General features: G+C 35.1%; 91 protein-coding genes, 3 tRNA genes and 4 pseudogenes. 32 read left to right on the top strand and 66 right to left on the bottom strand.

The genetic code is table 11. The features are described from left to right. Positions 1–411: 411 nt before the first annotated feature. Positions 412–1602, bottom strand: coding sequence for a UbiH/UbiF family hydroxylase (locus GGR08_RS03290; protein ID WP_183193966.1), 1191 nt, complete (start codon positions 1600–1602; stop codon positions 412–414). Positions 1603–1819: 217 nt separating this feature from the next. On the opposite strand from GGR08_RS03290, the gene pcsA reads away from it, so the two are divergent. From pcsA to GGR08_RS03275, 3 genes and pseudogenes are all read left to right on the top strand, one after another. Further along, positions 1820–2596 (top strand): phosphatidylcholine synthase, encoded by a 777-nt coding sequence (gene pcsA, locus GGR08_RS03285; protein WP_425485747.1) that lies wholly within the window; start codon positions 1820–1822, stop codon positions 2594–2596. 26 nt (positions 2597–2622) lie between these two features. Then, positions 2623–3075, top strand: a pseudogene (locus tag GGR08_RS03280) (enoyl-CoA hydratase/isomerase family protein); the annotation flags it as partial. A gap of 47 nt (positions 3076–3122) precedes the next feature. Next, positions 3123–3515 (top strand): DUF6163 family protein, encoded by a 393-nt coding sequence (locus tag GGR08_RS03275; RefSeq protein ID WP_183193964.1) that lies wholly within the window; start codon positions 3123–3125, stop codon positions 3513–3515. 149 nt (positions 3516–3664) lie between these two features. Here GGR08_RS03275 and GGR08_RS03270 read toward each other — a convergent pair whose 3' ends face one another. The 12 genes and pseudogenes from GGR08_RS03270 to GGR08_RS03215 all read right to left on the bottom strand — a co-directional run bounded on the left by GGR08_RS03270 (position 3665) and on the right by GGR08_RS03215 (position 14978). Continuing rightward, a complete protein-coding gene (locus tag GGR08_RS03270; RefSeq protein ID WP_183193963.1) occupies positions 3665–4474 on the bottom strand; it encodes an MBL fold metallo-hydrolase in 810 nt (269 codons plus the stop codon). A 10-nt stretch (positions 4475–4484) separates the two neighbouring features. Continuing rightward, positions 4485–5258 carry a TatD family hydrolase gene (locus tag GGR08_RS03265; RefSeq protein ID WP_183193962.1) on the bottom strand — a complete coding sequence of 258 codons (774 nt, stop codon included), beginning with the start codon at positions 5256–5258 and terminating at the stop codon, positions 4485–4487. Further along, complete coding sequence (gene metG / locus GGR08_RS03260) at positions 5248–6807, bottom strand: methionine--tRNA ligase (RefSeq protein WP_183193961.1); 1560 nt, start codon at positions 6805–6807, stop codon at positions 5248–5250. The genes GGR08_RS03265 and metG overlap by 11 nt, the downstream gene beginning before the upstream one ends. 77 nt (positions 6808–6884) lie before the next feature. Continuing rightward, positions 6885–7928: a DNA polymerase III subunit delta' gene (locus tag GGR08_RS03255; RefSeq protein WP_183193960.1), complete on the bottom strand. Its 1044-nt coding sequence runs from the start codon at positions 7926–7928 to the stop codon at positions 6885–6887. After that, positions 7925–8569 carry a dTMP kinase gene (gene tmk / locus GGR08_RS03250; RefSeq protein ID WP_183193959.1) on the bottom strand — a complete coding sequence of 215 codons (645 nt, stop codon included), beginning with the start codon at positions 8567–8569 and terminating at the stop codon, positions 7925–7927. The genes GGR08_RS03255 and tmk overlap by 4 nt, the downstream gene beginning before the upstream one ends. 30 nt (positions 8570–8599) lie before the next feature. Next, entirely contained in the window at positions 8600–9760 is a 1161-nt protein-coding gene (locus tag GGR08_RS03245) for a D-alanyl-D-alanine carboxypeptidase family protein (RefSeq protein ID WP_183193958.1), read from the bottom strand. A 742-nt stretch (positions 9761–10502) separates the two neighbouring features. Continuing rightward, on the bottom strand, positions 10503–11402 hold the full coding sequence (locus tag GGR08_RS03240) for a septal ring lytic transglycosylase RlpA family protein (protein WP_183193957.1): 900 nt from the start codon (positions 11400–11402) through the stop codon (positions 10503–10505). Positions 11403–11986: 584 nt separating this feature from the next. Next, positions 11987–12062: transfer RNA gene (locus GGR08_RS03235), tRNA-Lys, on the bottom strand. Between the two features lie 414 nt (positions 12063–12476). Next, positions 12477–12698, bottom strand: a pseudogene (locus GGR08_RS03230) (Arm DNA-binding domain-containing protein); the annotation flags it as partial. An 822-nt stretch (positions 12699–13520) separates the two neighbouring features. Beyond that, positions 13521–14015: a superoxide dismutase family protein gene (locus GGR08_RS03225; RefSeq protein WP_183193956.1), complete on the bottom strand. Its 495-nt coding sequence runs from the start codon at positions 14013–14015 to the stop codon at positions 13521–13523. Between the two features lie 319 nt (positions 14016–14334). Further along, positions 14335–14646: a hypothetical protein gene (locus tag GGR08_RS03220; RefSeq protein ID WP_183193955.1), complete on the bottom strand. Its 312-nt coding sequence runs from the start codon at positions 14644–14646 to the stop codon at positions 14335–14337. Further along, positions 14643–14978, bottom strand: coding sequence for a hypothetical protein (locus GGR08_RS03215; protein WP_183193954.1), 336 nt, complete (start codon positions 14976–14978; stop codon positions 14643–14645). Before GGR08_RS03215 ends, GGR08_RS03220 begins: the two co-directional genes overlap by 4 nt. A gap of 385 nt (positions 14979–15363) precedes the next feature. On the opposite strand from GGR08_RS03215, the gene GGR08_RS08555 reads away from it, so the two are divergent. After that, the gene (locus GGR08_RS08555; RefSeq protein WP_183193969.1) at positions 15364–15612 is read left to right on the top strand and encodes a DNA methyltransferase; all 249 of its coding nucleotides are present in this window, start codon (positions 15364–15366) and stop codon (positions 15610–15612) included. A 52-nt stretch (positions 15613–15664) separates the two neighbouring features. Here the strand turns inward: GGR08_RS08555 and GGR08_RS03205 are convergent, their stop codons facing one another. From GGR08_RS03205 to GGR08_RS03175, 7 genes are all read right to left on the bottom strand, one after another. Then, positions 15665–15874 carry a hypothetical protein gene (locus GGR08_RS03205; RefSeq protein ID WP_183193953.1) on the bottom strand — a complete coding sequence of 70 codons (210 nt, stop codon included), beginning with the start codon at positions 15872–15874 and terminating at the stop codon, positions 15665–15667. A gap of 233 nt (positions 15875–16107) precedes the next feature. Beyond that, positions 16108–16509: an SUF system Fe-S cluster assembly protein gene (locus GGR08_RS03200; RefSeq protein ID WP_183193952.1), complete on the bottom strand. Its 402-nt coding sequence runs from the start codon at positions 16507–16509 to the stop codon at positions 16108–16110. Continuing rightward, positions 16502–17746, bottom strand: a complete 1245-nt coding sequence (locus GGR08_RS03195) for a cysteine desulfurase (protein ID WP_183193951.1) — start codon at positions 17744–17746, stop codon at positions 16502–16504. Before GGR08_RS03195 ends, GGR08_RS03200 begins: the two co-directional genes overlap by 8 nt. A gap of 10 nt (positions 17747–17756) precedes the next feature. After that, positions 17757–19019, bottom strand: coding sequence for a Fe-S cluster assembly protein SufD (gene sufD, locus GGR08_RS03190; RefSeq protein WP_183193950.1), 1263 nt, complete (start codon positions 19017–19019; stop codon positions 17757–17759). Positions 19020–19030: 11 nt separating this feature from the next. Next, the gene (gene sufC / locus GGR08_RS03185; RefSeq protein ID WP_183193949.1) at positions 19031–19786 is read right to left on the bottom strand and encodes a Fe-S cluster assembly ATPase SufC; all 756 of its coding nucleotides are present in this window, start codon (positions 19784–19786) and stop codon (positions 19031–19033) included. Between the two features lie 159 nt (positions 19787–19945). Continuing rightward, positions 19946–21457 carry a Fe-S cluster assembly protein SufB gene (gene sufB, locus GGR08_RS03180; RefSeq protein ID WP_183193948.1) on the bottom strand — a complete coding sequence of 504 codons (1512 nt, stop codon included), beginning with the start codon at positions 21455–21457 and terminating at the stop codon, positions 19946–19948. A 170-nt stretch (positions 21458–21627) separates the two neighbouring features. Further along, the gene (locus tag GGR08_RS03175) at positions 21628–22773 is read right to left on the bottom strand and encodes a cysteine desulfurase family protein (RefSeq protein WP_183193947.1); all 1146 of its coding nucleotides are present in this window, start codon (positions 22771–22773) and stop codon (positions 21628–21630) included. Positions 22774–22936: 163 nt separating this feature from the next. Here GGR08_RS03175 and GGR08_RS03170 point away from each other — a divergent pair, with 163 nt between their 5' ends. The 3 genes from GGR08_RS03170 to GGR08_RS03160 all read left to right on the top strand — a co-directional run bounded on the left by GGR08_RS03170 (position 22937) and on the right by GGR08_RS03160 (position 25879). Next, positions 22937–23617 carry an alpha/beta hydrolase gene (locus GGR08_RS03170; RefSeq protein ID WP_183193946.1) on the top strand — a complete coding sequence of 227 codons (681 nt, stop codon included), beginning with the start codon at positions 22937–22939 and terminating at the stop codon, positions 23615–23617. Between the two features lie 317 nt (positions 23618–23934). Then, on the top strand, positions 23935–25188 hold the full coding sequence (gene tyrS, locus GGR08_RS03165) for a tyrosine--tRNA ligase (RefSeq protein ID WP_183193945.1): 1254 nt from the start codon (positions 23935–23937) through the stop codon (positions 25186–25188). A 205-nt stretch (positions 25189–25393) separates the two neighbouring features. Then, on the top strand, positions 25394–25879 hold the full coding sequence (locus GGR08_RS03160; protein ID WP_183193944.1) for a peroxiredoxin: 486 nt from the start codon (positions 25394–25396) through the stop codon (positions 25877–25879). Positions 25880–26149: 270 nt separating this feature from the next. Here the strand turns inward: GGR08_RS03160 and prfB are convergent. The 3 genes from prfB to GGR08_RS03145 form a co-directional block, all read right to left on the bottom strand. Continuing rightward, positions 26150–27278, bottom strand: a protein-coding gene (gene prfB, locus GGR08_RS03155) for a peptide chain release factor 2 (protein ID WP_183193943.1) whose coding sequence is annotated in 2 segments (ribosomal slippage) — positions 26150–27208 and positions 27210–27278 — 1128 coding nt in all. Because the reading frame shifts where the segments join, the coding sequence is not laid out codon by codon here. Between the two features lie 148 nt (positions 27279–27426). Beyond that, positions 27427–29892, bottom strand: a complete 2466-nt coding sequence (locus tag GGR08_RS03150) for a penicillin-binding protein 1A (RefSeq protein WP_183193942.1) — start codon at positions 29890–29892, stop codon at positions 27427–27429. Between the two features lie 168 nt (positions 29893–30060). After that, entirely contained in the window at positions 30061–31290 is a 1230-nt protein-coding gene (locus GGR08_RS03145; RefSeq protein ID WP_183193941.1) for an N-acetylmuramoyl-L-alanine amidase, read from the bottom strand. Between the two features lie 583 nt (positions 31291–31873). On the opposite strand from GGR08_RS03145, the gene GGR08_RS03140 reads away from it, so the two are divergent. Beyond that, positions 31874–34495 (top strand): Rne/Rng family ribonuclease, encoded by a 2622-nt coding sequence (locus tag GGR08_RS03140; protein ID WP_183193940.1) that lies wholly within the window; start codon positions 31874–31876, stop codon positions 34493–34495. An 86-nt stretch (positions 34496–34581) separates the two neighbouring features. Here GGR08_RS03140 and GGR08_RS03135 read toward each other — a convergent pair whose 3' ends face one another. The 23 genes from GGR08_RS03135 to GGR08_RS03025 all read right to left on the bottom strand — a co-directional run bounded on the left by GGR08_RS03135 (position 34582) and on the right by GGR08_RS03025 (position 63380). Continuing rightward, positions 34582–35193, bottom strand: a complete 612-nt coding sequence (locus GGR08_RS03135; protein WP_183193939.1) for an invasion associated locus B family protein — start codon at positions 35191–35193, stop codon at positions 34582–34584. 3333 nt (positions 35194–38526) lie between these two features. Then, a complete protein-coding gene (gene mfd, locus GGR08_RS03130) occupies positions 38527–42027 on the bottom strand; it encodes a transcription-repair coupling factor (RefSeq protein WP_183193938.1) in 3501 nt (1166 codons plus the stop codon). 5 nt (positions 42028–42032) lie between these two features. Further along, a complete protein-coding gene (locus tag GGR08_RS03125; RefSeq protein WP_183193937.1) occupies positions 42033–42320 on the bottom strand; it encodes an FAD assembly factor SdhE in 288 nt (95 codons plus the stop codon). Positions 42321–42373: 53 nt separating this feature from the next. Next, the gene (locus GGR08_RS03120) at positions 42374–43054 is read right to left on the bottom strand and encodes an ABC transporter ATP-binding protein (protein WP_183193936.1); all 681 of its coding nucleotides are present in this window, start codon (positions 43052–43054) and stop codon (positions 42374–42376) included. Continuing rightward, the gene (locus tag GGR08_RS03115) at positions 43054–44322 is read right to left on the bottom strand and encodes a lipoprotein-releasing ABC transporter permease subunit (protein ID WP_183193935.1); all 1269 of its coding nucleotides are present in this window, start codon (positions 44320–44322) and stop codon (positions 43054–43056) included. The genes GGR08_RS03120 and GGR08_RS03115 overlap by 1 nt, the downstream gene beginning before the upstream one ends. 11 nt (positions 44323–44333) lie before the next feature. Beyond that, positions 44334–45659, bottom strand: a complete 1326-nt coding sequence (gene proS / locus GGR08_RS03110) for a proline--tRNA ligase (protein ID WP_183193934.1) — start codon at positions 45657–45659, stop codon at positions 44334–44336. A gap of 202 nt (positions 45660–45861) precedes the next feature. Continuing rightward, on the bottom strand, positions 45862–47538 hold the full coding sequence (locus GGR08_RS03105) for a ribonuclease J (RefSeq protein ID WP_183193933.1): 1677 nt from the start codon (positions 47536–47538) through the stop codon (positions 45862–45864). Positions 47539–47586: 48 nt separating this feature from the next. Then, the gene (locus GGR08_RS03100) at positions 47587–48396 is read right to left on the bottom strand and encodes a biotin--[acetyl-CoA-carboxylase] ligase (RefSeq protein ID WP_183193932.1); all 810 of its coding nucleotides are present in this window, start codon (positions 48394–48396) and stop codon (positions 47587–47589) included. Then, positions 48396–49850 (bottom strand): NADH-quinone oxidoreductase subunit NuoN, encoded by a 1455-nt coding sequence (gene nuoN / locus GGR08_RS03095; protein ID WP_183193931.1) that lies wholly within the window; start codon positions 49848–49850, stop codon positions 48396–48398. The genes GGR08_RS03100 and nuoN overlap by 1 nt, the downstream gene beginning before the upstream one ends. Before the next feature lie 17 nt (positions 49851–49867). Then, positions 49868–51337 carry an NADH-quinone oxidoreductase subunit M gene (locus tag GGR08_RS03090; RefSeq protein WP_183193968.1) on the bottom strand — a complete coding sequence of 490 codons (1470 nt, stop codon included), beginning with the start codon at positions 51335–51337 and terminating at the stop codon, positions 49868–49870. Further along, positions 51334–53304: an NADH-quinone oxidoreductase subunit L gene (gene nuoL / locus GGR08_RS03085; RefSeq protein ID WP_183193930.1), complete on the bottom strand. Its 1971-nt coding sequence runs from the start codon at positions 53302–53304 to the stop codon at positions 51334–51336. The genes GGR08_RS03090 and nuoL overlap by 4 nt, the downstream gene beginning before the upstream one ends. Positions 53305–53310: 6 nt before the next feature. Beyond that, a complete protein-coding gene (nuoK, locus tag GGR08_RS03080; protein ID WP_183193929.1) occupies positions 53311–53619 on the bottom strand; it encodes an NADH-quinone oxidoreductase subunit NuoK in 309 nt (102 codons plus the stop codon). 14 nt (positions 53620–53633) lie between these two features. After that, complete coding sequence (locus GGR08_RS03075) at positions 53634–54254, bottom strand: NADH-quinone oxidoreductase subunit J (RefSeq protein WP_183193928.1); 621 nt, start codon at positions 54252–54254, stop codon at positions 53634–53636. Positions 54255–54348: 94 nt separating this feature from the next. Next, positions 54349–54840, bottom strand: a complete 492-nt coding sequence (gene nuoI, locus GGR08_RS03070) for an NADH-quinone oxidoreductase subunit NuoI (protein ID WP_183193927.1) — start codon at positions 54838–54840, stop codon at positions 54349–54351. Between the two features lie 14 nt (positions 54841–54854). Further along, positions 54855–55901: an NADH-quinone oxidoreductase subunit NuoH gene (gene nuoH, locus GGR08_RS03065; protein WP_183193967.1), complete on the bottom strand. Its 1047-nt coding sequence runs from the start codon at positions 55899–55901 to the stop codon at positions 54855–54857. Between the two features lie 27 nt (positions 55902–55928). Beyond that, entirely contained in the window at positions 55929–57995 is a 2067-nt protein-coding gene (gene nuoG / locus GGR08_RS03060) for an NADH-quinone oxidoreductase subunit NuoG (protein ID WP_183193926.1), read from the bottom strand. Positions 57996–58058: 63 nt separating this feature from the next. Beyond that, on the bottom strand, positions 58059–59366 hold the full coding sequence (nuoF, locus tag GGR08_RS03055) for an NADH-quinone oxidoreductase subunit NuoF (RefSeq protein WP_183193925.1): 1308 nt from the start codon (positions 59364–59366) through the stop codon (positions 58059–58061). Positions 59367–59502: 136 nt separating this feature from the next. After that, entirely contained in the window at positions 59503–60174 is a 672-nt protein-coding gene (gene nuoE / locus GGR08_RS03050; protein ID WP_183193924.1) for an NADH-quinone oxidoreductase subunit NuoE, read from the bottom strand. Then, positions 60174–61364 carry an NADH-quinone oxidoreductase subunit D gene (locus tag GGR08_RS03045; RefSeq protein ID WP_183193923.1) on the bottom strand — a complete coding sequence of 397 codons (1191 nt, stop codon included), beginning with the start codon at positions 61362–61364 and terminating at the stop codon, positions 60174–60176. The genes nuoE and GGR08_RS03045 overlap by 1 nt, the downstream gene beginning before the upstream one ends. A gap of 119 nt (positions 61365–61483) precedes the next feature. After that, positions 61484–62095: an NADH-quinone oxidoreductase subunit C gene (locus GGR08_RS03040; RefSeq protein WP_183193922.1), complete on the bottom strand. Its 612-nt coding sequence runs from the start codon at positions 62093–62095 to the stop codon at positions 61484–61486. 14 nt (positions 62096–62109) lie between these two features. Then, complete coding sequence (locus GGR08_RS03035) at positions 62110–62691, bottom strand: NuoB/complex I 20 kDa subunit family protein (protein ID WP_183193921.1); 582 nt, start codon at positions 62689–62691, stop codon at positions 62110–62112. Then, positions 62682–63047: an NADH-quinone oxidoreductase subunit A gene (locus tag GGR08_RS03030; RefSeq protein WP_183193920.1), complete on the bottom strand. Its 366-nt coding sequence runs from the start codon at positions 63045–63047 to the stop codon at positions 62682–62684. Before GGR08_RS03030 ends, GGR08_RS03035 begins: the two co-directional genes overlap by 10 nt. 256 nt (positions 63048–63303) lie before the next feature. After that, a tRNA-Asp gene (locus GGR08_RS03025) sits at positions 63304–63380 on the bottom strand. A 173-nt stretch (positions 63381–63553) separates the two neighbouring features. On the opposite strand from GGR08_RS03025, the gene GGR08_RS03020 reads away from it, so the two are divergent. Next, a tRNA-Val gene (locus GGR08_RS03020) sits at positions 63554–63629 on the top strand. A gap of 243 nt (positions 63630–63872) precedes the next feature. Here the strand turns inward: GGR08_RS03020 and GGR08_RS08190 are convergent. Together GGR08_RS08190 and GGR08_RS08655 are read right to left on the bottom strand one after the other, a co-directional pair. Beyond that, entirely contained in the window at positions 63873–64070 is a 198-nt protein-coding gene (locus GGR08_RS08190) for a DNA adenine methylase (RefSeq protein ID WP_246350106.1), read from the bottom strand. Positions 64071–64230: 160 nt separating this feature from the next. Then, positions 64231–64440, bottom strand: coding sequence for a helix-turn-helix domain-containing protein (locus GGR08_RS08655; protein WP_425485748.1), 210 nt, complete (start codon positions 64438–64440; stop codon positions 64231–64233). Between the two features lie 507 nt (positions 64441–64947). Between GGR08_RS08655 and GGR08_RS08650 the strand changes: the two genes are divergently transcribed. Further along, on the top strand, positions 64948–65070 hold the full coding sequence (locus tag GGR08_RS08650; protein WP_183193919.1) for a hypothetical protein: 123 nt from the start codon (positions 64948–64950) through the stop codon (positions 65068–65070). Here GGR08_RS08650 and GGR08_RS03000 read toward each other — a convergent pair. The 3 genes from GGR08_RS03000 to GGR08_RS08180 form a co-directional block, all read right to left on the bottom strand. Further along, a complete protein-coding gene (locus GGR08_RS03000; RefSeq protein ID WP_183193918.1) occupies positions 65034–65624 on the bottom strand; it encodes an SMI1/KNR4 family protein in 591 nt (196 codons plus the stop codon). The genes GGR08_RS08650 and GGR08_RS03000 overlap by 37 nt on opposite strands. 64 nt (positions 65625–65688) lie before the next feature. Beyond that, entirely contained in the window at positions 65689–66081 is a 393-nt protein-coding gene (locus tag GGR08_RS02995) for an HNH/ENDO VII family nuclease (protein WP_246350105.1), read from the bottom strand. 68 nt (positions 66082–66149) lie between these two features. Further along, a complete protein-coding gene (locus GGR08_RS08180) occupies positions 66150–66869 on the bottom strand; it encodes a VENN motif pre-toxin domain-containing protein (RefSeq protein WP_246350103.1) in 720 nt (239 codons plus the stop codon). Between the two features lie 171 nt (positions 66870–67040). Here GGR08_RS08180 and GGR08_RS02990 point away from each other — a divergent pair. Beyond that, positions 67041–67295 (top strand): annotated as a pseudogene (locus GGR08_RS02990) (Arm DNA-binding domain-containing protein); the annotation flags it as partial. A gap of 139 nt (positions 67296–67434) precedes the next feature. On the opposite strand, the gene GGR08_RS08175 reads toward GGR08_RS02990, so the two are convergent. After that, positions 67435–67683 (bottom strand): CopG family antitoxin, encoded by a 249-nt coding sequence (locus tag GGR08_RS08175; protein ID WP_343050731.1) that lies wholly within the window; start codon positions 67681–67683, stop codon positions 67435–67437. 1540 nt (positions 67684–69223) lie between these two features. Here GGR08_RS08175 and lexA point away from each other — a divergent pair. Together lexA and rimO are read left to right on the top strand one after the other, a co-directional pair. Next, positions 69224–69937, top strand: a complete 714-nt coding sequence (lexA, locus tag GGR08_RS02980) for a transcriptional repressor LexA (protein ID WP_183193917.1) — start codon at positions 69224–69226, stop codon at positions 69935–69937. 477 nt (positions 69938–70414) lie between these two features. Beyond that, positions 70415–71717 (top strand): annotated as a pseudogene (gene rimO / locus GGR08_RS02975) (30S ribosomal protein S12 methylthiotransferase RimO). Positions 71718–72219: 502 nt separating this feature from the next. On the opposite strand, the gene ttcA reads toward rimO, so the two are convergent. The 4 genes from ttcA to GGR08_RS02955 form a co-directional block, all read right to left on the bottom strand. Next, positions 72220–73095, bottom strand: a complete 876-nt coding sequence (gene ttcA, locus GGR08_RS02970; protein WP_183193916.1) for a tRNA 2-thiocytidine(32) synthetase TtcA — start codon at positions 73093–73095, stop codon at positions 72220–72222. A gap of 266 nt (positions 73096–73361) precedes the next feature. Then, a complete protein-coding gene (rpsD, locus tag GGR08_RS02965) occupies positions 73362–73979 on the bottom strand; it encodes a 30S ribosomal protein S4 (RefSeq protein WP_183193915.1) in 618 nt (205 codons plus the stop codon). 177 nt (positions 73980–74156) lie between these two features. Further along, entirely contained in the window at positions 74157–74975 is an 819-nt protein-coding gene (gene murI / locus GGR08_RS02960) for a glutamate racemase (protein ID WP_183193914.1), read from the bottom strand. Beyond that, entirely contained in the window at positions 74975–75814 is an 840-nt protein-coding gene (locus tag GGR08_RS02955) for an RNA methyltransferase (protein WP_183193913.1), read from the bottom strand. The genes murI and GGR08_RS02955 overlap by 1 nt, the downstream gene beginning before the upstream one ends. A 301-nt stretch (positions 75815–76115) precedes the next feature. On the opposite strand from GGR08_RS02955, the gene sfsA reads away from it, so the two are divergent. From sfsA to radC, 3 genes are read left to right on the top strand one after another with little or no spacing between them, the layout of a single operon-like run. Then, complete coding sequence (gene sfsA / locus GGR08_RS02950) at positions 76116–76832, top strand: DNA/RNA nuclease SfsA (protein ID WP_183193912.1); 717 nt, start codon at positions 76116–76118, stop codon at positions 76830–76832. Next, entirely contained in the window at positions 76825–77655 is an 831-nt protein-coding gene (gene map, locus GGR08_RS02945) for a type I methionyl aminopeptidase (RefSeq protein ID WP_183193911.1), read from the top strand. The genes sfsA and map overlap by 8 nt, the downstream gene beginning before the upstream one ends. 17 nt (positions 77656–77672) lie before the next feature. Beyond that, on the top strand, positions 77673–78467 hold the full coding sequence (gene radC / locus GGR08_RS02940) for a RadC family protein (protein WP_183193910.1): 795 nt from the start codon (positions 77673–77675) through the stop codon (positions 78465–78467). 45 nt (positions 78468–78512) lie between these two features. On the opposite strand, the gene GGR08_RS02935 is transcribed toward radC, so the two are convergent. The 4 genes from GGR08_RS02935 to GGR08_RS02920 form a co-directional block, all read right to left on the bottom strand. Beyond that, the gene (locus GGR08_RS02935; RefSeq protein ID WP_183193909.1) at positions 78513–78725 is read right to left on the bottom strand and encodes a DUF3126 family protein; all 213 of its coding nucleotides are present in this window, start codon (positions 78723–78725) and stop codon (positions 78513–78515) included. A 454-nt stretch (positions 78726–79179) separates the two neighbouring features. After that, complete coding sequence (locus GGR08_RS02930) at positions 79180–79953, bottom strand: alpha/beta fold hydrolase (RefSeq protein WP_183193908.1); 774 nt, start codon at positions 79951–79953, stop codon at positions 79180–79182. 3 nt (positions 79954–79956) lie between these two features. Further along, complete coding sequence (locus GGR08_RS02925) at positions 79957–80475, bottom strand: DUF192 domain-containing protein (protein ID WP_183193907.1); 519 nt, start codon at positions 80473–80475, stop codon at positions 79957–79959. 240 nt (positions 80476–80715) lie between these two features. Beyond that, positions 80716–81294, bottom strand: a complete 579-nt coding sequence (locus GGR08_RS02920; protein ID WP_183193906.1) for a cold-shock protein — start codon at positions 81292–81294, stop codon at positions 80716–80718. Between the two features lie 325 nt (positions 81295–81619). On the opposite strand from GGR08_RS02920, the gene GGR08_RS02915 reads away from it, so the two are divergent. From GGR08_RS02915 to GGR08_RS02895, 5 genes are all read left to right on the top strand, one after another. Beyond that, entirely contained in the window at positions 81620–82759 is a 1140-nt protein-coding gene (locus tag GGR08_RS02915; protein WP_183193905.1) for an ABC transporter substrate-binding protein, read from the top strand. 120 nt (positions 82760–82879) lie between these two features. Next, the gene (locus tag GGR08_RS02910) at positions 82880–83956 is read left to right on the top strand and encodes a branched-chain amino acid ABC transporter permease (RefSeq protein ID WP_183193904.1); all 1077 of its coding nucleotides are present in this window, start codon (positions 82880–82882) and stop codon (positions 83954–83956) included. After that, complete coding sequence (locus tag GGR08_RS02905; protein ID WP_183193903.1) at positions 83956–85014, top strand: branched-chain amino acid ABC transporter permease; 1059 nt, start codon at positions 83956–83958, stop codon at positions 85012–85014. Before GGR08_RS02910 ends, GGR08_RS02905 begins: the two co-directional genes overlap by 1 nt. After that, the gene (locus GGR08_RS02900; RefSeq protein WP_183193902.1) at positions 85011–85793 is read left to right on the top strand and encodes an ABC transporter ATP-binding protein; all 783 of its coding nucleotides are present in this window, start codon (positions 85011–85013) and stop codon (positions 85791–85793) included. Before GGR08_RS02905 ends, GGR08_RS02900 begins: the two co-directional genes overlap by 4 nt. Next, positions 85780–86490 (top strand): ABC transporter ATP-binding protein, encoded by a 711-nt coding sequence (locus GGR08_RS02895; RefSeq protein ID WP_183193901.1) that lies wholly within the window; start codon positions 85780–85782, stop codon positions 86488–86490. Before GGR08_RS02900 ends, GGR08_RS02895 begins: the two co-directional genes overlap by 14 nt. Positions 86491–86577: 87 nt before the next feature. On the opposite strand, the gene gatA is transcribed toward GGR08_RS02895, so the two are convergent. Next, the gene (gatA, locus tag GGR08_RS02890; protein WP_183193900.1) at positions 86578–88068 is read right to left on the bottom strand and encodes an Asp-tRNA(Asn)/Glu-tRNA(Gln) amidotransferase subunit GatA; all 1491 of its coding nucleotides are present in this window, start codon (positions 88066–88068) and stop codon (positions 86578–86580) included. A gap of 31 nt (positions 88069–88099) precedes the next feature. Then, positions 88100–88387: an Asp-tRNA(Asn)/Glu-tRNA(Gln) amidotransferase subunit GatC gene (gene gatC / locus GGR08_RS02885; protein WP_183193899.1), complete on the bottom strand. Its 288-nt coding sequence runs from the start codon at positions 88385–88387 to the stop codon at positions 88100–88102. A 144-nt stretch (positions 88388–88531) separates the two neighbouring features. On the opposite strand from gatC, the gene ruvX reads away from it, so the two are divergent. Then, a complete protein-coding gene (gene ruvX / locus GGR08_RS02880; RefSeq protein ID WP_183193898.1) occupies positions 88532–89011 on the top strand; it encodes a Holliday junction resolvase RuvX in 480 nt (159 codons plus the stop codon). Here ruvX and GGR08_RS02875 read toward each other — a convergent pair. Beyond that, entirely contained in the window at positions 88996–90615 is a 1620-nt protein-coding gene (locus GGR08_RS02875) for an acyl-CoA dehydrogenase family protein (RefSeq protein ID WP_183193897.1), read from the bottom strand. The two genes, ruvX and GGR08_RS02875, sit on opposite strands and share 16 nt — an antisense overlap. Positions 90616–90740: 125 nt before the next feature. Between GGR08_RS02875 and GGR08_RS02870 the strand changes: the two genes are divergently transcribed. Genes GGR08_RS02870 through dprA form a run of 4 tightly spaced genes read left to right on the top strand, consistent with a single transcriptional unit; the run spans position 90741 to position 94837 of the window. Next, on the top strand, positions 90741–91706 hold the full coding sequence (locus tag GGR08_RS02870; RefSeq protein ID WP_183193896.1) for an aspartate carbamoyltransferase catalytic subunit: 966 nt from the start codon (positions 90741–90743) through the stop codon (positions 91704–91706). Beyond that, the gene (locus GGR08_RS02865; protein ID WP_183193895.1) at positions 91703–93004 is read left to right on the top strand and encodes a dihydroorotase; all 1302 of its coding nucleotides are present in this window, start codon (positions 91703–91705) and stop codon (positions 93002–93004) included. Before GGR08_RS02870 ends, GGR08_RS02865 begins: the two co-directional genes overlap by 4 nt. An 11-nt stretch (positions 93005–93015) precedes the next feature. After that, positions 93016–93648, top strand: a complete 633-nt coding sequence (gene plsY, locus GGR08_RS02860) for a glycerol-3-phosphate 1-O-acyltransferase PlsY (RefSeq protein WP_183193894.1) — start codon at positions 93016–93018, stop codon at positions 93646–93648. Next, positions 93605–94837 (top strand): DNA-processing protein DprA, encoded by a 1233-nt coding sequence (gene dprA, locus GGR08_RS02855; RefSeq protein ID WP_183193893.1) that lies wholly within the window; start codon positions 93605–93607, stop codon positions 94835–94837. The genes plsY and dprA overlap by 44 nt, the downstream gene beginning before the upstream one ends. Here the strand turns inward: dprA and GGR08_RS02850 are convergent. Beyond that, positions 94767–94973 carry a hypothetical protein gene (locus tag GGR08_RS02850; RefSeq protein ID WP_183193892.1) on the bottom strand — a complete coding sequence of 69 codons (207 nt, stop codon included), beginning with the start codon at positions 94971–94973 and terminating at the stop codon, positions 94767–94769. The two genes, dprA and GGR08_RS02850, sit on opposite strands and share 71 nt — an antisense overlap. Positions 94974–95238: 265 nt before the next feature. Between GGR08_RS02850 and topA the strand changes: the two genes are divergently transcribed. The 6 genes from topA (at position 95239) to GGR08_RS02820 (ending at position 102838) form a co-directional block, all read left to right on the top strand. Next, positions 95239–97800 (top strand): type I DNA topoisomerase, encoded by a 2562-nt coding sequence (gene topA / locus GGR08_RS02845; protein ID WP_183193891.1) that lies wholly within the window; start codon positions 95239–95241, stop codon positions 97798–97800. A gap of 3 nt (positions 97801–97803) precedes the next feature. After that, entirely contained in the window at positions 97804–100080 is a 2277-nt protein-coding gene (gene rnr, locus GGR08_RS02840; RefSeq protein ID WP_183193890.1) for a ribonuclease R, read from the top strand. A 503-nt stretch (positions 100081–100583) separates the two neighbouring features. Beyond that, positions 100584–100751 (top strand): 50S ribosomal protein L33, encoded by a 168-nt coding sequence (gene rpmG / locus GGR08_RS02835; RefSeq protein WP_004864083.1) that lies wholly within the window; start codon positions 100584–100586, stop codon positions 100749–100751. 351 nt (positions 100752–101102) lie between these two features. Then, positions 101103–101666 carry a thermonuclease family protein gene (locus GGR08_RS02830; protein ID WP_183193889.1) on the top strand — a complete coding sequence of 188 codons (564 nt, stop codon included), beginning with the start codon at positions 101103–101105 and terminating at the stop codon, positions 101664–101666. Between the two features lie 28 nt (positions 101667–101694). Then, positions 101695–102324 carry a uracil-DNA glycosylase family protein gene (locus tag GGR08_RS02825; protein WP_183193888.1) on the top strand — a complete coding sequence of 210 codons (630 nt, stop codon included), beginning with the start codon at positions 101695–101697 and terminating at the stop codon, positions 102322–102324. A gap of 22 nt (positions 102325–102346) precedes the next feature. Continuing rightward, positions 102347–102838, top strand: a complete 492-nt coding sequence (locus GGR08_RS02820; protein WP_183193887.1) for an Lrp/AsnC family transcriptional regulator — start codon at positions 102347–102349, stop codon at positions 102836–102838. Between the two features lie 37 nt (positions 102839–102875). Here GGR08_RS02820 and cobT read toward each other — a convergent pair whose 3' ends face one another. Next, positions 102876–103874 carry a nicotinate-nucleotide--dimethylbenzimidazole phosphoribosyltransferase gene (gene cobT, locus GGR08_RS02815; RefSeq protein ID WP_183193886.1) on the bottom strand — a complete coding sequence of 333 codons (999 nt, stop codon included), beginning with the start codon at positions 103872–103874 and terminating at the stop codon, positions 102876–102878. Positions 103875–104202: 328 nt separating this feature from the next. Then, positions 104203–105183 (bottom strand): tRNA dihydrouridine(20/20a) synthase DusA, encoded by a 981-nt coding sequence (gene dusA / locus GGR08_RS02810; protein WP_183193885.1) that lies wholly within the window; start codon positions 105181–105183, stop codon positions 104203–104205. Positions 105184–105691: the final 508 nt, after the last annotated feature.

Raw genomic sequence — 105691 nt, 5'->3', positions numbered from 1 at the left:
ATTTTAAGGAAACAACTTATAAAAAAGACCTATAAAATTATTCCATAGATGATCAAAATCCCTTTTTATGGGCTTTTGTCTATTTTATCGGTTATATCAGTTTATTTAACAGACGAATCTTATGATTTTAGTAAATGATTAAAATGTGCTTTATGAAAAGCATGTGATCTTTTAAAGCCTTTCAAAAGATAGCTTGTAACTTATAAGAGATGCTATCAAGAGCATTATAGTTATGAATTTTGAAGATTTTGAGGGTTCATCAAGATAAATGCACTATATATCTTTTTAAGATATCAAAATATGTATTTTGATACATTTTATGAGACACTTTATAGTAGGATTTTGTAGGTTCTTAAAACTCTCAAAATATCTTCAAACCTCTCTTAAATGTATATTACAGAGGGATTGTATTCATGTGTTATGTTTAATATAACCAGGATACATCCCTTCGCGCATAAATAAATTACGTAATGGTGAACAATTTTGTAATAGACTAAGTGCAACACTTCGCATGATATGAACAGGCAACAGATGAGAAAGTAAAGCAGAGTTAAGTGTGTGAACAGCTCCACTTCGGATTAATATATCTGGTTTGCAGCATTTGTTATAATGCGCAACAATCATTTCAGGGTTAGAATCAGATGTTTCTTTGGGTAAAATATCAATCAGAGTTTGAACATCATGGAATCCTAAATTCAATCCCTGTGCTCCAATAGGGGGAAAAACATGAGCAGCTTCACCAACTAAAATCGTTCGGTTGGCAGCAAAATAATGAGAGAGAAGTCCTGAAAGCGGCCATGCTTGAATTGATGTTTCTAAGCTTAATGTTCCAAGCATTGATTGCATTTTATTTTCGATTATTTTCGCAATTTCTTTTGATTCTATATTCAATAATTCCTCAGCATGAGAAGGATGAACAACCCATACAAGACTAGACCTTTGTCCTGGTAGCGGCACTTGTGTAAATGGACCATGTTCTGTATGAAATTCAGTTGATGTATTTTGATGGGGAAATTCATGAGAAAAGTTGAGAACGAGCGCCTTTTGTGGATAGTTCCATTGTTTGGTACTTATCCTCGCTGCAGCACGTGTAAGAGAGTGACGTCCATCAGCAGCAATAACAAGTGGTGCTTGAATGACTCTACCATCAAGAAGAGTAATATGTACATGGCTTTTTGTGTGATGAAAAGATTTGGCTGCAGAAAAAAATCTTGTAATGTTGGGCGTATGTGTAACAGCATCGATTAAAGCATTATTCAATTCTACATTAGGTATATTATAACCAAAAGCTTTTTCACCAATTTCAGCAGCAGAAAAATACACTGTAGGTGCACGTACAATTCTGGAAGTTATATCTGTAATTCTCACGCACGATAAAGCTGCAGCATGTTTTTGAAGACGATTCCAAATATTGAGTTTTTGAAGCGTGCGTATTGCAGGCATCATAAGAGCAGTGGTTCGTAATTCATCTGTATGAGCAGGGGGGCCAATAAGAAAAACAGAAAACCCCTTATGTGCAAGCCTAAGTGCGGCTAACATCCCAACAGGACCAGCACCAATAACAGTAATATTTTTATGATTTTCTTTCTTTTTAAATATCACAATGATTTGAGCCTTTTCTCATTGAAAAAATATTTTAACATTTCCAAATGAATACTCTCTTTTTATTGTATGAAGCTATTCTATTATATTATGTAATAAATGATGAGATATAAAAAAGTAACCTTTTTATGATTTTTTTATGGTGAATCATATCATAGGTAAAAAATAGCATATTAATCGATGGATGAAGTTTTTGAAAAACGAGGATAAGAAAACCTTGAAACGTCAATTAACAAAGAAAATCAAAAAAAATGCTAAATTATTACGCCATAAAAAAGTAACAATGCCACAAGCAAAAGCTTTTTCTGTTCATTTACTGACAGCTTCTGGATCATTTTTAGCATTTCTTTCTCTTATAGCTGCTGCTCAAAAAGAATGGACAGCTATGTTTTTTTGGCTTGGACTTGCACTTCTCATTGATGGTATAGATGGACCGATTGCACGCAAACTTGATGTTAAATACGTCCTTCCAACATGGTCTGGCGAGCTCTTGGATAATATCATCGATTATGTGACTTATGTTTTAATTCCTGCTTTTGCCCTCTATCAAAGTGGTTTTATGGGGTTAGGGTTATCATTTTCGTTGAGTGCAATTATTGTTATTTCATCCGCTATTTATTATGCAGATACTGGTATGAAAACTAAAGAAAACTTTTTTAAAGGATTTCCTGTTGTTTGGAACATGATGGTTTTTACGCTTTTTGTCGTAAGACCAGGAGAGTGGATTACTTTTATCGTTATTGTTTTATCGGCAATTATATCTTTTTTGCCAATTTATTTTATTCATCCAGTGAGAGTTCTTCGTTTACGTAGAATTAATTTTCCAATTTTTCTCTTGTGGTGTGTTTTTGGTATTTCTGCATTCTTTTATCAACTAGAGGTTCCATATTGGGTTAAAATAGGAATTTCGGTAACAGGAATTTATATATACTGTATTGGCGCAATCATGCAAATATTTCCTCAACTTGGTGCAAAAAATGTAAAAAAACAATAAAGTAATTATTTTAAGACGGGTGTGAGATGCAAATTAACTTTGAAGCAGGTGATGATATTTCTTTTACTAAAGAGGGGTGCGCTAGTATTATAAAGCTTACGGGTTCTTCAGCATTAAATGCTCTTAATCAACGAATGGTTTTCGCTTTTAAAAAAGCTTTCAAAACGTGGGAAACAGATAACGATGTTTCTTGTAGCTTAATTGAAGGAGACGGACGTGCTTTTTGTACTGGTGGAATGGAAAAAATTATTTTTTCTTATCAATACCTTAAATTAGAGATGAATATAATTTAAATGCTTATATTAAATGTTTTTCAAAGTCCTATATTTCTTTTTTAAACGGTATTTGAATAGGAGGAGGGGTCGGTATTTTTCTATATGATTAACGTCGAATTGTTACAGAAAATACAATTTTTTATGCTAGAAGGAACAATTGGATTTTTTTCAGATGTAAGTGTAAGTTTTTTCTTACCATCTCTATTTATGGTAAATTCTTACTTTCAACTTATTGAATAAGAGTCTTTCTTGTGAAAAATAATTCTTACAAACCGATTTCAAAAATCAATTTAATTTATAACTGTTATTTACGGTTTTTGGCACTTATTTGCTTAGTTTTAGGTGTTTTTTATTGGATACGCCTTGTAGGTGTCTTTCCAGGTGTTTTATGGCGTTTTGATCTTATGCCTTGGCAGTGGCAATTTGCATCAGCTACATTGGCTATTCTCTATCCTATTGCTTTAATTGGACTTTGGATGTATTCACTATGGGGCATTATTTTATGGTGTATCGCAGCATTGATTGAAACAATAGTAATATATTATTCTGATCTTATTTATCAGTCATTTGTACCATTATTTCATGGAATATTATTTTTAGTTTTTGTAATCCTACAAATTATGATGACTTTTTTTAAAGAGTAAAAATAAAAAACCTTTAAAATTAAAAATCGAGAAAGTTCCATAATATATATTATGCGATAATTTGGTGGGGAAGATAAATCCTTTATCCTAAAAACAGTGATAATGAAATATTGCATTTTTATTTAACGTAAAATATTGCACTAATAAACTTATGCAGTTGTTTCAAAAGTAAGGCCTTGATACGCAGGTTTTACATAGGATGGAACGTAATTTACGATTGCATTATAATCCAGTGATCTATCCATATGTGTGAGTATTGCCTGTTTTGGCTTTAAATATTCTATCCATTGTAATGCTTGATTAACAGAAAAATGACTCGGGTGTAATTTAAATTGAAGAGCTTCAATGATGAGAACATCCAAATCCTTTAATTTGGATAATGTTTTTTCAGGAAACTCACTAACATCTGTACAATAAGCAACATTTCCGATACGGAAACCTAAAGAATGAATATTTCCGTGGTGTTGTAAATGCGTATTAACGTTTATTGCTCCACCCTCCCCTTGAATAATAAATTGGCTATCTTCATTGATAAGATGTTCTTTTAAGATGGGAGAATAAGATGAATCCTTTGGTGTTTGAAAACAATATCCAAAAGCTTTTTTAAGATGCTCTAGTGTAAATTTGTCTGCATAGATATCTATTAAAGATTTTTGTGCAAGTGCATAACTGCGTAAATCATCAATACCGTGGATATGATCTGCATGAGAATGCGTGTAAAGAGCAGCATCAAGATGATCCACACGTGCTTCAATCATTTGTGAGCGAAAATCTGGACCTGTATCAATAACGACAGTTGTTTTTTTTCCTGATGGTTTAATGCGTTCAACTAATAAAGAACTTCTGTAGCGTTTATTTTTAGGATTATTCGGATCACATGTTCCCCAATCGCCATTGGGTCGTGGGACTCCTGGAGAAGGCCCACAGCCTAATATTGTAAATCGGTATTGATCATACATAGCTTTTGCCTTATTTCATTTTGTTAAATAAACGAAAAGCATTACGGGTTGTTATTTGAGCTATTTCTTCAATGCTTAAGCCAATTGTCTCAGCCAAAACAGCTGCTGTATAGCATACAAAAGATGGTTCATTTGTTTTCCCCCGATGAGGGGTAGGCGCTAAAAATGGTGCATCTGTTTCCACCAACAAATGTTCATGGGGAACAATTTTCGCTATTTCACGGATTTCAAGGGCATTTTTAAAAGTAAGAATACCTGAAAAAGAAATATAACCACCAAGTTCAATTCCAGCATGAGCAAGTTGTATTCCAGATGAATAACAATGAAAGATAAAGGGGAAAGCCCCTTCTTTTATCTGGTCGCGTAATATTTTCTCCATATCATCATCTGCATTGCGTGAATGGATAACAAGAGGAATCTGTGTTTCTCTAGCAGCAATGATATGTTCTTGAAAAACTTTCTTTTGCTCTTCTGGTGTAGAATAATCATAATGATAATCAAGTCCTCCTTCCCCAAATGCAACAATTTTAGGGTGCTTCGAGAGCTCTATAAGCTCTTTGGCTGTAATATTTTGTTCTTCATGGGCATAATTAGGATGTGTACCAACAGAACAAAAGATTTGATCATAACTTTGCGCAATAGCTAACAACTTATCTAACTTACGAACACGAGTTGAAATTGTTATCATACGCTTAACGTCAGCATCTAAAGCTCGCTGGATAACATTATTCAAATCTTGTGAAAAATCTTCAAAATCAAGATGACAATGTGTATCAATCAACATGATGAGTATCTTCTTTCTTCAAGATATAACGAGGAAAAATCGGTTCTGGTGGTGGAAGATCAAGTCCTTCTTGAATTTTTGAATGGCTTATATGATACAATAACCGATCATCTTCAGCAATCGCAAGGCTATCAAGAAGTTTTGCTGCTGATTGAGGTATGAAAGGCAAAAGCATTATTCCTATTCGCCGCAAGATTTCTACAGTTATATAAAGAACTGTAGAAAATCGATCTCGATCATTTTTACGTAAATTCCAAGGTTGCTCATTGGCAAAATAGCGATTGGCATCCGCTACAATTGAAAAAATAGCTGAAAGTGCTAAATGCATACTATGAGAAGACATTGCTTGATGTACAGTTTCAAGCACTTGAAGAGATTGTTCTAAAAGCTGTTTGTCTTGAACTAAGAATGAAACTGGTAGCGGAACTTTTGCATCACAATTTTTGGCAATCATAGATAAAGAACGCTGTGCTAAATTACCAAGATCATTAGCAAGATCAGCATTGATGCGATTCACTAAACTCTTATGGCTATAACTACCATCTTGTCCAAATGGTACTTCACGAAGCAGAAAATAACGGACTTGATCAAGACCGTAATGATCAACCATTTCAAAAGGATCAACGACATTTCCAATAGATTTTGACATTTTTGCACCACGATTAAGTAAAAAACCATGTGCAAAAATATTTTTAGGCAATTCAATTCCAGCAGACATTAGAAGTGCCGGCCAATAGACTGCATGAAAACGAATAATATCCTTACCGATGATATGTGTGTTTGCAGGCCAAAAATCACGCTTCTTTGAATTTTCATTGAAAAAATCAATTGCTGATAGATAATTTGTAAGTGCATCAATCCAGACATACATTACGTGCTTTTGATTCTCAGGAACAGAAATCCCCCAATTAAAACTTGCGCGTGAAATAGAGATATCTTTTAAACCCGATTTGATAAAACTTATAATTTCATTACGTCGCTCAAGTGGAGAAATAAAATCAGGATGCTTTTCATAATATTCAAGAAGAGCCTTTTCATAACGAGAAAGCCTAAAAAAATAGCTTTCTTCTTCATTCCATTCAACTGGAGAGCCTAATTCTTTCTCGCGACGGATATTGTCTGGTCCAATTTCCGTATCTTTTTCTTCATAATACGATTCTTGGCGAACCGAATACCAACCTGTATAACGGCCGAGATAAATATCACCATTTGCTTCTATTTTTTTCCAAATTTCTTGACAAGCTTGATAATGGCGGTTTTCCGTGGTCCGGATGAAATCATCATTAGAACAATTTAATATTGCCAGCATTTTTTGAAACGCCGCACTATTACGATCTGCAAGATCTTTCGGTGTTATACCCAATGCTGCGGCCGTTTGTTGCATCTTTAGACCATGCTCATCTGTACCAGAAAGAAAAAATACATTTTTCCCGTTTAATCGTTGAAAGCGAGCTAAAACATCGCTTGCAATAGCACTATAGGCATGTCCAATATGGGGAACACCATTAGGATAAAAAATGGGAGTTGTTATATAATATGTATCACGCATGTCATACTCTTTGTAAAACGCCATAAAATAAAAGATACAATGACATAACGCTTGTTTATCACATTGTCACGGAAAAACTAATCCTCGTGAATGATCTTATGAAGTCTAAAAAGCAAATTAATAACAAACTGCTTCCTATCGAGATTAAATAATTGTATTTCCTCTATTTCTTGTTGAATCTCTTGCCACTTTTGCGCATATTTTTTTGAAAGAAATAAGTTTCCATTTTCAGCGAAAATTATAGCTTTTTTTTGAATTGTATCAAGAATTTCATCACAAAATTGTTGAAATTGGAATAGGGAAGAAGCAGATGAAAATGTTTGTGCAAAAGTATGTACAATAGTGGCGTTACAAATTGGTTGCTCTAGAAGAGCATCTATCGTTTTAATAATTTCAAGACCACCGTGGGAAATAAGTAAAGCAGATTTTCGAGGACTTCCTTTGGATTTTTTAATAATCATTTCAATCGTTTTCTCATCAGGTAAATCCTGAGAAGGAAAAATATGTGTAATGACTTTTTTCATCTCATCATTATTCAACGGGCGAAAAGAAACTTTTTGACACCGTGAGTGAATTGTTGGAAGTAATTTTCCTGAAGAGTGCGTGATAATAATAAATAGGGTCTTTGTAGGTGGTTCTTCAAGTATTTTAAGAATTGCATTTGCTGCGTTTCTATTCATATCGTCGGCAGAATCAAGAATGACAATACGCCATTCATTATCTTGTGAAGTTCGGCTTAAAAAATGTAGTATATCGCGAATATCATCAATAAGTATTCCTGTTTTAAACTTTTGCGTTTTTTCATCAAATCGACGTGAAATATACAAAAGACCAGGATGACTACCTTGTGTAATTTGACTCCATGGAATAGAATGAGCTTCAGGTTTTAGGAAGGTCCCTTGGGGAGAGCTAAAAATATTCCAAGCAAAGTGAAACGCTAGTGTGGCTTTTCCAATTCCATATTCTCCTTCAAATAACAATGCGTGATGCAAACGCTTCTCTTTAAGCATTTGTGATAAAAAGTGACGAACATCCTCATGGCCAAAGAGAACATTGTTCTGGGAAGGTGATAGGATCGTATCAATATCATCATATTGGCGTAAAATATTTATATTACTCATAAAAGCTTATCCAACAATACTTGATGACAAATATTTTTTATTTGATGTGCAATACTTTCCACTGAGCCAGTAGCATCAATAACCTGAAACCTTTGTGGTTCCTGTTTAGCTAATTGAAGAAAAGCTTGACGCCTTTGTTCTTGAATTTCCAACTGATCTTTTTCAAAATAATCAATAGCTTCTGTTTTTTTTCTTCGTAAACTTGCACGCTTCATACCACATATTGCTGGCATATCTAATAAAAATGTTAAATGGGGCATGATACCATTGAGCGCAACACACTCTAAAACAGTAAGAAGAGAAAAACTGACTCTATCATTGAGTCCCTGGTAAACACGTGTAGAATCAATAAAGCGATCACATAAAACGATTTTACCTTCTTGCAAAGAAGGTGCGATAACTTCATGAACATGGTCAGCGCGTCCAGCTGTAAACAAAATAGCTTCAATTAACGATCCATATTGTTGTGTCTTCCCTGACAACAAAATATGTCTAATTGCTTCTGCTCCTGCTGTTCCTCCTGGTTCTCGTGTTGTAACAACATCATAACCTTTGTGAGAGAGATACTCAGCAAGCAAAGAAATCTGTACTGTTTTTCCTACTCCATCCCCTCCTTCGAATGTAATAAAATAACCTGACACGTATGAACCTCAACCTTATTTAGCGTGTATCTACAAATATTTCCTTAGCCATCCTATTGTTATTTCATAAAATGCATCTTTTACCTTTTTAAAAAAACTTCCTTCCTGAACATTCATTCCGGCAAAAATTGGTTTTTCCATAAGAACCTTTTTATCTTCTAAAATTTGAATAAATCCAACTGCTTGCCCTGAAACGATAGGAGCTTTCAATGGACCATGATATTTAATTTTTGCTTTAACATTTTTTTTTTCATTCCAAAGCATAAAATTTATTGGTTTTTTAATAATAAGTGGAACAATTTTTTTTTCCCCACCATAAACAGCAGCATGACCAACAGTTTCTCCTTTTCTGAAAATCGTTTTGAGATCAAATGCAGTCGTTCCCCATTGAAGAATACGCTCTATTTCTTTTGTATGCTTTTTACTATCTCGCAAGCCATTGATTGCTAAAAAAAGACGTCGATGATTTTTATAAATGGCAGCAACCATTGAAAATCCTTCACGTTCACTGTAGCCAAAACCAAACCCTTCTACACCAATTTCCTTAGAAATAAGAGGATTTTTATTACGTTGAAAAATATTATTCCACGTAAAATGAGGCTCACGATAAAGTGCATAATAATCTGGATATTCCTGAGCAATATGACGCGCTAATACAATCATATCACGCGCTGTTACAAATTGTCCCTCTTCAGGAAGTCCTGTTGCATTAACAAAATGGCTCTGAGATAATCCAATTATTTTAGCGCGCTGATTCATTAGCTTTGCAAAAAGAACTTCATTTCCTGATATTCCTTCAGCAAGAATAATTGCAGCATCATTTCCATTGACAATGATTAAACCACGCAAAAGATCGGAAACACTGATTTCTGTCTTTATTTTTGCAAACATAGTGGTTGTACCGGAAGGTGCTCCACCCTTTCGCCAAGCATTTTCACTGACCTTGAATTTTTGCGTACTTCTTAATAATCCCTCTTTTAATTGATGAAATACCACTTCTGCTGTCATCAATTTTACTAATGAAGCAGGGAAAAAAGGAATACTACTTTGTTTTTCATAGAGTATTGTCTCTGTATCAGCATCAAGTAACAACACTTGTGATGCAGAAGTTTGAAAATTTTGCGCCCTCCCCCACGTATCAAATGCTAATACTCCCCATAAAGTCAATAATATCCTTAATGCTATATACATAACCGCTCCTCCCATGCAAAGATAAGCATAAAGAGTCTACTATATAGGAAAAAACTTTTTTATTTCTGCAAATTGAGAAATTATTTGTAACTTAAGAAAAAGCTTTATTTGTATTCAGCATTAAGAAAAATAATATGGTACAATTTTTAGTTTCATAGATGTAACGATATTGATGCTTAAAGGTTTTATTGTGATACCATTCATAGACGCTATCGTAAAAGGCGTGGGAATATTGAAATATCCTTTTTTAAAAATAAGCATGTGGATTAGTAATGCAAGTATATTTTGTTTGAGATGTTCTATTTACGTAAGGCATTTTACCCCCCCTTAACGAATAAGACAAATAAAAGCATGACGCAATGTATAGTCTCTTCGTGAGATATTGCCGTAGGTACTTTGGAAAGTTACAAAGTTGAATCAAAAAGAAATATTTTTTAACTTTTTTATTTTTTGCAAATTAAATTGTATAGCTATTTCGAAGATTACATAAAAAGACTTACATAATATATTTGTCTTTACCTGATAAAGGCTGTTACAGCAAGGAAAATGTGCACTTTATTAAGAAGTAATAATATAAAATCATAAATAGATCAACATAGGCTTGGAGAGACGTACGGAATTTTGTAATAATACTCAATTCATTTCTTTAAAAAGAACAACTCATCTTAAGAGGAAAACTCTATAATAAATCCACAAATTTTTATGTGAACAACTGTTTTGATTAAAAATCAAAGAATTTCTTTTAAAACAGTTGTAACCAATTTACTTTTGTTTTTTTGTTCAGTTTGTTTATAGAAGCAACCTGATCGAAAGGCATCGGTTTATTAACCATGATAGGACCAATTTCTGGAAGTTTTACTGCAATAGTTTTATTGCGTTGTCCTTGTTTAATAGCAGCTGTTTTAGCTAATTCATCTTCGTTGCCTGTAGTGCGTTTCTCCTTTAACAAAACAGCTTCTCTTTTTTTAGAAACATTCTCTAACGCTACTGAATATGAAGTGGAATTTCCAGGAGTATAAGAGGCCATTAAATATGCACCATCATAATAGCCAACGGGCGCTTCAGCAATATACTCTACTTTAACATTTGCTACTCCCATATCCATATAACCAAGTATTGCCGCAGCTTGCATTGATAAATCAATAATTCTATCGTTCATAAAAGGTCCGCGATCATTCACTCTAACAATGATTGAAGAGCCGTTTTTCAAATTCGTAACACGAGCATAGCTAGGTAAAGGCATTGTAGGATGAGCAGCAGTCAAAAGATTCATGTCATAAATTTCACCATTGGCAGTTAAACGCCCATGAAAGTCTGAACCATACCATGATGCTTCGCCAACACGTTTATAAGTCGGATCATTTTGAGGATAATACCATTTTCCTTTTATTTGGTAAGGTTTACCAACAATGGCCCGCCCACGCTTTTTTTCTTCCGGTTGATTTTTCTTATTGAATACTTTTTTAGGTAAAACAGAAGTGTTTACGTCGATTGGTTTATTATGATAGGAATCTTTTATTGAAAAAAACGCAGTTTGACTTGCGCAACAAGATGCCAATGACTGAGAAATGATTATTATAGAAAATAATTGAAGTATCAGTTTAATAACAGAAGTAAATCTCTTTTTTCTATTTAAAAACATCTATTCAGCCCACTTATTCTGTTAGATACTACTGTAAAACCTTGTTACGCTTTTTATACATGATAGGAAGGTTTACTTTTTTCGATGATTTCCCTCGCGCATATACTATCCTCGAACTTGAGGCCTTGTATCAAAGAATTAATATATTGTTAACCTTTTTCATAATTTTTCTAAGAAATAAATGCATTCTAAGAAATATTAAAAGAATAAAAAACATATAAATCAATAGCTTATAGAAAAAATTATCCCATAATATAAACTGTGTATAAGTATGATAATTTTCGGAGTTTATTTTACGAATCATATGAAAACGATGGAAAAACTAGCTCATGCATTGTGAAAATTAGCAATCATTAAGGACTATACCAACACAGGTGCAGCTGTATCACACAAGTTTAAAGCATTTTTGCATTGTATGCAAAGAAGGCTGACATTACTTTCCACCAAAACAGCCAATAGAAAATGATCAGTAATAGCAATAACCAAAAAATTTCCAAAAGGTTTGAAGTGGTAAAAAATCAAATAAAATCTAAAGAAATTAAAATTTCCGGGCTTTAATACAATCTATTCTTTCTATTGAAACTTGGTGAGCGCGCAGGGATTCGAACCCTGGACCTACTGATTAAAAGTCAGTTGCTCTACCAGCTGAGCTACGCGCTCCCATACAAGCTATTTGAGTTTGCAGAAAGTAAAAGGAACATACGGTTGACTTTTCATTTGGTCAACACCTTTTGAAAAAAATATTATTATTTTTTCTAGTTATCAATAACTTTATCTTTTCCTCTTTCTCCATTGTTATATCAGCGTTTTTTATCAACTTTACAATATATTGATTTATAATGATAATTCACTGTTTTGTATGTTGAATAAGGATCCTGAATAACGTAAGACTCTCTCATTTCAAAATTGTTTATGTTGAATCAATCAAAATCATTCCCTTGCACGTCAAAAGTGGGGCTGGTGTGTGGGTAAAAACTGTATAAGAAAGGACTAAAATGGCTCTTATGAACCGTCTTAATGCCAGATCTGTCGCAACATTGGAAGCTGGCAAATCTAATGATGGTGCCGGCTTGCAACAGAACGCCATTGATTTGTACATTCACAGGCTTGTTTTAAAGAAACATCTCTCAAAGCACCTAATCCCATTTCGCGACGGAGCCCGTAAAGGGTATAATGATAAAACCATTGAGCACCTCCATCTTTACGCTTATAAAGTAATAAGCCAGCACCATCATTAGATTTGCCAGCTTCCAATGTTGCGACAGATCTGGCATTAAGACGGTTCATAAGAGCCATTTTAGTCCTTTCTTATACAGTTTTTACCCACACACCAGCCCCACTTTTGACGTGCAAAGGAATGATTTTGATTGATTCAACATAAACAATTTTGAAATGAGAGAGTCTTACGTTATTCGGGGTTGCAATTCAATATGAATAATGCTAAATTAGCATTATAAATCAATATTTTATCTTAAATAAACAACATATACTTTCAAGAAAATTATACAAATATTTCCAACAAAATAGCCTAAACAGCTCTATTGAGAAATAATGGATAATAACGCAAAATAAATGCCAATTTTGTATCTAACTGACTAATACAGAATAAACAAATAAATAAGTACATAAGGGATCAAAATCCAAGTAGATAATTATTTCTAATAATGTATTTTAAAAATAAATTTACAAATACAATATTATACTATATATTCTATGATAGAAATATCTAATATTTCTTTAGCTTTTAAATTTATGTATAATAAAAATTAATTATTTATTTATTAATAAATCAATGTAATTTATAGTATTTCTAATATCTTTTGTAAAAAATAATAATATAGTTTTTATTATATTAACTTTTTTGACTGTTTTAAATCAATATCTGATTCAGAAAACTCATTTTAAAATGATATTATAATTTATTTCTTCAGTTCCGATCAATATTCTTTTTTATTATTGATAATTTCTTTATTGTTTGCATTAAACATTCAAAAAGAGATATAAATCATATAAAATATTTACATATTTTACTTAATTTATTGAAATATATTAAATAAATCTATCATATCTTATGATAAATGGATGGGTATATTGTCATAGTTTACCACAATACTCTATTTATGTTTCAATAATACCGCACGCTAAACGTGCGGCATTTCCACCAAGCGGTAAAGGTTTATCTGATTGATTATCATCCCTTAAATGAATTACCAAAGAATGCTCTTTAATTTCAGATTTTTTTTTCAATCGTAGAGCAAGAACGCTCATCACAGTATTTCCTTGCTTATCAACGTAAAGTGTTCGTAAATCACCAAGATAACCATTTACGTTATAAGGTTCTAAGTGTTTCCTAGTATGCTCTAGATCATAATATCCGCCTGCGCTTCCACCAATTATACTATCTTTTGTATCACATGAAGGATGTACATGTATTTGAAAACTGTGCATTCCCTCTGATAAAGTAGATAAATTGGGTATGAAAATCAAACCATGTATATTTTCTTCAATTTTAATGCTACCAATCGACTTTTTAGAATTATTCTCTTCTAGTTTATAAATGTTTACTTGTGTCGATATAGCTAACGCAGCGTTTCGATGAGTTAAAAATACCATAAAAAATAATACTATTTTATAATAGGAAAATAAATTAAAATATATTTTTATATAATTATAAATATAGATCTAAATATCTATTTTTTTGATAAAAAATGTGCGATTTTCCATAATCATAATTATAGCTCAATTACATTTCTTCAAGATATGCTTTTAAAAAATATACTTTTTTGAATTATACTGAGAACTTAAAGAAGCAATTTAAATAAGATAGCTATTATTTCATTTAGAATATGCTGATCGTTTTAGTAAAAAAAGAACATATAATTTATTGACAATTTTAATTTTTTATTCACTGTGAAATTTATAAGAGAAAGAACTATTGTGATTTCTTATAAATTTCCCATAAAATACAGCATATACCAACGATTCCTCCCATCCCTGATCCTATTAGTGCTCCTATTATGATTCCAGTAAAAAGTGCTACTCCTATACCCATTGCGATAATTGGACCAAAGCCTGGAAGAGCAATATAACCATAAGCTGCAAGAATTGCTGCAATTGCTCCTGATATGCTACCATTTAAACCTCCAATGAAAACAAATTCTTTAATAGAATGACAGCATTTTTTGAGATTTTTTTTCTTATAACTACGAGAAGAAATGCTGCTATAAGTTTTAAAATCAATCATATTCTTTTCTTTTGAATGTTAACAATGCCTGAATAGTCAACAGAGATGAGAAAAAGGGATTTTTTAAATTCCACTAAAGCACGCCAAATGCCTTTATCATCTAAACGCAAACGTTTAATATTCTCAAAACCATTTTGCATAAGACAATTTTTAACTTGTGAAGCAGTAAATGAGTTTTGTCCTATTTTCGCAATACCTTTAGGAGAGGTATAGGTAAAGGTTTGGCAATAAGGAAGGTGAAAAACCTCATTGATTGAAGTATAACCAAATAGCAATCCACATATTATCATCATAAAAAAAATATTTAATTTCAAAATATTATTTAGATTCATCTTGTCACCATCTGTTGAAACAATACTTTATTAATCTTTGTATTGCTAACAGGTTCCCAAAATGACTTTATTTTAAACATTATACTTAACACAAAAAAATTTGAAAAATATTGTTTAAATAAAATCGTTTCATTTGTATTCTATTATTAATCTGAGTGAATCTGTATATAAATATGCAGTGATTGTTAAACGATCTATGGACTCTGTGTTTGTTCTATGTTCATAAGACGAACGCAAGCCTTTGCTACTTTGCCAATTTACACTTTTGAAAGTTCAACTTTGATCAATTCTATCAATAACTTAATTTTAAACGAGGAATAATATGAGGGTGAACAATGTTCACCAAGTTCAATCATAATCCACTTTTAATTTTGATAATGTCTTTATAACTCCTAAACCAGAATGGCTTACAGAACGCATTATTCAACTTGCCACCAAGCCAAGTAATCTTGTTCTAAATTCCTTTGCTGGTTCTGGCACAACTGGTGCTGTTGCTCATAAAATAGACTACAAATTTTTAGCATCTTGTTTGTATCCTACTTCCTCATATGGCCAAATCGTTATTGAAACGATGCCATTTTTATTTTTGATAAAAAAAGTTTCAGAGAAGGAACTTTGCTTTCTTTTGAGCTAAACCAAATACGACTATCTTTCAATAATTCAGAAAATTTCTTTTCACTCATAGCCTAACTTCTAGCATTAGGAGGCATAATTTTGTGTCCAAAAAGTATAATAATTTCATAAATATCCTTAGGTATTATCCTTTTTACAGATAAATCTCCAGATTTCCAAAGATCATGAGGATCATTATCAGGGTTTCTATAGCGCATATTCATATTGCTTGAACGAAGAAGTAAATTAGGACACCAAATCGTTTTGTCTTTGGCAGAAACCATTATAAAATCATGGTTATCAGAAAGGCGCTTTGTATCATTCTGTGGAAAAGATTTCTTTTGCCAAATTATATTGTTGATAAAATTTTAACGACCAAAAATTTCACACATCATTACTTTAAAATAGGTTTGTTCATCAAAAATACTTCCTTCATTCGTCAGATAGTGTATAGTGCATGATATTGTTTTTAAATTCAAATGTTTGCGAAAAACGGCTCATGCATGTAATAGTACTGTTAATACCATCCAACAGCGATTTGCGCTTCTTCTGACATACAATCAGGTGTCCATGGTGGATCAAAAGTCATAGTGACTTCAACATACGAAACCCCCTCAACTGCACTAACTGCATTTTCTACCCACCCAGGCATTTCACCAGAAACAGGACATCCGGGTGCTGTAAGAGTCATTTCAATTTTAACTGAACGATCATCTTCAATATCAATACGGTAAATCAGTCCTAGCTCATAAATATCAGCAGGAATCTCTGGGTCATAAACCGTTTTGAGGGCAGCAATAATATCTTTTGTCATACGATCAATTTCATCTGCTGGAATTACTGATATGTAAGATTTTTTATTTTCGTTTACAGTTTCAACAGACTTTGTAGAGTGACGTTCTTCAATTGATTCAGCCATTAAAAAATGTCCTTGTTTCTTGCAATGCTTCTACTAATTGATCAATATCTTCTTGAGTGTTATACATCGCTAGCGATGTGCGACAAATAGATGTTAAACCAAAGCGCTGCAATAAAGGCTGTGCACAATGGGTTCCTGCACGTATTGCAACTCCTTTTTGATCAACAAACATAGCAATATCATGGGCGTGAATCCCTTCAATGGTAAAGGATATAATAGCTCCTTTATTGGGAGAATGACCATAAATACGTAATGATTCAATAGTTTTAAGTTTTTCATGTGCATAAGCCAAAAGCGACATTTCATAGGCATGAATCGTACTACGACCTTTTCCTTGGATATAATCAATAGCAGCAGCTAATCCAATAGATTCAACAATAGGAGGAGTGCCTGCTTCAAAACGGAAAGGAGGAGCATTATAAAAAACTTTATCGGTTGTTACCTCCTCAATCATTACCCCTCCTCCTTGAAAAGGACGCATTTCCTCTAATCTATCTTCTTTCCCATAAAGAACACCAATCCCAGTGGGACCATAAAGCTTATGACCTGTAAAGACATACCAATCACAATCGAGATCTTGCACATCAACAATTAAATGTACTGCTCCTTGAGAACCGTCAACAAGAACAGGGATAGAATTTTGATGTGCTAGCCTAATAATTTCTTTAATAGGAGGTACAGTTCCTAATATATTAGACATATGCGTTATAGCAACAAGCCGCGTTTTCTCGCTTAAAGCCTCTTGGAAACCTTCAATATGCAGAACGCCATTTTCATCAACAGGGACAAAAACAAGTTTAATGCCTTTTTGTTCACGGAGGAAATGCCAAGGAATAATATTTGAATGATGTTCCATGATCGTTAGAACAATCTCATCACCTTCCTTGAGTTTGGACATAGCCCACCCATAAGCAACAGTATTAATAGCTTCCGTTGCATTTTTCGTAAAAATAATTTCCTCAGCTTTTTGAGCGTTTAGAAAAAAACGAACGGTTTCACGAGAATTTTCATACGATTGTGTGGCTTTATTGGCTAAAAAATACATTCCCCTATGCACATTAGCATAACTATAATGATAATAATTATTCATTGCATCGAGTACTGATTGTGGTTTTTGGGCAGAGGCACCACTATCAAGATAAGCTAATCGCTTACCATACACTTGATGGTGTAAAAGAGGAAAATCACGTCGAATTTCTTCGACATTATAAATGAATGTTTGGACGTTATTTTCCATTTTTTCTACCTTAAACATTTTTCTCAAGCCAATTACCAATGATATTTTCCAAAACAACTTGAATATTAGCTTGCTTGATGTCATCAATAAGCTCAGAGATAAATCCTTTAATCAAAAGTGCACGAGCCATTTTATATGGGATACCGCGTGCCATGAGATAAAAAAGATAATCATGATTAATATTAGCAATTGTTGCGCCATGACCGCATGCCACATCATCAGCAAAAATCTCCAATTCAGGCTTTGCATTAAATTTTGCATCATCTGAAAGGATAAGACTATTACAGGCCATGCGTGCATCTGTTTTCTGTGCTTTTTGAGCTACACGTATTATTCCTTGGAAAACACCAACAGCCTTATCTGTAACCACATTGCGTATAATTTCGGTTGATGTTGATTTTTCTTCCACATGATGAACAGTCATTGTAAGATCGCTATGTGTTTGCCCTGATAATAAATTTATAACGCGTAATTGAAAATCAGATTCTTCTCCTTGTAATTCAATATCGATTTCTTGGCGATTTAGTTGACTCCCTATATTAATGACATAAAGTGATAACTTCGCTCTTTGATGAAGGATAGCACGAAATCGACAAAACTGTGTAGAATTAAAATCACGATTGCGAATAAGAATCCATGTAACATCACTATCAGCAGCAATATTTAATGAAAATATTGCACTGACAAAGGTATCTTTATCATTGCCAATCTGATGCTCAATAAATATAATTTGACTATTTTTATCAACTTTTATATCTGAAAAAATATGAGATTGTCCCCCCATTTGTATATTTTGTAATTCAATGGGTATCCTCAGCTTTGTATTTTCAGGAATGTGAAAAAGCCAACCATCTGTAACAAAAGCTGTATTTAACTGTCCAATAAAATCCTCATCAGAGATGTTTTGATTTATCTGTACAGAATTATCTTCTAATGCATCTGAAAGGCGTTTTATTGTAATATTTTCTACCTTTGATTGTATTGATGTTCTTCCATTGTTCATAGAAAAAACAGCGCTCTCTGAAAGTAGCTTGTTAACTAATTGATTGTCTTGAACTTTTGAAAAATTGCTAACCGATTTCAGTAATGTACGCAAATTGGTATAGTGCCATTTTTCAATTTTACGGGAAGGAAGTCGTGTCTTTTGAAACTGCTCCATCGCTTTCTTACGAATTTCCCGCACAGCTTTATCTCCAGGTAAGTCGTTGATATACTGATTGAAATTACTGAGTATATCTTTTTCAATTGCTAACAAGTTTTGCTGTGCATTCATATTCAATAACCTCAAACGGCTTCCTTGATAAGATCAGCGTACCCATTTTTCTCTAAATAAAGAGCTAAGGATTTGTCTCCGCTTTTGATAATTCGTCCTCTATAAAGAACATGTACCGTATCAGGAATAATATAATTAAGCAGTCGTTGATAATGAGTAATCACCAAAAATGAACGTTTTGAATCCCGAAATTTATTAACACCATCTGCAACAACTTTTAGCGCATCAATATCTAAACCAGAATCTGTCTCATCTAAAATGCAAAGTTTAGGTTCAAGAAGTGCCATTTGCAAAATTTCAGCGCGCTTTTTTTCTCCACCTGAAAAACCTACATTTAATGGACGCTTTAGCATATCCATATCTATTTCAAGTTTGGCTGAAACTTCTTTAACATATTTTATAAATTCAGGAATTTTAAGCTCTTCATCACCTCGTGCTTTACGTTGAGAATTCATTGCAACTTTTAAAAATTCCATCGTTGCTACCCCTGGTATTTCCATTGGATATTGAAATGCAAGAAAAATACCGTATGCAGCACGTTCTGCCGGATCCATTTCTAAAAGTGAATGCCCATTATAAAGAATATCTCCTTCTGTTATTTCATAATCATCACGACCAGCAAGCAAATAAGATAGAGTTGATTTTCCGGCTCCATTTTGTCCCATGATAGCGGCAACTTCTCCATCTTGAATTGTCAAGTTTAAACCACGAATAACTTCTGTATTGATCTCAGCAATACGGGCATGCAAATTTTTTATCTCTAACATAATCTAATCCTGTTTGGGCTGTTTTTTCAAATACTAATGCACGTCATTTCGCCTTAAAAGCTCTCTACTTTGTAATTACCATAGAGGCCATTATTGAGCATTACATGCTACTGTTACAGCCTTTTTGTATCAAATTTTCTATTTTCTAATTAAATAAAATTATCCAACACTACCTTCAAGGCTAATACCAATAAGCTTTTGCGCTTCAACAGCAAATTCCATGGGAAGTTTTTGAATAACCTCTTTTACAAAACCATTGACAATTAATGCGATAGCTTCTTCCTCGAGAATTCCTCGTTGCATAACATAAAAAAGTTGGTCATCAGAAATTTTTGATGTTGTGGCTTCATGTTCAAAGTGAGCGGTTGCATTTTTCGCTTCAATATAAGGGACTGTATGAGCACCACAATCATTTCCGATTAATAAACTATCACATTGCGTAAAGTTACGCGCATTTTGTGCTTTTCGATGAGCAGTGACTTGTCCTCGATAAGTGTTATTTGAAAAACCAGCAGAAATCCCTTTGGAAATAATATGACTGGATGTATTTCTTCCTAAATGAATCATTTTTGTCCCGGAATCAATTTGTTGATGACCGTTTGCAACAGCAATAGAATAAAATTCTCCACGCGCATTATCACCACGGAGTAAGCAGGATGGATATTTCCAAGTAATCGCAGAACCGGTCTCAACTTGTGTCCATGAAATTTTAGAGTTATCACCCCGACAATCTCCACGCTTCGTCACAAAATTATAAATACCGCCCTTTCCATCTTTATCACCAGGATACCAATTTTGCACTGTAGAATATTTAATCTCTGCATTTTTAAGGGCAATAAGCTCAACAACCGCAGCATGAAGTTGGTTTTCATCACGTTGGGGTGCTGTACAGCCTTCAAGATAAGAAACATAGGAATCCTCAGCGGCAATAATCAATGTTCGTTCAAATTGGCCTGTATTGCGTTCATTGATTCTAAAATATGTTGAAAGTTCCATAGGACAACGAACCCCTTTAGGAATATAAACAAATGAACCATCTGTAAAGACAGCTGCATTTAAGGCTGCATAATAATTATCGCCCACAGGCACAACTGTTCCTAAATATTCTTGAATAAGCTCAGGATATTCAATAATTGCCTCTGAAATAGAGCAAAAAATTACACCAGCACGTGCCAATTCTTTTTTGAATGTTGTCACAATAGAAACAGAATCAAAAACCGCATCAACCGCTACCTGTCCTGATACAGATAAGCTATCCTCAAAAGTAGAAAGATTAGACTGTTTTTTTATTCCTGCCAAAATCTCTTGCTCTTGGAGAGGAATACCAAGCTTTTCGTACGTTGCTAATAACTCTGGATCCACTTCATCTAAAGACTTTGGTCCTGTATGATTTTTAGGAGCAGCGTAATAATAAAGCCCCTGAAAATCAATTTTAGGATATTCAAGCCGTGCCCATTTAGGCTCTTGCATTGTCAGCCAACGACGATAAGCTTGTAAGCGCCATATTAACATCCACTCAGGCTCATGTTTTTTAGCAGAAATGAATTTGATAATCTCTTCATTTAAGCCTTTTGGAGCTTTATCCGTTTTAATCTTCGTTTCAAAGCCATATTTATATTGATCAACATCTATTTCACGTACTTGTCGTATTGTTTCTTGTACTGCCGGCATAAATTTTCTCCATTTTTCGGCATAAAAACTGGTAACTAAAAGTCTTGTTCTTTACAAGATTTAAAGTAAGCAAGTTATTCCTTAGGCTATAGGCAAAGTGAAAAAATTTCAATCGAACTTAATTTTATCTTGAAATAATTCTAATTTTTATAATTTTTTGATGATAAATTTTATCTTTTTTTCCTGCTTATAATTTGAGAAAAAAATAATAGAAAATCATCAATATCCTCAGAAGTTGTGTCACGTCCTATCGAAATACGAATGGCTCCATTTGGAACATGATATCCCATTGCCTCCAACACTTTGCTTTGTTTCACCTTTCCCGAAGAACAAGCAGAGCCAGCTGATACAGAAAATCCTTCTAAGTCAAAAGCAATTTGCATTGTTTCAGCTTTTATATTTTTTACAGTAAAGTAAGTTGTATTTGGTAAACGTTGAACTCTTTTGCCAAAAATTTCAACATTTTTACTTATTTTTTGCAATCCATCTTCTAATTTATTACGTAAATATATTAACTGTTTTATTTCTTCCTGCGTGAAACAATCAGCCATTGCTGCCCCAAAAGCAGCAATAAGAGGTAATGCTTCTGTTCCTCCGCGTCGACCTTTTTCTTGTCCTCCACCGATGATAAGAGGACGTGGCATGAGAAGATTACCACATGAAACAAAAGCGCCAACTCCTTTAGGACCACCAACTTTATGCGCAGAAAGTATAAAAAAGTCTCCTCCTAGCTGATTAATATCAACAAAATTTTTATCTACATATTGTGTCAAATCAACAACAAGAGTGCCTCCTAAATTCCGAATAATAGTAGCTATTTTTTTTAATGGTTGAATAACACCAGTTTCACTATTCGCAGCTTGAACAGCAACAAGAGGTAAACCTTTTGTTTTATCGTGAGCCATTAAGAGTGATGTTAATTTATCTTGTTGAATGATCCCATCTGAATCAACAGCAATGATACTTATCAATTCTTTAGAAAAACGTCCTCCCGCCAAAACAGAGGTATGTTCAGTTGCTCCAAGGTAAAGATGAGAAAATTCAATCTTTGCATTCCCCATATTATAAAAGGGTGTTAATAAAGTCATTGCTGCTTCACTCGCACCAGAGGTAAATACAATGTTATCTGGATCTGTTTTAAGTTTTTCAGCAATTTGTCGACGTGCCTTTTGTAATAAAGTTTTAGCAGCACGCCCTTCTGTATGAACTGACGATGGATTGCCAAATATCTCTAAAGACTCTAGCAATGCCATTTGCGCAATTTTCTTGAGCGGTGTTGTTGCGTTATGATCAAAATATCGGCGTTTTATAACCATTTTACTCACAATCATTAATCTTATGAATTGATTTTAAAAAAATAACGCAATTTTCTTGAAAAATGCACTTAAAAAAGAATATCTAATGCTTATTTAAAAAATTTTATGGTAAAAATCGATCAAGGTCAATAAAAGCCTTTTATAGCATTTAAGGAGCATTTTAATGCCAGAAATTATTTTTAACGGTCCTGCGGGTCGGCTCGAAGGGCGTTATCAACCTTCACAACAAAAAAATGCGCCCATTGCGATCATTTTGCATCCTCATCCTCAATTTGGTGGAACTATGAATCATAAAATTGTCTATGATCTCTTTTATATGTTTCAACAACGTGGCTTTACAACTTTACGTTTTAATTTTCGTGGTATTGGTCGCAGTCAAGGTGAATTTGATTATGGCATAGGAGAACTTTCAGATGCTGCTGCTGCTCTCGATTGGGTGCAAACACAACACCCAGACTCTAAAAATTGCTGGGTAGCAGGATACTCATTTGGTGCATGGATTGGTATGCAGCTTTTAATGCGTCGACCGGAAATTGAAGGATTTATCTCTGTTGCGCCTCAACCTAATGTTTATGACTTTTCATTTCTTGCTCCTTGTCCGTCTTCTGGGCTTATCATTCATGGCGGTAACGATAAAGTTGCTCCTCCCAAAGATATTCAAATGCTTGTTGATAAATTGAAAACACAAAAAGGTATCATCATTACACAAGAAATACTGGAAGGAGCTAATCATTTTTTTTGTGGATGTCATGAAGAACTTATTGAACGATGTGCAAGCTATTTGGATAATCATATCACCAATGAACTTTTAGATCCTCCCCCTGAAATACTTTCACTAACTTAGGAAACATAAAAACTTCACAAGAAGCAGCAAAAGTTTTTTTGATCATAACAAAGTAATTTATTTTCAGGTTATATTTGCAATTTTCCTAAATTTTATTTCCTAATAGAAATTAGGTTAAAGAGGCCTTTTTTCTATTACTGGAGGGTATTTTTTAGTGTAAAAAGATAATAATACTTATATTATTAACCTCGATTATCAATATATCTCTTTCTCTTGTGATGAATGTTTTATTTATGATATATAACGCATTATTGATCTGGTAGATAAGCACCTATGCTATAAAATGAATGCACTCTTAAAATTAGGAAATTAAATCTGTGTTTGCCTTTAAATCTGATTTTTTACACATTATGAGCGAACGTGGTTTTATCCATCAAATTTCGGATGAAAAAGGCCTAGATGATCTTTTTTTAAAAGAAATTGTAAGTGCTTATATTGGATTTGATCCAACAGCATCAAGCTTACATGCCGGAAGCCTTCTTCAAATTATGATGCTTTATTGGCTACAAAAAACTGGTCATCGTCCTATTGCTTTGCTGGGTGGAGGGACCGGATTGATCGGTGATCCTTCCTTTAAAGATGAAGCGCGACGCCTTCTGACACAAGATGATATTGCTGCAAATATTGATGGTATTAAAAAGATATTTTCTAACTATTTAACATTCGGTAACCGAGAAACCGATGCTTGTCTTGTGAACAATGCTGAATGGTTATGCAATTTAAACTACTTAGAATTTTTGCGTGATGTAGGAAAACATTTTTCTGTCAATCGTATGTTGTCATTTGACTCCGTCAAACTCAGACTTGAGCGTGAACACTCTTTGTCATTCTTAGAGTTTAATTATATGATTCTGCAAGCTTATGACTTTGTTGAACTTTATAAACGTTACGGGTTGCGTATGCAAATGGGGGGATCTGATCAATGGGGAAACATTATTAATGGAATCGAATTAGGGCATCGTTTAGGAACACCGCAATTATATGCATTAACATCACCATTGCTGACAACCTCTTCCGGTGAGAAAATGGGTAAATCATTGAGTGGTGCTGTATGGCTAAATGCAGAGATGCTCTCACCTTACCAATTTTGGCAATATTGGCGCAATACCGAAGATGCTGATGTGATACGATTTCTAAAGCTCTATACTCCCTTGCCAATGGATGAAATTCTCAAACTTTCTCAATTACAAGGAATTGAAATAAATGAAGCAAAAAAAATTCTTGCAACAGAAATTACGGCAATGTTGCATGGACGTGCTCTTGCCGATGCAGCAGCAGAAACAGCTCGCAAAACATTTGAAGAAAAAACACTTGGAGAAAATCTCCCAACTGTTGAAATAAGCGTAATAGAATTAAAAAAAGGTGCTGGATTGCTTGCTCTTTTAGTAAAAGCAGGACTCGCTAAATCGAACGGTGAAGCCCGGCGACATATTCAAGGCGGAGGGATACGTGTTAATGATCAAATAATAAAGGATGAAGCACGGCTTATTATTGAAAAAGATATCACTGCAGAAGGAATTATTAAACTTTCCTTTGGAAAGAAAAAACATATTTTGATCAAACCGCTATAATTTATTGATGCCTCATTCATTTTGTATTTATGTTCATGATATTTCTTGCACTTTCTTCCCTCATTTTTCAATTTAATTTTAATAGAATAATTTTTATATGATAATGGAAAAAATCTTGAAATAATTCTATCCTAGAGAGTTGAAACTTTATTCCTTCTCTGTATGCTGGTGGCCAATCTTTGCACTCAAAAAGAAAGATAAAAAAATGACAAAATCAATGAAAGGCACTCTTGCTCCTAATTTTAATTTATTACGCGACGGAGGAGAGACAGTGTGTCTTTCTGATTTTAAAGGCAAACCTGTTGTTTTATATTTTTATCCCAAAGATGATACAAGTGGATGCACAAGAGAAGCACTTGATTTCACAAAATTAAAGAAAAAATTTGATGAAATCGGCGTTACTATTATTGGAATCTCTCCAGATAATGTAAAAAAACATGATAAATTTAAACAAAAATATGGGCTTGATATCATTTTGATTTCTGATGAAGAAAAAATAACTCTGGAATCTTATGGTGTTTGGGTAGAGAAAAGCATGTATGGACGCAAATATATGGGGGTTGAACGGAGTACTTTTTTAATTGATGTAAATGGAATAATAGTAGAAGAGTGGCGAAAAATAAGTGTATCTGGACATGCTGAAAATGTTTTAGCTGCTGCAACACTTTTACATTATAATGGTAACTTGTAAACTGTATGCTTGATTTATCTTAAAAAGTAAAAATTACCCTCTTTGATTGATTTTATTTTTTCAACTATTCTAATTTAGTTTGAATTGGTCAAAATTAATACACTTACACCCATCATAAAGCAATATTGGCGTCTAAGAAAAAAATCAAGAAAGGAAACAGGAAAATACCGCTTTAAATCTCTCCAGTATTAAAGGCTATCGTAAAACACAGCATACATAAAATAAATAGCTTTAAAAAGAAATCTACATCCCTTGAGGAATGGTATATAATTAGCTAATATCCTTAACTTCTTTCTCTTGTCCGTAAATGCGTCGAGCAAGTGCTGATTCTATAAATGTATCTAAGTTGCCATTAAGTACAGATTGGGGATCAGTATTTTCAATACCTGTGCGCAAATCTTTTACAAGTTGATAAGGTTGAAGAACATAAGACCTAATTTGATGTCCCCATCCAATTTCTGTTTTAGAAGATTCAGCAGCATTCATTTCTTCTTCCTTTTTTTTGAGCTCTTCTTCATAAAGACGCGCACGTAACATTGACCAAGCTGTAGCGCGATTTTTATGTTGAGAACGCTCAGTTTGACATTGAACAACAATACCCGTTTTTATATGTGTGATGCGAACAGCAGAATCTGTCGTATTAACATGTTGTCCTCCTGCTCCTGATGCACGATATGTATCTATACGCACATCCGCCTCTAAAACATCAATTTTAATATTGTCATCAATAACCGGATAAACCCAAATGCTAGCAAAAGAGGTATGACGCTTTGCATTCGAATCAAATGGAGAGATCCGCACCAAACGATGAACACCTGATTCTGTTTTTAACAGCCCATAAGCATTATATCCTTTTACAAGAATAGTTGCTGACTTTATCCCTGCTTCTTCTCCATCATGAATTTCTAAAACTTCAACTTTCATTTCATGCTGCTCAGCCCAGCGCATATACATACGTAAGAGCATAGAGGCCCAATCTTGGCTTTCTGTTCCCCCTGCTCCAGCATGAACTTCTAAATAGGTATCATTCGGATCTGCTTCTCCTGAAAGAAGTACACCAATTTGCCTTTTATCTATTTCACGTTTAAGATTACGGATTGAATTTTCTGCATCAGAGATAATTTCAACATCATTTTCTTCTTCGCCCATCGTGATAAGCTCAATGCATTCTTCAAGTGTTTTTGTAAATAATAAAATGCTATTGATTGAATCATCAAGACGCTGACGCTCACGCATCATATCCTGTGCCCGTTGCGCATCACTCCATAATGATGGATCTTCCGCTTTTTGATTAAGATATTCAAGACGCTTTAGGGATTGATCCCAGTCAAAGATGCCCCCTTAGCAATTGTATTGCTTTCTGGATTTCATCAACTAATATTTCTATTTCTGCTCGCATAATCTAACACTGTATTTTTAAAGATATGCCTCTTAGCATCTTATGCTAATAACTTCTATTAAAAAATGGCACGATTTTATCAATTGTTTACAGGACTGATATTGTAAAAAAATAGATAAAATCCTGATACATGGTAAAAAATCATCGCTTAATACAGCCCACCTGTCCCCCTTTCAAGAGCTTTATTGACTTGTGGAGAAGTGGTTACTGCAGGAACACCTTCTTGAAAAGAATTTGTGCCTCCAATGACTTGATATATATCAGCAGGACCAGTTCCTGGTTTAAATGCCTCTAGAATGACATCCTGATCTCCTCTTTCCGCAAGCATTCCTGTTTTCCGATTAATTGGCATTAAAATCATACCCTTTGGCATCTTAAAGGGAACATCTGGCTTTCCCTTAAGGGCATCTGCCATAAATGCACCAAAAACAGGTGCAGCTAATGAACTTCCTGTTCCATTATATCCTAACGGAGCTGGTTGATCGTAGCCGATAAAAATACCAACGACGATGTCAGGCGTAAATCCCATAAACCAAACATCTTTAGAGTCATTGGTTGTTCCTGTTTTAGCGGCGATATGTCGATTCAGATAACGTAAGCGTGCTGCAGTACCACGCTGAACAACCCCTTCCATCATCGATGTAATCTGATACGCTGTCATAGGGTCAAGAACTTGATCTCTTTCATCAATCAATATGGGTTCACTTTGATTATTCCATGAATGCGGATTACAATTTTCGCAAATACGGTCATCATGACGATAAATTGTCTTCCCATAACGATCTTGAATTCTATCTATCAGAGAAGGTTTAATAGAGCGTCCTCCATTGGCAATAACGGAATAAGCTGTAACCATCCGTAATACTGTTGTTTCTCCAGCTCCTAAAGCCATGGGAAGATAAGGCTGCAATTTATCTACTACCCCAAAACGTTCTGCATATTCGGCGACGAGAGGCATTCCCATATCATTGGCAAGTCGTATTGTCATAAGATTCCGAGAACGTTCAATGCCGTAACGCAATGTTGAAGGTCCTGCAAAGGTGCCACCATAATTTTTGGGTTGCCAAATTTCACCATTATATTGACGCACTTCAATGGGGCCATCTAAAATAACGGATGCTGGTGTATACCCGTTATCAAGTGCTGCCGCATAGACAAAAGGCTTAAAAGCAGATCCAGGTTGGCGATAAGCTTGGGTTGCACGATTAAATTCAGACGCAGCAAAAGAAAAGCCTCCCACCATCGCAAGAACGCGCCCCGTATGAGGTTCCATAGCAACAATTGCACCTTCAACCTTTGGAATTTGTTGTAAACGATAAGTGTTATTTGTATTAGACAATTTTTCAACAAAAATGACATCTCCAACTTGTAGAACATGAGACAAGCTCTGAACAGTTTTTCGATAACTATTTTCGTTCACAACATGCAATGCCCATTTTGAATCAACTTCTGATAAAATAGCAATCTCTCGTTTTTTTGATAATATACCTGAAGCTTCACGTTGTGGTTGTAAACCAATCTCTACTTTATTGAGGTTAGCAGAAAGAACAACGGCTAAACGCCATTCAGGAACATCGCTTAAGCCTGTAATATTTGCAAGTTTTATCCCCCAGTCACCTTTCTCATCAATATGCGCATAAGCTCCACGCCATCCTTGCGAATGATCAAATTTAATTAATCCATCGTGCAAAGTACGTCGAGCAATAAGTTGTAAATTTGGATCAAGTGTTGTACGGATGGAAAGCCCACCTTCGTAAAGTGTTTTAGCCCCATAGCGATGCATTAAACGACGTCGTACTTCTTCAGTAAAATAATCAGCCGCAAAAACATAGCTATCTCTACCACGCATTGTGGTTTCTAAGGGCTTAGTTTTCGCTTTTTCAGCTTCTTCATGCGTTACATATCCATTTGAAACCATCCGATCTATGACCCAATTTCGCCGATCAATAGCACGCAGTGTATGCTTAAATGGATCATAATTTGCTGGTCCTTTTGGAAGAGCCGCTAAATAAGCACATTGTTCTAGCGTCAAATCATTAACAGATTTATTAAAATAAGTTAAAGAAGCAGCCGCTATACCATAAGCACCACGCCCCAGATAAATCTCATTAAGATAAAGCTCGAGAATATGATCTTTTGAGTAGGTTTTCTCAATACGCATTGCTAAAATAGCTTCCTTAAATTTACGCTCTAATGTTGTTTCTGAATTTAAAAGAAAGTTTTTAGCAACCTGTTGCGTTATAGTTGATGCGCCCTCTGGACGTTTTCCAGAGCTAAGATTACGAATATTATTGATTAAAGCTCGAGAAAGTCCTTCCGGATCTAAACCAAAATGATGATAAAAGTTTTTGTCTTCAGCTGAAATAAAAGCATCTATAACAAGCTTTGGTATTGATTGAAGCGGCAAATAGAGGCGATGTTTTGTTGCAAACTCTGCCATAAGACGGCCATCAGAAGCATGGACACGGGTCATTACTGGAGGCTCATATAGTGAAAGAACTTCATAATCAGGAAGTGCATTTGCTTGACCGCTGGTCATAACACCCCATACTGTTGCGCCACAAAGTCCAATAGCAATAAAAAAACGAAGAAAATATCTTAAAAAAATCATCATCGAAACAGCTATCGCTTTCTTAAGAAGTGGTGAAAGAAAAAAATACATTATCTCAACTACATCACGTGGATATCACTCCAAGATGAGATAAAGAAAAATTGTTTTCCATCGTTATATTTATATAGGATACACTAGAAATTAGTACTAATACTCTATTTTCTCACAAATTTAAAGAGGCTGTATCATTTTCTGCCTGTAATCAGCAAATTGACGCACAGAATAAGCAATAGAGGCTGCCATTTGTTTCCTCCAATAAGGATCGTTTAACAACTTTTCATCCTCTTTATTGGATAAATAACCTATCTCTATCAAAACAGAAGGTATATCTGAAGCTCTTAAAACTTGAAAATTAGCATACCGATGAGGATTATTGATCAAGTTAATATGACTCTTTGATAAATTTGAAATAACACTATTTGCAAAATTAACCGAAAAGGCATGCGTTTCTCGTCGCGTAAGATCCATCAAAATATCTGTAACTTCAAGCGTTTCATCTGCAGGCAAACCATCAAGCAAATCAACTTGATTTTCGCTTTCAGCTAAAGATTTTGCAATAGCATCAGAGGCTTTATCTGACATGGTGTACACTGTAGCGCCACGAAGAGAATGTACATCAATCGTATCAGCATGAATGGATATAAAAAGATCAGCATCAAACTCTTGCGCTTTTTTAACTCTTTCACTTAATCTTAAAAAGATATTGGAATCACGCGTTAAAGCAACAGCAATATGAGGCTCCTTTTGTAATTCATCTCGTAATGCACGCGCAAAATCTAAAGTTACATCTTTTTCTAAAATTCCAGTCACCCCCCGAGCACCACCATCAATACCACCATGGCCAGGATCAAGAACAACACGAAAATCACGTGCAGGAATCATTGGTGTTTTTATATCAAAATTAATCTTTTGCTGGTTCTTTAATATCTCATCAAACTTTTCTTGTGTATCTTTATGAATATCAATCAGTAATTGCCATGAACCATTTTCTAGTTTTTTTACAACATTTTTTTCAACAATGAAAGCCGTTTTACTTGTCAAAATAATGCGCGAAGTCTGTCTGTCCGAAAAAGCATAACGCACATCTGAAAGCATAATGGATAATATATTCTGTTTCTTTAAAGGCGTATTTTGCATCGAAAAGTCAATTGCAGATAAATTGATAACCAAACGTGCAGGCTTATCCAAAACCTGCAAACGAACATTTGGTTTTGAATTGAAAACCGCAATAATACGCGTATGGACACTATCACCAATGGTTCGAAAATTAATAAGTCTCAAAGAATCTGCGGCTTGAACACCAGGGTGAAATATCAAAAAAAATAATAAAAAGTATGTGACTTGCAAAATAATATCCCAATAGGCTGCTTTCAGCTTTTTGGTAAAAAAAAACCTTATCATAAGTAAAATACTCTACATTACATTGGTTATAAAAAATGATACACTAAGTTTATTCCCTCTTTTTCAATAAATGCTAAATCCCTTCATTAATAAATAGCAAAAAATGAAATTACGGTAATCAAGATATTATCATGATACACATTTACATTGTTACTTGCCAAACGCATGATATCAACATAAAAGAATATTTATGCTTCCTAGCTGATAATAACCATCTAAATTATCTGTGACCTATATTAAGTTATCTTTAGAGGTTTTTTGCATATTATGCGTTGAAACTTTAGTTATGGATGAAAAATTTCTATGTTATAAAATTAAGATTGCATTACTTAAGATTCGTTAGTTCGGATAACCGAATTGTTTTAAAGATTATTTTACCGGAGACTTTTAAGAAATATGAGTCATAAAAAACGGACGGAGATAATGATAAAAAATGGTGTAAGTGTAGTCATGCATCTGCACGTAATGTCTCATCCTGTTTTTCTGGTACCTCCCTTTTATGGCAGACAGTTTTTTATGGTTATGAATAGTTATACTATTCATTTGAATAAAATTGTGCGTGTCGCCTTCAGGATATTAACTTATGTCAAACAAAATGCTTATAGATGCCTCCCATCGGGAGGAAACACGTGTTGTTGTTGTTCACGGCAACAAAATTGAGGAACTTGATTTTGAATCAGAACATAAAAAACAGCTTAAGGGAAACATTTATCTTGCACGTATTACGCGTGTAGAACCGTCTCTCCAAGCAGCTTTTGTTGAATATGGTGGAAACCGTCATGGTTTCTTGACATTTTCTGAAATTCATCCTGATTATTATCAAATTCCTATTGCTGATCGCCTTGCTCTTCTTGAAGAAGAAGAAAACGATTCTGTAGGGGAAAATCCAGTTGACATTTTCACGACAGCAACAACTAAAGATAAAAAACATTCCAGAAAAACGAAAAAAAATGAAAAAAACAATGCCATAGCAGCCGATGATGAAAATGATATCATATCCGAATCTGTAACAATTGATAATACAGAAGAAATATTAAATGCCGATGTCTCTTATGATGAGATCGAAATGGTCGGTTCTGGGGATGCCCGTGAAGAACTCCCAACTTATCAAAGAAAGCAAGGACGCCAATATAAAATTCAAGAAGTGATTAAACGACGTCAAATTTTGTTAGTACAAGTCATTAAGGAAGAACGTGGTAATAAAGGGGCAGCACTTACAACATATCTATCTCTAGCAGGTCGTTATTCTGTTCTTATGCCCAACACAGCACGCGGTGGTGGAATTTCACGAAAAATTACGAATGTACAAGATCGTAAGCGTCTTAAAGAAATTGTAAAAGAATTAGCAGTTCCAAAGGGTATGGGCGTTATCTTACGGACTGCTGGAGCTAATAGAACAAAAGCTGAAATTAAACGCGATTATGAATACCTTATGCGATTATGGGATACTATTCGCACTTTGACGCTCAAATCGACAGCGCCCTGCCTTGTTCATGAAGAAAGCAATCTCATAAAGCGTTCTATACGAGATCTTTACAATAAGAGTATTAGTGAAATTCTTGTCTCGGGAGATCAAGGATATCGTGAAGCGAAAGACTTTATGCGTATGCTCATGCCAAGTCATGCAAAAGTTGTACAACCTTATCGTGATCCTACACCTATTTTTGCAAGAAATGATATTGAAATTCAGCTTGATAAAATGTTGCAACCACAGGTTTCTTTAAAATCTGGTGGTTATCTTGTTATTAATCAAACAGAAGCACTTGTTTCTATTGACGTAAATTCTGGACGCTCTACGAGAGAATTTTCTGTTGAAAAGACAGCTTTACAAACTAACCTTGAAGCTGCAGAAGAAATAGCGCGTCAATTACGCTTACGTGATCTTGCTGGTTTAATAGTGATTGATTTTATTGATATGCTTGAAGAACGAAATGTGCGATTAGTCGAAAAAAAATTAAAAGACTGTTTAAAAAATGATCGTGCTCGTATTCAAGTTGGTCATATTTCACACTTTGGCCTTTTAGAAATGAGTCGTCAACGTATTCGCATATCGGTTTTAGAAAGTACAACACAACCCTGTCCACATTGCGCAGGAACAGGAAGTATACGTTCTGAATCATCAATTGCTTTACATGTTATGCGCTCAATTGAAGAATATCTTCTTCATAATTCACGATATAATATTATTGTGCGCACACCCGTAACAACAGCACTTTATGTATTAAATCACAAACGCGATATTCTTGTTAATTTAGAAACACGCTTTAAACTTAATATTAGTATTGAAGCAGATAATAATATTGGAACGCAACATTTTGTTATTTCTAAAGGCACAATAGCAGAAAGCACTTCTCAATCTTCATTGGGAAATGAGAATAAGCAAGAAATTAAAGATTCTGTTTTCCTAAAGAGTGAATCCATTGAAAATTCCCCTCCTACTGAAACAAACCAAAAGCTTCAGCGAAAAAATCATCCCAATGAAATTACTGATCATTCTCTCTCTACCGTTCATAAAAAAGAAGATACGTTAAGTGATGATCCTTATCATCGAGGACGTCGCCGAGGACATCGAGGTGGTCGACGCAATCAAGATAATAGTTTTCATCAGTTTCGCGTTCCTTATGCAGAACCAGTGGGAGATTTTGCTAAGCAGGCTTTAGCAGAAATTAAAGCAGAACATCGCAGACATCGTGTTACATCTGCTAAATCTTTTGAGTTTGAAGAAATAAAAAATGATACACAAGCTCTAGATATACATCGACAAGATGAATCTATAAAAATTGACACAAATATTAAACCTAAAAAACCTTCTTCAAAAGTTGTCGAAAGCCAAATTTTTCTAGAAAATGGTCAAAATATTGCAGAACAAAAATCGCTTGAAGAAAAGTCTATAACCAGTTCAAGACGTAAGATTAAAACGAAAAAAGCAGATAGATCTATTCATGAGGTAGAGAATAAAACGTTTGAAAATAGTAAAAAAGCAACACGTAGTATACACAAAAAAACATCCTCTAAAGAGACAACACACATACAAAAAACATTAAAGAAAAAAGCTGGAATGGAGATGGAGGAAGTTGTCGAAACCTCTCCTATTAAAATTGAAGCAACAATCAACCAACCTGTTGTTATCTCATCAGCGTCCAATGATGCTCCTAAAACTGAGCGAATTGGTTGGTGGAAACGCAAAACTCTTTCCAAAAATTAAGAATACGAAAACCGCCACAAAAAATTGTGGCGGTTATAATAAATAATTATAGAAAAAATTCCAACTAATTCTATAATGTGTGCCTATTAGTTTTGTTTTGCTTTCTCTTGTTCAGCTCGCATACGCTCTTCAATTTCTTTTTGCTTTGATTGAATAGCTTGCTGCAATTTTATTTGTTCTTGTTGGAAATCTTTTTCTTCCATACCAGGGCCAGTATACGCAGCTGTAAATCCATTAAGAGAAAATTCAATAGGATTAGCTGAACCACGAAAATTAACTGTGGTTACAATCATTTTTGTACCATTTTTCATAGCGGCTATAAGCTTATCATCTAAGACATCATTGGCAATACAACTTGGTCCATTACAAATAATATAAGGAATTTTTCTAGAGAAATTATCACCAATTTTAACGTGAACACCTTCTGGCAAAAAACGACCTGTAGGCACTTGAATACCTATACGTTTTTCATTTTGCTTCCCTTTTATTTCAACAAGATTAAAAGCCGTTAAAGGTTGTCCCGTATTCGATAATACAGTATTCATTGTATTACAAATATCAACATCATGCTGCTTGCTACAAACTTTATACCAACCTTGAGATAAAGTTTGCGCATTTGCAGAAATAGCAGCTATAAGAAAAAAAGTAGTGAATACAACTAATACTGAAACAGTAGAATAAACATTTTTATGCGACATAATTAAGTCAATCCTTTCAACGCACTTTTGAGTAATTAAAAAAAATATTAAATATAATTCTAATTTAAATTTACGAAATATATAATAAAACAACAGTTAATTTTATTATTTTTACTTTAATATATATAAAAAAGTTAAATTTATAAAAAAGAATACCGCGGGTTATTTGAATTTTATATCCATACAGCACTCCCCTCTTTATCATACTGATATTTGATTGTAATTTATCCACAAAATACCTCTGTGTATTTAAACTAAGATTACACAAACGAATCAGCACTGTATTATGAATTAAAATGAACTTCCATGCTATTCTAAAAATTTTATTAATTTAAAATTTTATACTGATTACTTTTCACATTAAGCTTAATTAAAGCTTTAGAAACAAGTATTGCAATGTATGAAGTTCTAAAATATCAGAAAAATTTATTCTTTTTATGTGTCCTTAAAGTTGAAATAAAAAAGATAAAATCAATTTATGAGAACATTTGATGAACTAAATCCGTTCGTGTTCACAGCTTTTGAAAAATTGCAAAGAAGTTTTTTCTGTAAGGAATTTTCTATCCTTTTTTACAAAATAATAATGGTATGTTTTTTATATTATAAAATCTTTGTGGTTTATAGCTTTTGGTTAAAAAGTTGAGGTTGAAAATACGCAATTAAAAAATCAATTTTTTCTTAATTTAACGACATATTCTCAAACAAAAAATTTATAACTGTTGAAAATATTTCATTGATAATAAATTTCATTAAAAATAAAATAATATATTCTTTTATAATAATATCTTAGCATTTTTCATATTTAACAAGCAACCTAATATCACAACCCTCTCTATATATTGAACCAACAAAATTTATTCACTTGCACCTTCACTTTTGTAAAAGATTTTGTAAATAAAAATATAATAAAGTTAATATGTTGTTTGAAATTATTTTATAGAAATCCTCTTTAGAGTCCACACTTTTACACGTGTTTTATTTGACCATTTTTTATACAAGATTGCCATGTATGAATAGAGTATAATGCAAGTGGTGTAACGCATATGTGCATTCAAATGAAATAAAAGTAGCTAAATTTACAAAAGTTCATAAATTTTGTGATACGTTTTTATCAGATACAAATTGCATTGTTTAAAAAGAAATCGTTTAAAATTGTCGATAATATAAAAGATCCAACTTGTTTTAATAGTTGGATGATTAATTGCATTACTAAAACGTGAAATTACAATTTTTAAAATGAAAAGTGTAAAATAAGAATATTATAGCAATATCTTATTAAATACTAAAGAAAGTAATCGTTTTAAACTATTATTATAGCTTCTAAGTTTTAATTCATTAAGAATACAAAAAAGGATCAAAAAAATAGTGATTTTATAATTTCAATATTTTTTACCGGATAAAAAATAAACGGGGAATGAATAAGATAAATACTTTATAGTTCTATATTTGTTTATTTATAAAAAATATAATGATACGTTAAATTCATTTTTATATTAGAATTTAAATTAGTAAAGATTTAAATCTTTAATCGGATGAAAAATAAAAATAATTTGTTACATGATGGCAATTGTTGGTTTTATGACAATATAAAATATGTCATTCTTCTCAAGTGCGTGGGCGTGTCTATGGCAATGCCGAGAACTATAAAAAAGCTTTTCTTTTTCGAGATGCCAAAGTTTGTGAAAGTGCGTATCTATAACAAGAAAAATTAAACAAACAAAGCAAGACAAGTATAATTCTAAAAAACTGGAAGGTTTCTAAAAACAGTAATATTATCAATATTACTGATAAAACAAAAAATAAAAAACAAGCGTGAGGGGAATTTTTCTTATGGCTATGAGCCGTTCATAAAAAAGAGAGATCAAAAGAGAAAGCCATGCCAATTAGGACACGACCTTCCACTGGAGGTTTGGGAATAATCACTTTCAAATGATGATATACTCTAGACAAAACGTATTAATATCGCAAGCGCTTATTCTATTGATTAAAATTTATTAAAATGAACATAAAAACGTATCAGTCATAATGTCCTCATTTTATTATATTATCAGGTGATAATAATAAAACAAAAATACATGATTAATAAATTATTTATTTTTGCTACTTTCTGGTACTCATCATAATTTTCTGTATTTATCCAAGATAAATTTTAATAGATATTACCATACATTATTTTTCACGAAAAATTCTAAAATATACTGTTATAAAAAATTAAATATTTTTTTATTTTAAACATATTTTTGCAAAAATAAAACTACACTCTTTACTTGAATCATTTTTTAACATGAACATACATACGATGTATAATTTTTCTCTTTTCTGGAAGCATTATATGATATATTTCTTTCGTGCTTCTAGATAATAAAGGAGTAACTTTTACATTCGAAGAATTGCGCATCATCATATCTTTTATACCACTAATTACCTGTTTTTCACAATCTGAGATACTCATCACTACTCATTCTTCAAAGTGCTTGATTAATTCAGAGAATCTTTCATCCAACTAAAATCTTTCCATAATATATCCCCTATATCACTGTCCAACAAATTCTTTTCAATTTTGAAAGAAAGAACCATAAATGAATACAATTATATCACTTCATCAATCTCGCTATCACTAAGAATTCTGATGTTTTCTGTATCACTATCGAATCCTAATCCATAAGCGCTTCAAGATTTTAGATATTTTTTGCTTTACTTACTTTCTCTTCATACTCTCCTACTCTATTCGCTTGCTCATACGCTCAATATGCAAAATTTTCCGTTTCTTGCGCTAAATCACTTGGTTTTGAAAAAAGCTTATAACGCTCTCCATTAAGGTCGCTGTGTTCTTGTAGAAGTCTATAATGTTCTATATTATGAGAGCGTATTGGCGAAAGCATTAAATCAGCGAATGTCTTTTCAATAAATTTCAATCTCTTTTTAATAACTTGTAGCCTTGCTTTAATACGCTTATATTTCTCGTCAAGCGTTAAACTAGAAAGCGATAGCTCAGTTAAGCTAAACTCAGCATGAGCGTTTTTTACGCCATATATTAAGGGGAGTAACAAAAAACCATTGTTAGCAATTTTTGTAATGAAGAAGATATCTTATTTTAACCTAAATTTTGTCTTTTTAGAGAAATTACAGAAAACTTCTATGTGTAAACTCTTTCTATTGCGCTTCTAACGCCTAAGTTATTTTCTTAATTATATCAATACGTATTATAACAAATACAGAAGAGATTATTTCATTATAAAATTAAATTTTATTTTTATAAAAAACAACAAACAGATATTTATATAGAATAATCTTATAAAAATAAGGAATGTGTTGAAAAGTAGAAAAACTACTTTAAACAGGATGTTGTTGTGCCATTTCTACAAGTTGTGTCATAATCGTTGCTGCTTCAATAAGTCTGTCATCAACGCTAACCCAATCTCGAATAAGAGCAATACTTTGGTCTGGACGAATTTTTGCCATTGAACCTTGTTTTCCCACCCACTCAACAAGAGCAAGACTATCGACGAAATAATTATTGCGAAACTGTATAACAATACCTTTTGGTCCAGCATCTAATTTTTCTACATGGGCTTTTCGACACAACGTTTTGATATGAAAAACTTTAAGGATATGTTGAACTTCAAGGGGTAAGGGACCAAAGCGATCAATTAGCTCTGCTGCGAATTCATTAATCTGGTCTAAATTCTCAAGTTCTGTCAAGCGTCGGTAAAGCCCCATACGTAATGATAAGTCAGGTACAAAACTTTCTGGGATCATCACGGTTGTACCAAGTGAAATTTGAGGTGACCATTGCCTATCCTCATTTAGCTCTCCATCTTTTAATTCAGCAACAGCTTCTTCAAGCATTTTTTGATAGAGTTCAAATCCAACTTCTTTGATATGTCCCGATTGTTCCTCACCTAAAAAATTGCCTGAACCACGAATATCCATATCGTGACTTGCCAATTGAAATCCAGCTCCCAGGGTATCAAGGGATTGTAATACTTTAAGACGACGATCAGCTGCAGGCGTTAAAACTTTACCCGAAGGAAATGTAAAAAGTGCATAGGCACGTTGTTTTGAGCGCCCTACCCTCCCTCGTAACTGATAGAGTGCAGAAAGACCAAACATCTCAGCGCGATGCACAATTAATGTATTAGCTGTTGGAATATCCAGACCAGATTCAATAATGGTTGTCGATAACAAAACATCATATTGCCCATCGTAAAATGCATTCATAATATCATCAAGTTGTCCAGCCGGCATTTGTCCATGAGCCACAACGATTTTGAGTTCTGGCACATTTGTTTTGAGATATTCTTCTACAAAAGCCAAATCAGAAATACGAGGACAAACATAAAAGCTTTGACCACCACGATAATATTCTCGAAGCAATGTTTCGCGTATAACAAGTGCATCAAAAGATAAAATAAAAGTGCGAACCGCCATTCTATCAATAGGTGGAGTCGTTATTAATGAAAGCTCACGGACTCCCGATAATGCCAATCCTAAAGTTCGTGGTATGGGAGTCGCTGAAAGTGTGAGAACATGAATATCGCTTTTAAGTTCTTTTAAACGCTCTTTATGTTTGACCCCAAAATGTTGTTCTTCATCAATGATAAGAAGACCTAACCGTGAAAAATTAACTGCATCACTTAATAATGCATGGGTTCCAATAACAATATCAATTGTACCATCTGAAATACCCTTTTTAACTTGTGCAAGTTCTTTCGTTTTCACAAGCCTTGAAACATGACCAATTTTAATCGGTAATCCTTGAAAACGCGAAATAAATGTCTTGTAATGTTGACGTGAAAGCAAAGTTGTTGGGACAACGACAGCCACTTGATATCCATTTAATGCAGCAACAAAAGCACTTCGAATGGCTACTTCGGTTTTTCCAAAACCAACATCACCGCATATCAAGCGATCCATCGGCTTTCCTGATGCTAAATCATTTAAAACAGCATCAATTGCATTAATTTGATCTTCGGTTTCTTCATAGGGAAAGCAAGCAACAAACTCATCAAAAGGTTCAACTGGTGGGAATAAAGCAGGTGCAGCACGGGTCATGCGCTCTGCAGCTATACGGATTAATTGCCCTGCCATTTCTAATAAATGTTTTTTAAGTCGAGCTTTACGTGCTTGCCATGCTCCCCCTCCTAATTTATCTAAAGTTACCTCTATTCCTTCTGAGCCATAACGTGAGAGAAGCTCAATATTTTCAACGGGTAAAAAGAGTCGATCACCTCCAGCGTATTTAATTTCAAGGCAATCTCGTAAAATTCCAGTGGTTGTAATGGTTTTAAGGCCTACAAATTGACCAATACCGTGATCGACATGCACAACAATATCACCAGAATTTAAAGCAGAAATTTCAGAAATAAAATTTGTATTGCTCTTACGCCGCTTTGGCGATCTTATAAAACGATCACCAAGGATATCTTGCTCTGCTATAATAGCCAAATCTTCAGATTCAAAACCATGTTCTATCATGAGAACAGCCGCTAATATGCGATCTCTTGGTGTTGCTTTGACAGTTTGTAAAGATTTTACAACATCTATTTTTTTTAATCCATGCTCGTTGAGAACTTGTAGCAAACGATGCAAAGACCCTTCACTCCAACACGCTAAAAGCACTTTTTTACCAGCAGCACGTAAAGATGAAATGTAATCAATAACACTTGAAAAAACATTTTTTTCCTGCGCATTACGTTCTTTTACAAAATCATAGCCCAGTTTAATATTGACGTGAATAACTGTTTGTTCCGAACTTTGTGGAATATTAAAAGGCGAAAAATCAATCCGCTGTGAATATTGTTGCACATATTCTAAAAAACGCTTTGGCGTTAAATAGAGAAGTCGAGGGTCTACTGGATGATAAGAAATAGAATTTTCTTTATCATTTTCGCGCTCTTTGCGCGCATTATAATAGTCTTCAATAAGACGATAGCGTTCAATGAAGACTTCCTCTATGAGATGCTCAAAAACAAGTGGTAAGTTGCCACAATGATCAAAAAAAGTATCAAGGTTTTCATAAAAAAATGGAAGCCAATGTTCCATACCGGAAAAACGCCGACCTTGAGCAATTGCTTCATAAAGCATGTTGTTTTTTTGTGATATACCGAATGTTTGGATATAATTGCTTTTAAAACGGTTAATGCATTCTGGTGTAAGAACAACTTCACTCATTGCTTGTAATAAAATTTCAGTTGTTTGGCGTGTTGTTCTTTGAGTTTCTGGATCAAATACGCGGATGCTTTCTAGAGTATCTCCAAAAAAATCAAGACGTAAAGGCTCAACATCCATAGGAGAAAAAATATCAAGTATGCCTCCTCTTACAGCAAACTCACCAACATCACGGACAACTGTAACGTGTTCAAAACCGTTGGTTTCTAAGAATTGAATTAGATTCCTCATGCTATTGCGTTGACCAATATGTAAGTGAATGAGCTGAGATTCTATCATTTCACGAGGGGGCAACTTTTGCATAATTGCATTTGCTGTTGTTAATATAATTGCAGGATGTGGATTTTGACGTAAATTTGCTATACGTGCCAACGCTGATAGTCGATGTGCCATAACAGCTATTCCTGGTGATACGCGATCATAAGGCAAACAATCCCACGCAGGAAATGGAAGTACAGGCAAATTGGGTTCAATAAAATTTAAAACTTGTTGTAAATGTGCAATTTTTGTTCCGTCACGGACAACATAGATGAGTGGTTTACCGCGTGCAATTTCTGAACTCAATTCAGCAAGCGCAAAAGCTTCAAATCCATCAGAAACACCATTAAACGTTATATGACCAGAACTGTTTTTGGGAATAATAATTTTCTTTAATATAGGCATCGAGATCAATAACTTAAGTAAGGACGGTAATTGGCAATATCACGAAAAAGTGTACTATCAACTTCAGATGGTGGTAAAATTTCTCCGGTAATCCATGTGAGTAAATCACGATCATCAAAAGACATAATATACTCAAGTTCAGAGAGTGTTTTATCATTCATCTCAACAATATGAGCATCTACAAAATGTCCCAAAATAAGATCCATTTCACGAATACCACGACGCCATGCACGAAAAATCAACCGGCGACGACGCACATCCAATAGATCTTTGTCAACGACAAAAATTGTCATAAAAAATCTCCTTGAACAAAGTTATAATAAAATATAAAATCTTTATATTTCCCTTAAGGAAGCTCTATAATTTTTTGTTCTTTAAGTGTAATTCTACGATGCATTTGCTTAGCCAAAGTGTAATTATGTGTTGCGATAAGAGCAGAAAGACCAGACTGACGAACAAGGGCAGATAAGGCTTGAAAGACATAAGCTGAAGTTACAGGATCAAGATTTCCTGTAGGTTCATCAGCCAAAAGAACCGAAGGGCCATTTGCAACTGCACGGGCAATAGCAACGCGCTGTTGTTCTCCTCCTGATAATTCTGATGGTCGATGGTTAGCACGATGAGAAACACGCAGATACGTTAATAATTTACACGCACGATCTTCTGCTATGGATTTTTTTAATCCTGCTATCATTTGTGGTATCATAACATTTTCTAAAGCAGTAAACTCTGGAAGCAAATGATGAAATTGATAGACAAAACCAATATCATTTCGTCTTATAGTTGTTCGCTCACTATCAGAGCACTTCGCACAAGAAACACCCCGTAACATCACATCACCAGATGTTGGTTTTTCTAATAATCCAGCAATATGAAGAAGTGTTGATTTTCCAGCACCAGATGGTGCAACAAGTGCGACAAGCTCTCCACGATTAAGGATAAAATTCGCTTTATTTAAAACAATAAGCGGCTTATCATTCTCAAAAAAATGTCTTTCAATCTCTACAAGCTCTAAAATAGCTGTCATTATTCATACCTCAAGGCTTGTACCGGATCTAGCTTAGCAGCCCGCCATGCCGGAATGAGAGCAGCAAGAAATGACAAGAATAAAGCCATAACAGCAACCAAGATAGTCTGTTTCCAGTCAATTTGTGCAGGCAATTTTGTTAAAAAATAAAGTTGAGGATTAAAAACATCGACATTAAATAACCAAGATACAAAATCTTGGATATGATTAATATTCGTGGTTGCAATAACACCTAAAATTAAGCCTAATATCGTTCCAATAAAACCAATCATCATTCCTGTGATGATAAATATACGCAAAATCGCACTCTGTTGAGCACCCATCGTGCGTAAAATTGCAATATCATGACTTTTATCTTTTACAAGCATAATCAAGCCTGAAATGATATTTAAAGCAGCCACAAGAATAATCAGAGAAAGAATGAAAAACATAACATTTCGTTCAATCTGTAAAGCTGAAAAAAAAGCCTGATTGCGTGTGCGCCAATCAATTAAATAAATCTGTTGATCGACTGCTTTTTCTATAACAGGCCTTATTTGATCAACCGAATCAGGATTATTTAGAAACAACTCTAAAGACTGAACTTTATCTCCTAAATTAAAAAACATTTGTGCTTCATGAAGAGGCATAAAGATGAATATTGAATCATATTCAGACATACCAATTTCAAAAATAGCAACGACTTTATAAGTTTTTACACGCGGGGTAATGCCAAAAGGAGTCTCATCACCATCTGGCGTAATAATACGAAGATCTCTTCCCACGGTAAGTCCCAATTTCTCAGCTAAACCACTGCCAATTGCAACACCTTCTTCTTTATCAAACTGAGAAATCGATCCTAATTTAATATTTTGAGATACTGTTTTAAGCTTTTCTAAATCTTGTTTGCGCATACCGCGTACTAAAGCACCCGATCCTCCTTGAGCTATACCTTGAACAAGTGCTTGACCTTCAATAACAGGCAAAGCAAATTTTACACCATTTGTAGCTTCTAAAGAAGAAATAAGAGTTTCATAATCAGAAAAACCAGAATCAATTGTTTGAACAATAAGGTGTCCATTCATACCAAGAATACGATTGAGAAGTTCTGTACGAAAACCATTCATAACCGCCATAACAACAACTAGAGCAAATACTCCCAACATAATCCCAATAAGAGAAATAATTGAAATAACAGATGCTACGATATGTTTTTTATTGGGGATCATATAACGAAAAGCGATCATCCATTCATAAGATAAAAGCCTTTTATTTTTCAGCCTCTTCATGACATTTCCTATTAAATTATAGAAAGTTGGCTGAGGACATCTTTAACCTTTAAAGATTTTTTTACACCTGTCTTTCGATCTTTAATTTCAACTTCATTTTGTGCAATACCGTTAGGACCAACAATAATTTGCGTTGGCAAGCCAATCAAATCCATCGTTGCAAATTTTGATCCAGGACGTTCATTTCTATCGTCTAATAATGGATCAAAACCAGCATCCTTTAATCCCTGATAGAGAAGTTCACATGTCTGTATACATTTTTCATCATCGGATTTCATATTAATAATCCCGAAATCGAATGGTGCCATCGACTTTGGCCAAATAATACCATTTTCATCATGAGAAGCCTCAATAGCAGCGGCAACAAGACGCGTAAGTCCAATACCATAAGATCCCATAGAGACTACATGCTCCTTTCCATCTTGTCCCATAACTTTTGCTCTCATTGGAGTAGAATATTTAGTGCCAAAATGAAAAATATGCCCAACTTCAATACCACGCGCTGAAAGACGATTATTCTCAGAAATTTTAGCCCACTCTTCTTCATTATGCATTTCCTCTGTCGCTGCATAAAAAGACGTCCACTGTTTAACAATATCATCCAAAACAGCTTTATCACCAAAATCGATTAAACTGTGGGGAATAGTAAGTTCAAAAAAATTTCTATCACAAAAGATAGCACTCTCTCCCGTTTCAGCCAAAATGATAAATTCATGACTGAGTTCTCCCCCAATTGGACCTGTATCTGCACGCATGGGAATTGCTTTTAAGCCAAGACGAGAAAAAGTGCGTAAATAAGCCACAAACATACGATTATAAGATGCTTTAGCGCCTTCATAATCAAGATCAAAAGAATAAGCATCTTTCATTAAAAATTCACGTGCCCGCATCACACCGAAACGTGGGCGAATTTCATCACGAAATTTCCATTGAAGTTGATACAAATTAAGTGGAAGATCTTTATAAGAACGAACATAGGAACGAAAAATCTCTGTCACCATTTCTTCGTTGGTTGGACCATAAAGTAAATCACGCTTTTGACGATCTTTAATGCGGAGCATTTCCAAACCATAATCATCATAACGACCGCTTTCACGCCAAAGATCAGCGGTTTGGATTGTAGGCATCAATATTTCTATTGCACCAGCGCGTTCTTGTTCCTCACGAATAATTCTACAAACTTTATCAAGCACTTTCTTCCCCAAAGGAAGCCAAGAATAAATCCCTGAGGTTTGTTGTCGAATCATCCCAGCACGCAACATAAAGCGATGAGAAACTATTTCTGCTTCTTTAGGATTTTCTTTTAAAAGTGGGAGAAAATATTGCGAAAGACGCATTGAAATAATTAACTCCTAATCTGATCTACCATATTGGAACAATTTAACGCCCCCTCTGTTCATCTATAGCGGCATTCTGAATACTTGCAAATATAATGATCTTACTGTTTTAAAATTTATTATGCTCTACTCTCTATTTTTCTTATTTAGCAATAACGTAAAAATGCTTTTCTCTTTTTAAAGAATGTAATATAAAGGTTATTTATTTTGACTGATGTAAAAAAACTGTACAAATAGGTTTTTTTTGCCAGATTTCATGAACAGCTGCTCTCACTGCACGTCGTGTTGCCTCTCGAATTAGTTCTTTATTTTTCTGTTTCATGCGTGAAATATTATAAACTGTACTTTCTATAATATCTAAAAGAATAGTTTTTAAATTTTCCCCTTTGCTATTATTGAGAGGTAGGCCGAATGTTGTTAGACCTATATCCCCTAACAATTCATACTTATGATTTAGATGGAGAGAAATAGTAATATAACCAGCATAGCTTAGTTTGCGACGTTCACGAATCCCTAATTCATCTTCATCCCCAATGAGGCAACCATCCTTATAGATACGACCAACAGAAACTTGATCAATAACTTTTACAGGCTCCGGTGCAAGACGTAACATATAGCCGTTTCTGATATCCGTAACAGTTTTAATACCTGCTTGACATGCTAAAGCCGCCTGAGCCTTAAGATGCATTGCTTCTCCATGGACAGGGACAAGGATCTGTGGCTTTATCCAATCATACATCTGTAAAAGTTCTGAACGATAGGGATGACCTGAAACATGAACAAGTGCATCTTCATTCGTAATGATTTCAAGACCCAAATCAATGAAATGATTTTGCACTTCAATAATTGCTTTTTCGTTCCCTGGAATATTTCGTGATGAATAAATAACTGTATCACCAGCAGAAAGTACAATATTCTTCATTCCATTCCGTGACAATTTAGTTAAAGCAGCACACGGCTCACCTTGACTTCCGGTGACAATTAAAACAAGATCTTTTCGCGGAATGTAACTATAGTCATCTTCTGTGACAAATGGAGCTAAACCATCCATATAACCAAGCTCTTGTGCAACCATAATGCTTCGTTTAAGAGAACGTCCAATGACAAGCACCTTACGTCCAGAAGCTTCAGCGGCAAGAGCAATAGAGCGTATCCGACCAATATTAGAAGCAAACGTTGCTATCGCAACGCGCCCTTCAGCTTTTGCAATAATCTCAGAAAGACTAGTTTGAACCTGCAGCTCGGATGGAGATAAACCATCTCGACATGCATTTGTAGAATCACAAAGCAATGCTAAAACGCCTTTATTGCCTAAAGCACGAAATCTTTTTTCATCTGTTACAGCTCCTAATGAAGGGGTATGATCAATTTTCCAATCACCAGTATGGACCACAGTCCCCAAAGACGTTGTAATTGCCAAAGAAACAGATTCTGGTATTGAATGGTTAACAGCAATAGCCTCTACAGTAAAAGAGCCTACCTGAAAACAATCACCAGCTTGAAAAATATTGAGTAAAATTTTATGAAATTCAAAATCTGATTGTTTTTTAGTTTCCAATAATCCTGCCGTAAAGGATGTACAGTAAATTGGAATTTGTAACTTTGGCCATAAATCAAGAACAGCCCCATAATGATCTTCATGAGCATGCGTCAAAACAAGACCACGCACATTATGTTTTTCATTTTCTAAAAAACGGATATCAGGCAAAACAAGATCTACTCCTGGCAATTCAGGACCAGAAAAACTGACCCCCATATCAATGAGCAGCCATTCACGAAAATTTTGTGGCCCAAACCCATAAGCGGCTAGATTCATCCCTATTTCACCGACTCCTCCAAGAGGTAAGAAAACAAATTCATTCTCATTGGCTGCAACCATAAATATCTCCCAAATCATTAAGGTAATCTGATGGTGAAATAATTTTTTTCAATAACGATCTGCATTAATAGAAGCAACCGAACCAAAATGAATATCTCCAGCTGTTATAATGGCTGTCTGACCATTTTTTTGTTTTATGAGGCAGTTAAAATCATTATCAAGACCATCAAAAAAACCCTGAATGATTTTTTCATCATTCACTACTTTAACATGTTTTCCAAGGTGAGCAGAATATAAAAGCCATTTTTTTCGAATGATTTCACATCCTTTTGGTTGTTTCCAAAGAAGGAAATTTTTAGAGAAACACTCTGTCAAAACTGTAAACAACTGTTCTGCTTCAATATGCAAACCAATATGCTTTAAGCTTGAAGTAGAATAAGGTGCATTTTCATAATTATATTTCACATTGACTCCAACACCAATAACCAATGCATATTGTTGGGATGGTAATTTAAAAATCTCGAGCAAAACGCCAGAGCTTTTCGCACCTTTGAGCAAAATATCATTTGGCCATTTTAAGCTCACAATATTATTTATTTGCTTTTCATCTTTTATAAATTGTTTTATTGCTTCTATTACACTCACACCAGCAACAAAACCAAGTTGGGCAGCTGTTTGACGGACAATACCATCAATTAACAAAAGGCTAGAATAAAGATTCCCTTTTGGACTAAACCAAACTCTCCCTCTTCTTGCTCTTCCTTGTAATTGTTCTTGTGCAACAATCCAAAGATAACCTTTATGGCCAGTTTGGGCTTTTCGTTGCGCAATGAGATTAGTTGAATCAACAATCCCGTATGATTCAACAGTGTATCCCTGTTTTTGTGCAAAATCTGATAAAATATAAACCATATTCATTAAAACAATGCCGCTGCTGCTTTTTCTGCTAACTCAGCGAACCAAACTCCTAAAAGTGTGTAAAATAAAATAAATAATGCAGAAAGACCGAGACAAAATTGAATCTCATTCGATAAAGAAACGAAATGTATTTTCGCATCATCAAACCACATAATTTTAATGATTCGTAAATAGTAAAAAGCCCCAACAACAGAAGCTATCATCCCAACAACAGCAAGCGGCGTAAGTCCCGCATGGACAGCAGCAGAAAATGTATACCATTTCCCAAAAAAACCTGCCATAGGCGGTATGCTTGCTAAAGAAAAAAGCTGTATCGTCATCACGACAGCCATAAATGGATTTGTCTTGATGAGACCTGAAAGATCATAAATATTCTCAACACTCCCATTACTAGAACGCATTCCAAGAATAAAAGCAAATGAACCGAGTGTCATTCCAAGATAAATAACCATATAAAGAATAACACTTTTTATCCCAACCATATCTCCGGCAGCTAAACCAACAAGCGCATACCCCATATGACCAATTGATGAATAAGCCATCAGACGTTTAATATTGCTCTGACCAATTGCAGCAAATGCACCAAATATCATTGACGCAAGTGCCATGAACACCAAAATTTGCTGCCATGCAGGCATAGAGTTACCAGAACCACTGAGTGGAATAAAGGTCATAACCATAAGACGAATAATGAGTGCCATGGCAGCAATTTTAGGAGCACCAGCAAAAAATGCTGTAATAGGTGTGGGTGATCCTTCATAAACATCAGGGGTCCACATATGAAATGGAACTGCAGAAATTTTGAAAGCCAAACCAGCTAAAATAAAAACGATTGCAAAAATAACCCCCAATTGGAGAGTTTTACCTTTCAAAGCAATAGCAATTTCGTGAAAACCAATCTGACCAGTAAAACCATAAAGCAAAGAAATACCATAAAGTAATAATCCTGAAGACAACGCTCCTAAAACGAAATATTTTATACCAGCTTCAGAAGATTTTACATTATCGCGATTAATCGCAGCAAGGACATATAAAGCTAAGGACTGTAATTCCAATCCCATATAAAGTGACAGCATATTTCCTGCTGAAATCATCAGCATCATACCAAGGGTTGCGAAAAGAATAAGCACAGGAAATTCAAATATATCAAGCTTTTGAGAACTATTAAAACCAACAGATATAATAAGAGAAAAAAGAGCACCAATAAGCGTTAAGATTTTCATATAACAACCAAAAGAATCAATAATGAGCGCATTGGTTTGAAATAAACCAGTCTTCGGAAAAATGATAATCATAACAATGGTTGCAATAAAAAGAGCAATGACCAGCCCCGTTATAGTTAAAGAGGAACGCGCATTAGGATAAATACCAACTAAAAGCAATACTACCCCCCCGAGTGCTATTAAAAGCTCTGGAAGAATTAAGACCAATTGCGCTATCATTTCATTTTGCATGTACATTTTTGCCTTATCTAATGCAGTTTATTGATGATGGCTTCTACAGAAAACGCCGCGGTTTTAAAAATAGGGGTTGGATAGACACCAAAAAATATTGTCAGAATAACCATTGGATAAAGAATAAATTTTTCTCTTGAAGAGAGATCTATAAGGACTTTTAAATTCTCTTTAGCCAAAGAACCAAAAACCACACGCCGATAAAGATAAAGCGCATAGGCAGCTGATAAAATAACACCAGTTGTAGCAAAAACAACAACCAATTTATTTACTTGGAAAACACCTATTAAAGTTAAAAATTCACCTAAGAATCCTGAACTCCCAGGTAAACCAACATTTGCCATAGTGAAGATCAAGAAAACAACAGCATATTTAGGCATGTTATTTACTAAACCACCAAAAGCTGCAATTTCACGTGTATGTAAGCGGTCATAAATAACCCCAACACAAAGAAATAAAGCTGCTGAAACAATTCCATGTGAGAGCATCTGATAAATGGCCCCTTGGATACCCTGTTCATTCGCAGAAAAAATGCCCATTGTAACATACCCCATATGCGCTATCGATGAATACGCAATAAGCTTTTTTATATCATTTTGAACAAGTGCAACCAACGACGTATAAATAATAGCGATAAGCGATAGTATGAAAACCAAAGATGCAAAATCTGCTGAAGCAATAGGAAACATAGGCAAAGAAAAACGAAGAAAACCATACCCACCTAATTTGAGTAAGACACCAGCTAAAATAACAGAACCCGCTGTCGGTGCTTCTACGTGGGCATCGGGAAGCCAAGTATGAACTGGCCACATCGGCATTTTAACAGCAAAAGAAGCAAAAAATGCAAACCATAACCATATTTGCATATGAGCAGGAAACTGATGATTTAATAAGGTTGGTATATCAAGTGTGCCAACCTCCCAATACATAGCCATAAGAGCAACCAACATAAGGACTGAACCAAGTAAAGTGTATAAAAAAAACTTGATACTTGCATAAACACGACGCGCTCCACCCCATACACCTATAATGATAAACATTGGAATGAGGCTACCTTCAAAAAAAACATAAAATAACATTCCATCAAGAGCACAAAAAACTCCAATAATCGCAACTTCCAGAAGCAGAAAAGCAATCATATAAGCTTTTAATTTTTCCTTAACATTCTCCCAACTTGCTAAAACACAAAAAGGCAAAAGAAAAGCCGATAGAACAACAAAAAGAATAGAAATCCCATCAACCCCCATATGATAACTAATGCCTCCCCCTAACCAACTGATTTTTTCAACCATTTGAAAATTTGGATTGGTAGAATCAAATCCTAGCCAAATAATTAAAGAAATAATAAAAACAAAAATAGTCGTAAAAAATGCGACATTACGTATATTATAGCGCGCAATTTCACTATCATCTTTGATAAACAAAATCAGAAGCACACCAACAAGCGGCAAGAATGTAACCGTAGAAAGAATCGGCCAATCAATCATTGATTTATGCCCCCGATCATCATCCATGTAATGAGTAATGCAACACCTATAAGCATCGCAAATGCATAATGATAAAGATAGCCTGTCTGTATTCGAACAACTTTATTTGTAATATCAACAACACGTGCCGCAATACCATTTGGACCTAGACCATCAATAATTTTACCATCGCCCACTTTCCAGAGAAAAGAACCAATTCTAAAGCTAGGACGAACAAATAAAAAGTTATATAATTGATCAAAATACCATTTTTGGTAAAGAAAGCGATACATTCCCGGCATAATACGAGCCATTTTCTTGGGAAGAGATGGGAAAAAAATATAGAATAAATAGGCTAATATAAATCCAAAAATCATTGCTATAAATGGCAACCATTTTACCCAATTAAAGACACGGTGAGCATCATGAAGAATATGATTATGGCTGCTTGTAAACAATGCTCCTTTCCAAAAAGCATCGTATAAATCACCAAAAAAGTAAGGTTGAAAAATGACACCAGCAAATATCGCCCCAATAGATAAAATAAGAAGTGGGATTAACATCACCGGAGGAGATTCATGTATATGATGCATAACATCAACAGTTGCCCGAGGTTTGCCATGAAATGTCATAAAGATAAGTCGCCATGAATAAAAGCTTGTTAATAAAGCTGCAAAAACAAGAAGAGAAAAAGCATACCCTGAAGCAATATTATGGGACGCAAAAGCAGCCTCTATAATTACATCTTTCGAGAAAAAACCAGCAGTTCCTAAAAGTGTTCCTGGAATACCAACCCCCGTCAATGCAATGGTTCCTATCATCATTATCCAATAGGTAACCTTTATATGTTTGCGTAACCCGCCCATTTTTCGCATATCTTGCTCATCAGATACAGCATGAATGACAGAGCCCGCACCAAGAAATAATAAAGCTTTAAAAAAAGCGTGTGTAAAAAGATGAAAGACAGCAGCTCCATAAGCTCCAACACCTAATGCAACAAACATATAACCAAGCTGAGAACATGTAGAATAAGCAATAACACGCTTAATATCATTCTGCACCAACCCCACAGTTGCCGCAAAAAACGCTGTTGTTGCTCCAACAATAATAATCACGGTCAAAGCAGTTAAAGAAAGTTCAAAAATTGGTGACATACGTGCAACCATAAAAACACCAGCTGTTACCATTGTGGCAGCATGAATAAGTGCTGATACAGGTGTAGGTCCCTCCATTGCATCAGGAAGCCAAGTATGTAAAAGAAATTGTGCTGATTTTCCCATTGCACCAATAAATAATAAAAGACATGTAATGGTAATTACCGTCTGTCCATCACACTGCCAACCTAAAAATGTTATATTCTGTATAAAGCTATTGTTTACAGCTTTTGCAAAAATAGAGTCAAAATCAACCGATTGAAATAAAACAAAAATACTAAATATTCCTAAAAGAAAACCAAAGTCTCCAACACGATTAACCACAAAAGCTTTCATTGCAGCCTTATTAGCAGAATCACGCTGAAACCAAAAACCAATTAAAAGATAAGAAGCAAGTCCTACACCTTCCCATCCAAAAAACATTTGGACCAAATTATTGGAGGTCACCAACATAAGCATCATAAATGTAAATAAAGAAAGATAAGAAAAAAAACGGGACCTTGAAGGATCATGATGCATATAACCAATTGAATAAATATGCACTAATGCCGAAATAGTGTTTACAACAATAAACATGACAGCTGTTAATGTATCAACATGTAAAGCCCAATTAAAGCCCAAGTTACCAACAGTAATCCAATGTAATACCACTATATCAACCGCTGGAGTATGATCAAGTGCAATTCTAAAAAATGCTACCCACGATAACATGGCAACAACCACCATGAAGCTACATGTTATCAATTCACTCGCACGATCCCCTATAGTTTTCCCACCTAGTGCTGCAATAAAAAAACCCAACAGCGGAAGAAAGACAATCATATAATAATACATTGTTGATTAGCCTTTCATTACATTAATATCTTCAACCGCAATAGAGCCACGATTACGGAAAAAAACGACAAGGATTGCTAAACCAATGGCAGCTTCAGCGGCAGCTACGGTTAAGACAAATAAAGCGAATATTTGACCAACGAGATCATGAAAAAATGCTGAAAATGCAACAAAATTGAGATTAACTGAGAGCAATATAAGCTCAATAGACATCAAGATAATAATCACGTTTTTTCTGTTTAGAAAAATTCCAGCAATACCAATTGTAAACATCAAAGCAGAAACAATAAGATAATGCGTAATATCAATATACATCTCCATAGCCCCGCTTAAATACCTTTGCCTGATTCAACTTGCTTGATTTCAATGGCACTTTCCACCGTTCTAGAAACTTGCTCTGCAATAGATTGCCGCTTTACACCCAATTTATGGCGAAGTGTTAAAACAATAGCACCAATCATTGCAACCAATAAAATTATCCCAGAAATTTGAAAATAGAAAACATAATCCGTATAGAGAATATCACCTAATGCTTGTGTATTTGTTCGCCGCATTAAATTTGGCATTGGTTGTGTAACATGCGTTCTTAAGCCTGGAGAAAAATAACTACTCAAGAAAACAACAATCAACTCTACAGCGACAATAACGCCAATAAAAACTCCAATAGGAGCATACCGAAGAGTTCCATTTTTTAACTCAACAAAATCAACATCAAGCATCATAACCACAAATAAAAATAAAACAGCAACAGCCCCAACATAAACAACAAGCAGAATAAGCCCTAAAAACTCTGCTCCTGCAAGCAAAAATAAAGCTGCAGCGTTAAAAAATGCGAGGATTAAAAATAAAACAGAATGCACAGGATTGCGTGCTGTAATAACAATAACCGCGCTTGTTAGCATAATAAAAGCAAACAAATAGAAAAATGCCACCGCTAGATCTGTTAGCATAGGCTTCTCCTTAATTATCGAAACAGTTGGTATAAACTTCATACCAGATTATAATTTATCAGAAAACTATCCGACACCTCATTTAATGACACACTTAACGATAAGGTGCATCCATCAATATATTTCGAGCTATTTCTCGTTCCCAACGATCTCCATTCATTAAAAGCTTTTCTTTATCATAGTAGAGTTCTTCACGCGTTTCTGTTGCAAATTCAAAATTTGGCCCCTCAACAATAGCTTCTACCGGACAAGCTTCTTGACAAAAACCACAGTAAATACACTTAACCATATCGATATCATAACGCACAGTTCTTCGGGTACCATCATTACGTCGCGGACCTGCTTCAATTGTAATTGCTTGTGCAGGGCAAATCGCTTCACATAATTTACAAGCAATACACCGTTCTTCACCATTTGGATAGCGACGTAGTGCATGCTCACCACGAAAACGTTGAGATACAAAACCTTTTTCATAAGGATAATTAATCGTGGGCTTTGATGAAAAAAATTGACGCATAGCTAAGAAAAAAGCACTCACAAATTCCAATAGAAGGAGTGACTTTGCTGCCTGAATAAAACCTGACATCGTAAAATCTCCTCTTAAACAAAATCCGTAAATTTTAAAAAAGCAGCAGTTATCACAACCATTGCTAATGAAAAAGGAAGAAAAACCTTCCAACCAAGGCGCATGAGCTGATCATAGCGATAACGTGGAACAAATGCTTTAACTATAGCAAACCAAAAAAATACAAAACAGACTTTCAAAACAAACCAGATGATACCAGGAACCCAATTAAGCCACCAAACATCTAAAGGAGGAAGCCAACCACCTAAAAATAAAATGGTTGTTAATGCGCACATTAAAACAATAGCAACATACTCGCCGAGAAAGAAGAGCATGTAAGGCGTTGAAGAATATTCTACCATATGACCAGCAACAAGCTCAGATTCCGCTTCCACCAAATCAAATGGAGGACGGTTTGTCTCTGCGAGTGCGGAAATAAAAAATATAATGAACATTGGAAAAAGAATAAACCAATTCCAATCAAGAAAACTATTAAAAGGAAGACCAAGAGTTGTACCCAAACCATGACTTTGTTTAAGAACAATTGTTGTGAGATCCAATGAACCACTCACTAAAATAACAGTCACAAGGACAAAACCAATGGAAACTTCATAAGAAACCATCTGTGCTGCCGAACGCAAGGCTCCTAAGAAAGGATATTTTGAATTTGATGCCCATCCGCCCATAATAACACCATAAACTTCAAGAGATGAAATAGCTAAGATGTAAAGCAAACCAACATTAATCCTCGCAATCTCCCAGCCTTCATTGACGGGAATAACAGCCCAAGTTGATAAGGCAAGTGTCGCTGAAACAAAAGGCGCCAAGAGAAAAACACCCTTATTCGCACCAGCAGGAATAATAGGCTCCTTAACGACAAATTTAATTAAATCTGCGAAAGACTGTAATAATCCCCACGGACCAACAACATTTGGACCACGCCGCAATTGTACTGCTGCCCAAATCTTTCTATCTGCGTAAAGAAGATAAGCAACTAAAACCAAAAGAACCACTAAAAGAAGAAGTATTTTTCCAACAATAATAAGTAATGGTAACAGCCAAGTCATAAAGAAACCATACATCATTATTTCTTTTCCTTTGCTCTTACTCTACAGTTTGTTTAATATAGCTTGTTTTGCAAATGATGAACATTCAGCCATAACGGCAGAAGCACGTGCTATCGGATTTGTCAAATAAAAATCTTTAATCATAGAAATAAATGTTTGACTCTTTAAAGAAATCATTTTTGAACCAAGCGCCTTAAGCTCACTTATATCAGAAGGCACAATATCATCAACGACACAAAGATGTGGATAATCATTAAACAAGCATTGTCTTAATTGAGAAAGAGAATCAAAAGGAAGCCGTTGTCCTAAAATATCTGATAAAGCACGCAAAATAGCCCAATCTTCTTTTGCTTCACCTGGAGCAAAGCCAGCTCGATTTGTCATTTGAACACGCCCCTCTGTATTTACATAAAGCCCTGATTTTTCAGTGTAAGCAGATGCAGGCAAAATAACATCAGCAGCATGTGCACCATTATCACCATGGCTACCAATATAAATAGTAAAAGCTTTTGTATTAGCTAATTCTACTTCATCAGCACCAAGCAAAAATAAAACTTCACAGGTTTTAATAATATTTTCAACTCCAAGCTTAGAAATAAATCCTATGTCCAATCCTCCAACAGTTGATGCTGCATTATGAAGAACCCCAAAACCGTTCCACTTCTCGCTAAGAGCACTAATATTATCAGCTAATTTAGCAAGGTTTCGTAACACAGATAAACCTTCATCTCCTGAAACAGCCCCCTCTCCAATAAGGATAAGGGGTCTCTTGGCTTCTTTTAAGACATTTAAAAAAGCATTTTCCCCACGAATAAGTGTAGCTAATGCATCACTACCAGATCCAAGATAAGTATAAGGATAACGTAAATCGACCTCCTCTCCAATTAATGCAATAGGAAAATTTCCTTTCCGTTCGCGCTTTAAAATACGCGCATTTAAAACTGCAGCTTCATAACGTGGATTAGATCCCACAATAAGCATAGCATCAGCCCGTTCAATCCCCGAAATTGTAGGATTAAAAATATAACTCGAGCGCCCAAACTCAGGCGACAAAACGCTCCCTCTTTGACGACAATCAAAGAGCGTTGAACCCAAGGAACTCAGTAATGCTTTAAGGGCATACATTTCTTCAACAGAAGCAAGATCTCCAGCAATTGCTCCAATTTTTTCTGGAAAAGTTTGGGAAATCACCATTTTAATTTTTGAAAAAGCTTCTGTCCAAGTGACAGGTCGAAGTTTTCTATCTTTGCGCACATATGGTTTATCAAGCCGCTGAGTACGTAATCCATCCCAAATAAAACGCGTTTTATCAGAGATCCATTCCTCATTTATTTCTTCATTCGTACGTGGCAGAATCCGCATAACTTCACGGCCTCGGCTATCAATACGAATGGCACTGCCAAGGGCATCCATCACATCAATCGATTCCGTTTTTACTAATTCCCACGGACGAGCATGAAATGCATAAGGCTTTGAAGTTAAAGCTCCTACTGGACAAAGATCAATAACATTTCCTTGTAATTCAGATGTCATTGCTTTTTCAAGATATGTCGTAATTTCAGCATCCTCACCACGACCGATCAAACCAAGTTCAGAAATACCTGCTACTTCCGTTGTAAAACGAACACACCGTGTACAATGAATACACCGTGTCATAACAGTTTTGACAAGAGGCCCAATATATTTATCTTCTACAGCACGTTTATTTTCTGTATAACGAGAACAATCTCGTCCATAAAGCATTGCTTGATCTTGAAGATCACATTCTCCCCCTTGATCACACACTGGACAATCCAAAGGATGATTAATGAGAAGAAATTCCATAACACCTTCACGTGCTTTTTTTACCATTGCCGTATTGGTAAAAATCTCAGGCACTTCACCGTTGGGCCCTAACCGTAAATCACGAACCCCCATAGCACAAGAAGCCTGAGGCTTTGGAGGACCACCCTTAACCTCAACCAAACACATGCGACAATTTCCAGCAATTGACAAAGATTCATGAAAACAAAAACGCGGAATTTCTGCTCCAGCTGCCTCAGCAGCCTGAAGCAACGTGTAATAATCAGGAACCTCGATCTCTTTGCCATCAACTTTGATATTTATCATTACTCTTCCAACCTGTGGACAATTCATTTGAAATTTGCATTTGGTTGCTCTTAAAAAAATCTTCTATCCCACTGCTTCCAAAACAATATTCTTTCTTTGCACAACATTTCGCGTATATTCATCAATTCTACGTTCGATTTCCGGACGAAAATTACGTATCAATCCTTGTACAGGCCACGCTGCAGCATCGCCAAGAGCACAAATAGTATGCCCTTCAACTTGTTTAGAAACTTCAAATAAAAGATCAATTTCACGCTTCTGCGCTCTTCCCTCAACCATACGTCCTAAAAGGCGCATCATCCATCCCGTACCTTCACGACATGGTGTACATTGGCCACAACTTTCATGTTTAAAAAAAGCAGCTATACGCCAAATTGCCTTTATAATATCAGTTGATTTATCCATAACAATCACACCACCTGTGCCAAAAGAAGATCCAACATCTCGCATTCCATCGAAATCCATGATCGCATCAACCATATTCTCTCCACGAACAACCGGACAAGAAGCGCCACCTGGAATAACAGCTAAAAGATTATTCCATCCACCACGAATACCTCCTGTATGTTTTTCAATTAATTCGCGAAAAGATACACCAAGAGCTTCTTCAAAAGTACAAGGGGCATTAACATGTCCAGAAACCATAAACAATTTTGTTCCAACATTATTCGTTCGACCAATTGATGAAAACCACGAAGCACCTCGACGTAAAATCGTGGGAACAACTGCTATAGATTCTACATTGTTTACTGTTGTTGGACATCCATAAATCCCCATATTTGCAGGAAATGGTGGTTTGAGACGGGGTTGTCCTTTTTTCCCTTCAAGACTCTCGAGAAGAGCTGTTTCTTCACCACAAATATAGGCACCGGCTCCATGATGAATAATAATATCGCAAGCATGACCATATTTCGTTTTTTTGCCAAGTAAACCGGCTTCATAACATTCATCTACAGCCGCTTGAAGCGCCTCACGCTCACGAACATATTCACCACGAATATAAATAAAAGCAACATTCGCTCCCATCGCAAAAGTAGCAAGCACACATCCTTCAATCAAAGGATGAGGATCATGTCGTAAAATATCACGGTCTTTACATGTTCCAGGTTCTGATTCATCAGCATTGACAACCAAATAATGAGGACGACCATCATTCTGCTTTGGCATGAAAGACCATTTCATTCCGGTAGGAAAACCAGCTCCACCACGACCACGTAACCCCGATGCCTTGACCTCATCAATGATCCAATCACGACCTTTGTCAATAATCTCCTTCAGACCATTCCAATGCCCACGTAACATCGCGGCCTTTAATGATTTGTCTTTTAAACCATAAATATTGGTGAAGATACGATCTTTATCAGCTAGCATGCCCCACCTTTTTTTCTATTGCCCGTAGCATTTTTAGCTTTTCCTTAAATGCACTCTAAAAAAATTCTTGAAACTTTCTACTTTTCATCAAATGTCGTTATAAATGAATGCAATATCTCTTCAAAAAAGGATTTAGCTAAAATCTCATTCTCTTACTACTCTTTTCATTTGAAGATTTATGAGATTTTCTTTTTTCTTTATCATCAAGAAGAGATGTTAAACCGCTAATCGGCTCCGATGATTTGCGACTGTTTTGCGGACCAACAGCTATCTCAGAACCCTTTCCGGCCGCAAATGCATCAATAATTTCTTCAAGGCGCCCAGCCGTAAGATCTTCATAAGTATCTTTAAAAATCATAACCATAGGAGCATTAACACAAGCGCCAAGACACTCCACTTCTTCCCATGACAATGTTCCATCCTGATTAATTATAAAAGGTTCACGATGAATTTTTTTCTGACAAACTTTAATCAATTCATCAGAACCACGTAACATACAAGGAGTTGTACCACAAACTTGAATATGCGCTTTTGTTCCAACAGGTTTAAGCTGAAATTGAGTATAAAAAGTAGCAACTTCTAAAACACGGATGTACGCCATAGAAAGAGTTTGAGCGATATGTTCAATTGCAGCACGTGTCACCCAACCATCTTGCTCTTGCGCACGCATTAATAACGGAATAACCGCCGATTGCTCACGCCCTACAGGATATTTCTCTATAGTATTTTTCACCCATATCTGATTTTCCTTTGTAAAAGAAAACTCTGCGGGCTGATAAATATTATCTGCAAGACGGCGTACGGACATTAGCGATCAACCTCCCCAAAAACAATATCAATCGAACCCAAAATAGCTGTAGCATCTGCTAACATATGGCCACGAGTTAAAAAATCCATAGCTTGGAGATGCGCAAACCCAGGAGCACGCAATTTAACACGATAAGGTTTATTGGTTCCATCAGAAACAAGATAAACACCAAACTCACCCTTTGGAGCTTCCACAGCGACATAGACTTCTCCAGGAGGCGTATGAAAACCTTCCGTATAGAGTTTAAAATGATGAATCAACGCTTCCATAGAGCTTTTCATTTCATTGCGCTTCGGTGGTACAATTTTGCGATCCAAACTCGAAACCGGTCCATTTTTTTCACTACCAAGTAATCGTTCTACGCATTGACGCATAATTTTTGCTGATTGACGCATTTCTTCCATACGAATAAGATAGCGATCATAACAATCACTATTTTTACCGATAGGAATATCGAATTCCATTTCATTGTAACATTCATAAGGTTGGCTTTTACGCAAATCCCATGGCGCACCAGCTCCACGAATCATAACCCCAGAAAAACCACGTGCCCAAGCTTCATCAATACTTACAACGCCAATATCTACATTACGCTGCTTAAAAATCCGATTTGGTGTCACAAGCGCATCAAGTTTGCCAAGAGAAACAAGGAATGGATCAATAAAATCACCAATATCTTCAACTAAAGATTCTGGTAAGTCTTGGTGTACACCACCGGGACGAAAATAATTTGCATGAAGACGAGCACCACAAGCACGCTCATAAAAAATCATCAATCTTTCACGTTGCTCAAATCCCCAAAGCGGCGGCGTCAAAGCACCAACATCCATTGCCTGTGTGGTTACATTAAGCAAATGATTAAGAATACGTCCAATTTCAGAAAACAAAACACGGATTAATTGCCCTCTTTTAGGAACTTCAATATCCAATAACTTCTCAATAGCAAGAACAAAAGCATGTTCCTGATTCATAGGAGCAACATAATCTAAGCGATCTAAATAAGGACCTGCTTGAAGATAAGTCTTTGTTTCCATTAATTTTTCTGTTCCACGATGCAATAACCCAATATGTGGATCTACACGTTCGACAACTTCACCATCCAGCTCCAGAACCATGCGTAAAACCCCATGCGCTGCAGGATGTTGCGGACCAAAATTGATATTAAAGTTTCGAACATTGACCTCAGCCACAATCAACCCCTTGTTTTTTTTAACTTCATATCAAATATTAAAAAAATTATATTATACTAAAAATATTTAATCATTTAAGAGATATACTACTCTAATGTAACGCCTTATCAAAACCAATATTATTTTTTTCTATCTGCTTTTTCATCACATGGTAAAATATGTTGTCCTCCTTCCCAAGGGGAAAGAAAATCAAAACTACGCATTTCTTGACGCAAAACAACAGGCTCATAAATCACCCTCTTTGCTTCATTATCATAACGGCATTCAACAAATCCGGTTACAGGAAAGTCTTTGCGCAAAGGATATCCTTCAAATCCATAATCTGTTAAAATCCGTCTCAAATCTGGATGACCTGAAAATAAAATCCCATACATATCATACGTTTCACGTTCATACCATTCTGCACCAGGGTAAACCGTACAAGCTGAAGCAACAGGAGTATTTTCATCAGTACGAACTTTAATCCGTAAGCGTAAATTCTCACGAGGAGATAACAATTGATAAGAGACATCAAAGCGCTTATCACGAGAAGGATAATCCACACCACTAATGTCTGTAAGATTAATAAATTGACAACGAGAGTCATCACGAACAAACATTAAGACATCGGTAATTGCATCAAGTCGCGCTACAATGGTTAATTCACCAAAAGCAAGAACGGTTTCTTCAAGCTTATTCTCTAATTTTTTTTCCAAATAAGCAGCAAGTTCAACCAATGTTTCGTCCATCATGATAAGAAAACTCTCTATCGCTCTATGGATCCGGTACGACGGATTTTTTTCTGTAACAATAATATGCCGTATAATAATGCCTCTGCTGTAGGTGGACATCCTGGAACATAAATATCGACAGGCACAATGCGATCACAACCACGTACCACTGAATAGGAATAATGATAATACCCCCCACCGTTTGCACACGATCCCATAGAAATCACATAACGTGGCTCTGGCATCTGATCGTACACTTTTCTTAAAGCAGGTGCCATCTTATTCGTCAGAGTACCTGCTACCACCATCACATCTGATTGACGAGGTGAAGCTCGTGGTGCATATCCAAAACGCTCATTATCATAATGAGGCATTGAGCATTGCATCATTTCGATAGCACAACAAGCCAAGCCAAAACTCATCCACATTAAAGAACCAGTACGCGCCCAAGTAATCAAAGCATCTGCTGAAGTAACTAAAAAACCCTTATCTGATAATTCAGCATTAATATCACGAAAAAAATTATCATCATTTCCTAACAACTCACCAGTATTAGGATCAATGATTCCTTTTGGTTTTGGAGCTGTAATAGTTAAATTATTAGATCTTAATTCCATTCAAGAGCTCCTTTTTTCCATTCATAGATAAATCCAATAGTTAAAATCGCTAAAAACATAATCATCGACCAAAAGCCAAACATACCTATCGATTCGAATGAAACAGCCCAAGGAAAAAGAAAAACAACTTCAAGATCAAAAATAATGAATAAAATTGATACCAAATAAAAACGAATATCAAACTTCATGCGTGCATCACTAAATGAATTAAATCCACATTCATAAGCTGATAACTTTTCAGGATCAGGGGAGCGATAAGCTACAATGTAAGGTATAATCAACAAAACTCCAGTAATAACTGCCGAAATCATAATAAAAATCAAGATCGGTAAATAAGAGCTTAATAAATAAGTCATAACCCTCTTCCATTGTAACGAAATGCCTGAGTTTAACACAATTACTCAATAATCGCTCTATTAATTTTGCTCAATACCGCCCAAAGGCACACAGAGCCATACTTTTCTCATCAGCATAGGTAACGCAGAGCCAAAAAAGACGCAAGCCCTATTCTTATAAACCATATAAAAAGGAGGAAAAAATACAGTTATCTTCTTTCTAAGTTTACAATACATAAATATCTTATAAAAGGAAATTACGTACAGCAGTATAAAATGGCGCGAGTGACGGGGCTCGAACCCGCGACCTCCGGCGTGACAGGCCAGCACTCTAACCAACTGAGCTACACCCGCGCACTTTCTCTAAACCAACTTATTTTGGCATAAATGATCGTGTAAGGGGTTCATTCGTTTATGTCAAGAAGGATTATGCATTTTTTAAAAAAATATCAAATATCATCTTTATTCTTGCGTTTAGAAAAAAAATTCCTTAATAGAGAACGCATTCAGTTACTAATCATTGCATTGGGCGATTAGCTCAGCTGGTAGAGCGCCTCGTTTACACCGAGGATGTCGGGAGTTCGAGTCTCTCATCGCCCACCATTTAACTCCTATAAGGAATAACATATTGGTTTTATATAACCGTTTTTAAGGTATGGGATATGTGGGTAAAAGTTTGGGAATAGTATTTTTAACATGCCCCTTCATTATTGCGAATCAAAAGTTCTTTTCGGAATGTTTTTTTGCTCTACCTGCTATCCAAAGGGTCTCAACTTCTAAAAAATCAAAATTCTTAAAGATCTCTCGAACTGTATCACAATCATTCAGGCTTAAAACAAACCTACCTTAAATGTCCTTAAGAACTTTTGCCATACTGATAAAATCAGCTTCAACAAAATTCCCTGAACTATAATATTGCTTCTTTGCAAAATAAGGCAGATCTAAATAAAATAAATTATAGAGTACATCAAAAAAATCAACAACCCCTTCCCACGATAAATTTAAGATCGTTCTATCAAGCAATTTTTCCCTAATACGTTTCATCCTTGATAACAGCTTATCCGGACTAAACCTTGCCTGTCTCTTTCTTCCAAAACTAAAAGAGACATAATCTTTCCTCCCAAACAAAACACAATGTTAGAGAAATAAAAAGCGAGATGCTCTTTCAACCTTCGAGAAGCTTTCTGGGTCAATCTCCGCAAGTTCAAAAAACAACTTCAAAATGTCCTTCAAGCGTTTTAACTTCTTTCGGATTAACAATAATCTTTATATCGTTTCCCAATTTTGCCAAACACTCAAGCATTTTCATTTCACTAATTCCTCGAAATTCTCCACTTAAGAGTTTAGACAGTTTTGGTTGAGTCATTTTCAAAAGTTGACTAGCCTGTTTTTGTGTTAAGTTCTTTTCTTCCAGAATTTAACTAATCTTATGAGCAAGTTGCGCTTTGATAAGCATCTCTCTGGAATCTAAAAAGCCAAGATCCGCATAAACATTAGAACTACCGTGAAAAACATTGATCATTTTAATTCCCTTCTAATTGTTCTGCTAACTTGAGACGTTCTTTAATCAGATTAATGCCTGGTTTTGGTGTTGCAATGCCACGGGTCGATTTTTTCTGAAAACAATACAACATATAAAGAGATTTTTTATATTGTATCGTTTAAACAATGCGATAAGTTCCTTGCATATCATATTCAACAATTTCTGGAACGTTGGCAGATCCAAACCCCTTGAGAACCTTAACATTTTTCCCTTTTATCTCCTATCTGGAGTAAGATAAAAAGTATAGCCAATCCTTTGTTGAATTAAGATCAGAAAAATTTTTTATATCTTTGAGTGAAGAACCAAGCCATAAGATACATTTTATTTTACTCATGATCATTAATATCTCTGATGGTGATCCTATAGAGTTTGCATCATATGTTGCAAATACAAGATAGCCCCATTGCAGAGATTAGTAGAACATTCCGTCAAGAACATACTTCTGTTATTCATAACTATCAATTTCACCTCTTCCATAGTTTTTTCCAAAAGCTCTTGTAAAAAGGGATAGGTTGCGGAGTGGGAGTGTTCTCAATCTTTTCAATCGGTTGGTCACCATCAGGTATCTCAGCTCCCACACTTTCTTTAATTCTTTTGCAAAGGAATTCATAAAAATTGCTAGCGTAATACTCGCAATCCTCAGATGGAAGCATGACATAAAGTGGGCATTCTCCATCCCTAAACTGCGTATAATCAAAATAAAAGGTTTCACCAAAATCTGTTCTGCTAATGAAAAGCTGTTCTGGTGTCACAAAACCACGTTCTCTATTGAGTAAGTTTCGGTAAACAATATCACCAGCAGGAATACCTTCCCCACAATCTCCATAAATGCTAAATATTTCATCACCACCAATTTCTCCTCCTCCATATTTTTTTAAGAAAACTTTGTAAGAGGATGTGAATTGCAAACCCAAAGCTTTCTCCGCCTTTTCAATCTGTAAATCATCTGTTTCATTCTCTCCATCATCTTCAGTACCCAAATTGATAATCTCTTCATCATATTTATTTACTTTATCAATTAAGACTGCAACATCATCTAAGGTATAGGTTTTCATCAATTATTCTCCATTAATTATTCTATAAATCTCTGTTTTTTCTCTTTTCATCAACCGTAGAGTATTACTGCCGATGCTCCTGTCCCCATCTGTCAAAATCTAGACCTATAATACCCCATTTCATATCAATTATTTCTCCTAAATTACTGTTTTTTTGTTCTCTATACCCTTTAGCGCGTTCCTTCCAATATTCCTCTCTCCACTTATTAAACTTTTCTCTCTCTATAAGCGATTGATGTGTTTTGGAAGGAGCATGAATAACAGAAGTATATTTTTTATGAAATTCATGGCTCATTTCTGCTAAGGGTCCATCAGGGGTTTGATTTAGGTGATGCAACTCAACAGGCTTACCATCAAACCCTATAGGTGCTCTTCCTGTTTTTGTCCTTTCAACATTGGTGCCCCATACCGTTTCCTCTTTTTCAGTCCATTTAACCCTTGCATGAGGATCAAACAAATCGTCTCTCTGATAGGCTTTGTTTGTCTGTCCAAATTTGCTATCGGTAAATTTAGTGGGTTTCTTTTTTAACCAAAGCTTTTTTCTTTAGCAGCAAGTTTGGTCAGTTCTTTCCTAGCAGCTAGTTTGGCAGGATCTCCTTGAGCTGCAAGTTTGGCAAAATTTTTCTTGGAAGCGAATTGGGCAAAATCTTTTATAGCATTGAACTTGATCACAGCCTTTTCGCCAAGCTTTATGCCTCCCTTGGCTGCTCCAGCAACTCCTGTCATTAGGGATGCTGTTTCAGTCAATAATTTTCCAAATTCAAGTCCAGCTTTAAAGGATCCACCAGCACCAGCTCGCTCATATTCCTCCTCCATTTTATTAATGCGATCTACATAGGACTGTCCAAGGGTCCGACCAATTGTCGCCAAAATCTCACCACTGCCGAAAAAATCTTTGAGTGCTTTCAAAGTCTCTTCGGGATGTTTGGCTATTTGCAAAAAACCATCAACCGTATCATATAGTTCAGTGGGTACACCAGCTACCATACCAGCCCCAAAGCTTATATCTTGCCCTGTACTAATCGCAGACCGTTTTGCAGATACTTCTGCATCACATAAAAGGTCAGGACACTCCTTTAATTCTTTTTCCTTCTGAGCTTGTTGCGCACTGCTGAGGTAGTTATTTGCAGCAGCATTACCTGCAGAATCAGTGCCGGCATCAACATCGCCACCAGCGAGTGCCGATGCAAAGGCTCCTGCAATGCGGAAAATATCAATGGTACGATCATTAAAATCATAAAACAACGTATTGATTTATAATGATAATTTATAGTTATTCAGATTGAATTAGAACCCCGAATAACGTAAGATTCTCTCATTTCAAATCTGTTTATCTCGAGTCAATCAAAACCATTTCCTTGCATGTCATAAGCAGGGCTAGCGTGTGGGTAAAAACTGTATAAGAAAGGAGTAAAAATGGCTCTTATGAACCGTCTGAAGGCAAGGGCGGTCGCAACATTGGGAGCTGGTAAATATAATGATAATGCCAACTTGTTTCTTCATAAGCGTAAACTGGAAGTGCTCAATGGATTTACCGTTATACCATTTATGGACGGCACCATGAGATGGGCTTGGAAGCGTTGCAAGATATCTCTTTTAAAAAAGCCCGTGAATTTAGCAAATCAATGGCGCTTTGTGTTACGTGAGGGGCGTGACCCTATTAAAGAACGCATTGAACATCTAACCACAAAAAGGACGGGAATTCGGCACACAATTCGATATATTCCCAGCGACAACAAAACACAATCTGCATAATGATTATTGTTCATGCTTTAACTTAATGTCTTCTTATATCCTTCATAAAAGAAAACTAATCATGATAGCTTTTTCGTAAATCTTGTTCAATGAGATGTCGAACATAGCATGTATAAGGGATAACTTGATTCTTAACTTTTTCCTTCAAAGCTTTCATAAACACTTGAGGCAAACAAATATTGATAGAAGCTTCTTTAGGTAAGAATTTAAAATGAACAAGTTTAAAACCCGTTAAGTCATAATCTGTAAGATCAGCAGTATTAACAAAGTTTTCCGCTTTTTCATCCGCCTTGAAAACGGGTATTTATTTTAATTTAGAGGTCTTTATAAAAACAAATCCCCTCTGTAGAATCATAAGAGTAACATAAATTCAATATGTTGTTTGCAATTATCTTATATGAATCTACTCAAGAATCTATCCTTTTATGCATGATTCATTTGATCATTTTTTATATAAGATTACCATGTATGAATAGACCATAAAAAATCATGATGAAAATATTATAATGCATGTGTGCATTCAAGTGAAATAAAAACAGATATCATTTATAACAGTTTATAAATTTTATAATACGTTTTTATCACAGCACAAAGCACATTATTTTAAAATTCAATCGTTTGAAATTATCGACAACATAAATTGCATAGAAAGAACAAAACTAATGCTCCTCAAAATTGGCGAACGAAAAATCTAAAAATATTAGAGCAATCTTTTTTATCTATTAAGGAGATTATCGTTTGAAACGATCATAAGGATTATAGGTTTAATTTAAAAATAACTTTTAATATAATGGTTTTGTAACCGCAGTATTTTTTACTGAGGTAGAAAATAAACAGGTAATGAAATTCAGCATGTTCTGCCTTCTGAAATTAAAAGCCTTTTAATGATATAACGCAAGAAAGCCAGAAAAATGTTTTTGATAAGCCATTCATTTAATAAGTATTTGCCCCTTGATTAAATTGGTATGAACCTAAAAAATTTTTAGTTGAGAATACTAAATTATTTTGATTCACTCAGCTTGATTTTGAGCTTAACATTTTGAAACACTTTTAAAAGAGATATTTTGATCAAGTAAGTAAACAAAATTATACAAACTTTCAGTAACTTCAAATTATTATATGATAGTATCGACGCGTTAAACATAGAAATATGGCATCCCAATAAATTTTACACCACTTGCGAAAGAAACTTGATAAAAACAAGCGCATTAAGAGATATTAAAAAAAAATGAAGGGTCAATAAGCAACGATGATATTCTGCAGGATATAACTTCTATTCATGCACGACAACTACAGAACAAAAGCCCAATTATTCTATAGAGTAAAGCAAATATAAAGCAAAAACTAGTTCTATTAGAAATATTCCAAAAATGACTATAAATCATGCTCACTATTGTAGCTGTAGATAATTTTACTAAGAATAAAAGGGCAAAAATAATATGCAAAATAATTCTCAATACACATCGAGTGATTAGTTCTGCTGTTATAAAATACCTTTCAATTAACTTTTTTATATTAGAAATTACAAAATACGTAGATATCTTTCTAGAAGAAAAAGATGATACTACTTATAAAATTGAGTGTCGAATAATTCAAATTATTTCCGAGATATAAAATATTTTTATATATGAATTAATATATCTATATAATATACAAACAATATTTTAATAACGTTATTAAAGAAAATATTATATTTATAACGCATTAAATATAAATAAATATATTATCTTAATAATTTTAAAAATAAATAAATAAATTTGATTTAAATAAAAAAGTGTAAAATTATTACAGATATACGTATTTTTTAATGTACTCCTTTTTTATTATTTTGATTGGAACATTGAATGCTGACATGTAAACAGTATGAATTACTCTTGTTTATTAATAATCATATCAAAGAAACTGGTGTTCCTCCTTCTTTTGAGGAAATGAAAAATGCATTAGAACTTTCCTCAAAATCTGGTATTCATAAACTCATTATAGGCTTAGAACAACGAGGTTTTATACATCGTTTGCCTAATCGTGCTCGTGCAATGGAGGTGATTCGACTCCCTGAGAAAATAACATTTAACCTTTCTTTAGCACGTAAAATTTCTCCTAGTATGATAGAAAAAAATAAAAGAGAAAGATCAAAAAATTTGAGTGATCTTGGTGATTTTGAGGCGGAAGAAAAAAAAAATATCACTATTCCCATTATGGGACGTATTTCTGCAAGCGTTCCGGCCTCTACTATACTGCAACAAACAAGCACACTTTCTTTGCCACACGATATGGTAAATATAGGTGAGCACTACGCATTAGAAGTTAAAGATGACTCTATGATGGAAGCTGGTATCCTTGATAAAGATACAATCATTGTGAAACGTCAAAATACAGCAATATCAGGTGAGATTATTGTCGCATTTATCGATAAAAAAGAAGCAACATTAAAACGGTATCGACGCAATGGAGCCTCTATTGCCTTAGAAGCTGCAAATCCTCACTATGAAGTACGGACATACAAATCCGAGCGTGTAGAAATACAAGGAAAGCTTACTGGACTTATCCGTAAATATTAAAAAACCATTTTATAATATATATACACCAATAAAATACATATGCAGCAAAAAACTGTTGAGTATTTTTTAACATTGTACTACGTGTATCTCATTTTTACCTTATCCTTTAAAGAAAATTCCCTAATCTGATCTGTGAACAATCTAGATCTTCCAAGCCAGTTCCCTTCCTCTTTCCTCTCACGTACTTCATTTACGTAAGACCTAAGAATCCAACTTAAAAATATTCTCCACGCATTCTAAAAATACTTGAATACTTTAAAAAAAGTCTGCCAGATAGCACACCACTCTCAATGACAGCATTTTATGGAAGAATAAGATAAAATCATATGCATGCATAAAATCACGCAAAATATTGTAGAAAAAAAATCAAATAAATTTGTAACAGAGTGTATTGCATATGGATAAAAATAAAGAACATTTTTCTTTTTAAGTAAATAAAAACAGAACGTAATCGTTGATAGTAATTGTAGGATTATCATAGTAGCATCTCGTATTAGTTTTGTTTCCCTTGGATGCCCCAAAGCACTCGTAGATTCTGAGCGAATTATTACAAGCCTTTACTCTGAAGAGTATGAATTTTACGTCAACATCAAAGAGTGATGTCATTATTGTAAATACCTATGGTTTTCTTGACTCTGCCAAAAAGGAATCATTAGTTAATATTGATGAATCTCTCAAAAAATGGAAAAGTTATTGTAACAGGGTGTCTATTGCTGATCCTGATATTATTTGCCAAGCATATCCCAATGTATTGGCCATTACAGGATTATAAGATTATGAAAACGTTATAAAAACTGTTCATATAGCAATTCCTCCCGTTCATGATTCTTTTCTTGATTTAGTTCCCTCCCCCAAGGTATTTGTTTAACACCTCGCCATTATGCTTATTTAAAGATTTCTGAAAAATTCTCTAACTGAAGTAGTTTTTGGATCATTCCCACATTGCATGGTGATCTCACTTCACACCATTAGTGATGTTCTTCGAGGAGATAAAAAACTCGTACAGCGGAATAAAAGAACTCTTGATTATTTTACAAGCTATGAGCGCTTATAGCATTGATCTTAAATATCTCGAGAGTCCTTGGAAAGGTTATACAATCAAAATGATTTTTCTGACCTTTAACGCGAACTAGGCCATATGATCATTCGGGTACATATGCACTACGTTTATCCTTATCCCCATGTTGATGAAATTACCGAGCTTATGGCTACAAAAAATCCTCCTTTATCTAGATATACCTTTTCAGCATGCATTGCCAGCTGTTTTGTAACATATGAAGCGTCCTGCACTCACAAAAGTAAAGAATTTTGAAATTGAAAAGTAGCTAAAATATGTCCAGATCTTACTTTGCAATTTACATTTATTGTCGGTTTTTCTGGTAAAACAAATGAAGATTTTAATATACTCCTAGAATAACTAGAAGAGGCAAAAAATGAACGAGCTGGGTATTTTAAATATGAAGAGGTAAAGGAGAGGTTGCAAATGATTTAAGATTAAGAAAATATTCCTGAAAACGTGAAAGAAAAATGCTGGCATCGTTTTATGGCAAAACAACAACAAATTTTTACATATCTCTTAAAGAAAAAAATCGGAAAAAGACTCCAAGTTCTGATCAATGAAAATCAAGGGAAAGTTGCTAAAGGACGTAGTCAATACGATGCTCTGGAAATAGATGGAGTTGTACATGTTTCATCACGATACCCATTGCGTGTAGGTGAATTTGTCATCGTTAAAAACAAACAAACAGATTCCTATGACCTTTATGGTACAGTAGTTTAAAAATTTAACTCTCTCCCCGTTCCAAATGACAAAGATTCCTATCAGAATTAGTTTATAAAAAAGCGACTTCTCACAATAAGACCCAATCGCTTATGTAACTCATTTCATGAGAATTTACGAGAAAGCTCTGCCCTGAATATTCGTTATACATCCTTGTAAAATACAATATATCGAAAATTTATATAATCTTTTAGGTCGCCACTCTAAATGATATTGTTTATAGCCACAGCATAAAATGAAATCCATAATACTCCCCGATCTTTAATTAGACAAATAATCATATTATATTGCGGTAGTCGATAGGTGAAAGGAGTTTTTTTTCAATTGTGTTTTATACACACAAACATTCCAGTTGTGATATTAGCATGTTTTTATGAATATCAGATAAGAAAATTTGAAATAATCTAACCTTATGATAATTAAGTTACACAATAAATTATCATTATAAATAAGTATCTTATTTTAAAATTTCTGAGTTTATTTTTAGAAGATCTAATTTTTATTAACAGGCTTTAAAATCAAAGAGTTTTTTATCAAGCAAATGACTTGGGCGTACATTTGTCAAAGCGCGAATCATCGTATCTTTCCGCCCTGGCATTTGTTTTTCAATATTTTTTAGCATTTCTTTCATTGCATTACGTTGTAAACCATCTTGACTACCACAAAGATTACAGGGAATAATTGGGAATTGCATTGCTTGAGAAAATTTTTCCATATCTTCCTCAGCGGCATAGACAAGAGGACGTAACACAAAAAGATCCCCCTCATCATTTTTAAGTTTTCCAGGCATAGCGGATAATCGACCACCATGAAACAAATTCATTAAAAATGTTTCCAAAACATCATCACGATGATGACCTAAAACTAATGCAGAACATCTCTCTTCGCGTGCAATACGATATAGATTTCCTCGTCGCAACCGAGAACAAAGTGAACAATATGTCTGCGTCGCTGCCAATTTATCTGTAACAATGGAATAAGTATCCTGATATTCAATACGATACGGAATTTTATAAGAACTTAAAAAGTCTGGAAGAATATGTTTAGGAAATCCTGGTTGTCCTTGATCAAGATTACAGGCAAGAAGTTCAACGGATAAAAGACCACGCCATTTTAAATCTAAAAGAAGCGCTAATAAACCATAAGAATCTTTTCCACCTGATAAAGCAACAAGCCATTTTTTTCCTGTAGAAAACATAGAAAAATCATCCAAAGCTTGACGCATATGACGCAAAAGCCGTTTGCGCAATTTATTAAATTCGACACTTGAAGGAGCAACCCGAAATATTGGATGACAATCATCAACTTCTCTTTCCAAAGGATCATCTTTCTCTTTGTTTTCTTCTATTGCTTGATACTCAACTGAAATATTTTTCATAATACCATATCCTGTCCAATAAATAGCTCATTTTGCAAAGACAGAAACAAATATAAAGCAAGTTTATAGTTATGTTTTTTGAATTTATAAAATTAAATACATAAAAAATAAATGGAACTATATAAGCTTGTCACTATCAAACATAGTGATAAACTTAATATAGAACCATTCACAAAAAACATTTTCTAACTTCAAAAATCATAAAAAAATACACCATTTTGAAGTTAGAATAATAGAAGAGAGAAACAATTTCTCTCATAGAAAAATTATCGAGAATAAAATTCAACAACCAAATTAGGTTCCATTTGCACAGCATAAGGAACATCTAAAAAAGCAGGAATACGTGTAAAGATTGCTTTCATCTGTTTATGATCTGCTTCAATATAATCAGGAACATCGCGTTCTGCCAACTGTACTGATTCTAAAACTAAAGTAAGTTGTTTTGATTTTTCCCGAACCTCGATAACATCACCAGGCTTACAACGATAAGATTGAATATTTATACGCCGCCCATTTACATTAATATGGCCATGATTGATAAATTGGCGAGAAGCAAAAATCGTAGGCACAAATTTTGCACGGTAGACAACAGCATCTAAACGTGACTCTAACAGACCGATAAGATTTTCACCAGTATCTCCCCGTCGGCGAGCAGCTTCTTCATAAGTTTTGTGAAATTGCTTTTCTGAAATATCTCCATAAAACCCTTTCAACTTCTGCTTAGCGCGTAACTGGACCCCATAGTCAGAAAGTTTTCCTTTACGGCGCTGCCCATGCTGACCTGGACCATAATCACGACGATTAACGGGAGATTTTGGACGCCCCCAAATATTCTCTCCCATACGACGGTCAATTTTATATTTTGTTGTTTCGCGTTTACTCATCGCATTTCCTTTAAAATAAAACACGAGATCTTAAAATCCCAAGGAAACGCACCCTCCTCTGCCTTTAAGATACTAAAGACCGACAGAATACCTTAACATATCAAGATGCAAAGTTATCCATGGGACACGTTAATTAATGCCATTTTTCCAAAAAAAGCCAAAATAATTTTATTGATCTCATATTCCAAAGTCAACTCCTTTCATGAGTTTTAAGCCAAATTCTTTTAACAAACGCTCCGTTGAAAAAGTGATATTTTTTGATGTCAGTAACGCAAAATCTTGATATTTCTTTATAGATTGTTGATGTATCTTTTCTGACAAGAGCAATAATGATTTGGTACGTTTAGCGATAGCTTTCGCTGGATCAATCCATTCAACAGGCCATAAAGCTTGTTCATGAAAGAAGTTAATCAAAAAAGGATAATGTGTACAAGCTAAAACAATAATATCAGTACATTTGCCATTTTTTTCTACAAAACATGGCAAGATTTCTTTCTTTAGCTCTTTTGAATTAATAGATTCTCCCCGTACATAATCTTCAGCAAATCCAGCAAGCTTTTCGCTTCCCACAAGTTGAACATGACACTGCCGAGCAAAAGAATTGATTAATTTATTTGTGTAAGCACGTTTAACCGTCCCAGGAGTTGCTAATACGGAAATAAAACCTGTTTTCGTCTGTTCAGCAGCTGATTTAATTGCAGGAACCGTTCCTACAAAAGGAACATGAGGAAAATTTTGTCGTAAATTTGCCATCATTAGAGTAGAAACAGTATTGCAAGCAATCACACATAAGGCAGGATGATAACGTGTTAAAAGATTTGTCAAAATCCTTAAAATACGGTCTTTCAAAATATTTTCTTCCCAATTTCCATAAGGGAATCCAGCATCATCAGCTACATAAATAAATTGCATTTCAGGGATAAGAACACGCACTTCCCTTAAGATAGTTAAACCACCAATACCACTATCAAAAAAAAGAATAGGTCGTTCATCCATCAACTTTCACACCTGTTTTTAATTTTTTTTAATCTTTCGCGATCGCGCTCTGCAGGTGCTCTACTTCCCCGTGGATATTGTGGAGAAAAATAATCCAATGAAGATATAATGCCTTGCAATAAGTGAACCTCAGATTCACTAAAATTAGCGCGCGTAAAAACAGAGCGCAAATTTGCAAGCATTACTTCTTTACGTTCTGGGGGTCTAAAATACCCACGGATAGCCAAAGCCTCTTCTAACTGAGATAAAAAACTATGAAACAATGTTTTATTTGCAGGTTTCATCTCTGCAGCACGAAATGCTGTATCGCTTACATTCTCCAGACCTGTTTTCATCCATTCATAAGACATTAAAAGAACTGCTTGCGCAATATTAAGTGATGCAAAAGCAGGATTAACTGGAAAAGTAATAATTTCATCGACAAGACTAATTTCATCATTTTTTAGTCCCCATCTCTCTCGTCCAAAGATAATACCTGTTTTATGGCCAATACTTTCACGCTGACGTAATATGCTTGCTGCTTCGACAGCGCTTTTTACAGTTTTAAATCCACATCTTTCACGGGCTGTTGTGGCAAAAACATAGTGTAAATCTGCAATTGAAGCACGTAATGTATCAAAAATCACAGCATTGTTAATGACATGATCAGCTTTACTTGCAGCAGCTCTAGCTTTTTCATTTGGAAATGTTTCTCGAGGTTTGATTAACCGAAGCTTAGAAAGCCCAAAATTTGCCATTGCCCTTGCCGCCATGCCAATATTTTCCGAAAGCTGCGGTTCAACTAAAATAATAATAGGACCATTTGTTAAATTTTCACGATTCTTATTCGTTCCAGCCATCCACACTCCCTTGTTCGCTTATTATACCCCTACCTGCTGTTTTTTAACGTAACCTTCTTCAGAGTACTCCTATGATTTTTAATAACAAATTATAGGTAATATTACCTTTTTATTCAAAAATAATAGTTTTTAAAACTAATAATAAATTTTAAAAGTCATAAAGTGAATTCTGGAATTTTATAACAAATTTATATAAGATATCGTAACGCTTCTCACATTAATTTTTTCGTTTAATTAGATGATATCTCCTGCAAATCATAATTCCAATTGAATTATGGAACCCTAAGCCCTAAAAAGCAATATGCGCTTTATTCCCAAACTTTTACCTGCAAAACTTATCCGTCGTTATAAACGTTTCCTTGCGGATGTTAAACAAGATGATCAACATATCTTCACAGTATCAGTACCTAATACAGGATCAATGCTTGGATTAACAACTTCCAACTCCAATATTTGGCTTTCATATCGTAACAATACTAAGCGAAAATATGCTTATCAATTAGAGATTGTTGAAACTGAGAATACTTTGGTTGGCATTAATACCACCTTACCCAATAAACTTGCGTTGGAAGCAATTCAAAATGGTTTACTACCAGAATTAAGTAGATATAAAACAATCTTAAAAGAACAACCTTATGGGACACAATCACGAATTGATTTTCTTTTACGGGAGGACACTCTTCCTGATTGTTATCTAGAAGTCAAAAACGTTCATTTTATTCGTCAAAAAGGATTAGCAGAATTTCCTGATAGCAAGACAAAACGTGGGGCTCGTCACCTTGAAGAACTCATAGAAGTCGTACGACAAGGAAAACGAGCTGCTATGCTTTATATTATTCAACGAGAAGATTGTGCAGCTTTTACAATCTGTCATGATCTTGATCCTATCTATGGACGTAAGTTTGATTTAGCACTAAAATCAGGGGTAGAATGTTATGCTGTAAAATGTCACGTAAGCGTAGAAGGCATCTTTCCGATTCAGAGAGTAAAAATAGAAAATAGAAGAAGCAATGACTGAATATATTGAATATAACAAAACCCCTTTAAAATTTAATGGAAAAATCCGCATTTTCGATGAGTATGCTTTTGCTAAAATGCGGGAAGTTGGTCGTATTGCGGCAGAATGTCTTGATGCGCTTACAGATATTATTAAGCCGGGCATTACAACGCAAGAAATTGATGATTTTGTATTCATTTTTGGTGCTAAGCGAGGCGTTCTTCCTGCTGATCTAAATTATCATGGATACAGCCATTCATGCTGTACATCTATCAATCACGTTGTCTGTCATGGAATTCCCAATAAAAGACCCTTGCAAGAAGGTGATATTGTGAATGTTGATGTAACCTTTATCCTGGATGGTTGGCATGGAGATTCAAGCCGAATGTATCCCGTTGGAAAAATCAGACGTGCTGCAGAACGCCTTCTAAAAATAACCTATGAAAGTCTTATGAAAGGTATCGCTGTTGTTAAGCCTGGAGCAACAACAGGTGATATTGGAGCAGCCATTCAACAGTATGCAGAATCTGAGCGCTGCTCAATTGTGAGAGATTTTTGCGGGCATGGCATTGGACAGCTTTTTCACGATGCCCCCAATATCCTCCATTATGGAACCCCTGGAGAAGGTGTGGAATTAAAACAAGGCATGATGTTTACAATTGAGCCTATGATTAACCTTGGCAAGTCACAAGTTAAGATTTTGTCTGACGGTTGGACTGCAGTTACCCGTGACCGCTCTCTGACAGCACAATATGAACATACAATTGGTGTGACAAATGAAGGCTATGAAATATTTACACAATCTCCTAAAAATATTTTTTATATTCCAAATTCGCATACCTAACGCAATATAGAAATATTATGGCTAAAAAATTAAATCAAAAGGAAGATACTCAAAGTAATCACTTTGCATTAACATCGAGTTCTTCACTCATCCCAATATCAAAAAGAAAAAGTGAAAAGCTTAAGCAAAACGTACAGCTCCATAAACATTATCAGGGACACCGTGAACGTCTTCGAAAGCGCTATTTAAAGTCAAAAGGAAATGCACTTGAAGATTATGAATATCTTGAATTATTGCTTTTTCGCACAATACCCCGCGCAAACACAAAGCCCATAGCAAAAGATTTGATAGCGCATTTTGGTTCATTAGCTGATGTCTTGGGAGCTGATATTCACCGACTTCAAGAAGTTCAAGGATGTGGTCCCGCAACAGCAATTGATTTAAAAATTATTTCAGATGTTGCTGGACGTATCGCTCGTGCACAATTATTTAAGCGCGATATTTTTTCATCATGGGATAAAGTGTTAGCTTATTGTAAAGCTGTTATGGCCCACGAAACTCGTGAACAATTTCGAATTTTATTTCTCGATAAGAAAAATGGCTTGCTGGCTGATGAGGTACAACAAACTGGAACCATTGATCATACCCCTGTTTATCCTCGTGAAGTTATTTCTCGAGCTTTAGAGTTATCTGCATCAGGACTTATCTTAGTCCACAACCATCCTTCTGGCGATTCTACACCCTCTGATGCAGACATAACAATGACATACAGGATAAAAGATGCAGCAAATGCATTAGGCATTACTATCCATGATCACCTTATTATCGCACGAAACAACCATACGAGCTTTAAAGCATTAAAGCTTATATAAACCTTATGAGATGAAAAAAGACTTCATTCATCCATGCATAACGAATCAATTTCCTAAATCAATATCTAATATTGCCATTGAGAAATTATAGGATAGCTCATCTTCATCTTCATCTCGATAAATAATGCCTAAAAACTCATCTCCCATATAAACCTCACAAGAATCATCTTTCTTGGGCCGTTCTCTGACCTGCAATGTTGAGTTTTGGAATGTATTTTTAAAAAAAATATCAAGTTTTTTTATTTCATCAGCATTCACTATACTCTCCTGTTTTTTTAAAGACGATTAAAACAATTGCGTGTCATGTTAAATAAAACACTCATATGATTCTATTCTGTAAAGTCAGTAAAAATCTTAATTAGCATCTATATTCACAATTCATATTCGAGAAAAAATTGGTCTATCATTTATAATTTTTTTCCTTCTATAAAAAATTTAAATAACAATGTTTTTTTATTTAAAACTACATTTTTTAGCAAAAAATATTATTATATCATTTAAAAATAATTCTTTTTAACCACTTTTAAATATAATTTTTTAGCTTAAAAGAATTACATTTCTAAAAATATACAAAATAAGCTAATAAGAGTTTATTTTTCTCCTGTTTTTTTATAAAAACTTAATGCTACCGTAGAAAACTTTTTAAATAGGCTTTCAGTCTGTACAGAAAATATTGGATATTTTTGTAAATGCTAAATCTTAGCAGAATTCTTCATCTTATAGGATAACGAGAAAGAAAATCGAGAACACCTTTTTTATAAATTTTATCACCTACAGCAAGCATATGATCTCGACCAGGAATTGATAAAGATTCACCACAAGGCAACAAAGCTGCTAATGGCTCTGCAGCACCGCCAATTTCATCTAACGCACCAACGGCAACAAGAGCAGGCTGTTTGATTTTGTGCACTTCAGATGCTGTTAATTCCTGCTTTGATGTGATAATACAAGCAGCCAGAGCCTGTCTATCGCTTTTCGTTTGATCTGCAAACTTACGGAACATTAAACCACGCATATTGGTAATGGTAGAAGTATCTTCCGCTAAAAGAGCTTCAGCAACAGGCTCCCAATTTCCTGCACCTGTTACCATACCAATACCTAAACCACCAAAAATAACGCTGTTCACATACGTGGGATGCAAAAGAGCCATAAAAGCACTAATACGAGCCCCCATAGAATATCCCATAACATGAACTTTAGATAACCCTAAATGCTGTAATAACTTTACTGCGTCACCAGCCATAGCTTGAGGTGTATAAAAAGAAGGATCATAACTTTTAACTGAATCTCCGTGACCGCGATTATCAAAAGCAATAACACGATACCCTGCTTCAGTGAGAATACGAAACCAACCCGTTGCATACCAATTTACTCGTGCAGAAGATCCAAAACCATGGATCAACAAAACAGGCGCACCTCGCCCTTCTTCTCGATAAGAAAATCGCAAATCATCATATTCAAAAAAACGAATATCTTCAGCCGTCATTTTTTAGTCGTCATTTTTTATGCACTTCCCACAAAGTACGGGATGAATAACACGCTGACCTTTTTGGATCTGTTTTTCAGAAACTTCACCAGCGTTAATCTCAAGAGCAAAAGCTGCAGGAACTCCCGATGAAATGATATTTGTTGAAAATGGAGAAGTGTTTTCAATAATCGATACAATAATTCCCTCAGAGTTTAAAAAAATCATATCTAAAGGTAAAGGTGTATTCGCCATCCACATAAAAAACTTCTGCTTATCTCCCGCTTGATAATTTTTCTGCCGCTTAAAAAGCATCGCACGATCGCGCGGAAAATCAGTCCGATACATTAAACCAGCTGCTGCTTGAGATGGCGTAAAAGCAATCTCCACCTTATAAGAAATCGTACCTTGCTTTGTATGTATTTCTAAAGGAACTGGATGAACAGGAATCTCTATGGGCGTCTTTGCTACAACGATACGTACTTCTAACATAAAAAGTATTATTAAGAAAATAATATACCTTTTTTTAAAAGGATTTAACATTCTTGTCTCCACCATTGAAAAATTCTAATTTTGTTTCTAAAATTAAAAAATACAAAAAACCTAACAACAGGGGGATTATTTCCCTGTTTTTTTCTATCTTTTCAATGCAATATACCCAATCCTTTAATTTCCTTTATAGATTCACAAGTGCTATATTTTCTTTAAAATAAATATATTTACAGCTATTTCTGAAATAATCACTTTAAAAAACATATAAAACACTGATTTTATTAGCGAAATTCAATGTGTGGAAAAAGGAAAACCTATATCTGGATAAATTTCTGCTGTCATTAAACCTTTTTCCCCTTTACCAAAACGTACAAGGACAACTTGACCCGAACGCAACTCTGCTAAACCAAAACGGCGTAACGTCTCCATATGAATAAAAATATCTTCTGTTCCTTGCCCACGGCTAAGAAAACCGAAACCTTTGTCACGATTAAACCATTTAACAATTGCGCGCTCTAAACCACTTTCTGGAGTAACAACAACATGGGTACGGGCTGGAATTTCTGATGGGTGAATTGCTGCAGAACAATCTATAGATTTCACCTGAACGCACTTTAACCCTCGTTCAGTTTTTTCCACAGCACAAATAACTTTAGCTCCTTCCAAAGCTGTTTGAAAACCATCTCTTCGCATTACAGTAACATGCAATAATATATCGGGGCAATGAGGCAAATCAGGTACAATAAATCCATATCCCTTACTACCATCAAACCACTTAATGACACCACTGATTTCAATAATCTCCCCATAAGCAGCTCTATTACTATCCTCAGATAGGGAACTATCTTTTAATGCATCCTTACTCGTCATGATAACGTGATCCTGTAGCTTATAAATTATACGACATTGATTCTCTAGGTTCTAAGTAAACATTGCTCTTGTATCAACACGCAAGCCCCAAGATAAGATTTCCCCATATTGTCATATCTTCTATGTTAACATCAGCAAACATCAACATGAATATTTAATAAAACTATTTGATTGTACGCTTTACATATCTTACAAAGAGAATCCTACATTACAAAGGCCATATCAAAGTTTTCTCACATAATGATATTTTCATTAATGTGCAACTTGCATGGTTAAGAAGTTCAATAAGGTGCGAAAACAACAACTCAATTAAGGAAAATGCGCAATGCAATTGAAGAAAATCCTTACGACAATTACAGCATTTACGGCGTTTGCAGCAAATGTTTATGCAAATGAACCTATCAAAATTGGTGTTTACCTTCCATTAAGTGGGCAAAATGCATTTGGAGGCCAACTTGAAATTAGAGGTATAGAATTAGCCCATAAAAAAGTTCCAGAAGTTTTAGGCCATAAGGTGGAACTTGTTATTATTGATAACAAATCTGATAAAGTAGAAGCAGCTAATGCCGTCATGCGCTTAACAGCAAGTGAAAAAGTGAATGGAATCATTGGTAGCTATGGTTCTTCACTCTCGTTGGCAGGTGGTGAAATATCTGAAAAAGCAAAGACTCCAACCATTGCAACTTCCTCAACAAATCCTCTTGTTACACAAGGTAAAAAATATTACTTTCGCGCTTGTTTTATTGATCCCTATCAAGGGGTAGGGATCGCAACTTATGTAAGCCAAACTTTACAGGCAAAAAAAGCTGCTATCCTCAAAGATATTTCAAGCGATTATGCCATTGGTCTTGCAAGTTATTTTACGCGTGCTTTCAAAAAAATGGGCGGTGAAGTTATCTCAAATTTAAATTATAATTCCGGAGATCAAGATTTTTCAGCTGTTCTCACGCAGATTATCGCACAGAAACCCGATATCTTATTCATTCCATCTTACTTTTCTGAAGGTGCTATCATCATGAAACAAGCACGAGAATTAGGGGCAAAATTTCAAATTATGGGGGGAGATGCTATGGATAATCCAGAAACCATTACAATTGCAGGAAAAGCTGCAGAAGGTTTCTTACATGCAACACTTCCTTATAGTGAAGATATGCCCAATATGTCAGTAGCTGCGCAAGAATTCACAAAAGAATGGAAAAAAGCTTACCCTAACAAAAAGCCAAATATCAATTCTGTTTTGGGATATACAAGTTATATGATGTTCATGAAAGCTATTGAAAATGCTGGTAGCATCGATCGTGAAAAAATTACTATCGCACTTAGTAAATTAAAAGATTTCTCAACCCCCATTGGTGATATGTCAATGGATGAAAATCATAACCCTAAAATTCCTATTGGTATCATTAAAATACAGGATGGGAAACGTATTTATTTAGAAGAAGTTCAGCCTTTTCTTTTTAATTAAAAAGCTGTACTTATTTAAAGTATTAAAAGTGCAAGAATTGGGTGAGAGTTTTTTTCTCAACTAGAAACTTAGAAATTTCTTGTTATCCTATGTAAATTAACAAATGTGGAAGGATGAGAGATGAGCACTGAAATGTTCATCCAGTATTTTTTTAATGCGCTGGCATTGGGATCGCTTTATGGGCTTATCGCCATTGGTTACACTATGGTCTACGGTATATTACGACTCATTAATTTTGCTCATGGTGATATCTTTATGCTGGGAGCATATTTTGTTTTCTTTTCCACAATTAGCTTTATGCCTGCTTGGGCAGCTCTTCTTCTTTTATTACTCGCTGCTCTTGTTTATTATTTGGTCTTTATAGGATTTAAAAGGCGCCCTCCAATTTATTGGATTGCTGCTTTTTCAATCCTTGCCTTAGGGTTTGTTTATTATTTTAAAATTTCTCCGCAAGATTTCACACCGATTTGGGTTTTAGCTCTTTGTTTTTCTATCTTTATTACAAGCGCGGTGGGTATTACTGTTGATCAATTTGCCTATAAACCTCTACGCCATGCTCCACGTATCTCGGCACTTATCGGTGCGATTGGTGTTTCTTTTTTTATTGAAAATCTCGCTACTGTACTCTTTAGTGGTGTTCCGAAAGGTGTAAAACAACCAGATTTTCTTGTAACACCACTTTTATGGCATCTAGGATCAGGAGCAGATGGTATCATTAGAATTGCCCCCATATCTTTGATTGTTCCCTTTGTATCATTATTTCTTATTATGTTACTGCTATGGATTATCTATAAAACAAAACCGGGTCTTGCCATGCGTGCAATCGCCCATGATATTGAAACAACGCGTTTGATGGGTGTGTCTGTCAATAAAGTTATTGCATTCACATTTGGAATAGGCTCAGCGCTTGCTGCTATAGCAGGAATTATGTGGTCTTTACGCTATCCTCAAATTCAACCTTATATGGGCGTTCTTCCCGGTCTCAAAGCATTTATCGCAGCCGTTATTGGAGGTATTGGTTCAATACCAGGAGCAATGTTTGGAGGGTTATTATTAGGGTTTATTGAAATTATGATTATCGCATTTTTCCCCGCGCTATCTGGATATCGAGATGCTTTTGCTTTCATTTTATTGATTCTGATTTTATTGGTATTACCCATGGGATTAATGGGTAAAAAAAGTCAGGAGAAAATTTAATGGCAAAGTTAGTGACAACTTTTTTATCGTCTATAAGCATTTTAATTTTTGTAGGTTTTTTATTTTATGCTGATAAACAATTTGATGACTATACACTTCGTATCATAAATCTGATTGCTATTAATGCGATACTAGCGGTTTCACTTAATTTAATTTACGGTTTTACAGGCATGTTTTCTCTTGGACATGCTGGCTTTATGGCTATTGGTGCTTATGTTTGCGCCATTTTACTTCTTTCCCCTGAACAAAAGGAGATGATGTGGATTCTTGAGCCTATCGCTGAACCATTGTATCATCTGCAATTACCTTTTTTTGTCGCTGTTGTTGTAAGTGGTCTGTGTGCTGCAGTTGTAGGTTTATTGGTTGCTTTGCCAATATTACGTCTTGGTGGAGATTATCTTGGAATTGCAACCTTAGGTTTTGCGGAAATTATTCGCATTATTATTACGAATGCAACATCGCTCACAAATGGCTCTTTAGGAATCAAAGGAATACCTCAAAATGCAACATTATGGTGGAACTATGGTTGGTTAGCATTTACAATTCTCTTTATTGTCCTATTACTGCGAAGTAATACAGGTAATGTATTACGTGCTATTCGTGATGATGAAATAGCTGCGAAAACTATGGGAGTTAACGCTTTTTTCTACCGTAGTTTTTCTTTTACTGTGGGAGCATTTTTTGCAGGTATAGGTGGAGCATTAATGGCTGCTCTAATTTCAACCATTGATCCCAAAATGTTTAATTTTCTTTTAACTTTTAATATTTTGATGATTGTTGTTGCTGGTGGTCTCGGTTCTATCACAGGGAGCATTATTGGTAGTATTATTATTACAGTTGTGCTTGAATGGCTTCGTATTATTGAACGTCCATTTGATTTAGGTTTTATATATATTCCAGAAACACCAGGACTTCGTATGGTTGTTTTTTCTCTTTTATTGCTGGTAATTATCTTGTTTTGGAGAAAAGGATTGATGGGAGAACGTGAATTCTCATGGAATGGAATTTATAGCTTTTTGACACGCAAAAATCTTTCTAATACTGAGGAAAAGCTATGAGCGACACCATTCTTTCACTCAATGATATCGTAATGCGTTTTGGCGGATTAGTTGCTGTAAATAATATTAATATGGCAATTAAACAAAAAAGCATTACTGGATTAATTGGTCCCAATGGAGCTGGGAAAACAACAGTTTTTAATATGATTTCTGGATTTTATGCCCCTACAAGCGGTATCATTCTTTTTGATGAGCAAAAAATTTCTGGTGCACCTCCTTATATTATCTGCAGACACCATATTGCCCGAACATTTCAAAATATTCGTCTTTTCTCTGGATTAACAGTTTTGCAAAACGTTATGGTTGGAGCGCATGTTCGACAAAAATATCCTTGGTTTTCTTCAGCTTTATTCTTTTCAAAAGCAATGAAAGAAAAAAAGGAAATTTATAAAAATTCTATGAAGCTTCTCGAACAGCTACAACTTGATCACCTTGCCGACCAATTAGCAACAGCTTTACCTTATGGTGTACAGCGACGTCTAGAAATTGCGCGTGCTTTAGCCACAAAACCCAAATTGCTTCTTCTTGATGAACCTGTTGCTGGCATGAATCCACAAGAAAGTGAAGATCTTAGAAAATTCATAGCAAAAGTGCAAAAAGATTTTGATCTTACGATTCTTCTTATTGAACACGATATGAAAGTGGTTATGAACCTTTGCCAACATATTTTGGTTATGGAATATGGTTGTTGCATTGCCAATGGTACACCAGATGAAATTCGGAATAACCCTAAAGTTATTGAAGCTTATCTTGGCGGAGATGTTTATGGATCTACTTAAAATAAAAAATCTTCACGTTCATTATGGCGCCATTAAAGCTGTACAAAACCTTTCTATGTCCATAAAAAAGGGAAGTATTGTCACTTTAATTGGAGCCAATGGTGCAGGAAAAAGCAGTATCGTACGTTCTATAACAGGACTTAATCGTGCTGTTTATGGGGAAATTACCTATAACGGCGAATCAATTATTAAAAAATCACCAGAAGAAATTTTGCGATTAGGTATTGCTTTAAGTCCTGAAGGACGACGTATTATTCCTCATCTCACTGTTTTAGAGAATCTTCGTCTAGGTGCTTATATCCGTCATGATAAGCAAGGAATTACCCGTGATATCGAATGGATATTCGATCTTTTTCCACGTCTACGTGAAAGAGCAAAACAGTTGGGAGGAACAATGTCAGGCGGTGAACAACAGATGATTGCTGTAGGCCGAGCACTGATGAGTAATCCCGATATGGTCATATTAGATGAACCATCATTGGGGCTAGCACCACTTCTCGTTCGGGAAATTTTTTCAATTATTCGAAAAATTAATGATATGGGAAAAACTGTTCTCCTTATTGAACAAAATGCATTTGCTGCACTTTCCATAGCTGACTATGCTTATATTTTAGAAGTGGGGCATCTTTTATTTCATGGTGAAGGTAAAGCTATGCTTACTGATTCACGTGTTAAAGAAGCCTATCTTGGTGGGTAAAGATCAAAAATCGAGAAAATAGTATTTTCTCTTCCTCGTTTTTAAAAAGCATCTTTCTGCTTAAGGTAAATGCTTTCTTGTAAATTTTTAGCTATTTATCCACCATTTTTCTGTAGAGAGTATTCCAGCTTCTTGCTCAATAATATGTGCTAACTGAAAAATAATTTCTTCAGAAAAAGGTTTACCAATTAATTGCAATCCTAGCGGTAAACCATTTGATGATAGACCAGCAGGAACAGAAATTCCTGGCAATCCGGCCATATTAACTGGTACAGTAAAAATATCATTAAGATACATTGCTACAGCATCGTTTTTTATTTTCTCATCAGCAAGACCAAAAGCGGTTGTTGGTGTTGCTGGGGTAAGGATAGAATCAATGCCTGAATTAAAACATTGATCAAAATCACGTTTTACTAATGTTCTTACTTTTTGAGCTTTTATATAACAGGCATCATAATAACCAGATGAAAGGACATACGTACCAACCAAAATACGTTGCTTGACTTCATCACCAAAACCAATAGAACGCGTATTTTCATACATCTCAATGATGTCTTTTCCGGGTACACGCAAACCAAAACGCACACCATCATAACGCGCTAAATTAGAAGATGCCTCTGCAGGAGCTATAATATAATAAGAAGGCAAAGCGTATTTTGTATGTGGCAAAGAAATATCCCTAATCTCAGCCCCTGCTTCTTTTAACCAATTTATTCCCTTTTGCCAAAGCTCAATAATTTCTAGAGACATTCCATCCAGATAATATTCTTTTGGGATGCCAATTTTCATTCCTTTGATTGATTGACCAAGATAGCTTTCGTAATCAGGAACTGGTAAATTTACGGAAGTAGAATCTTTTTCATCGAATGAAGCCATTGATCTTAGTAAGATAGCACAATCACGAACATCTCTAGCAATAGGCCCAGCTTGATCAAGGGATGAAGCAAATGCAACAACTCCCCAACGTGAACAACGTCCATAAGTCGGTTTTATTCCTACAGTCCCAGTAAAAGCTGCTGGTTGGCGTATTGAGCCACCTGTATCTGTTGCTGTTGCACCAGCACAAATCTGTGCTGCAACAGCAGCAGCAGACCCCCCAGAAGAACCACCTGGTACGAGTTTTTCATTCGAGCCCTTTTTTCTCCATGGACTAATAACAGGGCCATAGCATGATGTTTCATTGGATGAGCCCATAGCAAACTCATCCATATTAAGTTTTCCTAATATTACCGCCCCATCTTTCCATAAATTAGCAGTGACAGTTGACTCATAATGCGGTTTAAAGCCATCAAGGATATTTGAACAAGCTTGAGTATGAACACCGTAGGTTGCAAAAAGATCTTTAATCCCCAAAGGAATTCCTTCTAAAAGTCCCCCCTGTCCTTTTGCCAAGCGATTATCTGATTCAGCAGCCATTTTTCTTGCCTGTTCTGCTGTTATTGTTACATAAGCATTTAAAGTCGGATTAGCCAATTCTATGGCTTGTAAATAAGCTTCTGTTAATTCCGTTGCTTTGAGCTTTTTTTTTGTTAGAGCATCACGAACTTGCGCAATTGTGAGGGTTGTTAAATCGGTCATATTAGTCCTCAAATTTCAAAAATATAAAAAATTACTCAACAATTTTTGAGACAAGAAAAAAATTTTCTTCTGTAACAGGTGCATTGGCTACAATATCTTCTGCTTTATCGCCATCTGCAACACTATCGTCACGCATTCGTAGAGGCATAGGTATCACAGATGTTAATGGCTCAACTCCACTGACATCAGCTTCATTCAATTGCTCTACAAAACCTAAAATAGCATTAAATTTTTTTGTAATATGTTCCACCTCATCATCTTGGATGGCAATCCTCGCTAAATGTGCTACACGCTTGACTATTTCTTGATCAACAGACATATTATTTACGCCTTTCTATTTTTTTATTTATTGATCCTTATTTTGGCTATACAAGGCTGCGCTTGCAAGCGCAAAAATATTAGATAACATGAATAAAGAGTATAACCGTAGATCTAAAACATTAAAAAATGCATTATAATCCTTATGACTGTTATTAATATAAATGAAGTTATGACACATCTTTTACCTGGACAAACAATAGCAGGATTAGATTTAGGTGCAAAAACAATTGGAATTGCGATTTCTGATAGGGGACTTATTATTGCAAATCCACGTCCTGTACTACAACGAAAAAAATTTACAGAAGATGCCCATACACTCATTAAAGTTTTTGGTCATGAAAATGTAGGTGTGATTATCATTGGTTTACCTCTTCACATGAATGGGAGCAGTAGCTCCCGTGTTCAAGCGACCAAAGCTTTTGTGAGCAATATGAAAGCTCATACAAAAATTCCTTTTGTTTTTTGGGACGAACGCTTATCAACAATTGCCGCAGAACGTTCTCTTTTAGAAATGAATGTATCACGCGCTAAAAGAGCAAAAAGAATTGATTCGGTAGCCGCCGCTTTTATATTACAAAGTGCTCTCAATAGAATTGAAAATCTTCATCATATGGAAGGATAGAGGACATTAAGCAAATGCCCTGCATTATATCGTGCAATGAGCATCCCATAGGAAGATCTCCATTGCCCCCCAAGGCGACTTTCCATATAGGCATTTGCAACATGTTCTATATCCGTAGAACATAATGAAGCTGCTGCTGCGGCATATGCTACCTGTTCAACAAAAAACCTTCCTGCTCCCTCATTTGCTGATACCATATTGACCGCAGATTTAATAATTTCAATTGCTCGTGGCCCTGCTGGTCCAATATCAAGAGCAATTTTTTCTAGCAATTTTTGAAACAATCCCGGTGCTTTTTCAGCAATAAGAATGGCATCCTTTACCAATTGATTAGCAGAACTATTTCTCACAATCCGCGCAGGTCCATTATGCAACATTTGTGATAATGGATTATTCTCCATAAAACTTTCAATACCTAATTGTGCAATAATTTCGCCAATAATAGGCATAACCAATTGACTTACATGATAAGCAATAATAGGAGTCATAATGCGGGCAAAAGCTGCTTCAGAACGATCATTTGCTGCATTATCAAAGGCTTGCGCTAAGCGCAAAACCAATGCTTGTGAAGCAGCAATATCTAATGCGATATCTGCAAAAATACGTTCTGTTAGTGGTGGTAAAGGCTGATTTGGTATTTTTTTTCGGACAAAATCTATGCCAAATTGAAGGGCTGCTCGCAAAACACCTGCCGATATAACCGATTGATCAAAACGCATCATTGTTTCGATATCTTTAATAACTTTAAGTCCTTCTCCAGCATTTCCCAAAAGCCAACCACAGCTGCCTTGAAAATCAACAACCCCCTCTGGTGTTAAGAGTTCTCCAGAACGCTGAATTAAATGACGAATCGAGATGCATCCATTTAATGCACCATTTTCTTGTATGCGTGGAACAAAGAAACAACTTAAATGACCATTTAAATCTGCACTAACAAGATAGCCATCAGCTGTAGGATTAATAACATTGGTTTTTACAACATTTAAACGATACAAATCACGTCCCATATTTTCATCAAAAGAAATTTTCTTAACACTTGGAAAATTGAAAGTGTAGTTTTCAATATCATCAAATGCACAAGTCAGCGAAGCGGCCTTTTTATGATGAATAGGTTTTGACGAGGGATCATATTGGCGCGATAAAAGTACATTTTGCCATTTTTTGAAAAGATTAATATCACTAATCAAGACAGCAATCACGGCACTCGTTATAATAATTTCATTCAAATGTCCTGTTTCTAAACCAGCAGATAAAGCTAAACGAATCGCACGCGCTCGATAGCGCACTCCATTTTCCGAGCTCGTATTTTCCCAAAGCGAGGTAACCAAACCCGCTTGTCTAGAATATTGTTGAAGAGCTTGATAGGAAGAATGAATTTCTAATTTTTCCGTTGGATTCCCCCACTCATCATTATAACACAATAAAGGCCTATAATGATTCGCTAAGCAGCAGAGCTTCCACGCCTCTTGACTGGCTGCAAAATCTCCTATTTCTTCAAAACTTGCCAACAAAAACTTAGGCAAAGTAGAAGCAATGCGAAACATAAGTGTATCGCTAAGAAATGTATTTTTTCGACGAGCATTTTGCGCAGATACAGCATTCATAGGCATATTCCTGTATTCAAATCATTCATATCATAGACTATTTGTCTTTTTAGAGTTAAGAAACATTTATCATATTCACACAAATGCTTGTCTAACCTGTTTAGAAAGAGATAAAGAAGAATGCTATGATTCAAGATAATGTTTTTTCACTTTTCCCTCATCAACATCTTTTAGCTATTAAAGATCTGAGTGTACAAGATCTTAATACATTGCTTAATCGTGCAGAAGCAAATGTTATCCTTTCTAACAAAATTGATAACACAAAATCTATTTTGCATGGACGAACTCAAATTAATCTCTTTTTTGAAGCCTCTACGCGAACACAATCTTCTTTTGAATTAGCAGGAAAAAGATTGGGAGCAAATGTATTAAGTATTGCAATCGGCAACTCATCTATAAAAAAAGGAGAAACATTACTTGATACAGCTACAACTCTCAATGCGATGAAGCCAGATATACTAGTTTTTCGCCATAGCTGTGCAGGAGCAGCAGCTTTATTAGCACAAAAAGTTGATTGTTGTGTCATTAATGCTGGTGATGGTGCTCATGAACATCCAACGCAAGCTTTATTAGATGCTCTAACTATTAAAAAGGCAAAAGGTCATATTGAAGGACTAACTGTTGCAATCTGCGGAGATATTTTGCACTCACGTGTTGCGCGTTCTAATATCCTCAGTCTTAATGCTTTGGGTGCTCATGTTCGTGTTGTTGCTCCCTCAACACTCTTACCCACAGAAATCGCTCATATGAGTGTTGAGGTTTTTAACACAATGAAAGAAGGTCTTAAAGACGTTGACGTTATCATGATGTTACGCTTACAGCATGAACGGATGACAGACTCTTTTATCCCCTCTACGCGTGAATATTTTCATTATTTTGGCTTACATAAAGAAAATTTAGCCTATGCCAAAAACGATTGCATTATTTTGCATCCTGGTCCAATAAACCGTGGTGTGGAGATTGCATCCGATGTAGCAGATGGACCACAAAGTATGATTCATACACAAGTAGAAATGGGAATTGCAGTGCGTATGGCTGTGATGGAGGCTTTATTAGATTCACGCTCGAAGATCAGTGGAGAAAAAAAATGATAAAACCAATAGTTTTTCAAAATGCTCGTATTATTGATCCTTCGCGCACAATCGATGAAATTGGTACAGTTATTGTTGAAAATGGGCTAATTACAGCTGCTGGACAAGATGCTCTGAATCAAGGAATCCCTGAAGGAGCAGAAGTTATTAATGCACAAAACAAAGCAATCCTCCCTGGTCTTGTCGATGCACGTGTTTTTATCGGAGAACCAGGAAATGAACATTATGAAACAATTGTCTCTGCAAGTCAAGCAGCCGCAGCAGGTGGTATTACTTCCTTTCTTATGATGCCAGCTACACACCCAGTCATTGATAATGTAGCACTCGTTAAATTTATTACACGCACAGTACAGGAAATATCATCAGTCAATATTTATCCCGTTGCTGCAATCACACAAGGTTTCAACGGACAAGAACTAACCGAATTTGGTTTGCTCAAGAATGCAGGAGCCGTTGCTTTTAGTGAAGGAAAAAAAACACTTCAAAATTCATCTGTTATACGGCGTGCAATGACTTATGCACGCGATTTTGATGTTCCATTGATTCATGAAACCCAAGATAAAGATCTTACAGGGCAAGGCGTGATGAATGAAGGATTGCTCGCCAGTTGGCTTGGCCTTTCTGGCATCCCTCGGGAAGCAGAAGTCATCCCACTTGAAAGGGATTTGCGATTGGCAGCTTTAACACAAACACGTTATCATGCCGCCCAGATATCAACCGCATTATCTGCTGATGCACTTCGTTTAGGAAAGAAACGCAATGAAAAAATTTCAGCCGGTGTCTCAATTAATCACTTATCTCTCAACGAAAATAACATTGGTGAATATCACACCTCTTTTCGCTTGATGCCTCCATTGCGTACAGAAGAAGATCGTCTAGCAATGATTGAAGCAATAAAAGATGGGACTATAGATATTATTGTTTCTTCTCATGATCCTCAGGGTAAAGATACAAAACATTTACCATTTAATGACGCAGCAATTGGCGCTATTGGTATGGAGACCCTATTAAGCGCAGCCTTACGTCTTTATCATGATGAGAGCCTGTCTCTTCTACGAATAACTGAACTTTTGTCAACAACACCTGCAAAGCTCTTTGAACTCAATGCAGGAACACTTAAGAAAGGCGCTCATGCAGATCTTATTATGGTTGATCTTGAAGAAGCATGGGTTGTTTCTACAGAGAAGCTATATTCACGTTCAAAAAATACGCCTTTTGAGAATGCTTGTTTTCAAGGACGTGTACTCCAGACCTTTGTAAAAGGGAAATCCATTTTTAAACTTGATCAGCAAATTTAACGAGATTCTTCATGAATGAAGCAGAAATATTTTTTCGGCCCACTCCATGGTTTATTTTCCTAATATCTTATTTCATTGGCTCGATCCCTTTTGGTCTTCTTTTTACAAGATTGGCCAAACTTGGTGATATAAGAGCTATCGGTTCCGGTAATATTGGAGCGACAAATGTTTTACGAACAGGAAATAAAAAAGTTGCTGCTCTGACACTTCTTTGTGATACATTAAAAGGAACTGTCGTTATTTTCGTTATAAAGTTTTTTAGTGGTCCGCTAGACAACAATATCCTTGTTTCTCTAGCGGGTTTTTTTACTTTCCTAGGACATCTTTTTCCCGTATGGCTTAAATTTAAAGGTGGCAAAGGTGTTGCTACCTATCTAGGTGTCTGTCTAGCAATTTACTGGCCCGCAGCAATTATTTTCATTATTGTATGGGTAACGTTTTTTCTCCTTATACGTTATTCTTCATTATCTGCTCTTGTCGCTGTTACTATCACTCCGATATTTATTTTTTATTTTTCTGATGCCTATTTCTGTTGTATGTTGATCGCGATGAGCATATTTGTATTCATAAAACATTATGCAAATATCCGTAGATTATTAATTGGGGAAGAAAGTAAGATTGGTACGCAAAACAGAGATAAATAAGGGGATTCTGCTTACTGATCGTCAACGTTTAAATTGGTTGCGGTTATTACGCAGTGAAAATATTGGAGCTGTCAGTTTTCGCAAGCTTATTAATTATTATAAAACAGCGGAAAATGCTTTAGCAGAACTTCCTGAGCTTAGTAGAAAAGGCGGTGGTTCTACACCTATTAAAATAGCGAGCTTAGAAGAAGCCGAAAAAGAAATGCAAGAAGCTGAAAAATTAGGCATTCGGTTTATCGGTATGGGCGAACCAGATTACCCAGCTTTTCTTAAAGTTACAGAAGCATCCCCACCGCTGATCGCTATAAAAGGCAATGTTTCGGTTTTTCAAAAAACTTCGATTGGAATTATAGGATCCCGAAATGCCTCAGCCGTTGGCCAAAAGCTTGCTGCTCAATTTGCACATTTTCTTGGAGAAGCAAATTTTGTAATAATTTCCGGGCTCGCTCGCGGAATTGATAGCATTGCTCATCAAGCGAGTTTAACAACAGGAACCGTTGCAGTAATGGCTGGTGGAATTGACTATATCTATCCCCCTGAAAATAAAAAGTTGTACGAAAATATTATTGCCAATGGTGGAGCCATTATCAGTGAGATGCCCATCTCTTGGAAGCCACGCGCTATCGACTTTCCAAGAAGAAACCGCATTATTGCAGCCCTGTCGCTTGGCCTTTTGGTTATAGAAGCAGCACTACGCTCAGGATCCTTAATTACTGCCCGTCAAGCTGCTGAAATGGGACGTTTGATTTTTGCCATTCCTGGTTCTCCCCTTGATCCAAGATCTGTTGGCACAAACAACCTTATCAAGGATGGAGCTCTGCTCACCACACATCCTTCTGACATCATAGAAACACTTATGCCATTAGTCCCACCTTTGCCCAATTCCCAACTTAATTTTTTTGAGGAACCATCCTCTTTACACTTTGAAAAGGAGAATCTTAATTCAGAAGACGAAAAAAATAGCAATGCCCCGCTCGCAGCAAGTGATGCAGAACGTGCAGCAGTTCTCTCTGCTCTCTCAACAACTCCAATCGACTTAGACACCCTCAGTACTCATTCAGGTGTTGCACTTCCAACTCTTTATCTCTTGTTGGTCGAACTCGAGCTTGCTGGAAATCTTATTCGACACTCTGGTGGTTGTGTGTCATTGTCGAATTTTGATCTTCCCCAAGAGCCTCAGCACTATTAATAATGCTTTGCCCTTCTTTGGCAACCATATCTAAAAGCAATGCTAAAAGCGGACTATGCGCCTGACGCGCCATCTGATTCATTTGCTTTGACATATCTGTAATATATTGGATAATTTTTAAATGATTTATAAACATAATCCTCTATCCTTGAGCATTTCCCCTCCTACCTCTCAATAGACGTTATCTTAATATTTCGCCGTATGTTTTTGTAATAACAGTGGAAAATAAATCGTGTAATTCTATATAGGGTGTATTCTAATAATAACAATTACAAGTTGTACAATATTCATGTTTTTTATATGGCTAATATTTTTTTATGTGTTCTTAAGCAATTGCCATTAGCTATTCGCGTGAAAGGAGTTTATAAAAAAATTCTTTATTTCAATATTTGGGTAAAATTATGAATATCGTTATCGTTGAATCTCCAGCAAAAGCAAAAACAATTAATAAATATCTTGGATCTCAATACAAAGTTGTCGCATCGTTTGGACATGTTCGTGATTTACCTGCAAAAGATGGTTCCGTTCTACCGGATCAAGATTTTTTTATGAAATGGAATATAGATTCTGCTGCCGCTAAACGTTTAAATGAAATAGCAAAAGCCGTTAAAGAATCCGATAGCCTCATCTTAGCAACAGACCCTGATCGTGAAGGGGAAGCTATTTCATGGCATATTCTAGATGTTCTTCATCAAAAAAAAGTTTTAAAAGATAAACCTATTAAAAGAGTTGTCTTCAATGCTATCACCAAAAAATCTGTGCTTGATGCTATGAACAATCCACGTGATATTGATACATCACTTGTAGATGCCTATCTCGCACGTCGTGCTCTCGATTATCTCGTTGGTTTTACACTTTCACCTGTTTTATGGCGTAAGCTCCCTGGAGCACGCTCAGCTGGTCGCGTTCAATCAGTTGCTTTGCGTATTATCTGTGACCGTGAATCAGAAATAGAACATTTTATCAAAGAAGATTACTGGTCCATTACAACACAATTAAAAACCATCCGCAATGATAGTTTCCAAGCAAGATTGACAATGTTTAATCAAAGGAAGATTGGTAAACTTGATATTCAATCCCAAGAACAAGCAGAACAAATTCGTCTTATGTTGGAGAAAGCTCAATACCATACACTCAGTGTTGAAGCAAAACCTACAAAGAGAAATCCTTTCCCTCCGTTTACAACTTCCACACTACAACAAGCGGCTTCTTCAAAATTAGGCTTTTCAGCTTCTCGCACAATGCAAATTGCCCAAAAGCTTTATGAGGGAATTGAAATTAACGGTGAAATGGCAGGACTTATTACTTATATGCGTACTGACGGTGTACAAATAGCACCAGAAGCTATTGATGCAGCACGAAAAGTTATTCATGAATCTTTTGGAAATGACTATATTCCTGAAAAACCACGTTTTTATTCAACAAAGGCAAAAAATGCACAGGAAGCACATGAAGCTATCCGCCCAACAGACTTTCAAAGAACTCCCAACCAAATCCGTAATTTTCTCGATAGTGATCAAGCAAAGCTCTATGAATTGATATGGAAGCGTGCTATTGCTAGCCAAATGCGTTCTGCTGAAATTGAACGTACAACCATTGAAATTGAAGCACAGCAAAGAGAAAACCGTGCAAATCTACGGGCAACAGGATCTGTTGTTCGCTTTGACGGTTTTATTTCCGTCTATACTGATCAACGAAATGAAGAAGATAATGAAGAAAATGAATCAACACGTCTACCACAAATTAATACTGGCGAATTCCTTACAAAAGAAAAAGTTGAAGCTATACAACATACTACAGAGCCTCCTTCCCGCTATTCTGAGGCTTCATTAATTAAAAAACTTGAAGAGTTAGGAATTGGTCGTCCTTCAACTTATGCTTCCATATTGGCGACATTGTGTGACCGTGGATATATTGTAATTGATAAACGAAAACTGATTCCTGACGCTAAAGGACGTATTGTGACGGCCTTTCTTGAAAATTTCTTTAATCGCTATGTAGAATATGGTTTTACAGCAGATCTTGAAGAAAAACTGGATCTTATATCTGATGGAAAACTTTCCTGGAAAGACGTTTTACGGGATTTTTGGAATGGATTTAATGCATCTATTAGCAATATCCAAGAACTCCGTATAACCAATGTCCTTGATGTTTTAAACGTAACATTAGCACCTCTTGCTTTTCCTGAACGCGAAGACGGAAGTGATGTTCGTTCCTGTCCTCTTTGTATAAATGGTCAACTATCATTAAAACTCGGTCGTTATGGTGCTTTTGTTGGCTGTTCCAATTATCCCGAATGTAAATACACACACCAACTTGGTACAGACACTGGAGAAGAGAATGAAGCTGTACGCAACGACAAACCTGTGATGATCGGTATTGACCCTAAAACAGGAAAAGATATTTCTCTTCGCAATGGCCGTTTTGGTCCCTATATTCAACTTGGTGAAAGCAAAGAAATTAAACGTGCAGGACTACCAAAAGAATGGAAAGAAGAAAACATAACCCTTGAGAAAGCTTTGGCTTTACTGTACCTTCCCCGTGAAATTGGGGTTCATCCTGAAACTGGAAAAATGATCACAGCTACGATTGGACGATATGGCCCCTATCTTAGTCATGATGGAAAATCTGCACGCCTTCTTCATGCAGATGAAGTTTTTGATATTGGTATCAATCGCGCTGTTACAGTATTAGCAGAAAAACAAGAAAATAAGACAAAACACAATAGAACAACATCTGCAGCATTGGCAACATTAGGAGAGCATCCAAAAGGAGGAACTGTTACCGTGCGCAATGGACGTTATGGTCCTTATGTCAATTGGGGTAAAGTTAATGCAACATTGCCAAAAGATAGAGATCCCATTAGTGTAACACTTCCAGAAGCATTAGAACTTATATCGGCTAAAACGTCGAGTAAAAAAACAACTTCACAAAAAACTTCTTCCAAAACAAAAGAGATATAAATTTTGGCTAAAAATGAAAAAAACGTAAGATATCTTTATACATTCAAAGGGGAAAAATTACCTCATAAGAAAGAAATTCTTTCTTTTATAAATGAGAATCCTAACAAATTGAGTAAACGAGAAATCACCAAAGCTTTTAACTTAAAAGGCGATTCTCGCATTTGGCTTAAAAATATATTACGTGAATTAAAAGATCAAAATCTTATATCTAAATCTAAACAGCGCAAAAGGGAAATAAACAAGATAAAACTACCACCTATTGCTTTAGTGAAAATTATCGAACATAATAAAGATGGTTGTTTTATCGCACAACCCCTTGAGTGGGAAGAGGATACAAAGCCTAATATTGCAATACACTCTTTTCATCACATAAAAGGAGGTAGTATTGGTGTTGGAGATCATATTCTTGTAAAAATTTTTCGAAATAAAAATCCTCAAAGCTCTCCTTATACAGGGCATATCATTCGTAAAATTGATGTATCTCCAAAGAGTACATTTGGCGTTGTACGAAAGCTGGAAAATAACCAATGGCGTCTTGATCCTATAGATCGCAAAACTAGTGAACTCATTGCTGAAATATCTCCAGAAATGAAGATTAAAATTGGTGATCTCGTTGAAGTAGAAATAAAAAAAAATACTGGTTATGGACTGAAAAGTGCACAAATAAAAAATGTTTTAGGACATATTGAGAATGAGAAAACACTTTCAATGATTGCCCTTCTTTCGAAAGGAATTCCTTATATTTTTCCTGAGAGCGTTCTTAAGCAAGTCAAACATATCAAAGCTGCCAAGATGGATAATCGCGAAGATTGGCGACAATTACCATTTATTACAATTGATCCACCAGATGCAAAAGATCATGATGATGCAGTTTATGCAACAAAGGATAAGGACTCTGCAAATAATGGTGGCTGGATTGTTATTGTAGCCATTGCAGATGTTTCTCACTATATCAAAACAGGAAGTGCTTTAGATAAAGAAGCATTGAAACGCGGAAATTCTGTTTATTTTCCCGATACCGTTGTACCAATGCTGCCTGAACGTCTTTCTCACGATTTATGCTCTCTGCGTGAGGGAAAAGAAAGACCAGCTTTAGCCGTTCGTATGATTTTTGATGCAAACGGCAATAAACGAAAACATAGTTTTCACCGTATTATGATGCGTGTAAAAGCCAAACTCTCCTATCAAGAAGTGCAATTGGCAAGAAAAAAACATATCAATGAAAGAAACATCCCCCTACTTGAGAATATCTTATACCCCTTATGGGAAGCCTATACATGCCTTAAAGCTGCGCGGAACCGACGACAGCCACTAAAATTAGAAATTACAGAAAAAAAGATTATTCTTGATCAAAATGGATGCATCCAAGATGTTATAAATGAAGAACATCTAGAAGCACATCGTTTGATTGAAGAGTTTATGATACAAGCCAATATTGCCGCTTCTGAAACATTAAAAAAACATCATCAACCCTTCATCTATCGGATTCATGATAAACCCTCTCTTGCTAAACAAGAGATATTGCGGAATTTTCTTCAAAGTTTAGGCATACCACTCTCCCGAAGTACAGAATTGACATCAGCACGTCTTAATAGAATTTTAGAAAAGGCCGCCCATACTCAACAACAAGACCTAGTCAATCAAGTTATTTTGCGTTCACAATCACAAGCAGAATATAACCCTAAAAATAACGGCCATTTTGGTTTGAATTTACAGAACTATACACATTTTACCTCGCCGATTCGTCGTTATGCTGATCTCATTATTCATCGAGCACTCATTAAAGCTCTTAAATTAGGAAATGATCAATTAACAGATATACAAGAACAAAATCTTGCAGAAATTGCGACACAAATTTCTTTATATGAGCGCCGTGCAATGATGGCTGAAAGAGAAACTACTGATCGGCTTGTTGCTCACTATTTAGTAAATAAAATAGGCCGTATTTTTATAGGTCGCATCTCTGGAGTTACAAAAGCAGGTCTTTTTATCTCTCTTGATAAACTCAATACAGATGGTTTTGTTCATATTTCTACACTTAAAAATGATTATTATCACTTTGATGAAGCACAGCATATTCTTGTAGGACAGCGTAACTACAAAGGCTATCAGCTAAGTGATATTGTAGAAGTAAAACTTATAACTGTACAACCTTTTTCTGGTGCTTTACATTTTGAGCTTCTAACGAAACCTCGTCCACTAAAATTTTCATTGGCTTCTTACCATAAAAACAAATTAAAAAAACAAAAACATACTTTTTATAGAAGAAGAAACTGTTAATTAAAAATAAAAAGTCAATATACATCATTTTTCGTTATCTTTTTTATATTCCAAGTGCAATGTTGACCAATACTTGCTTACGATAATATTCAAATAAGCGCAGACTCTTATAATAGTTTATCTATTGATTATCATGAGAATGAAACAGCACTCTTTTCTTACGCTTGGGAATGTTTTTCTCTTAAACTTCTAACAGCATTCTAAGCAACTATACCAAAGATTGCTACTATCCACTGATAAATTGCGCTATCCTATGTTTTCTGAGAACTTTATGGTACCTGGGATCACGTAATATCTATGGATATCTTTAATCCCTCTAGTTTTGCAATTGCCATAGCTATTTTTGTTTCTACATCATTTTAGTATTTATCCAACTTATGAGAAAATTAATCAGCTCTTGACTTTTTTGAGAACATCCTTACTGTTGCCGGAGAATCTGATGACGTCAAAAATAAGTTTTGGCAGCGATGATATTTTTTCAGTCTAAATAGGGTTTTTACATTATGGCTAAAGCAGCAACTATTAAGATCAAGCTTTTATCAACTGCAGATACTGGCTTTTTCTATGTAACAAAGAAAAACAGCCGTACAATGACAGATAAAATGAGCAAGCGTAAATATGATCCAGTTGTAAAAAAACACGTTGAATTTAAAGAAACAAAAATTAAGTAAGTAAACTTATCATTGAATTGATGACTTTTATACGCCGAAAAATGTAGGGCGATTGCTTTCAACATTCTTTCTGAAAAGCATTTTTTTTCTTTAAAAGTTTATTGTGGGGTTTTTGTGGACGTGGGGTTCTGTGTTTGGTATGGATTTTGGTAAATTAATTTATTATTGAAGTTGCTTATATATGTTCTGCAGAGTATTTTCCTGCAGAATGTCTTATTGTTGTGATATCTAACAAAAATTTTGTCATTAAAACGAAATATCGATTCGTTGTATGAATAAAGTTTTCTTGAAAGAATTATACGTGATACTAAATAGAATGCGTTATAAAGGTGTTAATAATTTCTTTATTTCATGAAAAGGTTTTTTTCTCATTTTAATTTAAGAAGCTTTCATCTAAAAATTACTGGTCTCAGTACTTTTGTCGTTGTTATTATTCTTATCATTATGTCAATTTATTTTAAGCAGACTCAGCCGTTAGCTCAAAAAGAAAAATTTTTATCTCAAAACTCTGTTGAAGGAAATGCGTTAATTATTGATGGTGATTCTATCATGATTTCTTCAATTAAAATTCGACTGGCTGGAATTGATGCTCCTGAACTCCACCAATTTTGTGGGAAAAAGGGAGCACGTTACCCTTGTGGGCTTGAAGCAAAAAAATATTTAGAACAACTACTAAAAAATCAAACTGTTATATGTCATTGGCATAAAACAGATAAGTATCATCGAATCCTCGCAACATGTAAAACAAAACAAATTAGCAACATCAATGCAATGATTGTAAATAATGGTTGGGCTGTAAGTTATTATGAATATCCTAAAGAAGAACAAGAAGCTAGAAGCAAAAAAAAAGGAATATGGGTATCAAGTTTTCAACGACCGAAAGAATGGCGCAAAGCAAATCCTCGCACAGAATAAGAAAAATATTTTTTAATTTTATTTACCAATGAGACAGTATTGCCAAATTATCAATCTTGAAAAAAAAATCTTCTCCTGTCGAGTTTGTATCCAACAACCACATTATTTTCCTCCTCTTCCTCATGAACCAAATCCTGTCGTTTATTTATCCAAGACTGCTTTGATTGCAATTGCAGGCCAAGCACCAGGATTACGTGTCCATGAAACTTCTATACCTTTTAATGACCGTTCTGGTGAAAGATTACGTAATTGGCTCAATGTCACAAAAGAAGAATTTTATAATAGATCTCTCTTTGCTATTGTTCCTATGGGATTTTGTTTTCCAGGCTATGACAAAAATAAAGCTGATTTACCACCAAGACGTGAATGTCGAGAAATATGGCATGAAAAGATATTTCAAGAGATGTCTCAAATAAAGCTTGTTCTTGCTATTGGCAGTTATGCGCAAAAGTGGCATATTGCAGAATTAAAACATAAAACCGTTTCAGCAACTGTTAGCGATTGGAGAAATATCCTTTCCATCCCTCAACCTCGAGGCTATAGTGTTATGCCTTTGCCTCATCCATCATGGCGAAATACCTTTTGGTTACAGAAAAACCCATGGTTTAACGATGAGCTTATTGTATATCTGCGTCGTTTAGTGCGTAAATTTTTATAAATTAAAGTATTAGGAAAAAAATATGGACCGTCTCGATCGAAAAATTCTACATCTTTTACAAGAAAACGCAACACTTTCTGTCGCTGATATTGCTAAAAAAGTTGGACTTTCGACTACTCCTTGCTGGCGTAGAATTCAAAAACTTGAAGAAGATGGTGTTATTCAACGTCGCGTTGCTGTTCTTTCTCCAGAGAAAGTAAATGCACACGTCACTGTTTTTGTTTCTATTCGTACAAATACACATAGCCATGAATGGTTTAAGCGTTTTTCAAAAATTGTACAAGAATTCCGTGAGGTCATTGAATTTTATCGAATGAGTGGCGATATTGACTATTTATTGCGTATCGTTGTTCCCAATATTGAAGCTTATGATCTTTTTTATAAAAAATTAATCTCTAAAATCGATATCCGTGATGTCTCATCTTCTTTCGCAATGGAACAGATTAAATATACAACGGAACTTCCACTTAATTATATTAAACTACATGAAAAGACAAATGAGCAAAACCCTTAATAGTTTTTTTATATTCATTTTATAATCTTTCAAGCATTTAAACTTTTTGTTCCAAAACTGTCATTTGTGCATGTGTTAAAACAGCAGCTTTGACGATACCAGCTGCCATAGCTGCTCCTGTCCCTTCACCAAGCTGCATTCCAAAATCTAGAAGTGGTTCTTTACCGATTTTTTTTAAGAGTTTACGATGAACTTTTTCAGAAGAAACATGCCCAACAAGGATGTGATCAAGAGCTTTTGGATGCATTTTATAAAGAACTGCTGCAGCCGCGGTTGCCACAAAACCATCTAAAATAACGGGTATTTTTTCCATTCTTGCCGCTAAAATGGCACCAACCATCGCAGCAATTTCACGCCCTCCTAGGCAACGCATCGTCTCAAAAGGATCATTAAAATGCTTCCTATGCAAAGAAACTGCTGTCTTAACCGCTGCTATTTTACGCTGATAAAAATCATCCTCCGATCCCATACCATTTTCTATCCACTCTTCAACTTCGCCACCAAACAATGCTAAGCATAGCGCTGAAGCTATTATTGTGTTTCCAATCCCCATTTCACCAATACATAAAAGATCTGTTCCACCAGCAATAGATTCCATTCCAAATGCCATTGTAGCAGCTGCACTCCGTTCATCCATTGCAGCAGCCTTCGTAATATTCATTGTTGGATATTCCAATGCTAAATCAAATATTTTTAATCCAAGATCATAAGCTATACAAATTTGGTTGATAGCAGCACCACCAGAGGCAAAATTTTGTACCATCTTTTGTGTCATAGATTGTGGAAATGGTGTAACATTCTCTTCTACGATACCATGATTTCCAGAAAAAATAGCGACTAAAGGTCGCGTTACGATAGGTTTTTCTGTACCTCTCCACCCCGCATACCAAACAGCAAGATCTCCCATCTTCCCTAAAGCTCCTTGCGCTTTTGTTAAGTTTTTTTGACGTTTTTTTGCTAAAATTATAGAAAATTCATCAGCAACAGGTAAATTTGTAAGCAAGGCACGAAAATCATCAAATGGACTAGCGGTCATGAGGATACCTCTTTAAATGTTTAATGAAAATCACGTCATAAATACAGGATATGAATAATTTATTGCTTTTTAAAACAATGTTTTAAAAACCTTAAACATAATGAAAGCAATGGTTTTTGTATTATCAATATCTTATTATTATCTTTATATTACGCCTTTACCCTATTTTTCTAGGAAACAAGAGAAATCAACATGTTGTTTAGTATAAAAGCCTAACATTTTTTCTATAATAAAAGCTATAAACTTTCAAAATCTTATAAAATTGAACTGATCAAAATAATTAAAGCACAAAGAATCTCAATAACATAGGTTAATTATCAAACTGTTATTAAATGAGAGCATAAAAAGCTTCTTTCAAAATATATATATCTGCATTTGGCTTTGTTGCATTATTTGACAGGATTTGCCGCCATCGACGTGCCCCTTTCCACCCATGAAATAAACCAATCATGTGACGTGTCACATGAGAAAGCTGTCCCCCTGATGCAATATGCCGAGCCGCATAATCACACATAACCTCAATAAGATCCCTTTCACTCAGATTATTTTTCGACTCACCATAAAGTTCAAAATCAATATGTTTTAACAAAGTTGGATTATGATAAACTTGGCGACCAACCATAACGGCATCACAGAAAATTAAATGCTCTTTGATTTCATCAATCGATTTAATTCCACCATTTATCCCAATGAATTTATGGAGATATTTACGTTTTAATTTATAAACCCTTTCATAATTAAGGGGAGGAATATTGCGATTTTCTTTCGGACTTAATCCTTGTAGCCATGCCTTGCGTGCATGGATCCAGAGTGCATCACATCCAGCATTCCAAACCTGATTAGCTAAAAGATCTAACGCTATTTCTTCATCTTGTTCATCCACTCCAATCCGACATTTGATAGTTACAGGTATAGTAACCACGCGTTTCATCGCTTCTACAGCATTTGCCACAATATCTGGATGTAACATCAAACAAGCTCCAAATACTCCTGCTTGAACACGATTGGATGGGCAACCGACATTGAGATTTATTTCATTATAGCCAAAATCTTCAGCAATCCGTGCAGCCTCTGCTAACTTTTGTGGATCTGCCCCCCCTAATTGCAATGCAACTGGACATTCCTTATGGCTAAAAGCCAACAACTGTTCGCGAACACCATGAATGACAGCATCTGCTACTATCATTTCCGTATAAAGAAGTGCTTTTTTCGTTAAAAGACGATAAAAAAACCTGCAATGTCGGTCTGTCCAATCCAACATTGGTGCTACTGCGAATTTTACAGGCGATGGAAGATTGTAAAATATCATAAGGGTACTACTCTCATATCCCCATAACTCTCTCTTTATAAATAGAAAAATACTTACCTTTAATTTACAAAAATTTTCACTCTTTTATACTATCATCAGCATAATAACAGAATTTTTATTTAATTGTTTTTTCAATTGAAATGGAGATTTATTATAATCAATTATAATAAAATATCACCCTTCTCATAAAGTGATATTAGCTATATGAACATAAAAAAGAAAGTTTCCACTGGGATATAAAAAATTCATTTGCAAGTTCTTCTTACACCCATCAAGATTATACCTTTATATGTTTTGATAATATATTGATTTATAATGATAATTTAGCATTATTCATATGGAATTAAAGACCAGAATAACGTAAGATTCTCTCATTTCAAACCTGCTTATCTTGAATCAATCAAAACCACTCCTTCGCACATCACAAGTGGGATGAGTGTGTGGATCAAATTTGTATAAGAAAGAATTAAAAATGGCTCTTATGAACCCTCTTAATGCAAGATCTGTC

Source organism: Bartonella fuyuanensis, assembly GCF_014197255.1.
GTDB classification, from domain to species: Bacteria; Pseudomonadota; Alphaproteobacteria; order Rhizobiales; family Rhizobiaceae; genus Bartonella; species Bartonella fuyuanensis.
The sequence above is the reverse complement of the archived record's forward strand: the minus strand, read 5'-3'. Positions and strand labels throughout refer to the sequence as shown.

Bases quoted from the DNA above. Each gene is read 5' to 3' on its own strand.
- plsY (WP_183193894.1), top strand. From the start codon at position 93,016: ATGAATGAAGCAGAAATATTTTTTCGGCCCACTCCATGGTTTATTTTC.
- nuoH (WP_183193967.1), bottom strand. From the start codon at position 55,901: ATGTATGGTTTCTTTATGACTTGGCTGTTACCATTACTTATTATTGTT.
- rpsD (WP_183193915.1), bottom strand. From the start codon at position 73,979: ATGAGTAAACGCGAAACAACAAAATATAAAATTGACCGTCGTATGGGA.
- sufD (WP_183193950.1), bottom strand. From the start codon at position 19,019: ATGAATGCACAGCAAAACTTGTTAGCAATTGAAAAAGATATACTCAGT.
- nuoI (WP_183193927.1), bottom strand. From the start codon at position 54,840: ATGTCAGGTTTTATTCAGGCAGCAAAGTCACTCCTTCTATTGGAATTT.
- lexA (WP_183193917.1), top strand. From the start codon at position 69,224: ATGCTGACATGTAAACAGTATGAATTACTCTTGTTTATTAATAATCAT.
- gatC (WP_183193899.1), bottom strand. From the start codon at position 88,387: ATGTCTGTTGATCAAGAAATAGTCAAGCGTGTAGCACATTTAGCGAGG.
- murI (WP_183193914.1), bottom strand. From the start codon at position 74,975: ATGGATGAACGACCTATTCTTTTTTTTGATAGTGGTATTGGTGGTTTA.
- GGR08_RS08190 (WP_246350106.1), bottom strand. From the start codon at position 64,070: ATGAAACGTATTAGGGAAAAATTGCTTGATAGAACGATCTTAAATTTA.
- GGR08_RS02920 (WP_183193906.1), bottom strand. From the start codon at position 81,294: ATGACGAGTAAGGATGCATTAAAAGATAGTTCCCTATCTGAGGATAGT.
- GGR08_RS02955 (WP_183193913.1), bottom strand. From the start codon at position 75,814: ATGGCTGGAACGAATAAGAATCGTGAAAATTTAACAAATGGTCCTATT.
- GGR08_RS03150 (WP_183193942.1), bottom strand. From the start codon at position 29,892: ATGATGATTTTTTTAAGATATTTTCTTCGTTTTTTTATTGCTATTGGA.
- GGR08_RS03075 (WP_183193928.1), bottom strand. From the start codon at position 54,254: ATGCTAACAGATCTAGCGGTGGCATTTTTCTATTTGTTTGCTTTTATT.
- nuoG (WP_183193926.1), bottom strand. From the start codon at position 57,995: ATGATAAATATCAAAGTTGATGGCAAAGAGATCGAGGTTCCTGATTAT.
- GGR08_RS03030 (WP_183193920.1), bottom strand. From the start codon at position 63,047: ATGACTTATTTATTAAGCTCTTATTTACCGATCTTGATTTTTATTATG.
- rpmG (WP_004864083.1), top strand. From the start codon at position 100,584: ATGGCTAAAGCAGCAACTATTAAGATCAAGCTTTTATCAACTGCAGAT.
- GGR08_RS03200 (WP_183193952.1), bottom strand. From the start codon at position 16,509: ATGGCTGAATCAATTGAAGAACGTCACTCTACAAAGTCTGTTGAAACT.
- GGR08_RS02905 (WP_183193903.1), top strand. From the start codon at position 83,956: ATGGCAAAGTTAGTGACAACTTTTTTATCGTCTATAAGCATTTTAATT.
- GGR08_RS03040 (WP_183193922.1), bottom strand. From the start codon at position 62,095: ATGATGGACGAAACATTGGTTGAACTTGCTGCTTATTTGGAAAAAAAA.
- GGR08_RS03160 (WP_183193944.1), top strand. From the start codon at position 25,394: ATGACAAAATCAATGAAAGGCACTCTTGCTCCTAATTTTAATTTATTA.
- GGR08_RS03255 (WP_183193960.1), bottom strand. From the start codon at position 7,928: ATGAGTAATATAAATATTTTACGCCAATATGATGATATTGATACGATC.
- GGR08_RS02930 (WP_183193908.1), bottom strand. From the start codon at position 79,953: ATGACGGCTGAAGATATTCGTTTTTTTGAATATGATGATTTGCGATTT.
- GGR08_RS02875 (WP_183193897.1), bottom strand. From the start codon at position 90,615: ATGAATGCTGTATCTGCGCAAAATGCTCGTCGAAAAAATACATTTCTT.
- GGR08_RS03225 (WP_183193956.1), bottom strand. From the start codon at position 14,015: ATGGTATTTTTAACTCATCGAAACGCTGCGTTAGCTATATCGACACAA.
- nuoN (WP_183193931.1), bottom strand. From the start codon at position 49,850: ATGCAAAATGAAATGATAGCGCAATTGGTCTTAATTCTTCCAGAGCTT.
- GGR08_RS02925 (WP_183193907.1), bottom strand. From the start codon at position 80,475: ATGTTAAATCCTTTTAAAAAAAGGTATATTATTTTCTTAATAATACTT.
- metG (WP_183193961.1), bottom strand. From the start codon at position 6,807: ATGCGTGATACATATTATATAACAACTCCCATTTTTTATCCTAATGGT.
- ruvX (WP_183193898.1), top strand. From the start codon at position 88,532: ATGACTGTTATTAATATAAATGAAGTTATGACACATCTTTTACCTGGA.
- GGR08_RS02915 (WP_183193905.1), top strand. From the start codon at position 81,620: ATGCAATTGAAGAAAATCCTTACGACAATTACAGCATTTACGGCGTTT.
- nuoE (WP_183193924.1), bottom strand. From the start codon at position 60,174: ATGTCCGTACGCCGTCTTGCAGATAATATTTATCAGCCCGCAGAGTTT.
- GGR08_RS03140 (WP_183193940.1), top strand. From the start codon at position 31,874: ATGTCAAACAAAATGCTTATAGATGCCTCCCATCGGGAGGAAACACGT.
- GGR08_RS03145 (WP_183193941.1), bottom strand. From the start codon at position 31,290: ATGATAAGGTTTTTTTTTACCAAAAAGCTGAAAGCAGCCTATTGGGAT.
- cobT (WP_183193886.1), bottom strand. From the start codon at position 103,874: ATGACCGCTAGTCCATTTGATGATTTTCGTGCCTTGCTTACAAATTTA.
- GGR08_RS03265 (WP_183193962.1), bottom strand. From the start codon at position 5,258: ATGTTGATTGATACACATTGTCATCTTGATTTTGAAGATTTTTCACAA.
- GGR08_RS02910 (WP_183193904.1), top strand. From the start codon at position 82,880: ATGAGCACTGAAATGTTCATCCAGTATTTTTTTAATGCGCTGGCATTG.
- radC (WP_183193910.1), top strand. From the start codon at position 77,673: ATGGCTAAAAAATTAAATCAAAAGGAAGATACTCAAAGTAATCACTTT.
- dusA (WP_183193885.1), bottom strand. From the start codon at position 105,183: ATGATATTTTACAATCTTCCATCGCCTGTAAAATTCGCAGTAGCACCA.
- GGR08_RS02900 (WP_183193902.1), top strand. From the start codon at position 85,011: ATGAGCGACACCATTCTTTCACTCAATGATATCGTAATGCGTTTTGGC.
- nuoL (WP_183193930.1), bottom strand. From the start codon at position 53,304: ATGTATTATTATATGATTGTCTTTCTTCCGCTGTTGGGTTTTTTTATT.
- GGR08_RS03105 (WP_183193933.1), bottom strand. From the start codon at position 47,538: ATGGTTGCAGCCAATGAGAATGAATTTGTTTTCTTACCTCTTGGAGGA.
- topA (WP_183193891.1), top strand. From the start codon at position 95,239: ATGAATATCGTTATCGTTGAATCTCCAGCAAAAGCAAAAACAATTAAT.
- nuoK (WP_183193929.1), bottom strand. From the start codon at position 53,619: ATGTATATTGATATTACGCATTATCTTATTGTTTCTGCTTTGATGTTT.
- GGR08_RS02895 (WP_183193901.1), top strand. From the start codon at position 85,780: ATGGATCTACTTAAAATAAAAAATCTTCACGTTCATTATGGCGCCATT.
- GGR08_RS03115 (WP_183193935.1), bottom strand. From the start codon at position 44,322: ATGAAGAGGCTGAAAAATAAAAGGCTTTTATCTTATGAATGGATGATC.
- GGR08_RS03170 (WP_183193946.1), top strand. From the start codon at position 22,937: ATGCCAGAAATTATTTTTAACGGTCCTGCGGGTCGGCTCGAAGGGCGT.
- GGR08_RS03240 (WP_183193957.1), bottom strand. From the start codon at position 11,402: ATGTTTTTAAATAGAAAAAAGAGATTTACTTCTGTTATTAAACTGATA.
- GGR08_RS03035 (WP_183193921.1), bottom strand. From the start codon at position 62,691: ATGGAATTAAGATCTAATAATTTAACTATTACAGCTCCAAAACCAAAA.
- GGR08_RS02830 (WP_183193889.1), top strand. From the start codon at position 101,103: ATGAAAAGGTTTTTTTCTCATTTTAATTTAAGAAGCTTTCATCTAAAA.
- gatA (WP_183193900.1), bottom strand. From the start codon at position 88,068: ATGACCGATTTAACAACCCTCACAATTGCGCAAGTTCGTGATGCTCTA.
- GGR08_RS03220 (WP_183193955.1), bottom strand. From the start codon at position 14,646: ATGATTGATTTTAAAACTTATAGCAGCATTTCTTCTCGTAGTTATAAG.
- GGR08_RS03000 (WP_183193918.1), bottom strand. From the start codon at position 65,624: ATGAAAACCTATACCTTAGATGATGTTGCAGTCTTAATTGATAAAGTA.
- sufC (WP_183193949.1), bottom strand. From the start codon at position 19,786: ATGTTAGAGATAAAAAATTTGCATGCCCGTATTGCTGAGATCAATACA.
- GGR08_RS08650 (WP_183193919.1), top strand. From the start codon at position 64,948: ATGTTGCAAATACAAGATAGCCCCATTGCAGAGATTAGTAGAACATTC.
- GGR08_RS03245 (WP_183193958.1), bottom strand. From the start codon at position 9,760: ATGTATATAGCATTAAGGATATTATTGACTTTATGGGGAGTATTAGCA.
- GGR08_RS03100 (WP_183193932.1), bottom strand. From the start codon at position 48,396: ATGAATATGGTTTATATTTTATCAGATTTTGCACAAAAACAGGGATAC.
- GGR08_RS02870 (WP_183193896.1), top strand. From the start codon at position 90,741: ATGATTCAAGATAATGTTTTTTCACTTTTCCCTCATCAACATCTTTTA.
- nuoF (WP_183193925.1), bottom strand. From the start codon at position 59,366: ATGCTAGCTGATAAAGATCGTATCTTCACCAATATTTATGGTTTAAAA.
- GGR08_RS03270 (WP_183193963.1), bottom strand. From the start codon at position 4,474: ATGTATGATCAATACCGATTTACAATATTAGGCTGTGGGCCTTCTCCA.
- GGR08_RS03175 (WP_183193947.1), bottom strand. From the start codon at position 22,773: ATGGTTATAAAACGCCGATATTTTGATCATAACGCAACAACACCGCTC.
- GGR08_RS02820 (WP_183193887.1), top strand. From the start codon at position 102,347: ATGGACCGTCTCGATCGAAAAATTCTACATCTTTTACAAGAAAACGCA.
- GGR08_RS03195 (WP_183193951.1), bottom strand. From the start codon at position 17,746: ATGGAAAATAACGTCCAAACATTCATTTATAATGTCGAAGAAATTCGA.
- GGR08_RS03120 (WP_183193936.1), bottom strand. From the start codon at position 43,054: ATGACAGCTATTTTAGAGCTTGTAGAGATTGAAAGACATTTTTTTGAG.
- GGR08_RS03205 (WP_183193953.1), bottom strand. From the start codon at position 15,874: ATGGTTTCTGCCAAAGACAAAACGATTTGGTGTCCTAATTTACTTCTT.
- GGR08_RS03215 (WP_183193954.1), bottom strand. From the start codon at position 14,978: ATGAATCTAAATAATATTTTGAAATTAAATATTTTTTTTATGATGATA.
- ttcA (WP_183193916.1), bottom strand. From the start codon at position 73,095: ATGAAAAATATTTCAGTTGAGTATCAAGCAATAGAAGAAAACAAAGAG.
- GGR08_RS03135 (WP_183193939.1), bottom strand. From the start codon at position 35,193: ATGTCGCATAAAAATGTTTATTCTACTGTTTCAGTATTAGTTGTATTC.
- GGR08_RS03090 (WP_183193968.1), bottom strand. From the start codon at position 51,337: ATGATTGATTGGCCGATTCTTTCTACGGTTACATTCTTGCCGCTTGTT.
- proS (WP_183193934.1), bottom strand. From the start codon at position 45,659: ATGCGTCTTTCGCAATATTTTCTCCCACTTTTAAAAGAAAATCCTAAA.
- GGR08_RS02865 (WP_183193895.1), top strand. From the start codon at position 91,703: ATGATAAAACCAATAGTTTTTCAAAATGCTCGTATTATTGATCCTTCG.
- sufB (WP_183193948.1), bottom strand. From the start codon at position 21,457: ATGCCGGCAGTACAAGAAACAATACGACAAGTACGTGAAATAGATGTT.
- GGR08_RS02825 (WP_183193888.1), top strand. From the start codon at position 101,695: ATGAGACAGTATTGCCAAATTATCAATCTTGAAAAAAAAATCTTCTCC.
- sfsA (WP_183193912.1), top strand. From the start codon at position 76,116: ATGCGCTTTATTCCCAAACTTTTACCTGCAAAACTTATCCGTCGTTAT.
- mfd (WP_183193938.1), bottom strand. From the start codon at position 42,027: ATGCCTATATTAAAGAAAATTATTATTCCCAAAAACAGTTCTGGTCAT.
- GGR08_RS03125 (WP_183193937.1), bottom strand. From the start codon at position 42,320: ATGACAATTTTTGTCGTTGACAAAGATCTATTGGATGTGCGTCGTCGC.
- GGR08_RS02850 (WP_183193892.1), bottom strand. From the start codon at position 94,973: ATGTTTATAAATCATTTAAAAATTATCCAATATATTACAGATATGTCA.
- map (WP_183193911.1), top strand. From the start codon at position 76,825: ATGACTGAATATATTGAATATAACAAAACCCCTTTAAAATTTAATGGA.